The sequence below is a fragment of the Actinoplanes sp. NPDC048967 genome (genome assembly GCF_040649415.1).
Classification (GTDB): domain Bacteria; phylum Actinomycetota; class Actinomycetes; order Mycobacteriales; family Micromonosporaceae; genus Actinoplanes.
In genome coordinates, this window is sequence record NZ_JBEZFL010000009.1 from 170,802 (window position 1) to 286,144 (window position 115,343).

97 protein-coding genes and 1 pseudogene (2 of these 98 cut by a window edge) are annotated in these 115,343 nt (G+C 71.6%); 47 read left to right on the forward strand and 51 right to left on the reverse strand.

Features of this window, described 5'->3' with window-relative positions; genetic code table 11:
* The 10 genes and pseudogenes from AB0C12_RS33570 to AB0C12_RS33615 all read right to left on the reverse strand — a co-directional run.
* A protein-coding gene (locus AB0C12_RS33570) for a DUF4142 domain-containing protein (RefSeq protein ID WP_360553934.1) crosses the window boundary here: on the reverse strand, positions 1-478 show its 5' portion. 320 nt of this gene lie to the left of the window's left edge; 478 of the gene's 798 nt are visible here — the first part of the coding sequence; it begins with the start codon at positions 476-478; its stop codon lies off the left edge, out of view.
* A gap of 188 nt (positions 479-666) precedes the next feature.
* The gene (locus tag AB0C12_RS33575; RefSeq protein WP_360553936.1) at positions 667-1,620 is read right to left on the reverse strand and encodes a serine hydrolase domain-containing protein; all 954 of its coding nucleotides are present in this window, start codon (positions 1,618-1,620) and stop codon (positions 667-669) included.
* 88 nt (positions 1,621-1,708) lie between these two features.
* On the reverse strand, positions 1,709-2,977 hold the full coding sequence (locus AB0C12_RS33580; RefSeq protein WP_360553937.1) for a PQQ-binding-like beta-propeller repeat protein: 1,269 nt from the start codon (positions 2,975-2,977) through the stop codon (positions 1,709-1,711).
* A gap of 85 nt (positions 2,978-3,062) precedes the next feature.
* A complete protein-coding gene (locus AB0C12_RS33585; RefSeq protein ID WP_360553938.1) occupies positions 3,063-5,510 on the reverse strand; it encodes a galactose oxidase-like domain-containing protein in 2,448 nt (815 codons plus the stop codon).
* Between the two features lie 259 nt (positions 5,511-5,769).
* A pseudogene (locus AB0C12_RS33590) lies at positions 5,770-5,991 on the reverse strand (DUF2255 family protein); the annotation flags it as partial.
* A 118-nt stretch (positions 5,992-6,109) separates the two neighbouring features.
* Entirely contained in the window at positions 6,110-6,961 is an 852-nt protein-coding gene (locus AB0C12_RS33595; RefSeq protein WP_360553940.1) for an aldo/keto reductase, read from the reverse strand.
* Between the two features lie 34 nt (positions 6,962-6,995).
* A complete protein-coding gene (locus AB0C12_RS33600) occupies positions 6,996-7,982 on the reverse strand; it encodes an aldo/keto reductase (RefSeq protein ID WP_360553941.1) in 987 nt (328 codons plus the stop codon).
* A gap of 44 nt (positions 7,983-8,026) precedes the next feature.
* Positions 8,027-8,224 carry a hypothetical protein gene (locus AB0C12_RS33605; RefSeq protein WP_360553943.1) on the reverse strand — a complete coding sequence of 66 codons (198 nt, stop codon included), beginning with the start codon at positions 8,222-8,224 and terminating at the stop codon, positions 8,027-8,029.
* Between the two features lie 432 nt (positions 8,225-8,656).
* Entirely contained in the window at positions 8,657-9,358 is a 702-nt protein-coding gene (locus AB0C12_RS33610; RefSeq protein WP_360553944.1) for a cation transporter, read from the reverse strand.
* Positions 9,358-9,699 (reverse strand): metalloregulator ArsR/SmtB family transcription factor, encoded by a 342-nt coding sequence (locus AB0C12_RS33615; protein WP_360553945.1) that lies wholly within the window; start codon positions 9,697-9,699, stop codon positions 9,358-9,360. Before AB0C12_RS33615 ends, AB0C12_RS33610 begins: the two co-directional genes overlap by 1 nt.
* 38 nt (positions 9,700-9,737) lie before the next feature.
* On the opposite strand from AB0C12_RS33615, the gene AB0C12_RS33620 reads away from it, so the two are divergent.
* The 7 genes from AB0C12_RS33620 to AB0C12_RS33650 all read left to right on the forward strand — a co-directional run bounded on the left by AB0C12_RS33620 (position 9,738) and on the right by AB0C12_RS33650 (position 16,802).
* A complete protein-coding gene (locus AB0C12_RS33620; RefSeq protein WP_360553947.1) occupies positions 9,738-10,973 on the forward strand; it encodes an alpha/beta fold hydrolase in 1,236 nt (411 codons plus the stop codon).
* 257 nt (positions 10,974-11,230) lie between these two features.
* A complete protein-coding gene (locus AB0C12_RS33625; protein WP_360553949.1) occupies positions 11,231-12,958 on the forward strand; it encodes a hypothetical protein in 1,728 nt (575 codons plus the stop codon).
* Positions 12,959-13,131: 173 nt separating this feature from the next.
* Positions 13,132-13,371 (forward strand): hypothetical protein, encoded by a 240-nt coding sequence (locus AB0C12_RS33630; protein WP_360553951.1) that lies wholly within the window; start codon positions 13,132-13,134, stop codon positions 13,369-13,371.
* A gap of 62 nt (positions 13,372-13,433) precedes the next feature.
* Positions 13,434-13,919 carry a MauE/DoxX family redox-associated membrane protein gene (locus AB0C12_RS33635; RefSeq protein WP_360553953.1) on the forward strand — a complete coding sequence of 162 codons (486 nt, stop codon included), beginning with the start codon at positions 13,434-13,436 and terminating at the stop codon, positions 13,917-13,919.
* A 16-nt stretch (positions 13,920-13,935) separates the two neighbouring features.
* On the forward strand, positions 13,936-14,484 hold the full coding sequence (locus tag AB0C12_RS33640; protein WP_360553954.1) for a hypothetical protein: 549 nt from the start codon (positions 13,936-13,938) through the stop codon (positions 14,482-14,484).
* Positions 14,485-16,308 (forward strand): ABC transporter ATP-binding protein, encoded by a 1,824-nt coding sequence (locus tag AB0C12_RS33645; RefSeq protein ID WP_360553955.1) that lies wholly within the window; start codon positions 14,485-14,487, stop codon positions 16,306-16,308.
* The gene (locus AB0C12_RS33650) at positions 16,305-16,802 is read left to right on the forward strand and encodes a S26 family signal peptidase (RefSeq protein WP_360553956.1); all 498 of its coding nucleotides are present in this window, start codon (positions 16,305-16,307) and stop codon (positions 16,800-16,802) included. Before AB0C12_RS33645 ends, AB0C12_RS33650 begins: the two co-directional genes overlap by 4 nt.
* Here AB0C12_RS33650 and AB0C12_RS33655 read toward each other — a convergent pair.
* Positions 16,729-18,627: a BTAD domain-containing putative transcriptional regulator gene (locus tag AB0C12_RS33655; protein ID WP_360553958.1), complete on the reverse strand. Its 1,899-nt coding sequence runs from the start codon at positions 18,625-18,627 to the stop codon at positions 16,729-16,731. The two genes, AB0C12_RS33650 and AB0C12_RS33655, sit on opposite strands and share 74 nt — an antisense overlap.
* 651 nt (positions 18,628-19,278) lie before the next feature.
* Here AB0C12_RS33655 and AB0C12_RS33660 point away from each other — a divergent pair.
* Complete coding sequence (locus AB0C12_RS33660; protein ID WP_360553959.1) at positions 19,279-19,989, forward strand: hypothetical protein; 711 nt, start codon at positions 19,279-19,281, stop codon at positions 19,987-19,989.
* Positions 19,990-20,016: 27 nt separating this feature from the next.
* Here AB0C12_RS33660 and AB0C12_RS33665 read toward each other — a convergent pair whose 3' ends face one another.
* A complete protein-coding gene (locus AB0C12_RS33665) occupies positions 20,017-21,102 on the reverse strand; it encodes an LCP family protein (protein ID WP_360553961.1) in 1,086 nt (361 codons plus the stop codon).
* A gap of 3 nt (positions 21,103-21,105) precedes the next feature.
* The gene (locus tag AB0C12_RS33670; protein ID WP_360553963.1) at positions 21,106-21,897 is read right to left on the reverse strand and encodes a polysaccharide deacetylase family protein; all 792 of its coding nucleotides are present in this window, start codon (positions 21,895-21,897) and stop codon (positions 21,106-21,108) included.
* A 318-nt stretch (positions 21,898-22,215) separates the two neighbouring features.
* On the opposite strand from AB0C12_RS33670, the gene AB0C12_RS33675 reads away from it, so the two are divergent.
* Positions 22,216-22,395 (forward strand): hypothetical protein, encoded by a 180-nt coding sequence (locus AB0C12_RS33675; RefSeq protein WP_360553965.1) that lies wholly within the window; start codon positions 22,216-22,218, stop codon positions 22,393-22,395.
* Here the strand turns inward: AB0C12_RS33675 and AB0C12_RS33680 are convergent.
* Complete coding sequence (locus AB0C12_RS33680; protein ID WP_360553967.1) at positions 22,388-23,305, reverse strand: LysR family transcriptional regulator; 918 nt, start codon at positions 23,303-23,305, stop codon at positions 22,388-22,390. The two genes, AB0C12_RS33675 and AB0C12_RS33680, sit on opposite strands and share 8 nt — an antisense overlap.
* A 142-nt stretch (positions 23,306-23,447) precedes the next feature.
* Here AB0C12_RS33680 and AB0C12_RS33685 point away from each other — a divergent pair, with 142 nt between their 5' ends.
* Together AB0C12_RS33685 and AB0C12_RS33690 are read left to right on the forward strand one after the other, a co-directional pair.
* Positions 23,448-24,149: an SDR family oxidoreductase gene (locus AB0C12_RS33685; protein WP_360553968.1), complete on the forward strand. Its 702-nt coding sequence runs from the start codon at positions 23,448-23,450 to the stop codon at positions 24,147-24,149.
* Between the two features lies 1 nt (position 24,150).
* A complete protein-coding gene (locus AB0C12_RS33690; RefSeq protein WP_360553970.1) occupies positions 24,151-24,525 on the forward strand; it encodes an SgcJ/EcaC family oxidoreductase in 375 nt (124 codons plus the stop codon).
* An 86-nt stretch (positions 24,526-24,611) separates the two neighbouring features.
* On the opposite strand, the gene AB0C12_RS33695 is transcribed toward AB0C12_RS33690, so the two are convergent.
* Genes AB0C12_RS33695 through AB0C12_RS33710 form a run of 4 tightly spaced genes read right to left on the reverse strand, consistent with a single transcriptional unit; the run spans position 24,612 to position 27,950 of the window.
* Positions 24,612-25,415 (reverse strand): ABC transporter ATP-binding protein, encoded by an 804-nt coding sequence (locus tag AB0C12_RS33695; protein ID WP_360553972.1) that lies wholly within the window; start codon positions 25,413-25,415, stop codon positions 24,612-24,614.
* Positions 25,408-26,205 (reverse strand): ABC transporter permease, encoded by a 798-nt coding sequence (locus tag AB0C12_RS33700; protein WP_360553973.1) that lies wholly within the window; start codon positions 26,203-26,205, stop codon positions 25,408-25,410. Before AB0C12_RS33700 ends, AB0C12_RS33695 begins: the two co-directional genes overlap by 8 nt.
* Positions 26,202-26,969, reverse strand: a complete 768-nt coding sequence (locus AB0C12_RS33705; RefSeq protein ID WP_360553974.1) for an ABC transporter permease — start codon at positions 26,967-26,969, stop codon at positions 26,202-26,204. The genes AB0C12_RS33700 and AB0C12_RS33705 overlap by 4 nt, the downstream gene beginning before the upstream one ends.
* Positions 26,970-26,975: 6 nt before the next feature.
* Positions 26,976-27,950, reverse strand: a complete 975-nt coding sequence (locus AB0C12_RS33710) for an ABC transporter substrate-binding protein (protein WP_360553975.1) — start codon at positions 27,948-27,950, stop codon at positions 26,976-26,978.
* 241 nt (positions 27,951-28,191) lie between these two features.
* On the opposite strand from AB0C12_RS33710, the gene AB0C12_RS33715 reads away from it, so the two are divergent.
* Genes AB0C12_RS33715 through AB0C12_RS33725 form a run of 3 tightly spaced genes read left to right on the forward strand, consistent with a single transcriptional unit; the run spans position 28,192 to position 30,355 of the window.
* A complete protein-coding gene (locus tag AB0C12_RS33715; RefSeq protein WP_360553977.1) occupies positions 28,192-29,430 on the forward strand; it encodes a flavin-dependent oxidoreductase in 1,239 nt (412 codons plus the stop codon).
* Positions 29,427-29,894, forward strand: a complete 468-nt coding sequence (locus AB0C12_RS33720; RefSeq protein WP_360553978.1) for a MarR family transcriptional regulator — start codon at positions 29,427-29,429, stop codon at positions 29,892-29,894. Before AB0C12_RS33715 ends, AB0C12_RS33720 begins: the two co-directional genes overlap by 4 nt.
* Complete coding sequence (locus tag AB0C12_RS33725; RefSeq protein WP_360553980.1) at positions 29,891-30,355, forward strand: DUF3237 domain-containing protein; 465 nt, start codon at positions 29,891-29,893, stop codon at positions 30,353-30,355. The genes AB0C12_RS33720 and AB0C12_RS33725 overlap by 4 nt, the downstream gene beginning before the upstream one ends.
* Positions 30,356-30,380: 25 nt before the next feature.
* On the opposite strand, the gene AB0C12_RS33730 is transcribed toward AB0C12_RS33725, so the two are convergent.
* From AB0C12_RS33730 to AB0C12_RS33745, 4 genes are all read right to left on the reverse strand, one after another.
* Positions 30,381-30,533, reverse strand: a complete 153-nt coding sequence (locus tag AB0C12_RS33730) for a hypothetical protein (RefSeq protein WP_360553981.1) — start codon at positions 30,531-30,533, stop codon at positions 30,381-30,383.
* Between the two features lie 55 nt (positions 30,534-30,588).
* A complete protein-coding gene (locus tag AB0C12_RS33735) occupies positions 30,589-31,638 on the reverse strand; it encodes an NAD-dependent epimerase/dehydratase family protein (protein ID WP_360553983.1) in 1,050 nt (349 codons plus the stop codon).
* A gap of 189 nt (positions 31,639-31,827) precedes the next feature.
* Complete coding sequence (locus tag AB0C12_RS33740) at positions 31,828-33,309, reverse strand: aromatic acid exporter family protein (protein WP_360553984.1); 1,482 nt, start codon at positions 33,307-33,309, stop codon at positions 31,828-31,830.
* A gap of 494 nt (positions 33,310-33,803) precedes the next feature.
* The gene (locus AB0C12_RS33745) at positions 33,804-34,097 is read right to left on the reverse strand and encodes an antibiotic biosynthesis monooxygenase family protein (RefSeq protein ID WP_360553986.1); all 294 of its coding nucleotides are present in this window, start codon (positions 34,095-34,097) and stop codon (positions 33,804-33,806) included.
* Positions 34,098-34,335: 238 nt separating this feature from the next.
* Between AB0C12_RS33745 and AB0C12_RS33750 the strand changes: the two genes are divergently transcribed.
* From AB0C12_RS33750 to AB0C12_RS33760, 3 genes are all read left to right on the forward strand, one after another.
* Complete coding sequence (locus AB0C12_RS33750; RefSeq protein WP_360553988.1) at positions 34,336-35,943, forward strand: cellulase family glycosylhydrolase; 1,608 nt, start codon at positions 34,336-34,338, stop codon at positions 35,941-35,943.
* 279 nt (positions 35,944-36,222) lie between these two features.
* The gene (locus AB0C12_RS33755) at positions 36,223-41,655 is read left to right on the forward strand and encodes an RHS repeat-associated core domain-containing protein (RefSeq protein ID WP_360553989.1); all 5,433 of its coding nucleotides are present in this window, start codon (positions 36,223-36,225) and stop codon (positions 41,653-41,655) included.
* 71 nt (positions 41,656-41,726) lie between these two features.
* Positions 41,727-42,740: a hypothetical protein gene (locus tag AB0C12_RS33760; RefSeq protein WP_360553991.1), complete on the forward strand. Its 1,014-nt coding sequence runs from the start codon at positions 41,727-41,729 to the stop codon at positions 42,738-42,740.
* On the opposite strand, the gene AB0C12_RS33765 is transcribed toward AB0C12_RS33760, so the two are convergent.
* On the reverse strand, positions 42,689-44,950 hold the full coding sequence (locus AB0C12_RS33765) for a bifunctional diguanylate cyclase/phosphodiesterase (protein ID WP_360554301.1): 2,262 nt from the start codon (positions 44,948-44,950) through the stop codon (positions 42,689-42,691). The genes AB0C12_RS33760 and AB0C12_RS33765 overlap by 52 nt on opposite strands.
* 92 nt (positions 44,951-45,042) lie before the next feature.
* Here AB0C12_RS33765 and AB0C12_RS33770 point away from each other — a divergent pair, with 92 nt between their 5' ends.
* Complete coding sequence (locus AB0C12_RS33770) at positions 45,043-45,957, forward strand: DUF5996 family protein (RefSeq protein WP_360553993.1); 915 nt, start codon at positions 45,043-45,045, stop codon at positions 45,955-45,957.
* An 18-nt stretch (positions 45,958-45,975) separates the two neighbouring features.
* Here the strand turns inward: AB0C12_RS33770 and AB0C12_RS33775 are convergent, their stop codons facing one another.
* Positions 45,976-46,656, reverse strand: coding sequence for a response regulator transcription factor (locus AB0C12_RS33775; protein ID WP_360553995.1), 681 nt, complete (start codon positions 46,654-46,656; stop codon positions 45,976-45,978).
* A 1-nt stretch (position 46,657) separates the two neighbouring features.
* Positions 46,658-47,830, reverse strand: coding sequence for a histidine kinase (locus AB0C12_RS33780; RefSeq protein ID WP_360553996.1), 1,173 nt, complete (start codon positions 47,828-47,830; stop codon positions 46,658-46,660).
* Between the two features lie 181 nt (positions 47,831-48,011).
* Here AB0C12_RS33780 and AB0C12_RS33785 point away from each other — a divergent pair, with 181 nt between their 5' ends.
* The 6 genes from AB0C12_RS33785 (at position 48,012) to AB0C12_RS33810 (ending at position 55,877) form a co-directional block, all read left to right on the forward strand.
* On the forward strand, positions 48,012-50,213 hold the full coding sequence (locus tag AB0C12_RS33785; protein WP_360553998.1) for an MMPL family transporter: 2,202 nt from the start codon (positions 48,012-48,014) through the stop codon (positions 50,211-50,213).
* A gap of 21 nt (positions 50,214-50,234) precedes the next feature.
* A complete protein-coding gene (locus AB0C12_RS33790; protein WP_360554000.1) occupies positions 50,235-50,564 on the forward strand; it encodes a PadR family transcriptional regulator in 330 nt (109 codons plus the stop codon).
* Positions 50,561-51,559, forward strand: a complete 999-nt coding sequence (locus AB0C12_RS33795) for a hypothetical protein (protein WP_360554001.1) — start codon at positions 50,561-50,563, stop codon at positions 51,557-51,559. The genes AB0C12_RS33790 and AB0C12_RS33795 overlap by 4 nt, the downstream gene beginning before the upstream one ends.
* A 51-nt stretch (positions 51,560-51,610) precedes the next feature.
* Complete coding sequence (locus AB0C12_RS33800; protein ID WP_360554003.1) at positions 51,611-52,198, forward strand: hypothetical protein; 588 nt, start codon at positions 51,611-51,613, stop codon at positions 52,196-52,198.
* Between the two features lie 435 nt (positions 52,199-52,633).
* Positions 52,634-53,260, forward strand: coding sequence for a hypothetical protein (locus AB0C12_RS33805; RefSeq protein ID WP_360554005.1), 627 nt, complete (start codon positions 52,634-52,636; stop codon positions 53,258-53,260).
* Between the two features lie 367 nt (positions 53,261-53,627).
* On the forward strand, positions 53,628-55,877 hold the full coding sequence (locus tag AB0C12_RS33810) for a discoidin domain-containing protein (RefSeq protein ID WP_360554007.1): 2,250 nt from the start codon (positions 53,628-53,630) through the stop codon (positions 55,875-55,877).
* A 57-nt stretch (positions 55,878-55,934) separates the two neighbouring features.
* Here AB0C12_RS33810 and AB0C12_RS33815 read toward each other — a convergent pair whose 3' ends face one another.
* Genes AB0C12_RS33815 through AB0C12_RS33835 form a run of 5 tightly spaced genes read right to left on the reverse strand, consistent with a single transcriptional unit; the run spans position 55,935 to position 63,703 of the window.
* Positions 55,935-57,524: an ATP-binding cassette domain-containing protein gene (locus AB0C12_RS33815; protein WP_360554009.1), complete on the reverse strand. Its 1,590-nt coding sequence runs from the start codon at positions 57,522-57,524 to the stop codon at positions 55,935-55,937.
* Entirely contained in the window at positions 57,502-58,509 is a 1,008-nt protein-coding gene (locus AB0C12_RS33820) for an ABC transporter substrate-binding protein (RefSeq protein WP_360554011.1), read from the reverse strand. Before AB0C12_RS33820 ends, AB0C12_RS33815 begins: the two co-directional genes overlap by 23 nt.
* Positions 58,509-61,292, reverse strand: a complete 2,784-nt coding sequence (locus tag AB0C12_RS33825; RefSeq protein WP_360554013.1) for an AAA family ATPase — start codon at positions 61,290-61,292, stop codon at positions 58,509-58,511. The genes AB0C12_RS33820 and AB0C12_RS33825 overlap by 1 nt, the downstream gene beginning before the upstream one ends.
* A 53-nt stretch (positions 61,293-61,345) precedes the next feature.
* On the reverse strand, positions 61,346-62,815 hold the full coding sequence (locus AB0C12_RS33830; protein WP_360554015.1) for an SMI1/KNR4 family protein: 1,470 nt from the start codon (positions 62,813-62,815) through the stop codon (positions 61,346-61,348).
* Positions 62,816-62,824: 9 nt separating this feature from the next.
* Positions 62,825-63,703 carry an AraC family transcriptional regulator gene (locus tag AB0C12_RS33835; RefSeq protein ID WP_360554016.1) on the reverse strand — a complete coding sequence of 293 codons (879 nt, stop codon included), beginning with the start codon at positions 63,701-63,703 and terminating at the stop codon, positions 62,825-62,827.
* A gap of 93 nt (positions 63,704-63,796) precedes the next feature.
* Here AB0C12_RS33835 and AB0C12_RS33840 point away from each other — a divergent pair, with 93 nt between their 5' ends.
* The 3 genes from AB0C12_RS33840 to AB0C12_RS33850 are packed head-to-tail and all read left to right on the forward strand — an operon-like array spanning position 63,797 to position 67,106.
* Positions 63,797-64,858 (forward strand): acyl-CoA dehydrogenase family protein, encoded by a 1,062-nt coding sequence (locus AB0C12_RS33840; protein WP_360554017.1) that lies wholly within the window; start codon positions 63,797-63,799, stop codon positions 64,856-64,858.
* Between the two features lie 45 nt (positions 64,859-64,903).
* The gene (locus AB0C12_RS33845; RefSeq protein ID WP_360554019.1) at positions 64,904-66,610 is read left to right on the forward strand and encodes a cholesterol oxidase substrate-binding domain-containing protein; all 1,707 of its coding nucleotides are present in this window, start codon (positions 64,904-64,906) and stop codon (positions 66,608-66,610) included.
* A gap of 25 nt (positions 66,611-66,635) precedes the next feature.
* Positions 66,636-67,106, forward strand: a complete 471-nt coding sequence (locus AB0C12_RS33850; protein WP_360554020.1) for a hypothetical protein — start codon at positions 66,636-66,638, stop codon at positions 67,104-67,106.
* A 2-nt stretch (positions 67,107-67,108) separates the two neighbouring features.
* On the opposite strand, the gene AB0C12_RS33855 is transcribed toward AB0C12_RS33850, so the two are convergent.
* The 5 genes from AB0C12_RS33855 to AB0C12_RS33875 form a co-directional block, all read right to left on the reverse strand.
* Positions 67,109-68,833, reverse strand: a complete 1,725-nt coding sequence (locus AB0C12_RS33855; protein WP_360554022.1) for an ABC transporter ATP-binding protein — start codon at positions 68,831-68,833, stop codon at positions 67,109-67,111.
* Positions 68,834-68,869: 36 nt separating this feature from the next.
* The gene (locus AB0C12_RS33860) at positions 68,870-69,589 is read right to left on the reverse strand and encodes a hypothetical protein (RefSeq protein WP_360554024.1); all 720 of its coding nucleotides are present in this window, start codon (positions 69,587-69,589) and stop codon (positions 68,870-68,872) included.
* Positions 69,589-69,792: an MbtH family protein gene (locus tag AB0C12_RS33865; protein ID WP_360554025.1), complete on the reverse strand. Its 204-nt coding sequence runs from the start codon at positions 69,790-69,792 to the stop codon at positions 69,589-69,591. Before AB0C12_RS33865 ends, AB0C12_RS33860 begins: the two co-directional genes overlap by 1 nt.
* Complete coding sequence (locus AB0C12_RS33870; RefSeq protein ID WP_360554026.1) at positions 69,789-75,755, reverse strand: amino acid adenylation domain-containing protein; 5,967 nt, start codon at positions 75,753-75,755, stop codon at positions 69,789-69,791. The genes AB0C12_RS33865 and AB0C12_RS33870 overlap by 4 nt, the downstream gene beginning before the upstream one ends.
* Positions 75,756-75,942: 187 nt before the next feature.
* The gene (locus AB0C12_RS33875) at positions 75,943-76,776 is read right to left on the reverse strand and encodes a metallophosphoesterase (RefSeq protein WP_360554027.1); all 834 of its coding nucleotides are present in this window, start codon (positions 76,774-76,776) and stop codon (positions 75,943-75,945) included.
* Positions 76,777-76,998: 222 nt separating this feature from the next.
* Here AB0C12_RS33875 and AB0C12_RS33880 point away from each other — a divergent pair, with 222 nt between their 5' ends.
* The 3 genes from AB0C12_RS33880 (at position 76,999) to AB0C12_RS33890 (ending at position 79,890) form a co-directional block, all read left to right on the forward strand.
* Positions 76,999-77,142 carry a hypothetical protein gene (locus tag AB0C12_RS33880; RefSeq protein WP_360554028.1) on the forward strand — a complete coding sequence of 48 codons (144 nt, stop codon included), beginning with the start codon at positions 76,999-77,001 and terminating at the stop codon, positions 77,140-77,142.
* A 60-nt stretch (positions 77,143-77,202) separates the two neighbouring features.
* On the forward strand, positions 77,203-77,562 hold the full coding sequence (locus AB0C12_RS33885; protein WP_360554029.1) for a hypothetical protein: 360 nt from the start codon (positions 77,203-77,205) through the stop codon (positions 77,560-77,562).
* Positions 77,563-77,865: 303 nt separating this feature from the next.
* Positions 77,866-79,890 carry a nitrate- and nitrite sensing domain-containing protein gene (locus AB0C12_RS33890; RefSeq protein WP_360554030.1) on the forward strand — a complete coding sequence of 675 codons (2,025 nt, stop codon included), beginning with the start codon at positions 77,866-77,868 and terminating at the stop codon, positions 79,888-79,890.
* Positions 79,891-79,905: 15 nt separating this feature from the next.
* On the opposite strand, the gene AB0C12_RS33895 is transcribed toward AB0C12_RS33890, so the two are convergent.
* Positions 79,906-80,592 carry an FCD domain-containing protein gene (locus AB0C12_RS33895; protein WP_360554032.1) on the reverse strand — a complete coding sequence of 229 codons (687 nt, stop codon included), beginning with the start codon at positions 80,590-80,592 and terminating at the stop codon, positions 79,906-79,908.
* Between the two features lie 10 nt (positions 80,593-80,602).
* Positions 80,603-81,790, reverse strand: a complete 1,188-nt coding sequence (locus tag AB0C12_RS33900; RefSeq protein WP_360554034.1) for an MFS transporter — start codon at positions 81,788-81,790, stop codon at positions 80,603-80,605.
* A 180-nt stretch (positions 81,791-81,970) separates the two neighbouring features.
* Here AB0C12_RS33900 and lon point away from each other — a divergent pair, with 180 nt between their 5' ends.
* The 3 genes from lon (at position 81,971) to AB0C12_RS33915 (ending at position 86,563) form a co-directional block, all read left to right on the forward strand.
* Positions 81,971-84,223 carry an endopeptidase La gene (lon, locus tag AB0C12_RS33905; protein WP_360554303.1) on the forward strand — a complete coding sequence of 751 codons (2,253 nt, stop codon included), beginning with the start codon at positions 81,971-81,973 and terminating at the stop codon, positions 84,221-84,223.
* A gap of 77 nt (positions 84,224-84,300) precedes the next feature.
* A complete protein-coding gene (locus AB0C12_RS33910; protein ID WP_360554036.1) occupies positions 84,301-85,101 on the forward strand; it encodes a DNA-formamidopyrimidine glycosylase family protein in 801 nt (266 codons plus the stop codon).
* 28 nt (positions 85,102-85,129) lie between these two features.
* Positions 85,130-86,563 (forward strand): MFS transporter, encoded by a 1,434-nt coding sequence (locus AB0C12_RS33915; RefSeq protein ID WP_360554038.1) that lies wholly within the window; start codon positions 85,130-85,132, stop codon positions 86,561-86,563.
* A gap of 9 nt (positions 86,564-86,572) precedes the next feature.
* Here AB0C12_RS33915 and AB0C12_RS33920 read toward each other — a convergent pair whose 3' ends face one another.
* Positions 86,573-87,784 carry a PQQ-dependent sugar dehydrogenase gene (locus AB0C12_RS33920; RefSeq protein WP_360554039.1) on the reverse strand — a complete coding sequence of 404 codons (1,212 nt, stop codon included), beginning with the start codon at positions 87,782-87,784 and terminating at the stop codon, positions 86,573-86,575.
* 210 nt (positions 87,785-87,994) lie between these two features.
* On the opposite strand from AB0C12_RS33920, the gene AB0C12_RS33925 reads away from it, so the two are divergent.
* From AB0C12_RS33925 to AB0C12_RS33935, 3 genes are read left to right on the forward strand one after another with little or no spacing between them, the layout of a single operon-like run.
* Entirely contained in the window at positions 87,995-88,366 is a 372-nt protein-coding gene (locus AB0C12_RS33925; RefSeq protein WP_360554041.1) for a hypothetical protein, read from the forward strand.
* Positions 88,363-89,934, forward strand: coding sequence for a sensor histidine kinase (locus AB0C12_RS33930; protein ID WP_360554042.1), 1,572 nt, complete (start codon positions 88,363-88,365; stop codon positions 89,932-89,934). The genes AB0C12_RS33925 and AB0C12_RS33930 overlap by 4 nt, the downstream gene beginning before the upstream one ends.
* On the forward strand, positions 89,924-90,592 hold the full coding sequence (locus AB0C12_RS33935) for a response regulator transcription factor (protein ID WP_360554044.1): 669 nt from the start codon (positions 89,924-89,926) through the stop codon (positions 90,590-90,592). Before AB0C12_RS33930 ends, AB0C12_RS33935 begins: the two co-directional genes overlap by 11 nt.
* Before the next feature lie 10 nt (positions 90,593-90,602).
* Here AB0C12_RS33935 and AB0C12_RS33940 read toward each other — a convergent pair whose 3' ends face one another.
* The gene (locus AB0C12_RS33940; RefSeq protein WP_360554045.1) at positions 90,603-91,952 is read right to left on the reverse strand and encodes an MFS transporter; all 1,350 of its coding nucleotides are present in this window, start codon (positions 91,950-91,952) and stop codon (positions 90,603-90,605) included.
* Between the two features lie 229 nt (positions 91,953-92,181).
* On the opposite strand from AB0C12_RS33940, the gene AB0C12_RS33945 reads away from it, so the two are divergent.
* Positions 92,182-92,814, forward strand: a complete 633-nt coding sequence (locus tag AB0C12_RS33945; RefSeq protein ID WP_360554047.1) for a class I SAM-dependent methyltransferase — start codon at positions 92,182-92,184, stop codon at positions 92,812-92,814.
* Positions 92,815-93,202: 388 nt separating this feature from the next.
* On the opposite strand, the gene AB0C12_RS33950 is transcribed toward AB0C12_RS33945, so the two are convergent.
* Entirely contained in the window at positions 93,203-94,066 is an 864-nt protein-coding gene (locus AB0C12_RS33950) for a hypothetical protein (protein WP_360554048.1), read from the reverse strand.
* Between the two features lie 82 nt (positions 94,067-94,148).
* On the opposite strand from AB0C12_RS33950, the gene AB0C12_RS33955 reads away from it, so the two are divergent.
* From AB0C12_RS33955 to AB0C12_RS33970, 4 genes are read left to right on the forward strand one after another with little or no spacing between them, the layout of a single operon-like run.
* Positions 94,149-94,733 (forward strand): helix-turn-helix domain-containing protein, encoded by a 585-nt coding sequence (locus tag AB0C12_RS33955; protein ID WP_360554049.1) that lies wholly within the window; start codon positions 94,149-94,151, stop codon positions 94,731-94,733.
* Positions 94,730-95,749 carry an NADPH:quinone reductase gene (locus AB0C12_RS33960; RefSeq protein WP_360554051.1) on the forward strand — a complete coding sequence of 340 codons (1,020 nt, stop codon included), beginning with the start codon at positions 94,730-94,732 and terminating at the stop codon, positions 95,747-95,749. The genes AB0C12_RS33955 and AB0C12_RS33960 overlap by 4 nt, the downstream gene beginning before the upstream one ends.
* 55 nt (positions 95,750-95,804) lie before the next feature.
* Positions 95,805-97,055 carry an endo-1,4-beta-xylanase gene (locus AB0C12_RS33965; RefSeq protein WP_360554053.1) on the forward strand — a complete coding sequence of 417 codons (1,251 nt, stop codon included), beginning with the start codon at positions 95,805-95,807 and terminating at the stop codon, positions 97,053-97,055.
* A 31-nt stretch (positions 97,056-97,086) separates the two neighbouring features.
* The gene (locus AB0C12_RS33970) at positions 97,087-97,398 is read left to right on the forward strand and encodes a hypothetical protein (protein ID WP_360554055.1); all 312 of its coding nucleotides are present in this window, start codon (positions 97,087-97,089) and stop codon (positions 97,396-97,398) included.
* On the opposite strand, the gene AB0C12_RS33975 is transcribed toward AB0C12_RS33970, so the two are convergent.
* From AB0C12_RS33975 to AB0C12_RS33990, 4 genes are all read right to left on the reverse strand, one after another.
* The gene (locus AB0C12_RS33975) at positions 97,388-98,305 is read right to left on the reverse strand and encodes an aminoglycoside phosphotransferase family protein (protein WP_360554057.1); all 918 of its coding nucleotides are present in this window, start codon (positions 98,303-98,305) and stop codon (positions 97,388-97,390) included. The genes AB0C12_RS33970 and AB0C12_RS33975 overlap by 11 nt on opposite strands.
* Positions 98,306-98,424: 119 nt before the next feature.
* Positions 98,425-98,823 carry a hypothetical protein gene (locus AB0C12_RS33980; protein ID WP_360554059.1) on the reverse strand — a complete coding sequence of 133 codons (399 nt, stop codon included), beginning with the start codon at positions 98,821-98,823 and terminating at the stop codon, positions 98,425-98,427.
* Positions 98,824-98,936: 113 nt separating this feature from the next.
* Positions 98,937-99,176: a helix-turn-helix transcriptional regulator gene (locus AB0C12_RS33985; protein ID WP_360554061.1), complete on the reverse strand. Its 240-nt coding sequence runs from the start codon at positions 99,174-99,176 to the stop codon at positions 98,937-98,939.
* 1 nt (position 99,177) lies between these two features.
* Positions 99,178-99,756, reverse strand: coding sequence for a DUF2975 domain-containing protein (locus tag AB0C12_RS33990; RefSeq protein WP_360554063.1), 579 nt, complete (start codon positions 99,754-99,756; stop codon positions 99,178-99,180).
* A gap of 123 nt (positions 99,757-99,879) precedes the next feature.
* On the opposite strand from AB0C12_RS33990, the gene AB0C12_RS33995 reads away from it, so the two are divergent.
* Both AB0C12_RS33995 and AB0C12_RS34000 read left to right on the forward strand, forming a co-directional pair.
* Complete coding sequence (locus tag AB0C12_RS33995) at positions 99,880-100,671, forward strand: alpha/beta hydrolase (protein ID WP_360554065.1); 792 nt, start codon at positions 99,880-99,882, stop codon at positions 100,669-100,671.
* Positions 100,672-100,728: 57 nt separating this feature from the next.
* The gene (locus tag AB0C12_RS34000; RefSeq protein WP_360554067.1) at positions 100,729-103,515 is read left to right on the forward strand and encodes an AAA family ATPase; all 2,787 of its coding nucleotides are present in this window, start codon (positions 100,729-100,731) and stop codon (positions 103,513-103,515) included.
* A gap of 33 nt (positions 103,516-103,548) precedes the next feature.
* On the opposite strand, the gene AB0C12_RS34005 is transcribed toward AB0C12_RS34000, so the two are convergent.
* Positions 103,549-104,001, reverse strand: coding sequence for a helix-turn-helix domain-containing protein (locus AB0C12_RS34005; protein ID WP_360554069.1), 453 nt, complete (start codon positions 103,999-104,001; stop codon positions 103,549-103,551).
* Positions 104,002-104,137: 136 nt separating this feature from the next.
* Here AB0C12_RS34005 and AB0C12_RS34010 point away from each other — a divergent pair, with 136 nt between their 5' ends.
* From AB0C12_RS34010 to AB0C12_RS34020, 3 genes are read left to right on the forward strand one after another with little or no spacing between them, the layout of a single operon-like run.
* Positions 104,138-104,860, forward strand: a complete 723-nt coding sequence (locus AB0C12_RS34010) for a hypothetical protein (protein ID WP_360554071.1) — start codon at positions 104,138-104,140, stop codon at positions 104,858-104,860.
* A 46-nt stretch (positions 104,861-104,906) separates the two neighbouring features.
* Positions 104,907-105,584, forward strand: coding sequence for a DUF4253 domain-containing protein (locus AB0C12_RS34015; RefSeq protein WP_360554073.1), 678 nt, complete (start codon positions 104,907-104,909; stop codon positions 105,582-105,584).
* Between the two features lie 17 nt (positions 105,585-105,601).
* Entirely contained in the window at positions 105,602-106,078 is a 477-nt protein-coding gene (locus AB0C12_RS34020; protein WP_360554075.1) for a hypothetical protein, read from the forward strand.
* A 76-nt stretch (positions 106,079-106,154) separates the two neighbouring features.
* Here the strand turns inward: AB0C12_RS34020 and AB0C12_RS34025 are convergent, their stop codons facing one another.
* Both AB0C12_RS34025 and AB0C12_RS34030 read right to left on the reverse strand, forming a co-directional pair.
* A complete protein-coding gene (locus AB0C12_RS34025) occupies positions 106,155-109,745 on the reverse strand; it encodes an NACHT domain-containing protein (RefSeq protein ID WP_360554077.1) in 3,591 nt (1,196 codons plus the stop codon).
* Positions 109,746-109,950: 205 nt separating this feature from the next.
* Positions 109,951-110,544: a hypothetical protein gene (locus tag AB0C12_RS34030; RefSeq protein ID WP_360554079.1), complete on the reverse strand. Its 594-nt coding sequence runs from the start codon at positions 110,542-110,544 to the stop codon at positions 109,951-109,953.
* Positions 110,545-110,683: 139 nt separating this feature from the next.
* Between AB0C12_RS34030 and AB0C12_RS34035 the strand changes: the two genes are divergently transcribed.
* Complete coding sequence (locus AB0C12_RS34035) at positions 110,684-111,169, forward strand: hypothetical protein (RefSeq protein WP_360554081.1); 486 nt, start codon at positions 110,684-110,686, stop codon at positions 111,167-111,169.
* Between the two features lie 25 nt (positions 111,170-111,194).
* Here AB0C12_RS34035 and AB0C12_RS34040 read toward each other — a convergent pair whose 3' ends face one another.
* The 4 genes from AB0C12_RS34040 to AB0C12_RS34055 all read right to left on the reverse strand — a co-directional run.
* Positions 111,195-111,857 carry a response regulator transcription factor gene (locus tag AB0C12_RS34040; RefSeq protein WP_360554083.1) on the reverse strand — a complete coding sequence of 221 codons (663 nt, stop codon included), beginning with the start codon at positions 111,855-111,857 and terminating at the stop codon, positions 111,195-111,197.
* 256 nt (positions 111,858-112,113) lie between these two features.
* The gene (locus tag AB0C12_RS34045) at positions 112,114-113,001 is read right to left on the reverse strand and encodes a histidine kinase dimerization/phosphoacceptor domain-containing protein (RefSeq protein ID WP_360554085.1); all 888 of its coding nucleotides are present in this window, start codon (positions 112,999-113,001) and stop codon (positions 112,114-112,116) included.
* Positions 113,002-113,023: 22 nt separating this feature from the next.
* Complete coding sequence (locus tag AB0C12_RS34050) at positions 113,024-115,201, reverse strand: MMPL family transporter (RefSeq protein WP_360554087.1); 2,178 nt, start codon at positions 115,199-115,201, stop codon at positions 113,024-113,026.
* 117 nt (positions 115,202-115,318) lie between these two features.
* Positions 115,319-115,343, reverse strand: partial view of a metalloregulator ArsR/SmtB family transcription factor gene (locus AB0C12_RS34055; RefSeq protein ID WP_360554089.1) — the 3' portion only. Its footprint extends 326 nt past the window's final position; the window shows 25 of its 351 coding nt (coding positions 327-351); its start codon lies off the right edge, out of view — the gene reads right to left on this strand; its stop codon occupies positions 115,319-115,321.

Consider the following 115,343-nt stretch of genomic DNA (forward strand, 5'->3'; position numbering starts at 1 on the left):
CCGTACCGATCGCCGGGAAGATCTTTCCGTGCGCCGCGCGGAGCCGGTCGATGTAGATCTCGTCGAACTCGGCGCCTTCGGCGTCGCGCATCTCGGCCAGCCATCCCTGCTGGTCGCTGTTCGGCTTCCTCGGCACGCTGATCCTCAGCTTCTTCGCGGCCGCCCGGTCGAACGCGTCGAGCACCTCGTGCTGGGCCGCGATCTCGCGGCCGATCTTCCGGATCCGCGGATCCGGCGACTTCTGCTGGGCCATCTCCCCGGCCGGGATCTCCCACAGCCCGGCGAGACGCACCTTGACGACAAGATCCTTGTCGGCGGCCGAGAGGGCGCCCTCGCCCTCGTCGGGGATCAGCTCATTGGGAGGCACCGGTACGCCGGGTTCGGCGTGCGCCGCCACGGGACTGAGCAGCACCAGCCCGAGGGAGCAGACCACGGTGGCGCACAGCCGGCGCCACCTGGTCGAACCGCTGTCCTGCATACGAACCTCCCGACATCAGCGTGCCGCCCGAAGGCCGTCGGCACGTCTTCCCGAGGGGAGGTACGCGGCTTGCCCGGCGAAGGATGAAGCCGCAATGGGTTCGTAAGATCTTCGGGCCGTCGGTGGCCGTACTGATCGCCACCGAGCTGGGCCGCCTGCGCGGCGACGCTCCGCGCAGCGGCAAGTGATCAGCCGAAATGGCGGCGACCCAGCTCGATGAGGGCCGACAGCGACGCGCGGCAGTCTTCGGCGTTCGTCATCACGGCGACCGCTGTGCCCGACGCCGGCCAGGCGAACGAGAAGCAGCTGTAGCCGGTGTTCTGCCCGGTGTGCCCGAAGCGCCCGTCGCCGAACTCGGTGCCCAGACCGAATCCGCCCGGCACCTGCGGCGTCAGCATCTGGGTGGCCAGCCCCGGCGGCAGCAGCGCGGATCTGCCTTCGGTGGCACGGTGGATCTCCAGTTCCAGCCGGACCAGGTCGGCGGGGGTGCTCCACAGTCCGGCTCCGGCCAGCTCCGGCTGGGTGTGCCAACCGCCGGGGACGGGGATGCCGTCGCGGTGCCCGCGGGCGGCGCGTTGCTGGTTCCCGTACGGGAAGCGCTGGTCGTAGCTGCTGTCGGCCATGCCCACCGGTCCGAGCACGAGCGCCACCATCAGCTCCTCGAACGGGGTGCCGGTCACGTCGGTCAGGAGCTGCTGCAGAACGGCGTAGTGGCTGCCCGAATAGCGGAACTCGGAGCCGGGCGGCAGCTCGCGCCGGACCGCGGGCGTGTTGGCCGGCGGCTCACCCCGGAGAATCTGCAGCAGCGACGGTACCGGCTCACCCGCGGCATAGCCGGGGAACCAGTTCTTGGTCAGCCCTGCCGTGTGGGCCAGCACCTGACGCACGGTCACGGTGCCGGCTCCCGGCAGACGCCAGGAGGACAGGTAGGCGTTGACGTCGGTGTCGAGATCAATCGTCTCCTGGGCGACCAGCCGAAGCGTGCCGAACGCCGCGACGTGCTTGCTGATGGAGCACGCCGGGAACACCAGGTCACGGCCGGCCGTCCAGACGTCACCGCCGGGTCCGGCCACCGCGACACCGATGTCGGGAACCCGATCGGTGCCGGCGATCGCGTCGCGCCACTCCTCTTCGAAACCCATGGTGGAGGAGTATGCCCCGCCAACCCATGTGTCAGCCGCCCGGAAGGTTCGATCGAACACCTTTTCCGGACCGCCGGTTGGGCGAGGCTCAGCCGACGTCGGTGACGGTCAGCCGGCCGTCCTTCGTGCCGCAGATCAGGGTGTCCGCGACGGCCGTACAGCCCTGCGGGCCGACGGCCTCGACGATGCCGCGCAGCTGCAGCCCGCCGGTCGCCAGGTCGATCCGGTCGGCCGCGGCCCGGCGTCCGTCCGGGTTGACCGGGCGCAGGTAGTACTCCGGGACGGAGCCCACGGCGTCCCGCACGGCGGTGCCGGCGCCGAGGGACAGCACCACGGCGCCCGTGGCGGTGTCGATCAGTGCATACCCGCCGTGGTCGGCGCTGCGGGCCAGCACCCGGTTCTGCCCGGTGACCGGTACGGCGTCGACGAAGCCCGCCGCCCGCCAGCGGCCGGCGCCGGTGTCCGGATCAAGCCCGACGGTCGCGGTGCCGTCGGCGAAGCACAGCACGACGCCGCACGCGCGGGCCGCCGGCCCGGTCACGATCTCGTCGGTCGCCGACTGCGCGTACCGCCAGCGCTCCCGGAACGTGTCCAGGTCGTACGCGGTCACCACCGCCCGGTCGGTCTCCATCCGGTTGACGAACAGGAAGCCGGACTCGGCCACGAGGCCGTTGCGGACGGGTACGCCGTTGCCGTTCTCCACGCGGCCCTGGGACAGCAGAGCACCGTCACTCAGGCGCAGCACCTGAATCCGGCCGTCCGGGGTGGCGGCCACGATCCGCCGCCGTTCGGGACCGACGACCGCCCAGGACTCGTCACCGTCGATCGGCCGCGACCAGATCCGGCTGCCGTCGGTCATCCGGACCAGGATCAGCGTCCGGTCCGGCTGCCGGAGCAACGCGGTCTCGGGCGTCGCGGACACGATGTCGCCGGGCAGCCGCCACATCTCCGCCCCCGTACGCGGATCGAGCGCGACCGTCCCCTGCAGCAGGATCGGGACCAGCACCGCACCGGGCACCCGGGCCGTCATCCGGCCGCGCGGCATCGGCAGCCCCTTCGACCAGCGGACCGCCCCGCTGCCCAGCTCGTACGCCGTGACCTGGGAACCCACATTGATGGACTGGACGAACACCGTGTCGCGGGCCGCGTCGGCGAGGCTGGTCGGACTGAAAGCGACACTCCACCGGGGCCGGATCACGGCAGACCCGGAGACGGCCGAGCCGGTGAGCGTCACCGCGCAGAGCACCGCCACGGCAGCCGCCGCCCAGCGCACGACGACGCGGCGTTCAAGACGGGGTCGTGCCGGTCCCGGTGCTGTCGCGGCGGCGCCGGGATCACCCAGCTCGATGATGGTCATGACGATCTCATTCCCTCATCCAACACCCGATATCACCGGACCGGTACCCCGTCGATGGCATGGTCGGGGCATGCGGTGAGCCCGGTCAGGTTCCGAGCTGGATCCAGTGGGCGATGGACGGCACGCCGGTCTGGTCGGTCAGGAAGAGCATGTACCAGCCGGGCGGCGCGAGGTTCGGGTTGCCGACGACGGAAGCGAGCAGGCCGGTCGCGTCCCGCGCCCCGATGTCGAGGTCGACGAGGCGCTGGCCGCTGTCGAAGGAGTGGGTGGTGATCCCGCAGGAGACCAGGCTGACCCACTTGATCCGGTCGGCGTCCGGGGTGCCGATGCGGATCTGGTCGCTGTAGCGGCAGGCGTCCGGCGCGGCGTTGATCGTCGGGCGGGGACCCCGGAAGAGGTACGGCGGGCTGAACACCTCCACCCGCATCTCCTCCTCCGGATCCGGCGGCAGGAACCTCACCTGACTGCCACCCTCCGGGTTGCCGCCGGCGGCGACGACCCGGCCGTCCGCCATCAGCACCGCCGTCGAGTGGTAGAGCCGCGGGACCGTGGCGGTCGCCGCCACCCGCCAGGAATCGGTGGCCGGGTCGTAGATCTCCGACTGCAGGCGGGCCAGCGGCTCGTCCTCCTGCTTGAGCGAGCCGCCGCTGACGAACACCGTGTGGTCGGGCAGCACGACGGCGTTCAGGTGGATCCGGCCGAGACCCATCGGGGTCGCCTCGGCGTACTGGGGATCGTCCGCCTTCAGGTCCACGATGCTGACCCGGTCGGTGGCGTGGGTCTTGTCGGCCTTGCCCTCCGGCCCGCCGCCGCAGATCAGCACCCGCTGGTCCTGGGCCGGGGGCAGCAGAACGCTGGCGGCCTGGTTGCGCAGCTCCGGGTCCAGCAGATCGGGCACCGGCCGCATCGGGTCCTGAGGATGGCCGGGGTCGAAGACGAACGGCTCGACGGGCAGGCCGTCGTCCATCCGGCCACCGGAGAAGAAGATCTGCCCGTCCGCCAGCAGGAACAGGTGGGCGTAGAGGGGCAGGCCGAGAAAGCCGGGCGGGAACGCGATCTCGGTCCACGTGTCGACGTCCGGATCGTAGATCTCCATGACGGCCCGGGATCCGCCGCCGCCGTGCTCGTCGAGGCCGGTGGCGGCGAGGACCCGGCCGTCGCCCAGCGTGATGAGGGTCGGATACCAGCGCCCGTGTTTCATCGGCGCCGCGAACGACCAGGTCCCGGCGGCGGGATCGAAGACGGCGACGTCCTTGCGGCCGGTGAACGGCCCGTAGTTCGCGGTGCCACCCGCGGCCAGCATTCGCCCGTTTGGCAGGAACGAATCACCCCCGCAGAACAGGTCGAACGGTCGCCCGTCGGCGGTTCGCAGGGTGGGCGGCTGGACGAAGGTGTCGTCCGGCGGCGTCCAGCGGGCCGAGACCGGCACACCCTTCGCCTCGTCGCCGAAGTCGGGCGAGTCGAAACGGACCTTGCTGCTCCCGGAGCCGGCGAAGAACAGCACGTCACCGCCGGGCAGCAGCGCGGTGTGCACGGCGAGGACGCCGGAGAGGAAGGTCTTGACCTCCCAGCGCCCGTACTCGGCCGGGTCCTCGTCGAGGTCCAGCACCATGTACTGGCCGGCATTCTGTCCGGGCGGGGCATCGACATTGAGAGCGAACAGCTTGCGAACCCCGTCGAGCGTGGCGACCGTGATGCCACCGCCCTGGTTCTCCCAGGAGAACCAGTTCGGAACGCCGAGCCAGTCCGGGCCCCACTCGCTCACTCCGCCGTTGTCGTCGAAGCCGCGGCCGATCCGGAACAACGCCTGGTTCTGGCCGCTGACCCCGGGCAGCGCCGGGGCGTCGTCGACCTGGAAGATGACCAGATCCGGGGCGCCGCTGCCGGTGACGTCGGCGACCGTGACGCCGGCGCCCTGGTTCTGCCAGGAGAACCACCCGGGGACGTCGATCCATGGGCTCCAGCCGCCGGTGATCCGGCCGTCGCGGTCGAGCCCGCGGCCGACCCGGTAGACGCCGCGGTTGGCCTGCGGCCCGTCGTCGACCATGAAGACGACCAGGTTGCGCCGGCCGGCCGCGTCCGGCGGCGTCACGGCGACCCCGGCCCCCTGATTGCTCCAGGAGAACCAGTCGGGAACGTCGATCCACGGGGTCCAGCCGCCGGTGGCCTGACCGTCGCGGTCGAGCCCGCGGCCGATCCGGTAGACGCCACGGTTGGCCTGCGGCCCGTCGTCGACCATGAGGACGACCAGGTCGCGACCGCCGCCGAGGTCGGTGACGGCCACATCGGCGCCCTGGTTCTGCCAGGAGAACCAGTCGGGGACGTCGGTCCACGGGGACCAGCCGCCGGTCACCACGCCGTCCGCGTCCAGCGTACGGCCGATGCGGTACAGGCCGCGGTTGGCCTGCGGTCCGTTGTCGACCATGAAGACCACCAGGTCACGAGCGCCGTTCGGATCCGCGGCGACGGCGATGCCCGCACCCTGGTTTTCCCACGAGAACCAGCCGGGGACGGAATGGAATGTCTGCGGCATGAGTCGGCCCTCCTACGGCTGCTCGGCGAATCGAATCAGCTGCGCCAGCTCAGGCTGGCCGAGAAAGGTGATCTCCGGTGCGGTAAGGGCCGTTTGCAGGCCACTGACGGCACCCGGACATCGTCACCCTACGACCGTTTCCGGCGATCATTTATCCGGGTGTCCCGCAGCTGACAGGCGCCTGCGCGGAACCTGCCCGACAATGGTGGACATCACCCCGGTTCGCCATTTCTTTTCTGGCCCATGGCGCCGGAGCGAGTCAGGCGGGCCGAAGCTGCAGAGTCGCGGATCGGGGACCGTCCTGGACGAGGTGGTCGACGATGCCGGCGTACTGGCTGTACTTGCGTCGGTAGGCCGTGTCGACGGTGGGCAGGTCGGCTTCGGCGGCTTCGGTGAAGATCACGTCGGTGGCTTTGCCGCCCGAGATGATCTGCCCCGTGCCGGTCGCGGTCGCGCCACGGAACCAGGCGGCGGTGCGTCCGTTGGTGGACCGGGATGCCGTCGCCGGTCCCTGGCCGGCGGCTGATGGGCTGCAGCCGGCCCTCGAGGATGTCGGGCATCCGTTCCTCGATGTACGCCCGCACCCGGCCCACCGCGCCCTACGACCAGCGGAACTCCATCGCGTCCTCGTGCTTGTCGGTGTCGCGCATGGCGTCGAGGATGCTCATGTCGGCCGGGGAGATCTCGAAGTCGAGCTGGGCGTTCTGCTCGATGTGCGCGGTACTGGTGGCCTTGGGCAACACGACCGCGCCCTTCTGCAGCAGGTAGCGGATGCACAGCTGCGGTGCGCTGACGTCGTAGCGGGCGGCGATGCCGGCGATCTCCGGGTGGTTGACGATCAGGCCGTGGGCGAAGGGGGAGTAGGCCTCGACGACGATGTCGTGCTCGGTGCAGGTGCTGACCGTGGCGGAGGGGTCGAGGCCGATGAACCAGTGGATCTGGTTGACCATGGGCTTGGTCTCGCAGGCCGGCAGCAGGCTTTCGAGGTCGCCGGAGTCGAAGTTGGAGACGCCGATGGCCTTGACGCGGCCGTCGGCGAGGAACTTCTCCATGGCCTTCCAGATCTGCCGGTTCTCCTCCCGGCAGTCCTTGCCCAGCTGATCCCACGGCCAGGGCGCGTGGATCAGGTAGAGGTCGAGGTGGTCGAGGCCGATCTCGCTCATGGTGGTCTCGAACTCGGCGACCGCGGTGTCGTAGTCCTTGGCCTCGGCCGGCAGCTTCGAGGTGACGAAGATCTGCTCGCGGGGGATGCCGGAGTCGCGCACCGCCCGCCCGACCGAGGCCTCGTTGAGGTAGGCCCGCGCGGTGTCGATGTGGCGGTAGCCGAGCCGGAGGGCATCGGCGACGGCGTGGTAGCACTCGTCACCCTCCTTGAGCAGCCAGGTGCCGAAGCCGACCTGCGGGATCCGGTCGCCGTTGCTGAGGGCGACAGTGTCGGTGAGTGCGCTCATCAGTGCTCCTGGGTTTCGGCGCGGTGGTCCATGGTCATCGGTTCGTCATGCTCTCGGCCTGTTCCGAGTACCGCCCGCCCTGGATGTCGACCTGCGCGGTGGCGGCGTCGATCTCGGCGAGGTCGTCGCTGGTGAGTGCGACGTCGGCGGCGCCGAGGTTCTCTTCCAGGCGGTCGAGGCGGCGGGTGCCGGGGATCGGGACGATCCACGGCTGCTGGGCGAGCAGCCAGGCCAGGGCGATCTGCGCGAGGGTGGCGTTCTTGCGGGCGGCGATGGTGCCGAGCAGCTCGACCAGGGCCTGGTTGGCTTTGCGGGCCTCGGCGTCGAAGCGGGGGATGGTGGTGCGGATGTCGCCGGGCGTGAAGGCGGTGTCGGTGCTGATGGCGCCGGTGAGGAAGCCCTTGCCGAGTGGGCTGTACGGGACCAGGCCGATGCCGAGCTCGGTGCAGAGTGGGATGATCTCGGCTTCGGGACGCTTCCACCACAGCGAGTACTCGTTCTGCAGGGCGGTGACCGGCTGCACGGCGTGCGCGCGGCGCACCGTCGCGGCGGCCGCCTCGGACATGCCGAAATGCCTCACCTTGCCGGCCGCGATGAGTTCCTTGACGGCGCCGGCGACGTCCTCGATGGGCACGTCGGGGTTGACGCGATGCTGGTAGAACAGGTCGATGTGGTCGGTGCGCAGCCGCCTGAGGGAGGCGTCGGCGACCTGCTTGATGTGCTCGGGGCGGCTGGACAGGCCGGTCTGCTGGCCGTCGGCGTCGAATGCGAACCCGAACTTGGTGGCGATGACGACCTGGTCACGGACCGGCTGCAGGGCCTCACCGACGAGCTCTTCGTTGACGAACGGGCCGTAGACCTCGGCGGTGTCGAAGAACGTGACGCCGCGCTCGACCGCGGCGCGCAGCAGGGCGATGTTGGCGTCACGGTCGGGGCCGGGGCCGTAGCTCTGGCTCATCCCCATCGCGCCGAAGCCGATGGCCGAGACGTGCAGGTCGCTGCCCAGGGTGCGGGTCTTCATGACAACTCCTTACCGGGTGATCTCGTCGAGGGCGCGCGGCGCGTTCAGGGTGCGGGGACAGCCGACGCGGCCGTTGCCGACGTTGAGGTTGGCCTGGACCTGGCCCTTGCGCCGGGGGTCAGCGCGTCGAAGGCGAAGGTGTCGGAATACTCGATCAGCTCCGGATCGGTGACCGCGCGCGTCGACACTCGGCCGGGAAACAACTCGTCGTGGTTCTTGCGCGCCGTGTCGCTGATGGCCATGGTCAACCCCTCTCGTGGTCGTCGAGCAACGGTAGAGCCAACCTGAGCGGTCTGGCAGGTTCTGGCATTACCTGTCTGCCGCCGACGAAACGGCCGGAGGGAGAGTGCATACCGTCGTCGACGGCGGTATCCCCAGTGACGGACCGGTTCGGGGAACGATGCTTCAGCCCGCTCGCGGCCGGGATCGCGTTCCCTGCAGCTGCACCTGGCCGCCGGGGCCCGCGCGGCCGGACCTGGCTCGCGGGCGCGCCGCAAGCCGTCGGCGCCGCAGGTCCGTCCCATCCCCGGCACCCGCCGGGTGGCCCGGCCGAGGAGACCACCGCCGCGGGCGCCGCCGCACTCATCTCCGGGCAACTCGCCCGCCTCGACGTGCTGCGGCCGGCGGCCGCAGCACGCCACGACGAGGCCAACAAGACCTTGACAGACCAGTGGTCACCGCTCGTCGGTGCAGCAGTCGTCGCAGTCCCCGTCCTTGCCGGTGGCGGCCGGCGGGCCGGGTGCGCAGCAGGCGTCACCGCGCCAGGCTTCGCGGCCTTCCTTGACGGCGACGGCGGCGATGATCAGCGCGGCGGCGGGATCGGCCCAGCTCCAGCCGAACAGGCTGTTGAGCAGGAGTCCGGCGAGCAGGACCGCGGACAGGTAGGTGCAGAGCAGGGTCTGTTGGGAGTCGGCGACCGCGGTGCGGGAGCCGAGCTCTCGTCCGGCGCGGCGCTGGGCGTAGGACAGGCCGGGCATGACCGCCAGGGAGACCGCGGCCAGGGCGATGCCGACGGTGGAGTGCTCGGCCTCGGCGCCGCCCAGCAGGGACCGCGCTGATTCGACCGTGACGTAGGCGGCGAGGGCGAAGAACGAGAACGCGATGATCCGCAGTGCGGTCTGCTCCCGGGCTTCGGGGTCGCGGCCGGCGAACTGCCAGGCGACCGCGGCGGCCGAGGAGACCTCGATGACCGAGTCGAGGCCGAAGCCGATCAACGCGGTGGAATCCGCGGCCCGCCCGGCGCTGATCGCGATGACGGCCTCGATCACGTTGTAGGCGATGGTGGCGGCGACCAGCCACCGGATCCGGCGGGCCAGCACGCCGCGACGGAGCGGGTCCGGACCGGCCGGGGTGAGCGGCAGGAGGGGGAGGCTCATCAGCAGCAGTCCTGGTCGGCGGCGTCGGGGCAGGCGGCCGGGTCGACGGCCAGGACCAGGCCGAGCAGGTCGTCCAGGGCGTGCCGGATGCGGGTGTCAGCCAGTTCGTAGCGGGTACGCCGGCCCTCGGAAGCGGCGACGACCAGGCCGCAGCCGCGCAGGCAGGCGAGATGGTTGGACAGGTTCTGCCGGGTGGCCCCGAGCAGGACGGCCAGCTCGGCCGGATAGCCGGGGCCGTCGCGCAGGGCGAGCAGGAGCCGGGCCCGGGTCGGATCCGACAGAGCGTGGCCGAAGCGGGCGAGGACTTCGCCGTGCGTCACCGTCTCCATGCCGCCGACCATACAGTCATCGCTGTATTCAGCGGAAGATGTATCAAGCGATGTCGTACGATCTCGACGTGCTGCTGACCGACCATGTGATCACCGTCCCGCTCGACCACGATCACCCGGACGGGCGGACCATCGACGTGTACGCGCGGGAGATCGTGGCCGCGGACGGGCGTGATCTGCCGTATCTCGTCTACCTGCAGGGCGGACCGGGCCACGAAGCGCCGCGGCCGACGTCCCGGCCGATGTCGCCGTCCTGGCTCGAGCGGGCACTGCGCAGTTTCCGGGTCATCATGCTCGACCAGCGGGGCACCGGACGTTCCACGCCCTACGGCGCCGCCGGGCCGGACGCGGCAGCAGACGCCGAACGGCTGACCCATTTCCGTGCGGACGCGATCGTGCGGGACGCTGAATGCCTGCGGGAGCATCTGGGCGCCCGGCAGTGGAGTCTGCTGGGCCAGTCCTTCGGCGGATATTGCTCGCTGCACTATCTGTGCCAGGCACCGGACAGCCTCCGTGAGGTGTTCTTCACCGGCGGCCTGCCCCCGGTCGGGCGTCCGGCCGACGAGGTCTACTCGGCCACCTTCGACACGATGCGCATGTTGAACCGTCGCTATCACCGGAGATTCCCGCGAGATGCCGCCCGGCTTCACGAGCTGCTCGACCGCTGCGACGCGGGCGAGGTACGGGCTCCCGACGGTGCCCCGATCTCCCGACGCCTGATCCGCACGATCGGCCACCACCTGGGCATGGACGGCGGCGCGGACGAAGTCCATCACGTGCTCGAGCTGGATTTCGCTTCTTCCGCGTTCCGGCACGATGTCGCCGCGATGCTGCCGTTCGACTCCCGCAACCCGCTGTACGCGGTCCTGCACGAGTCGAGTTATGCCGACGGCGGGGCTACGCGGTGGTCGGCCGAACGGGTGCAACCCGACGACTTCGCGGGCGAATCCCTGCTGCTCACCGGCGAACACCTCTACTCGTGGCATTTCGAGGACACGCCGGGCCTGCGGCCGTACCGCGATGTCGCCGCGGCCATCGCGGAGCACGAGTGGCCACGTCTCTACGACGCCGGGGTGCTGGCTCAGGTCGACGTGCCGTGCGCTGCCGTGATCTACGCGGACGACCCGTACGTGCTCCGGCGGTTTTCCGAAGAGACGGCCGACCTCCTGCCCGGCATGCATCGGTGGCTGACCGACGAGTACCTGCACAACGGGCTGCGCACTGACGGCGGTCGGGTGCTCGACAGGCTGATCACGCTGACCCGGGATTCTCCCGGAGGTCGATGACGGCCTGCCGACCGTCCTGATGGACGCACCGATCCAGGTGCACCGGCCGTGCCATTCCGCGGCGAACGATGCCCTCGGAGACCTCGTCAGCCGGACTTGGCTCCCGGCCCGATGACCGGAATCCGACTGTTCCGACGGCTTCGCCGCGATGGTGTCCACCATGGGGGGATGGCACCCGCGACACTTCGGCCGTCCACAGTTCCGGCTGCCGCGCTTTCCAGGACCGTCTTCTGCACCGTCGCGACGGAGGGGTGACCATGTCCGGCGTGGGCCGGCCGGTACGGCGAGGGCGCAAGGAGGCGTTGCTCGACGCCGGCGTACCGGAACACCGCCGGATCCTCGCCCAGCGTCTTCGCGATCTGCGGACCGAATGCCACACACCGCCGTACCGGGTGCTGAGCGGGCTGTCGCATTGTGCGTCCGGCACGCTGTCCGAAGCGGCGAGCGGGCGCCGCCTGCCGACCTGGGAGACCACCCGGGCGTACGTCATCGGCTGTCTGCGCCACGCCGGGCGCGACCGTGACGTCGCCGGCGAGCTGCCGCGATGGCGCGTCGAGTGGGAGCGCGCCAACCGCGCCGAGGAGGCCTGCCGCGACGAGCCGGCGCCGGTCGTCGCGGTCGTGCCGCCGGCCCGGCCGGTGCGGAGCCGGGCGCGCCTGATCGTCGCGGCCGTGATCCTCCTGATGACCGCGACCGCACTACGGGCCAGCGCACCGGCCGGGCCGGGCATCATGACCGGCCTGTACAACATCGTGCTGGCTCCGCCGGCATGGTCCGGTGCCGAGCCGTCCACCCCACTGGCCGAGCGGCTCCAGAGGTCGATCGACCGCGAACTGCACGCCTGGGCCGGCGCGGAGCCCTCGGTCGAGATCCGGCGCCTGCGCCAGCCGCCGGCCGGTGACTCCGACGCGGACACCACGCTGACCACCATCTCCGTCGAGCACGGGGCCGATGTCGTCCTGCGACCGGCCTTTCGACTCGCCGCGGGGCAGCTGACCATCACCGTCGAGATCTTCATCGCGGACCGGACCCTCGGCGAGACGCCCGAGTTCGCCGGGCGGCACGACATCAGCTTGACCGAGTCGGCTGACGTCGTCGAGCGGAACCTGAGCCTCAACGAGGGCCTCACCGCCGCCGCCCGGCACTACCTCAGCGCCGTCGTGCTCTTCGTCCGCGGCCTCGGCGCGTACGCGATGGCGGATTTTCCCGCCGCCGAGAAGCAGTTCCGCCGAGCCGGCCAGGAGTTCGACACCGTCGCGGAGACCGTCGGCGACCAGCGGATCCGCCGGGCCGTGCTGAATCTGATGATCGGCAATGCGGTGGGCGCGCAGGATCCCGGCCGGGCGGCGGAATACTTCCGGCGGGCGCTGGCCGAGGACAACGGGTACCGGCGCGCGGAGATCGGCCTCGCCGAGGCTGTCCGGGTGCCCGTCCGCTGCACGCCGGCCGGATCCGACGCCCGCCGGCTCCGCGACGCGATCGATCGCTACCGTCGCTCCCTGGTCATGGGGCGGACCGGGCAGTCGCCGCCGAACCCCCTGCTCGACATGAAAGCACACCTGGGTCTCGCCCTGGCCACCCAGTGCCTGAGCCTGGCTGGTACCGAAGGTGGCTGGGGCCGGGCAGACGCCGAGTTCGCCGAGGTCCTCCGGCTGCGGCCGGGCGCCGAGCTGACCGCCGCGGCGGCCCGTCATGCCCGGTGGCTGGCCGCCGAGGCGCGAGCCGGTCAAGCACTCGACGCCCTGGTCGGCACGCGGTCCTACGCCGAGGCGGCGATCGGGTACGAGCAGGCGCTGGACATCCTGGCCGGTATCGACGCGCGGCGCAGTGTCCACCTCGAACGGGCCCTCGTCTTCCTGCAGAACCTCCGCTTCGCCTATCAGCGACTCGACGACGCCGGCGCGACCATGCGCACGGACCGGCGAATCGCCGACACCGAACGGCAGCTGTCCGCGTTGCCGACCCGGCAGCGCCCGAACCGGTGAGGGTGGAAGGCCCGGCCGGCTGACGATCGACCCGCAGTGCGGGAAGCCGGCCGGCAGCGGATCGCCGGCGCGCCTTGCCATCGTTCGGGTCGGCGCCGGCGGCCGGAACACCGGCAGCCCCGGTTCACTCGGGACGGGGATCCACGGCGCCGGTACCGGAAGGGTTCGACGACATGCTGGAGCTGTTGGAAAGGGTGGGCGACCGGGCGTTGTCCACCGTGGTCCCGCGGGTGACCGCGACGGCCGATCCGGGCTGTGAGTGCAGCGGGACCGGACACACGTCGTACCAGTGTGGATGCTCGCAGACCGCGGGCTCGTGGCACTGGCGGTGGATCGAGGTGCAGCGGTGCGACGGTTGCCGCTGGTACATCACCAAGCCGTGTTACCAGCACAAGCTGGTCCTGAGCTGCTGATGTCCGGCCGGGCGGCCGGGTGACCCGGCCGCCCGGGCCGGCCCGTCCGGAGGGCTGACCGCATGTCCATCCACGCCGTCGCACGTACCGCGCTGTTCCTGGTCTTCGCGGTGGCCGCGCTGGCCAAGCTCCGCCGGCCCGCACAGTTCCGGGACTCCCTGCGCGCGATGCGCCTCGTGCCGGCCGCACTCGTCGCGCCGGTCGCCCGGCTGGTGATCGCCACCGAGGGTGCGATCGCCGTTTCCCTCGTCGTGCCACGCACCGGCCGGGTCGGGCTCGTCGGTGCCGTGGCCGTGCTGAGCGTGTTCACCGGCACGCTGGTTTTCGTGGCCTCCCGCCGCCGGGCCGCCTGCCACTGTTTCGGCGCGTCCCGTGCCCCGGTCGGCTGGTGGCACGTGGCGCGCGGCGCCGCGCTGGTCGCGCTGGCTGCCCTGGGCGCGGTCGCGCCGGCGGGCGGTCCCGGGGCGACGATCGCCGGCGCCGGCGCCGGGCTCGCCTGTGCGGCCCTCGCCATCCATCTCGACACACTCACCGAACTCTTCCGCTGACCATCTGGGGGATCACATGACCTACTCCGCCGCGTTTCTCACGGTCGCCGGGCTTGTCGCCGGCCTCAACCTCGTCCTGACGCTCGGCGTCATCCGCCGGCTCCGGCGCCACGCCGAGCTGATCGCCGAGGCCGGCGACGGACGCTCTGCGAGCCGGCCGTCGCTGCCGCCCGCCGGCGAGACGCCGCGGGAATTCAGCACTCTGACCGTCGATCACGAGCGGATCGACCGTACGGTGTTCGGCGACCTCACCCTGCTCGGGTTCTTCTCCCCGTCCTGCCCGCCGTGCCAGGAACAGGTGGATCCGTTCATCGCGTACGCGAACGCCATGCCGGAAGGGCACCGGGCCGCTCTGGCGGTGGTGGTGGGCACGCCGGCGGAGGCGGCCGCCTTCGTCGAGCGGCTGCGGCCGGTCGCCCGGGTGGTGGTGGAGCCGCTCGGCGGCCCGGTCTCCGGCGCGTTCGACGTCGACGGGTTGCCGGCGGTGGGCCTGGTGGGCCGGGACGGAGCGGTCATCAGGTCGAGTTTCGAGGTGGCCCACCTGCCGGCATTGGAGGTCGCGTAGATGGGCGCCGGGCGGCTGCCCGGCGGCTGGCGCGCGGTCCGGATCTCGTTCCGGGCCGCTCCCGGCGCCAGTTGCCTGAAGGTGCTGCTCACCGGCGTGACCGCGCTGGCGCCGGTGGCCGTCGCGTGGTTGACCAAGCTGCTGCTGGACGACCTGGTCACCGCCGGCGACGCCCCGTCCACCACACTGGTCGTCGCCGTGGCCGCGGCCGGCGCCGTGAGTGGCGTCGTCCCCGTGGTGAGCCACTACTTCGACACTCAGCTGGGGCGGGCGGTCAAGACCTGGTCCCGGACGACGCTGTTCGCCGCGATCAACCGCCTGCGCGGCCTGGCCCGCCTCGAGGACCCGGTCTTCCACGACCGGCTGCGACTGGCCCAGCAGGCCGGCGGCACCGGGCCGGGACTGGTGTTCGACAGCCTGCTCGGGGTGGCCCACGGGGTGGTGCTGACCGCGGGTTTCGTGGTCGCGCTCGTGGCGGTCAACCCGTGGATGGCGGCCGCGGTCCTGCTCGCCGCCGGACCCACGGTCGTCGCCGAGCTGCGGCTCTCCCGGCGCCGGGCCCGCGTCGCGATGCGGCTCGGGCACGCCGAACGGCGCGACATGTTCTATCAGAATCTTCAACTGCGTCTCGATGCGGCGCAGGAGGTGCGGCTGTTCGGCCTCGGCGGTTTCTTCCAGCGCCGGATGATGACCGAGCTGGGCACCATCAACGCCGCGCACGCCCGGCTGGACCGGCGCGAGATGGCGACCCAGGTCGTGCTGTCCTCGGCAGCCGCGGCGGTGCTCGCGGCGGGACTGGTGTGGACGGTCCGGGAGGTGGCCGGCGGCCGGCTGACCGTGGGTGACCTCACCGCGTTCACCATGGCTGCCGCGGGCGTGCAGGGTGGTAGCTCGACGCTGGTCAACCACGTCGCGGCGGCGTACCACTCGCTGTTGCTGCTGCAGCACTTCGACGAGGTCGTCGAGGCGAGGCCGGATCTCGCGGAGCCGGCCGTACCGCGACGGCCCGGCGCACTGAGCGACGGTATCCGGCTGCGGGACGTGTGGTTCCGATACTCGCCGGAGCATCCCTGGGTGTTGCGCGGCGTCGACCTCGACCTGCCGGTCGGGCGGACCACCGCGCTGGTCGGCCTGAACGGGGCCGGGAAGACCACGATCGTGAAGCTGCTGTGCCGTTTCTACGATCCGGACCGGGGCACCGTGCAATGGGACGGCACGGACCTGCGCGACCTCGACCTCGACGAGCTGCGCAGCCGGATCGGCGCGGTGTTCCAGGAGCACATGAGCTATGACCTGTCGGCCGCGGAGAACATCGGGATCGGCCGGCTGGCCGACCTGGATCGCCCGGCGGCGATCGTCGCCGCCGCCCGCGCCGCCGGTGTGGACGACGTGGTGGCCGCCCTGCCCAAGGGGTACGACACCCTGCTCACCCGTACCTTCTTCGACCAGGCCGACCGGGACGATCCGGCCACCGGAGTGGTGCTGTCCGGCGGCCAGTGGCAGCGGCTGGCGCTGGCCCGCAGCTTCATGCGTACCGATCCGGAGCTGCTGATCCTCGACGAGCCGAGCGCGGGACTGGACCCGCGGGCCGAGCACGATGTGCACGTACGGCTGCGAGCCCGGCACGACGGCGCCGGCACCAGGCTGCTCATCTCCCATCGGCTGAACACCGTCCGTACCGCCGACCACATCGTGGTGCTCGCCGGTGGCCGGGTCGTCGAGCAGGGCGACCACGAGAGTCTGGCCGCCGGGAACACCCGCTACGCGGAACTGTTCCGCCTGCAGTCCGCCGGCTACCTGCCGGCCACGGCGGGATCGTCGTGACCGCCGCGAGCGCGGCGGGCGGGGTCCTCGCCGCCGGCCTCCTGATCGCGGTGCTGGTCGGGTGGCTGCGCCGCGGGCGGGTGGTCGTCGTGGTCGACGGCGATTCGATGGCGCCCACGCTGCGCCGCGGTGACCGGGTGCTGGTGCGGCGCGGCGCGGCGGTCCGGCCCCGCACCGGCGACGTGGTGCTGATCGAGAAGCCGGCCGGCGGAATGATGATCAAGCGGGTGGCGGCGGTCGGTGGCGAGGCCGTCCCGGAGCAGTGCGTGCCGCCGTCGGCCAGCAGCGGCACCCCCGTGCCGGCCGGGATGCTCCTCGTGGTCGGCGACAACCGCGCGGACAGCTGGGACTCGCGCACGTTCGGATACCTACGGGCGGATCTGATCGTCGGCGTCGCCCTGCGGCCGCTACGGGCGCCGGTCAGGCCGCGAGCTCCCGGGCGTAGGCCCGGAGCAGGTCGTGCATCGCGAACCGGCCGGCCCGGCCTTCGGTGAGCAGCGACGCACGGAGCAGCTCGGTGATCGACTGACGGACCGCACCGGCGGGCCGGTCGAGCAGCCGTACCGCGTCCGCCACGGTGACGGCTGCGCTCTCGTCCACGCCGAGCAGGCGGAAGGCCCGCCGGGCGGCCGGACTGACAGAGCGGTACGACGCGTCGAACGCCGTCCGGAGATCGACGGTCGGATCGCCCCCGTCGAAGAGATCCAGTCCGGCGCCGCCCCGGCCGGTCAGCTCGCCGGGATGGACGGCACACCGCGCGGCCCGGATCGCCAGCGCCAGCGGCAGCCCCGCGCAACCGGCGACCACGGCCCCGGCCGCCGCCGCCCGCTCCCGGCCCAACCGGACCGTGAGCAGCCGCCGCGCGTCGTCCGGGCACAGCGGACCGACCGCCAACGGCGTGACCCCGTACGTCGCGACCAGGCTGGACAGGTGGTTGCGGCTGACCACCAGGGCCACGGACCGGCCGGCCCCGGGCAGCAGCGGCCGGACCTGGTCGGCCGACGCCGCGTCGTCGAGCACCACGAGAACCCGGCGGTCGGCGAGCAGACTGCGGTAGAGCGCGGCCCGCTCCGGCAGGCCGACCGGCACGCTGCCGACCGGTACGCCGAGAGCGTCGAGAAAGCACCCGAGCACCGCGACGGCCGGCACCGGCGTGGCGCCCGGAGCATGCCCGGCCAGGTCGGCGTGCAGCTGACCGTCCGGGAACGAACGCCGGACCCGGTTCGCCCAGTGCACAGCCAGCGCGGTCTTGCCGGACCCGGCCATGCCCCGGAGCAGGACGAGGCCGGGACCACCAGACCCGCCGACCACGTCCAGCCGATCCAGTTCGGCGCGGCGCCCGACGAAGGCGTGAAGATCGGCCGGCAGCTGCGCCGGGACCGGCCGGGCCGGGGTGGCCCCGGCAATCGCCTGGAAAGCGCCCCGGAGGTCGGGCCCGGGCTCGACGCCGAGGTCCTCGTCGAGCCGGGCACGCGCATCGCGGTAGGCGCACAGTGCTTCGGTGCGCCGGCCGGCCGCGTTCAGCGCCACGACCAGCCGGGCGGTCAGATACTCGTGCCACGGATTCACCGCGACGGCCGACCGCAGCACGGGCAGCGCCCGCGGCGTGTCGCCGGCCCGTTCCACGGCCTCCGCATAGGCGAGCGTGGCGGTGGCGTACTCGTCACAAAGGGCGGTGACAAGCGGGTGCTGGGCGAGTTCCGGCACGTCGGCGCACGGCCGGCCGAGCCACAGCGCCAGCGCTGACTCGTACGCGTCGAGGTCGTCGCCGGCCTGCGCACCGTCCAGCCCGCGGCGGAACCAGGACACGTCGAGCAGATCGTCGCGGATCGCCAGTCGATAGCCGGTCCCGGTCGCCACCAGCTCAGCCGCGCTCCGGCCGAGGCCGGCCAGCACCGGCCGGAGCCGGGACGCGTACGTCTGCAGGATGGACCGCGCCCGGCCCGGCACCCGCGCTCCCCACAACAGGTCGCCGAGCTCGTCCAAGGAGACGCAGGCATCCGGCGTGAGGGCGAGCCGGGCGAGGAAGGCGCGCCGCAGGCTGCGCCCGATCGGCTGCTCCATGCCGTCGACCCAGACGCCGACCGGGCCGAGCACCCGGACCACCGGCCGCGCCGACCCGAGAGACCGTTCCGGGTCGCCCGGTGGCGGCAGGGGGCTCAGTACGGCTGTCAGGGCCGCCATCGCCGCGGGCCGTGGGCGCCGCGACCGGCCCTGTTCCAGATCGCGCACTGCCGCGACGCTCAGCCCGGTCCGGGCGGCCAGCTCGGACTGGCTGAGCCCGGCGGCCGCACGGTGGCGCCTGACGTGCTCACCCATCGGCGACGACACCCTCGACATTCCACTGCCCCCTCACTTGGTTCCGGCTACCGGACACAGTGGTCGCCGCCCGGCGGCGAGCGGAACGGGTGGCGGGCGAGCCCGAACAATACGGCGGTGTCTTCGCTGGTCAGCGCATTGTTCGGCGCCAGGGCCCGAACGGTGCGGGCCCCGGCCGGACCGTCAGGAACACCGGGACACTGGCCGACATCCGACTGAGACACCGGGCGGACGGCCGGCGACGGCCATCATGGAGGTCGCTCGATTCGTCGACGGGGGAAGGGCATGGACGGCGCGCGGCACCATGAGCTCCGGCGGACGCGGTGGACGATCGGCGGCTGCGTGCTGACGGTCGTCGTCCTGGTCACGGCCTGGCTGGCGCTCGGTAGGCCCGGCGGAGCAGCACCGGCCGGCGCGCCTCGACCGGCAGCGTCCCCCGCGCGGCCACCCGCGAGTCAGACACCCGCGAAGCGGCCACCGTCACCGCCCCCGAGCGTGCCGGTGGCGGCGCCCGACGAGGACCCTCCCCAGCGGCCGCCCGCCGCCGGGCCACCGGCCGCGAACCGTCGTGGCGCACCGTCCCCCCTGTCCCGCCGGGCGTCACCGCGGCCGTCCTCCCCGCCCCCGTCGCCCACGCGGCCGGCTCCGGACGTGCCGGTGCCGTTGCCGGGAGTGTTCGACCGCACGAGCCCGTTGCCGGAGGGTGTGCCCCAGCAGGTCGGCTTCTTCTTCGGCGGCGGGATGGACTGCCCCGGGGAGCGGGCGAAGCCACTGATCATTCTGTCCGCCGAGCCGCTCATCCCGACCGAGTTCCTGCTCTGCTTCTACGGCTTCCGCGCCGGGCGGGTGACGGTCACGATCCGGCCGCCGGCCGGCAAGGCCGGCACGACGACCCTGCGCGGCGATGATGACGGCGAGTCGGGACTGGTGTACCGGCATCCGCTGCGCCCCGGCGCCCCGGCCGGTGACTACCGCATCACGGCGCGGCAGGGCGGCCGTAAGGCGACCGCGACGTTCAAGGTGACCTATCCGACCACCCCGCGCCTGTGGGTGGAGCGGCCCGACGGCTGTGTGAAGCCGGGAGGAGACGTACACCTTTACATCGCCGGCTTCCCGGCCCGCCGCACTGTCCGGCTCAACCTGTACCGGATGCACGAATACCAGACGTCCTTTCCCGCCGAGACCGACGCCTACGGTTCGGGACACGTGATATTGCGCGTCGACCCTGGTACCCAGCTCCTCCAGTGGGGGATCAGTCATCCGGAGCTCGGCGACACAGTGGGTCTGCCGTTCGACCCGAAGGTCGACGGCCGCGCCTCGACGAATGTCTTCTGCACCGACGCCCGGCCGGTGCGGGACTGAATCCGTTGCGGACGAATGTCCGCCGGCTCAGCGACCGTGCCGTACGTCGTTGGGTGGGTGCTGACGCAGATATTCATCAAGCCGCCCGGCGCGCAGCGCGGCGAACAATTCTCGGCAGCGCGCCGAGTCGGGCACCATCACTGAGCCGATTCCGGGTACGTCCCGGTTCTCCGCGATCGGCAACGTCATGAACGTGAGATCCTTGGCGCGCAGGTGACGGAGCGTGAACGCGAGGCGTTGCAACGGCATCCGCCGGTCCACGGTCAGCATGCCGGCCGCGGTACGCACCAGCCGGTCCAGTTTCCGCGGGTCGGTGAGCAGGTTCTGGTCGGCCGCCTTCTCGGCCAGCGCCCGCAGGTATTGCTGGTGTCGCCGGGACCGGTCGAGGTCGTCGCTGGGCAGGCCGCGGCGCTGACGTACGTAGTACTCGGCGAGTTTGCCGTCGAGGTGCACGTGGCCCGCGGGGAAGGCGACACAGCGCCGGGACCGGCCCCGCGGGTCGGTGCACGGTGCCGACGGGTACGGGCTGTCCTCGGGCAGGAAGCGGTACGCGTCGACGCTCTTCTTGTCGATGGTGACGTCGACGCCACCGACCAGGTCGGTGATCTTGCGGATGCCGGCGAAGTCCACGATGACCGGCCAGTCGATGGTGATGCCGCCGAACCGGTTGAGCGTCTGGACGAGCCGGGGAGCGCCACCCCAGGCGAAGGCCGCGTTGACCTTGTTCCGGGACCCGCGCTCGCCGTCGGCCGTGGCGATCGGCAGGTACGTGTCGCGCGGGATGGAGATGACGTAGGCCCGGCCGGTCGACGCGGGGATGTGGACGAGGATGACGACGTCGCTGCGCCCGTCACCCGGTTCGCCTTTGGTGCGGCTGTCCGAACCGATGAGCAGCAGGTTCATCGGTCCCCGTACCTTGGGCGGCTCGGTCGGAGCACCCGCGGACCGGGCCGGTGCGGGAGGCAGCAGGTCGGCCCGGTCGACCGCGTCCTCGTAGCGGCCGGAGAGCTTGCGCAGCCCGGCGACGCCGGCCACCGACCCGGTGACCAGCACGGCGAGAACGACGGCGAGCACCAACACCCAGCGGCGTCGCGCAAAGCGGCTGGCGGCCATCACTCACACCCCCACGAATCGGTAGCCGGTGTCGACGAGTACGGGCAGAACGCTACGCAGCGCCCGTACGGTCTGCGACCGGTCGCCGCCGCCGTCGTGGGTGAGCACGATCGAGCGGTTGCCGACCTGGTCCAGGATCTTCGCCCGGATCCGGGCCGCACCGGGGTTGTCCCAGTCGCGTGGGTCGACGTCCCACGCGATCGAGGTCTGCCCGAGCGTCGCGCACACCTCGAAGACCGTGCGCGACCAGCTTCCGTACGGGGCGCGGAAGAGCGAAGGTATCCGGCCGACTGTCGTGGCCACGGTGTCCACGGCCCGGCCCACCTCGGTCCGTACGCGTCCGGCGGTCAACCGGCTGAGATCCGCGTGCGACCAGGAGTGCGTACCGACCGTGTGTCCGTCGTCGACGATGGACCGCACCAGGCCGGGGTGAGCCGAGGCCTGTTCTCCGATCACGAAGAAGGTGGCCTTGACGTGATGCTTCCGCAGGAGCCGGAGTACCTGCGGCGTGTACGCCGGATCCGGGCCGTCATCGAAGGTGAGCGCCACGACCCGCGAGCCCTTGTCGGCTGACCTGACCGGAACGACGTACCGGGGCTTCTTCTGCACCGGAGTGCGCGGCAGTCCCGTCGCTGATGGTGATGGTGACGGTGGTTTCGGTGTCGCCGAGGGCTGAGCCGCGACCGGAGGGAGCGCGGGCGGTTCCGGCTGCGGCTCGGCGCAGGCGCTGAGCAGGGACAAACCGCCGAGGGCGAGAAACGCCCGCCTGCCCCCGGCCATCCGTTGTTGCGTCATCGACATCACCTCCGGCCCGCGCGGTCGCCGCAGGGGAGCGACGGTTCGTTCGCGGCGTATCGAAGTGTGCTGACGAGATGTCAGGAACTGATGAGGGGGATCATGGCGTGGTGGAACACCTCGACCTGACGCCGTACGAGTACCTGAGCTCCACGCTGCCCGCGACCGCGATCGGTTGGCTCGGCAGTACACACGGCGTGCAGGGCGGCGGCCTCACCGGTACTACCTGCCGGACGGTCGCACCTTCGCCGCGCCGACGCAGCCGCCGGCCCGGCGTGCTGGGACGACCGCCGGGCCTGGGCGGCGCTGTGGAACTCCATGCGGGACGAGGAGCTGCTCGACTGCGCGGGCGACGAGGTCGGACGCTCGCTCGCGGCATTCTCCGGACGCGCGTACGCGAAGGATCTGACCGCCGTGACGCTGCACACGATGGTGCGGCACGGCATCGAGAAAGCAGCGCAGGACGACCACCGGATCTTCCTGCGAACGTTCAGTTGACGCGGTACGGGTCGTCCGGCGGCACCCAGGCGTCGGGGCTGTCGAGGCCGCACCCGTCCACCGAGCGGGTCAGCGCCGCGACGAGCGCTCGCACCGTGGGTCGCTGCTCGTGGCGGCGGGAGACCAGCGACCACGTCCAGTACGGCGCCGGCCGCGTGATCGGGCGGGCCACCAGATCGGCCGGCACCGGGGTGGTCTGACCCTTGGGGCAGTTCACCACCGGCCGGCGCAGGCGGCGTACGTGGTCGAAGAACGCCGGACCGGTGATGCCGCCGTCCGAGATGGCCACCATCCGGGCGCCGGTCTCCTCGGCCAGCGCCTCGGCCCAGCGGTTCCACGACGACCAGCTGACCTCGTCGGCGTCGATGAGCACCACGGTGTCGCGGGCGCGGACCGGTTCGGCCGAGGTGCCGGTGCTCACCGCGTACAGGCGGTCGGCGCCGAGCAGGCGGGCGTCGAGGTCGTCGTCGTGCACCGTCGTGCCGGGCACCCAGCAGATCGCGAGGTCGATGCTGCCGTCGACGACCCGGGCCGCCTGCGCGTGCGACGGCAGGACCCAGGCGTCGACCAGCAGCTGGGCGGTGCCGGCGGCGCGTTGTTCCAGGTCCGGTGGACGCCAGTTGACGTAGCCGAGCCGCACCGGCTCGGACGACGACAGTCCTGACGCCGTACGCCTGAGGTCGTCGGCCTGATCGAGCAGCGCCCGGGTCCGCGGGAGCAGCACCGTGCCCGCCGCGGTCAGCGCGACCGAGCGCCGGTCGCGGTCGAACAGCCGCGTGCCCAGGTCCCGCTCCAGCGCCTTGATCTGCTGCGACAGCGACGGTCCGGCGATCCGCAACCGGTCCGCGGCCCGGGCGAAGCTGAGCTCCTCGGCGACCGCGACGAAGTAGCGAAGCTGACGGAGCTCCATCCGGGCAGCATAAACTTCTGATAGGCGCAGCCTCCCAGACAGGAGGAAGTCAGTCGTGGCAACCGGCGGATCGCGACCGATGCTTCAGCCAGATCCGGTTCACCTGAGCCGGATCAGGTTCACCTCAGCCAGAAGGAGCATCATGACCAAGGTTGCTGTCGTCACCGGAGCCTCCCAGGGCATCGGCGCCGCCACCGTCTCCGCCTACCGCAAGCTCGGCTACCACGTGGTCGCCAACTCACGCGGGATCACGCCGTCCGGTGATCCGGGGGTGCTCGCCGTGCCGGGGGACATCGCCGATCCGGCGGTCGGCGCCCGGGTCGTCGAGGCCGGCCTGGCCGAGTTCGGCCGCATCGACACGCTGGTCAACAACGCCGGCATCTTCATCGCCAAGCCGTTCGCCGACTACACGGCCGAGGACTTCGACCAGGTCACCGGGATCAACCTGCGGGGCTTCGTCGCCGTCACCCAGGCCGCCGTCGCGGCGATGCTGGATCAGGGCGGCGGGCACGTCGTCACGGTCACCACCAGCCTGACCGACCACGCCAACAGCAGCCTGCCGGCGGCGCTCGCCTCGCTCACCAAGGGCGGCCTCAACTCGGCGACCAAGGCCCTGGCCATCGAGTACGCGACCCGCGGCATCCGCTTCAACGCGGTCTCGCCCGGCGTCATCGCCACCCCCATGCACCCGGCCGAGACCCACGAGTTCCTGGCCGGCCTGCACCCGGTCGGCCGGCTCGGCGCGATCAGCGACGTCACCGACGCCATCGTCTTCCTGGAGAACGCCCCGTTCGTCACCGGCGAGATCCTGCACGTCGACGGCGGCCAGAGTGCGGGGCACTGACATGGCGGTCCTGCCGGACCTGCTCGACGCCTGGCAGCGGGCGATCGACGGCCACCACCCCGAGCAGGTGGCCGGCCTCTTCACCGAGGACGCCGTCTTCCAAGGGCTGCACCCGTACAGCGTCGGGCGGGCCGGGGTGCGGGAGTACTACGCCGGGCAGCCGGCCGGGATGACCGTGGCCTACCGGATCCGGCAGACCCGCGAACTCGCCGACGACGTCGTGCTGGGCTGGGTCGAGGCCGAGTTCACGTTCGTCGACCGGCCGCCGATCGCGGTCGACCTCACCGTCGTGGCGCGCCGGGCCGGCGACGCCTGGCGGATCGCCCACTACCACGTCTCACCACGGATCCCCGCGAAGGAGGGCATCCCGTCATGACCCGCATGGCCTGGAGCACCGCCCTCGAGCCGCGGCGCAGGTAAGGCGGTTTCCGGCCCCCGTCATGGTGTCGCGACGCGGCGGCACTATGACGGGGCCACGGCCGGTCCCCGCTTGGCCCGTTGGATCTGCTCGTAGACGTGGGTCCGCAGGTGGGTGAACCGGGGCAGGGCCCGCGTGGTGAGCTGATCGCGCTCCGCCGGGAGGTCGATCACGAGGTCCTCCTGCACCCGGGTCGGTGAGTTCGACAGGACGAGGACACGCTGGCCCAGATACACCGACTCGTCGATGTCGTGGGTCACGAAGACCGTCGAGATCCCGCGGGTCGCGTGCAGTTCGCGTACGAGATCCTCCAGGTCTGCCCGGGTCTGAGCGTCCACCGCGGCGAACGGCTCGTCCATGATCAGCACCTCGGGCTGGTACGCGATGGCACGGGCGATCGCCACGCGTTGCTGCATTCCGCCGGAGAGCTGCCACGGATGACTACGCGTCGCCTCGGGCAGCCCGACCGCCTCGATGGCGTCGGTGACTATCCGGTCGCGTACGGCGCGGGAGAGCTTCTTGTGGCGCAGCGGCAGTTCGACGTTGCCCCGGACCGTCAGCCACGGGTACAGGCTGCGGCCGTACTCCTGAAAGACCACGGCCATGGCCGGGCTCGGACCCGTCACCGGCGATCCGTCCATCTCCATGCGGCCGCTCGTCGGCCGGAGCAGTCCGGCCAGGCATTTCAGGAGCGTGGTCTTTCCGCATCCGGAGGGCCCGACGATGCACACCAGCTCGCCGTGATTCATCGTGAAACTGAGGTCCCCGATCGCCTCGACGTCGCCCGTGGGGGTGGCATAGACCTTCCGCAGGTGCTCGACCCGCAGCAGGGGGCTCCGGTCAGGCACGGGTGATCTCCTTCATTCCGTGGTACCAGCGCAGCAGGTGGCGCTCGGCGAGACCGAAGAGCACGGCGAGGGCGACGCCGATGAGGCCGAGCAGGAGGATGCCGCTCCACATCTCGGCGATGAGGTAGTTCCGCTGGAAGTAGGCGATCCGGTAACCGAGACCGGAGGACGACGCGAACATCTCCGAGATGACCATGAGGATCAGCGCCACCGAGAGCGCTTGCCGTACGCCGGTCATGATGCGCGGACTCGCCGCCGGGAGCACCAGCAACCACAGCCGTTCCCACCGGGAGATCCGGAACGAGTCCGCGGTCTCCACCATCACGCTGTCGGTTGCCCGCACGCCCTCGATCGTGTTCAGCAGGATCGGCCAGATCGCGCCGGACACGATGACGACCACCTTCATCGTGTCGGTGATGCCGAGCAGGAGCATCGCCACCGGGATCAGCACCGGCGGCGGAATCGCCCGGAAGAACTCCAGCAGGGGTTCGAGGGTTTCGCGCAGCCGGTGGAACCGGCCGATCGTGACGCCGGCGGCGACGCCGAGGACGATCGACGCGACGATGCCGAGGGCGAGCCGGTACAGGCTCGGCAGCACGTCGTCGACGAACGCCGGGCCGATCCAGACCTGCCGGAACGCGTCGAGGATGGTGAGCGGACCGACGAAGAACCGGTTCGTCGACGTGGTCGACCAGACGCCCCAGAGCACCACGGTCAGGAACGGAAGCCCGAAGGCGAACAGGAAGTTCGCGGCGGTCCGGGCGCCGGGGCCACGTGGACGGATGGTCATCGGGTCTCCTCCGAGCGCACCGACTGGTGCCAGGCCAGCGATCGGCGTTCGACGAAGCGGAACACGACGTTCACCAGCAGACCGAGAATCCCGGTGACCACGACCAGGCCGTACAGGCCGACCGCGTCTCCCGCGGAGCGGGAGAGCTCGATCGAGCGCCCGATGCCGGGATTGCCGATCACCATCTCCGCGGTGATGGCCAGGATGAGGGCGACCGCCGCGGCGAGCCGCAGACCTGTCATCAGGTACGGCAGAGCGGTCGGCAGCACGAGATATCTCAGCCGCTCGCGACGGGTGAGACCGAAACTCCGGGCGGTGTCCCGCGCCACGGTGTCGATGTCGGCGACACCGTAGATGACCTGCACGAAAACCTGCCAGAACGCGGCATAGACGATGATGACGAGCGCGGCGCGCATCTGCAGGCCGAACATCAGGACGGCCAGGGGGATCAGCGCGACCGACGGTACGGGTCGCAGGAACTCGACCATCGTGTGCGTCGCGCGACGCAGGAACGGCACCATCCCGACCGCCGTGCCCAGCACGACCGCGGCGAGCGTCGCCAACGCCAGCCCGATGGCCCACGAGGTCATGGTGAGCCGGAGTCGCCGCCAGAAGGCCAGGTCCCGGGTCTCCTGGAAGAGCCGGGCGAACACGTCCGTGGGGTACGGCAGGTACTGCGGGTCCACCAGCCCCAGCATCGGGATCAGTTGCCAGACGACGGCGAAACCGAGCAGGCCGATGGCGCCCAGCAGAACCTTGCGCACTGCCGGCTACTGCTGCTGGATGAGGCGGTCGAAGTCGGGCTGCCGTTCGAGCACACCGTACTTCTGGGCCAGGGTCGCCAGTTGCTCCAGGCCGGCCCGGTCGAGCTGCCACCCGAAGGCCGGCAGCCGTACGGAATCCGCGACCGCGTCCGGCAGCTTGAGGTTGTCCTTGATGGCCTGACGAAGGCTCGCCTCGTTGGCCGGATCCCCGGCCCAGGTGAGCGTTTCCTTCATGGCCGTGGAGAAGCTCGCGACCAGCGCGGCGTCGGAGTCCCGCAGCTTGCTCGACGTGATCGTCGTGAGGGTCGCGAGGCCGGGGATCGTCGCTTGATACGGCGCGACCACCACTTTGTCGCCGCGCTTGCGGAGCTGGGTGATGAACGGTTCGGTCACCCAGGCGGCGTCGATGTTGCCGGCCTCGAGCTGGGCCGGAGCGTCCGGGAAGGCAACCTCGACAAACTTGACCTTGGCCGGGTCGCCGCCGTCCTTCTCGACCGCTGCCATGATCGTGACATCGCCGGCCGCACCCAGGCTGTTGACGGACACTTTGCGTCCCGCGAGCTGGGCCGGCCGGGTGATGCCGGATTTCGCCGAGGCCACCACCGCATTGATGTCGTCACCGTCGGCGTAGGACGACGCATAGTTGCCGACGATCACGACACCGAGGTTCTGCAGATCGGCCCGGAACGGACCGAACGGCTGACCGATGGCGAAATCGATGTCACCGTTGATCAGCGCCGGAATGGCCTGCGCGCCACCCTGTGCGGGCAGGACCTCCACCTCGAGTCCTTGCTTGCGGAAGGTGCCCGCCTTGATGCCGGCCCACAGCGCGGCGGTCTCACTGATGGGCAGGGCCGCGACGCGGACCTTGCGCAGTCCGTCGCCGGCTTCGGTGGACGGAGTGGTGGCATCGGAATCCGTGCACCCGGTCAGGGCGATCACGATGCCGGCGAGGACAGCAAAGGCGGTGATCTTCTTCATGACGAGCCCTTCCGTGGGCGACGTTGGCACACCCGGAGAAGTCGACGTGGCCGGCGCGGCGATGGCGCCGGGGGACCGCGCTGATCAGCGTCGGGCAGAAGGCATAGATTGTCAAGAATGTAATTCAGGCCCCGGCACAACGATTCCGGTAGCGCCGACTTTTTTGCCGGAAACCCTTGACGCGGCGACACTTTTGTCACAAAACTGTGCCATTGGTGGGTGTGGCGAAAGGAGCGACGACGTGGCGATCGTGATCGCGGGCGCCGGTATCGGTGGCCTCACCGCCGCGCTCAGCCTGCACCAGGCCGGATTTCGTGACATCGCCGTCTATGAGCGCGCGGCCGCGCTGGGCCCGCTCGGCGTCGGGATCAACCTGCTTCCGCACGCCGTCCGTGAGCTCACCGAGCTGGGCCTCGGCGAACGCGTGGAAAGGCTGGGCGTCGCACCCGGCACGCTGGCCTACCACAACCGGCACGGTCAGCCGATCTGGAGCGAGCCGCGCGGCCTGGCCGCCGGATACCGCTGGCCGCAGTTGTCCGTGCACCGCGGGCGGTTCCAGATGGAACTTCTCGCCGTGGTGCGGGAACGGCTGGGTGCCGGCGCGGTGCGCACCGGGCACCGACTCGTCAGCGCCGGCGACGGCGTCGCGCGCTTCGAGACAGCCGCCGGAGAGGTCAGCGTCGAGGGCGACCTGATCGTCGGGGCGGACGGCATCCACTCGGCGCTGCGCCGGCAGCATCAGCCCGGCGAAGGACCACCGGTCTGGAACGGGCTCACCCTGTGGCGAGGGACGGCGCGGGCGCCCGGATTCCTGGACGGGCGAACCATGATCATGGTGGGGGACGGGGAACAGAAGTTCGTCGCGTACCCGATCGGTCCTGATCTGATCAATGTCGTCGCGGAGCGACGCGGTCCCGGCTTCGCCGGGACGGACGCGGACTGGAATCAGCCGGTCGATCCCGACCCGGTCATCTCGCTCTTCCAGGAGTGGCGTTTCCCGTGGCTCGATGTGCCGGCGCTGCTGAGCGCCACCGACGAGATCCTCGAATACCCCATGGTGGACCGGGACCCGATCGACCGGTGGACCCACGAGAACACGACGCTGCTGGGGGACGCGGCGCACCCGATGTATCCGAACGGCTCCAACGGGGCGTCGCAGGCGATCCTGGACGCCCGGACGCTCGCCTTCCACCTCGCCACCGCGCCGGCGGTCCGGCAGGCGCTCGACGCCTACGAGGCCGACCGGCGTCCGGCGACGACCGCGCTGGTGCTGAGCAACCGGCGGCAGGGCCCGGAACACGTGATGGTGCTCGCCCACGAGCGCGCGCCGGCCGGCTTCGACCACATCCACGACGTCATCCCGCCGGACGAGCTCACCGAGATCGCCACCGGGTACAAGAAAGCGGCCGGATTTCTCCCGTCCGCTCTCAACGAACGCGCTTCCCTGACGCCGACAGAGTTCTCGGGCATCCTGCCGTGACCGCCCGGGAAGCCACCGAGCTGGACGCGGCCCGGCTGGCGTCGGTGATCTCGCCGCTGCGCCGGACGCTGCTCGCCGCCGCCCGGGCCGCGGAGCACCTGCCGGAGATCCCGGACGCGCAGATCGAGATCATCCGGGCCCTGCCCCGGGGCACGGTGGCCACCCCGGGCGAGCTCGCCGAACGACTCCGCCTGAGCCGCTCGACGGTCAGCAATCTGCTCACCGCGATGGAGGCCAACGGTCTCGTCGAGCGCCGTCCCCGTCCCGGCAGCAACCGTCACGTCGACGTCGTCGCCACCGCGAAGGCTGTCGACCTGTTCGACCGCTTCGACCTCGCCAGCGGAAACCTGGTCGCCCGCGCGGTGGCCACCCTGCCGGAAGGGGACCGGCAAGCCTTGGCCGCCGCGGTGCCCGCGCTCGAACGGCTGCGCGACGCCCTCACCCGGACCAAGGACGTGCCATGAGTGCGCCGGCGGTTCCCGGTCTGGAGCCCGCGTTCGAGGTGGAGGCCCGGCTCGGCGCGCTGGAGGACCACGGGATGACCCGAGCCGGTCACCGGCGGGTCGTGCCGATCACCGGCGGCCGGGTCACCGGTCTCTTCACGGCCGACATCCTTCCCGGCGGTGCCGACTGGCAGCTGGTCCGCCCCGACGGCGCGATCGAGATCGACACCCGCTATTCGGCGCGGACCGCCGACGGCGGCCACGTCTACATCCGTACGTTCGGCGTCCGCAGCGGCCGTCCGGAGGTCCTCGAAGCATTGCTGCGTGGCGACGCGGTCGACCCGTCCGACTACTACTTCCGCCTGTGCGTACGACTGGAGACCTCGGTGCCGGCGCTGGCCGCCCTGGAGCAGAGCGTCTTCATCGCGTCCGCGATCCGCGAGGCCGACCGGGTACGCTACGCCGCCTACCGCGTCACGTAACCGTTCCCGGTGACGGCCCCGCCTCTCAGGCGGTCGTGCGGCGGCGAACCATCCAGATGGCAGCGGCCAGGAATGCGGCGGCCACGGCGAGGAACGACGCCGACCCGATGGCTTGGAAGGCCCAGAAACTGCTGTCGGGATGGTATTCGGTGTAGTGCCGGAGACCGTGGTCGATCATGAAGCTCTCGACCCGCGTGCCGGAGCCGTAGAGCGTGTCGCTGCCGGCCGGGCGATCAAGAGGCTCCCCGGGCGACGAAGACGTCCCGGGCGGCGTGGTAGGCGCCGACGATCCGGGTGAGCACAGCCTCGGTGTCCGGGTCCGGCCTGGTGGTGTCGGGATGATCCCGGCGCCACTGGACCATCCGCGACGCCGCGCGGTGGAAGGTCAGCCGGGGGAAGAAGCCCGGCACGAAGGTACGGATCTTCGTGGTGTCGAAGATCGCGCTGTGTCCGATGTCGCCGACCATCTCACCTGACCAGAACCACCCGGGGGCGACCAGGGGGAACATCTCCGAGGCGACGTGGACCAGCCGGGGTGCCACGCCCAGCGCCTCGGCGATGATCGTGTAGATCTGGTCCCAGGTGTAGACGTCGGCGCTGGTGATGTTGAACGTCTCGCCGATCGCCCGCGGGTTGCCGAGCAGGCCGACCAGCCCCTGCGCGAAGTCGTCGGCGTGCGTGAGGGTCCACAGCGAGGTGCCGTCGCCGTGCACCGGTATCTCTTCGCCGCGGGCGATCCGGTCGACGACGGTCCAGCCGCCGGGCAACGGCGGGCTGGCGTCGTCGTAGGTGTGCGACGGCCGGACCACGGTCAGCGGGAAGCCTTGTGTCACGTGCGCGTCCTGGAGCGCCTGCTCGGTGCGCCATTTGGCGGCGGCGTACTCCAGGGCCGGGTTCGGCGCGGTCGGCGTCGACTCGGAGATCGGCAGCTGCCGCACGGGCTTGGCGTAGATCGAGCCGGAGCTGATGTGTACGTACTGACGGGTCCGGGGGCCGAACAGGGACACCATCCGGCGCGCGTCTTCGGGGTCGTAGGACAGGAAGTTGACGACGGCGTCGAAGGTGCGGTCGCCGATCGCCGCGAGCAGCGCGTCGTCGTCGGTGACGTCGGCGATCAGTGTCTCGACTCCCTCGGGCAGTGCCCGCTCCTGGCTGTTGCGGCCGCGGTTGACCACTGTGACGCGCATGCCGGTCTCGACCGACAGGCGAACGCAGGACGCGCTGATCGTTCCGGTTCCGCCGAGGTACAGCACGCACAGATCTGCGGAGTCCTGATGCACCATGGTCTCTCCCCTCGGCATCGGCAACGATGCCCATCGACGGCGACACGGAGAAACGGTAATCCTGTGTGGGTGACGGTGACATCGCCGAACTGATGAACGTCGCAGCCCCGCTCATCCCGGCGGCGGACTGGTGAAGCCGGGTCGCTCACCCCCGGACAACAGCGGCAAACGTCGAGCACGGTCACCGGGTCATTCCTCGTCGGCTTTCGGCTCGGTGGCGCCCGGTCGTGGCGCGGGCTCCGTTGCATCCTCCTCGGCCAACGAATCGGCGGCGGTGCGGAGGGCGGTTACCGCGGCGTCGGCGGCAGCCTGCTCGACCGGCAGACTCCCGTCGGCTGCCCGCTCGTGGGGTCGTGCAGCCCGTGGATCGGGATTGGCCAGATTCGCCACGGCCTCCGTCGCGGCCTCCGCCGCGACGTCCATCACCCGCCGAACCGCCTGCCGGGAACGGTCTGTGACCAGTGGCAGGGTCTGCTCGGCGGCGCCCACGACCCGCCGCGCCGCCCGCCGCGGCCCCTCGGTCAGCGACGGTGGGCGCCACGGCTGGGCGGCTGGACGTACCGCCGCCTCGATCTCGACCCGCAGCCGGTCCACCGCCGCGAGCAGCGCGCCGTGTTGCTGCCAGGCCGCGGCGTCGGCGTGCGGGTCGACCAGCAGCAGCCGGCCCAGCAGCTCGCGCCGCTGGTACAGCTCGTCCAGTTGGGCCGCCACCCGGGCGCGGCCGGCCTCGACCGGCTCACCGCCCGCGGCGACGACGGCCACGCCGTCCAGGGCGCCGGCGGCGACGTCGAGCACGTCAGCCAGGGCCAGGCGAGCGGCTGGGGGATAAACCTCCGTCTCCAGCTCCGGCGGCAGGTAGAACGTCCGGTCGAAGACCTCCCGGCACAGGGCGCGGATGACAACGGTGCAGTACTCGATCGCGGTGAGGGCCGTGCGCAGGCGCGGTTGCGCCACGCGGACCTGGCCGCCGCGTGGGTTGAGCACGGCGCTCTGCTCGGCCCGGACCAGTGAGTTGTCGGCCTCCAGCACGGCTGCGCCCAGGCCCCGGGCCGCGGTGAGCCAGTTCTGCGCGGCGTGGCGCGACCAACCGTCGCGCAGTTGCCTGGCCAGCGATCGCAGGAAATCTCCGAGGCGAGTGGTCAGGCCGGCGACCGCCGAGCCGGCGGACTCCACGTGCACCGGAGGCGCGATCGCGAAGTTCACCACGATGCCGATCGCCGCGCCGATGAGCGTCTCGTACACCCGGCCGGCCGCCGCCTGCGCCGCAGCGCCGCCGACCGCGAGGACCAGCATCGCGCTGATCGGTACCTCCAGGGTGTGCGGCCCCAGTCGGAGAACCCGCCCGAGTACGAGACTCACGGCCACCACGGCCCCGAGGCTCCACCAGCTCAGCCCTACAACGGTGGCGAGCCCGACCGCGACCAGGACACCGGCGAGCACACTCAGAACGCGCTGCAGTCCTTCGGCGACCGTCTGGTACACGGTCACCTGTACCACCAGGATGGCGGTCAGCGGCGCGAGGATCGGTGACGCGGTGGTGTTCAGCAGATCGGCCGCAACGTAGGACAACACAGCGGCCAGCGTGACCTTGGCGGTGCGGATCCCGGGAATGCGGCCCCAGCGGGCGAGCACAGCCGTCCAAGGGTGGCGCAGGTAGGTGGTCAGCCGCATGCGGTACTCGCGCGGGATCCCTCGGCGACCGCCGGCCGGAGGTGGCGGCGTGCCTTGACGCGGTGGCGTTTCACCTCAGACCTCTTCGTGATCTCCACCGAGCATCCCGAACCCCTCGTCGCGAATTCCGGTCCTCGCACGGGCGGCCGGTATCCGTGCGAGGACCGGTCTGCCGTGCGGGCCGGGCCAGGCCGGCGTTCGCTTGCCTGATTGTTTCGTCGACCCGGACGGCTGTCACCTTCCATCTCCTCGGGCATGCTCGGGCCTTCCCATGTCCTGAGCTTCCATGCATGCACTTTGCAAAAATCTGGCGCCGTTGTCCGGCGGGTCTGCGCGGCGGTGTTGCGGAGGCATCGAGGGCGCAGGTCGGGCCCGGAGGCAGCTCGTCGAGAAGCCAGATGCGCCGGGGGCCGCTTGTCCTCGCCTCGACCCCACCGACGCCGGACGACGACGCCGGTGGAATCCGTGTTTCAGGGGTGGCCGATCCGCTCGGGTCAGGCGACGACGCGCGTGTGCTGGACGGCGGCGGGCCCGGCGACGTACCCGCCGATCGCCGCGCGCCACTGGGCGTAAGGCTCGGTGCCGCGGAAACGCTCGTGCGCCGCGAGGTCGGTCCATTCCACGAGCAGGACGAAGTTCGTCGGGGTCTCGACCCCCTGGGTCAGGCGGGCCGAGAGCATTCCCTCGGCCGGCCCGACCGCCGCAAGGGCCGTGGTGTGTGCTTCCGCGAGGTCCTTCTCGCTGCCCGGCTTCGCGGTCAACTCGGCGATTTCGAGAATCATGGTCATCGCTCCCAACGTCGGGCTTCCGGAGGTGGACGAGACTCGTGACGACCTCGACATCCCGGATCAGCTTGATGTCCTGAACTCTACCTGATGATGTCTCGGCGTGACATCACTTGTGACGCGCATCCCCGCAGCCGGTCCCGGCTGAATGGACGACTGTCGATGTCTGCGGTACTTTGGCTGGTACATCAACAAAGAAGTTGCACCTTAAAGGCCCCGAGACCGTACGAGAGGGACGTCCATGAGTTCGAAAGCAAGGAAGGCCGGGCTCGCACTCCTTGCCGCCACGCTGGCCTTCGCCGGCACGGTGTACGGCGTGACGAGGCCGGCCTCGGCCGACGTCGTGGCCCAGCTGAACGGTCCACAGCTGGTTGCCGACATGGGTGCCGGCTGGAACCTGGGTAATGCGCTCGAGGCCAACAACAACGGCATCCCCAGCGAGACGGCGTGGGGCAACCCGGTCGTGACGCAGGCCCTGATCGACCGGGTGCGGGCCTCCGGTTTCAAGACGATCCGGATCCCCGTCTCCTACCTGGGAAACATCGGGGCCGGCCCGAACTACACGGTCAACGCCGCCTGGCTGAACCGCATCCAGGAGGTCGTCGACTACGCCCACAAGCGCGGCCTGTACGTGCTGATCAACATGCACGGCGACGGGTACAAGTCCGTCACCGGGTCCTGGCTGATCTGCGACGCGGCCGACCAGACCACGGTCAAGGACAAGTATCAGAAGGTCTGGCAGCAGGTGGCGACCAGGTTCCAGAGCTACAACGACCACCTGATCTTCGAGTCCATGAACGAGAACTTCGACGGGCAGTACGGCAACCCGACCCAGCCCTGCTACTCGAACATCAACGCCTACAACCAGATCTTCGTGGACACCGTGCGCCGCACCGGCGGGACCAACGCCTCCCGGTGGCTGCTGGTGCCCGGCTGGAACACCAACATCGACCACACCGTGGGCAGCGGCTTCGTGCTTCCTACGGACCAGAACAGGTCGTCGTCCATCCCGGCCAACGAGCAGCGCATCATGATCTCGGTGCACTACTACGACCCGTGGGACTTCGCGGGGCAGGAAGACGGCACCATCACGCAGTGGGGCGCGGGCGCGACGAACCCCGCGAAGAAGTCGACCTGGGGACAGGAGGACTTCCTGGACGGGCAGCTGAAGAAGGTGTACGACAAGTTCGTCACGCGCGGCTATCCGGTGTTCGTCGGTGAGTACGGCTCGATCGACAAGACGACGTACGACTCCACCAACAACCGTTACCGCGCCGACTACGCACGCGCCGTGGTGGCGACCGCCAAAAAGTACGGCGCAGCCACCGCTTACTGGGACAACGGCTGGAACGGCCAGCACGGCTTCGGCCTGTTCGACCGCAGCGCCGTCACGGTGACCCAGCCGGGCATCATCAACGCCATCATGAGTGCGGTCGGCGGCAGTCAGCCCACCACCCCGCCGCCGACCACCCCGCCCGCCTCCACGCCGCCGGCCTCGCCACCCACCACCCCGCCGACCACCAGCCCGGGCGGCACCGGCGCCTGCCGGGTCACCAGCACGGTGAACGCGTGGAACACCGGCCTGACCACCAGCATCGCCATCACCAACACCGGCACGACGACCATCAACGGCTGGAACCTGGCCTTCACCCTGGCCGCCGGACAGAGCATCGTGTCGGGCTGGAGCGCGAGCTTCGCTCCGGCCACCGGCCGGGTGACCGCGACCAACGCCGGCTACAACGGCACCCTGGCGCCGGGGGCCTCGGCCAGCATCGGCTTCCAGGCCAACCACACCGGCAACGCCGCCGCCCCCACCGGCTTCGCCCTCAACGGCACCGCCTGCAGCTGACCCACCACGACGGGCCGGCGCCGCTCCCGCGGCCCCGGCCCGTCGTGCTTTTCATCCGTGAGCCGCCGCAGCACGACGACGGAGAAGACGGGATACAGGCAGCGGCCACATCTTTGCAGAGTCGGCATTCCGGTCGCAGCCCGGCCGCGTCGCGTGCCTGGTACGAGGACTGTCTGGTTTGGGCATTGCCGCCATGTGAACCGGGGTCGCCGCGCGCTCACCCGGGGCGGACTCTGGCCGCACGACACATCGGCTGTTCTGAATGCATGGGGGCATTCCATGATCGTGCTGGCTCGTGCGTGGCGTACCCGGCCCGGATTTCCGGTGCTCGCGGCGCTCGTCATGCTTCTCCTGATCTCCTCGGCGGCCTTCGGGCCGCCACCCGCCCAGGCCGCGCCGGCCCGCCCGGCGCCTGTCGCGCCGCCCGGACCGGGACCCGTCGACCGCCCACTGCCCGCTGACACCGTCGCCAACCATGGGCTGAAGCCCGGCGCACGGCCACCTGTCGTGCCACCCGGCCTGAAAGCGGCCGGCGCACAGCGGAAGATCTCGCCGAGCGCGCTGGCGGAGGCGCGTGACGAGCCGCCCACTTCGGACGATGGGGCGACCAACGTGTTGCTGCGCCCCGGCTTCGCCTTCGCGGACACCTCACTGGTGGTCTACTTCGACGCCGCTGCACCGGGTGTCTCGAGCTGGACCTCTTGGAAGGCCACTGTCTACGACCCCGAATCGGGAACCGCCCAGGAGTCCGTGGCGCTGACCGCGGCCGACGTGTCGACCTGTACCAAGCCCCGCAAGTACTGCAAGACCTTCGGGGCCGACCAGGGCTGGGTGCTGACCGGCGACCACCCGTACTTCGTGACCGTGTCGGTGACGCTCGCCGACGGAACCGTCGCGTTGTCCGGGCCGTCCGGCAACGCCAAGGCCCGCAAGACGGCGAACCCTCCGGCAGTCCCCGCCCAGCAGGCGGCCGGCTGCGGTTGCGGCAACGCCCTCGCCCCGACCACCATCGGGCAGGCGCTCCGCGGCGCCGGGGTCAGCACCGGCACCGGCGCGTTCAGCCTGGCCTGGACCGACCTGCAGATGGCCGGGTACGGCGTGCCGTTCCAGGCCACCCGTAAATACTCCTCGGCCAGCCCGACCGCCGGCTCGATGGGCATCGGCTGGTCCTGGACCTACGACCTGAAGGTGATCCCGCCGGCCGCCGGCGAAACCGCCGTGACGGTCCGCGCCGAGGACGGCGCCCAGGTCGTCTACCAGGCGGCGGCCGACGGCGCCTACACGCGGCCGCCGGGAGTGCGCTCGCAGCTGCGCTCGACCGCGGACGGCTGGACGCTGACCACGCCCGCGCAGACGGTCTACACCTTTGACGCGAGCGGGCGGCTCACGGCGATCCGGGACCCGCGCGGCGCCGGCCCGACCCTGACCTACACGGCGACGGCCTGGACGATCACCGACCCGACCGGCCGCAAGGTCACCGTCGAGGTGGGTTCCGACGGTCTCGTCCGTAAGATCACCCTGCCGGACGGCCGGTTCACCAAGTACGCCTACAGCAACCGGCTGCTCGTCTCGGCGACCGACGCCGAGGGCGCGACGTGGACCTTCGGCTACAGCGGCGGCCTGCTCACCAAGGTCGTCGACCCGCGGGGCCGGGCTCAGGCCACCAACACCTACGCGGCCGGCCGGGTGGTCAAGCAGGTCGACGCCGCCGGCGCGGTCACCACGTTCGACTGGAACGCGGCCGAGCAGGAGGCCACCACCGTCGACGCCGACGGCGTGCACTACTTCGACGGCTACCGCGGCAACGTGCTGGTCTACTCGCAGAACGGCAACGGCGACACTGTCAACCACCGGTACGACGAGCAGATCGACCCGACCCTGCTGGTCGACGCGCAGGGCAACCAGACCGCGAGCGTGTACGACGGTTCCGGCAACCTCACCTCGATGGCCGCACCCGAGCCGTTCTCCTACGCGGTCAGCAACACCTACGACGCACGCAACAACCTGACCGCGCACACCGACGCGCTAGGGCACACCGCCCGGTTCGGCTACTCGGCCTTCGACGAGCTGGTCAGCATCACCGACGCCGGCGGCGACCAGACGGTGCTCAAGACCGACGAGCACGGCCTGGTGACCGAGCTGATCGATCCGCGCGGCAAGGTCACCAGGATGGCGTACGACGCCGCCGGCAACCTGATCTCGCAGGTCACGCCGCTCGGTGAGAAGAGCGTCCTGGCCTACGACAAGACCGGCCGGCTGATCAGGTCGACCAACCCGCGCGGGTTCAGCACCGGTTACGTCTACGACAAGCTGGACCGGCTGCGCCAGTACCAGGAACCGGCCAAGGACCGGCCGTTCGAGTACGTCTACGACGAGGTCGGTCAGCTCACCAAGACGATCGACCCGGTGAAGAACACGCACTCCTTCACCTACTTCACCGTCACCGGCCGGACCGCCACCGAGACCGACGCGAACGGGAACACGACCAGCACCGCGTACACCAAGGCCGGCCGGCGGGCGTCGATCACCGACCCGTCGGGGGCGAAGACCACCTTCGGATACGACAACCGGGGCAACCTGTCGACCGTGGTGTCGCCGCGCGGCAACGTCAAGGGCGCCAACCCGGCCAACTTCACCACGACCTACACCTACGACTTCAACAGCAACCGGGTCCGGGTCACCCACCCCTACCCGGGCGGCGGGTTCGTCAGCCAGGACACCAGGTTCGACGAGCTGAACCGGGCGGTGGCGAGCATCGACCCGTTCGGGCAGCAGAGCACGACGAACTACGACGACAACGGCAACGTGGTTTCCACAGTGGATCCGCTGGGTCAGAAGACGACGTTCGACTACGACGTCAACGGCCGGCCGAAGGCGGTCACCACCCCGGCCGGCGGCGGCACCACCACCGAGTTCGACCCGGCCGGCAACCCGGTCAAGCAGATCGCGCCGGACGGTGGGGTGACCACGTTGGCGTACAACGACAACGGTGACCTGATCTCGGTGACCGACCCGCGGGGCAACGTCGCGGGCGCCGACCCGAAGGACTACACGTCCACCTACGCCTACGACGCCACCCGGAACCTGACGGCGATCACCGATCAGCTCGGCGGCCGGACCGCGTTCACCTACGACGCGTCCGACCGGGTCACGGCGGCCACCGACGCGCTCAAGCACACCACCACGTACCGTTACGACGACGCCGACCGGATGACCCGGATCGTCGCCGCCGACTCTGGGGTGTTCACCGGACCCAGCCTGGAAACCTCGGACCGCCAGGTGACGGCGTACGCCTACGACGGGGCCGGGCACGTGGTCAAGCGCATCGACCCGAACGGCAACGTCCGCTCGTACGACTACGACAAGGTCGGCCGGCTCGCCTCGGTGACCGACGCGCTCGGCCGGCAGACCGCGTACACCTATGACGCCGAGAGCAACCTGCAGAAGGTCGTCACGCCGGGCGGGGACGACGACGACGCCGCCGCGCGCAGCATTGTCAACACGTACGACATCCTCGGCCGGCACGTCGGTCAGGACCTCGGGGCCGGCACGCTGATCTACGCCTGGGGTTACGACGCCAAGAACCGGATCACCAGCCTGGCCGACCAGGCCGGGCTGCGGACCCAGCGGTACGACGCGGCCGGGCGGCTCACCTCGATCGGTCGCGGTGACGGGCAGAACTTCAGCTACGGCTACGACGCCAACGGCAACGTCACCTCGCGGACCTGGCCGGACGGCACGAAGATCGGCGCGAGGTACGACACCTCGGACCGGATGGTCTCGCTGACCGCGCAGGGCGGCGCGGCGGGCACAGCGGCGGCGGAGTACGCCTTCGCCTACGACATCTCCGGGCGGATCTCGCGGACCACCTATCCGGGCGGGGCCGCGGTCACCGACCGGGCGTACGACCGCGCGGGCCGGCTGTCCGACCTCAACAGCCACGACGCCGACGGGGTGATCGCCCGGTTCCAGGCCGACCGGGACGCCAACGGCAATCCGACGGCGGTCACCACGACACGGGGCGACCGCAGCCAGCGGGTCGGGTACAGCTACGACGTGACCGACCGGTTGACGGCGGCCTGTGTCGGCGACGGGTGTGCGAGCGGGAAGATCGAGTACGCGTACGACCAGGTCGGCAACCGGCTCAGCCAGAAGGTCGTGGCGGGGGCCGAGACGGTCTCGACGAAGTACCGGTACGACGCGGCGGACCAGCTGACCAAGGCGACATTGACCACGCCGCAACGCATCGCCACCACCGAGTACGAGTACGACCCCTCCGGCAACCAGGTCAGGGCCGGGGCGGACAGGTTCACCTACAACCTGGACCACACCCTCGCCTCCGCGACCGTGGGCGCGGTGCGGACCAGTTACACGTACGACGCGCAGGGCGTCCAGCTCTCCGCGGTGTCGAACCTGGCCGACGGGGTGCAGAGCCGCAGCTGGCAGAACGACCACAACTCCACGCTGCCCCGGCTGAGCATGGAGCGGACCGAGACGACCACCAGCGGCTCGGCCCGGGGCTTCCTGACCGGCCCGTCGGGCACCCCGATCGGTTTGATGACCGGCGGGAAGGTCGACTCCTTCGTGCCGGACTTCCTCGGCGGCGTGGCGGACGTGGTCTCCACCAGCGGCGACTCGAAGGCGTCCTACGACTACGACCCCTTCGGCAACCCGCGCACCAACGGCACCGCGACCGGCTCCCCGTCGGTCGACAACCCGATCGGGTTCACCGGCTACTACCAGGACTCGACGCTCGGTGACCGGTATTCGACCCTGGCCCGCGCCTACGATCCGGCGACCGGCCGGTTCGGTGGCGTGGACCCGGCGGCGTCGCCGCTGAACTCGCCGGCGTCGAGCAGCTACGCGTATGTGGGCAACAAGCCGACGACCTACACCGACCCGTCCGGCGCGGTGGTCTGCTCCGGGCGTGGCGGCAACAACGATCACGGCGATGCGGTCGAGCTGTCGCTGCGCCAGCTCGATGTCCAGTACGGGCCGTTCAACGTGTACGGCGAGTGCCCGGAGCACCGCCGTACCCTGCATGGTGTCCCCGGCTCGGTGCCGGCGCAGGGTCGCAAGGCCAGCCCGTCGAACTACTACTGCTTCACCACGACCGAACCGAACTCGTGCGTGGACGTCCTGGTCTCCACCCCGGCCCTGACCTACCTGTACGAGGTCAAGCCGGGCACCGACCAGCAGTACGAGTACGGTCCGGACAACGGCAAGAAGGGCGTCAACAACGCTTCCCAGGTGCAGCGGTATCTCTGGGCGCTCGCCTACGCCGGGTATCCCAACCCGGCGGCCGGACCGGACATCGTGCCGGACGCCCGGACCTACGAGGACGGCAGCATCCTGACCATCTTCGCGGGTTCGGACTGGAGCCAGTACGCCCCGAAGGGAGCCCGCCAGGCGGACAACAGCTCCGGGATCATCTACTACCACCGCACGAAGCCGCCGAAGGTGCCGACCGGTCCGCCCACGAACCCGAAGCGGCCGCCGAACACCGGGCAGAACGAGGAGCCCAAGCAGGAGCCGACCAAGGTACCCACCCAGCAGCCGGTCAGCGATCCGGGCGTGGTCAGCAGTGGCGTGGTCGAGGACGTGATCCTGGTGGCCGCGGTGGTCGTGGCTGTGGTGGTCGTGGTGGCGTTCTGGCCGGAGATCGTCGCAGCGACCGCGATCGGAGGTCTGATCGGCTGGGCGACCAGCTGAGCCGATGATCGGTGCTTGGGGCCCCGGGCGTGGGATCGCCCGGGGCCCCACTCCTGCGAGAGGATGACCGGATGGACCCCGACGAGATGCGAGCCCGGGAACGGGCCGCCGATCCGCTGTACGACCAGCGCGCCGAAATGCCCAGCCACGAGTTCGACGGCGTCCACCGCTTCGTCGGCGAGCCCCGCCGCTCGCCGGCGCCCCGCCCGTCCGTGCTGGCCTACTTCGACTCGTTGCTGACCCTCGCGGCCTTCGCCGACCGGATCGACGAGGTGATCGCCGGGATGGCGGCGGCGGTGGCCGACACCAGCACGCTGCCGGTGACGATCCGGCAGGTCGCGTGGTCCACCGCCGGATCGGGCGAGCAGCGGGACTGGAGCCCGGCGGCCCGGGAGGCGCTGCTGGCCGCCCTGCGTTCCGGCCGGCCGGACGTCTTCACCGTGAACCTCGGCACCCGCGACGACGAGAAGCGCTGGCATTTCGAGGCGTGGCGGGAACCGTTCCAGCCGGCGGCGGCCCTGAGCCTGTCGCTGTCGCCGGTCGGGGAGCTGTGGGAGCCGGACGAGACCGACGACGCGGCCGAACGAGTGGCCGAGCTCCTACTGGCGTGGCAGCAGCCGCTCGATCTCTGCACCGGCGGGGTCACCTACGACCGCACCGGACCGCACCTGTCGCCCTGGGACGCCTGGTACACGATGGACCACCGGACCTCGGCGACGCTGACCCGGCAGCGGGTGCGCGGCTACTACTGGTGGAATCTGCTGACCGGCGGCCACCTGGCCCGCCTCGGCGGCCGGGAGGCCTTCCGTGCGCGGGCCGCGGCACAGGGTCTCGCCGTGCTGCCGGCCGGCCCGGCGACTGTGCTGCGCTTTCCGGGGCCGATCACCGCGTTCGCCGACGACCGGCTGGCCGCGGTCAAGGAGGTGCTCACACCGGTGCTGATCCCGCGCCGCTACACCGTCTACTCCGGATACCCGCTGCGCATGATCCCCGACCCCGGGACGGCCTTCCGCCAGGTGCCGCCGGGCGACCCTTACCCGCGCCTGACCGCCGGCGGCGGCCCGTTGCCCGCCCCGGAGGACTGAGGCTCAGGGGCCGCGATCGCCAGGCCGGCCAGCGGTGCCGGCTGACCGAACAGGAATCCCTGGCCGAGCGGGCAACCCAGCTCGATCAGCATGTCCGCCTGGACCGGATCCTCGACCCCCTCGGCCACCGCGGTCAGCCCGATCGCGTGGAACAGCTGCCACAGTGTGCCGACGATCCGCAGGGCCGCCGGGTCGCGAGTGATGTCCTGCACGTACGTGCGGTCGATCTTGACGATGTCGGCGGGGAAGCGGTGCAGGTACCGCAGCGACGCGTAGCCGGTCCCGAAGTCGTCGATCGCCACCCGCACGCCGGTGGCTCGCAGCTGCACCAGCGTGCCGATCACTTCGGATTCGTCGGCCAGCGCGTTCTCGGTGATCTCGAGGACGAGTTGCTGCGGCCGCAGCCCGGTTTCGGCCAGCGTGTCCGCCACCCGGTCGCAGAACCGCGGGCTGAGCATCTGCAGCGGCGAGACGTTGACCGACAGGTACGCCTCGGCAGCGCCGGGCCAGGCCGCGAACTCCGCGCACGCCCGCCGCAGCACGAACATCCCGAGCTCGCCGATCAGGGCGGCCCGCTCGGCCACCGGGATGAACAGGTCCGGCGCCACCGAGCCCAGGACGGGATGGTCCCAGCGGACCAGCGCCTCCACCCCGACGACCCGGCGATCACCGATCCCGACGATCGGCTGATAGGCGACGTGCAACGCCTCGTCGGTCAGCGCCCGGTGCAGCTCGGCGCGCCACATCAGCTCGCGGTCGAAGTCGTGTCGCATGGACGGCGTGAACAAGGCGTACCTGTTCTTGCCCTGCGCCTTGGCCGCGTACATCGCCAGGTCGACGTTCTTGCGCAGGTCCTCGGGCCGCGTCGGGCCGCCGTCGCTGATCGCGAGGCCGACGCTGGCGCTGACCCGGACGGTGCGAGCGCCCACCTGGAGCGGTTCGGCCAGCTCGGTCAGCAGGCGCTCGGCCTGCGCCGGCAGCGCGTCGACCCGGAAGGTGAGCACGGCGAACTCGTCACCGCCGAGCCGGACGACCGTGTCCGGCTGCGCGAAGCAGCTCCGCAGCCGGTCGGCGACCGCGCGCAGCACGGCGTCGCCGGCGTCGTGCCCGAGCGAGTCGTTGATCACCTTGAAGTCGTCGAGGTCGAGATACACGACCGCGGCCGGTGTGGCCGAGGTCAGCGCGCTCTGCAGCGTCTCGGTGAACAGCGCGCGGTTGCCCAGCCCGGTGAGCGGGTCGTGGTACGCCTGGTGCTGCAGGCGCCTCGCGAGTCTCGCGTTGTGCAGCAGCGTGGACAGCTGTCGCAGCAGGATCATGATGAGCCCGGCCAGCAGCGGCAGCGCCTCGGCCGCGTCCACCTGACCGCCGTTCAGAATCTGCCCGGCGGCGACGCAGCCGGCCAGCCCGAACGGCAGGTACGGCAGCATGATCTGCCATCGGGTCATCACGCCGGCGCCGTCGAACACCATCGGCCGCCGCGTCGCCGTCCAGCCGGCGGCTCCGCAGGCCGCGAAGCAGACGAAGAAGCCGGCGTCCGAGGCCTGCCCGGTGGTGTACGTGCCGGCCGAGGTGTCGAGCGCGAACATCACGTCCGAGGTGGCCATGCCGACCAGGCCCAGCACCAGCAGCAGGCCGACGCCCCGCCCACCGCGGCGCATCCGGCCGGCCACCAGCACCGCCATGGTCGCCAGCACGATGTCGCCGACCGGATAGGCCAGCGAGACCACGAACGCGAACGCCGAGTCGCCGCCGGCCTGCCAGACCGACCGTACGGTGACCACCCAGCCCACCACGAACAGCGCGCATCCGGCGATCAGACCGTCGAGCAGCACGGTGAGGCGCGAGCCGGCCGACGCCCAGCCCGCGACCAGCATCAGCCCGGCCGTGCCGAACAGCGGGAACAGGAGGTAGCCGGCGTCGGCGGGCGAGGGGAACAGCACCTCGGCGTGGACGACCAGCTCACACCACGACCAGTAGAAATTGCCCAGGCCCCAGCACAGGCAACCGGCCGCGAGCAGCACCCAGCCGCCGCGCACCGTACCGGTGGCGCGGCGCGCGGCCGTGCCGCAGAGGGCGGCCGCCAGGCAGGCCAGCGTGCTGCTGGCCAGCTGTGTGTACGGGGCGAAGGGCCCGCCGGACAGCGCGATGATGGGCACGCCGGTCGCCAGGCACAACGCGACCAACGCGATCACCTGCCGCTGTCGACCCATCACGGGTGATTCATCGACCGCCGGGTCGATGACATGAGCCGGGGCGGGACCGGCCCGGGCCGGTAGCGTCCCGTGTGTGCCAGTCTGGTGCGATGCGAGACGACAAGCAGTGGCCGCGGCTGCGGGTGGGGGACTGGGCCGACACCCGGGACACGTTGCACATGTGGCTGCAGATCGTCGGGAAGATCCGGATGGCGCACGCGCCCGCGGTCAACCACTGGTGGCACGTCACGTTGTATCCGAGCGCCCGCGGGCTGACCACGTCGCTGGTTCCGTACCGGGACGGCGGGTTCGAGATCGAGTTCGACTTCCTCGACCACCAGCTGCACCTGCGCACCACGGACGGGCGAACCCGGGCCGTCGCCCTGGAGCCGGCATCCGTCGCCGCGTTCTACCGCCGGACCATGGCCGCGCTGGCCGAGCTGGACGTGGTGACGACCATCCACGCCGTGCCCAACGAGGTCGAGCGGGCCATCCCGTTCGCCGAGGACGAGGTGCACGACGCGTACGACGGGGAGGCCGCGCAGCTTTTCTGGCGGCAGTTGCTGCGGGCCGAGGAGGTCCTGGGACGGTTCCGCTCCGGGTTCGTCGGCAAGGCGAGCCCGGTGCACTTCTTCTGGGGCGCGATGGACCTGGCGTACACGCGTTTCTCCGGCCGGATCGCCCCGCCGCACCCCGGCGGTGCGCCGAACTGCCCGCCGTCGGTGATGCGGGAGGGCTACTCGCACGAGCTGGCCAGCTTCGGCTTCTGGCCCGGCGGCGGCGAGGAGGGCGCCTTCTACTCGTACGCCTACGTCGAGCCCGCCGGTTACGCCGAGCGGCCGGTCCGCCCGCAGGCCGCGTACTACGACCGCGACCTGCGGGAGCTGCTGCTGCCGTACGAGGCCGTGGCCGGTGCGAAGGACCCGGACGCGGTGCTCACCGAGTTCCTGCGTTCCTCCTACGAGGCCGCCGCCGACCTCGGCGGCTGGGACCGCCGGGCGCTCGACGGGCCCACGATCGGCTGACGCCGGCGTCCCGCGTCGTCAGTTCTCGGGCAGGATGTCGTCGGGCCCGACCATGTGGTGCTGGTAGGCGATCACCACCAGCTGGGCCCGGTCGCGCGCGTTCAGCTTGATCATCGTGCGGTTGATGTGTGTCTTGACCGTCAGCGGAGACAGGTGGAGCCGTTCGGCGATGGCGTCGTTGGACAGTCCGTGCGCGACCAGCAGCAGGATCTCCTTCTCCCGGTCGGTGACCAGCGCGAGCTCCGGGAGCTCCCGGACCGGTGGCTGGAGGTGGTGGATCAGCCGGCTGATCAGCCCGCTCGTGGCCCGCGGGGACAGCAGTGCCTCGCCGCCGGCGACCACCCGGACGGCGTTGACCAGGTCGCCGGGCGCCACGTTCTTGCCCAGGAAGCCGCTCGCCCCGGCCTGCAGGGCGTAGAGCACGTTGTCGTCGTTGTCGAACGTGGTGAGCACCAGCACCCGGACGCCGGCCAGGCGCTCGTCGGCGCCGATGCGGCGGGTCGCCTCGATGCCGTCCAGGACCGGCATGCGCAGGTCCATGAGCACGACGTCGACCCGGCTCCGGTGGCACAGGTCGACGGCTTCCCGGCCGTCGGCGGCCTCGCCGACGACCTCCAGCCCCGGCTCCGCGTCGATGATCATGCGGAAACCGGCGCGGATGAGCGCCTGGTCGTCGGCCAGCAGAACGCGGATGCTCACGTCACATCTCCCTCAGGGTGACGGGTGGACGGACAGGCAGCTCGGCATGCACGCGGAACAGGCCGCCGTCGACCGGCCCGGCGACGATCGTGCCGTGTGCGGCCGCGGCTCGTTCCTGCATGCCGAGCCGGCCGAAGCCGGAGCCGGTCCCGCCGCCGCCGGACCGGGCCACCCGGTTGGTGACCTCGATGGTCACGGTATCGATGGTGTACTCCAGATCGAGGGTGGCGTCGCCGTCGCCGTAGCGGTGGGCATTGGTCAACGCCTCCTGCACGATGCGGTACGCGGCCAGGTTCACCACCGCGGGCAGCGGCCGGGACTCGCCGCGCTGCCGGTGCCGTACGGCGAATCCCATGGCGCTCAGCCCGGCCAGCAGTTCCGGCAGGCGTTCCACCCCGGGCGCCGGTTCGGTGCTGCGGGCCTCGTTCGGGTCACGCAGCACACTGATCACCGACTTGAGCTCCTCCAGCACGGTGTCGGCAGCGCCGCGGATGTGCCCGAGGACGGGCCACACCTTGTCCGGTTCGTTGCGCAGCACGTGGTTGGCCGCGCCGGCGTGCACGCTGATCACCGTGATGTGGTGGGCGACGACGTCGTGCAGCTCCCGGGCGATGCGCAGCCGCTCGTCCATGACCCGGCGGCGGGTCTCCTCCTCGCGGTTCATCTCCGCCTGCCGGGCCCGCTCGGTGACTTCCGCGATGTACGCCCGGCGCATCCGGATGGAGTCTCCCGCGGCGGCGCCCCCGAAGATGATCGCGAACGTGGTGAACTGGTCCGCGCTCCACCAGTCGGCGAGGTACACCACCGTACCGGTGAGCATGAGCGAGCCCCACATGAACGAGGCGTAGTGCCAGGGCCGGCGAAGCGGGCTGGCCACCCCGGCCGAGTACGTCAGCACGCCGGCCACGATGAACATCCCGTCCGGTGGCCGGCTCAGCGCGGTGGTGAGCATGAAGATCCCGCCGCCGGCGAGCAGAACCGGTACGGGATACCGGCGGCGCGCCAGGATCAGCACAGCGCACGCCGCCGCCAGCAGTGCCGTACCGCCGTGGACCGGGGTCGGGCCCAGATACAGCACGAGGGCGAACCCGGCCGCGGCCAGCACCACGTCGCCCAGCGGGCCGCTGTAGCGGTCGAGGTACCGGGGCCTCCACTGGCTGACTGACGCGTCCATGATCACGACGGTAGTGCGGCGGCCGGTTCGTATCGACCTGTGCGCGCGGTATCACCACGCCGCGCGATTACTGCGTTCGCAGTACCCGGTTGCCTGCGTTGACGGGACGACGTGACCCGGTGCCGGCCGCGATCGTGGAACCGCTCCTGAACCGGGGCCACGCGACCGACGGAGGACATTCGTGGCGACCATCTTGTACCGCCTGGGACGATTCTCGTTCCGGCGCCGTCGGCTGACGCTGGTCGTATGGGTGTTGCTCCTGGGCCTGTTCGGGGTCGGGGCGGCCCAACTGTCCGGGCCGACCAGCGACGAGTTGTCCATCCCCGGCACCGAGTCGCTGCAGGCGTTGGATGTGGTGGCGGACAAGTTCCGCGAGGGCGCTGACACCGCCTCGGCGCGGGTGGTGTTCACCGTCTCCGGCGATGCCACGCTGGCCGGCCGGGACCAGCAGGCCGCCGTGCGGGCCGCGGTCGCCGCTCTGCGCCAGGCGCCCCAGGTGACGACGGTCGCCGACCCGTACCAGGCGAAGACCATCGCGCCGGACGGGAAGACCGCCTACGCCACCGTCTCCTACGCGGTGGACGCGACCGAGGTGGGCGACACCTCCCGCGCGGCGCTGCTCGCCGCCGGTGACAGCGCACGACGCGCCGGCCTCGGCGTCGAATACTCCGGAGAGGTCACCGAGCGGGCCGAAGCCGGCAATGCCGCCGAGGGGCTCGGCATCCTCGTGGCCGCCGTCGTCCTGATCATCACCTTCGGCTCACTCGTCGCCGCCGGGCTGCCCGTGCTCACCGCGGTCATCGGTGTCGCCATCGCCCTTCTCGGCATCCGGATCACCACCGGCTTCCTCGACCTGACCTCGAACACCGCCGACCTCGCCACCATGCTGGGCCTGGCCGTCGGTATCGACTACGCCCTGTTCATCCTGTCGCGCTACCGCTACGAACTCGCCGCCGGCCACGACGGCGAAGAGGCGGCCGGTCGCGCCGCGGGCGCCGCCGGGTCCGCCGTGGTCTTCGCCGGCCTGACCGTCATCATCGCCCTGGCCGCGCTGGCGGTGGTCGGGATCCCCTTCCTGGCCGCCATGGGCGTCGCCGCCGCCGGCGCGGTCGCCGCGGCCGTCGTGATCAGTCTGTCGCTGCTGCCCGCCCTGCTGGGCTTCGCCGGCCGCAGAGTCCGGCCCAGGCGCAACCAACCCACCAGGATCCCGTACGGCGAGCGCTGGGCCCGCGGCGTGGTGAAGCATCGCATCCCGGCGCTGATTCTGTCGGTCGTCGCCCTCGGTGTCGTGGCGATCCCCGCACTCGACCTGAACCTCGCTCTGCCCGACGACAGCACCGCGTCCCCGGCGTCCACCCAGCGCAAGGCGTACGACCAGCTCGCCGGGGCCTTCGGGCCGGGCATCAACGGCCCCCTGCTCATCGTGGTCGAGGCCGCCGCCGGCACGGTCACACCGGCCGGGGAGCGGGCCCAGCAGCTCATCTCCGGTCTCGACGGTGTGGTGCTCGCCTCCGCGGCGAGGCCGAACCAGGCCGGCGACACCGCCACCCTCACCGTCCTTCCCCGCGGAGGCCCCAGCAGCGAGGACACCAAGAAGCTGGTGCACGACATCCGCACCCGGCAGGCCGACTTCACCGCGGCCACCGGCGGCGCGACCCTGGCCGTCAGCGGCCGGACCGCGGTCGACCTCGACGTGTCGGAGAAGATCAACGACGCGCTGCTGCCCTACCTGTCCGTCGTGGTCGGCCTCGCGTTCATCCTGCTGATGGTGGTGTTCCGCAGCATCCTGGTGCCGATCAAGGCGACGGTGGGGTTCCTGTTGTCGGTGGCCGCCTCGTTCGGCGCCCTCGTCTTCATCTTCCAGCAGGGTCACCTGGCCGGCGCCGTCGGCCTCGCGTCGACCGGCCCGATCGTCAGCTTCATCCCGATCTTCCTGATCGGCATACTGTTCGGCCTGGCCATGGACTACGAGGTGTTCCTGATCATCCGGGCCCGGGAGCAGTACGCGCGCGGCGCGGCCCCGGACGAGGCCGTCGTGTCCGGCATGAAACACGGTGCCCGGGTCGTCACCGCCGCGGCGCTGATCATGATGAGCGTCTTCGCGGGCTTCGTCCTGGCCGAGGACATCATCATCAAGTCGCTCGGATTCGCCCTCGCGTTCGGCGTCGCCGTTGATGCCCTGCTGGTCCGCATGACCATCGTTCCGGCTGTGCTGTCGCTGCTCGGCCGGTCCGCGTGGTGGCTGCCGCGGTGGCTCGACAAGATCCTGCCGAACGTCGACGTCGAAGGCGGGCGGCTGGCCGAGCAGCTCGCCCACAGCGACCGCCGTCCATCGGATCAAGGTCCGACGACCGGCCGCGATACTACGGTTGCCGATATATAACGACCGCTGTAGCGTGACGGCATGCAGGAACCAACATTTCTCATCCTCACCGCACTCGCGGCCCGGCCGCTGCACGGATACGGGATCGTCCAGGCGGTGTCGGCACTGTCCGACGGCGAGGTGACGTTGCGGCCGGGCACCCTCTACGGGGCGCTCGACCGGCTCGACCAGCAGGGTCTGGTCGCGGTGGACCGGGAGGAGCCGGTCGACGGCCGGCTGCGTCGTTACTACCGGCTCAGCGACGGCGGTGCCGCCGCCCTGGCCGAGCAGGCCGGGCGTCTGCGCCGCCGGGCGGCCGCCGCCGACGAGCAGCTGCGCCTGCGTCCCGGGATCGCCGGAGGTGCCGCGTGAGCAGTGTCGGCGGCTACGGGCACCTGCTGTCCGCGTACCCGGCCCGGCTCCGGCGCAGTTACGGCCCGGAGCTGATCGCGACCATGATCGAGATGGCCCCGGGCGGCCGCCCCGGCCGCCGGGATCAGGTGCGGCTGGTGGCCGACGGCCTGCGCGAGCGGTTCCGCCCGCCCGTGCGCCGCCCCTTCGCGCTGGTGCTGGCCGTGCTGGCCCTGGTGATCGGCGGTGCCCTGGGTGCGGCCGTCGGATCCTGGGCCGGCACCTCCGGATACCCGGCGCTGCCGGACGCCCAGCGGATCCTGCCGGCGGGCGAGATCCACGCCGATCGCACCAGCCGCTACGTGTTCGCGGGGGAGACCCTGCCGGACGGCGCGGCGGTTCGCCGGGCGGTCGAGGACAGCCGTCGGCAGCTGGTCGCCGAGGGCTGGCAGGCCACCCCGGTGCACTTCGGCGGCCTGGTCACCGGCTACAGCTACACGGCGACCAAGGACGGCGTACGGTTCGACATCCACTCGGCGTCCGATCCCGCCCAGGGTGGGGTCTCCATCGGCGTCAGCGGTTGGCCGCTGCGGCCCGCCGCCTACCTGCCGCTGACCATCGCCGGTGTCCTGCTGGGCATGACGGCCGGCTGGCTGATCGGCGTCGCCCTGACCCATCGGATCCGCCTCGCCCGGCGTCCGATGACCAGCGCGATCCTCGCGGTGACCGGCCTGGTCCTGGCGATCCCGTCCGCGGCCGGCTTCGTCGTCTCGCTGATGAGCTACCTGACCGCCGTCGAGCCGACGCCCATCAGCGGCGCGATGATGCACGAGGAGGGCTTCTCCTTCGGGCCGACCGCCGAGACTCTGCTCGCACTCCGCGTCTCGGAGTGGCCGCTGGTCTCGGTCCAGAGCCTGGAGCTGCTGTGGATCTGGGGGTTCGCGGTGGTCGCGGTGGCGGCCGTGCTGGCCCGCCGGGGCGTCGAACGCGAAAAGCTGGTGCCCACGGCCGGGTGATGCTCGAAAGCGGAGCAGCCGGGCGCGTGACGGCCGTGAGACCGTTCCGGAATGATCACAGTCCCGGCGGGCAGCACGCTCCTGCTGCGCTGCCCCGGAGAGCAGCCGCTGGCGTTGATCGTGCTGGCCGAGGTGAGCGCGGAGTTCGTCGCCGAGCTGCCACCGATCCCGGTGCTCAGCCCCGACGGCCCGGGCGTCCGCCGCTTCGGCGTCCTGGAGCTGGTCAGCAACGCCGGCGTCACCTGGGTCGAGGCGGAGCTGCGCGACGGCGTTCTCACGCCTTCCGGTGAAGCACCCACCGACGTGGTCCAGCGCCGCGGTGCCACGCGGCGCCCCGGCACGTACGCCGCCACCGGCACCGTCCAGCTCGACTCCGAGCCGGGCCGGCGGCTGGTGGCGGTGTCGGGCCAGGTCGAGGACGTGTCCACCAGCGGCCTGCTGCTGCGCGCGACGCCCGTCGACAGCGTTCACCTCCCGCCCGGCATCGTGCGAAGCCTGCTGCACATCAGCATGCCGTGGGGCGACATGGCGGCCGCGGTCACGACCATCGACCAGCGGGCCGACCAGTTGCGCGGCACGTACGAATGGATGTCCCCGGCCGACGAGGCCGCCCTGCGGACTTTCTGCTCCTCGCGCTGAGGATCCGGCTCTGTCCAGTACGCGGCTGCGAACTCTTGGCAAGATCACCTCACTCACCCTGCGTAACGTTGCAGGCGCCGACAAAAGGCGCTGTCCAACGGACTCGGCGTATTCGTCAGATGGCTGACGGTAAGTGCATCGTCCGGCCCGTATTCGGCGAGCCAAGGCCCTGCGACCTTCTGTAACCGTTTCGCGTTTCCCCGGTCAGGCAAAGATCAGAAATGCACCATGAATGCGGCTCGGTGTTGACGGGCGGGCGAAGATACAGCGGTGATCGATGAATCTTACGAGTGGGCCCGGCCGCCGGCGCGAATGACCACCCGGTCGCACCGCGGGCCGGGCGGAGATCACTATTCCGTTGCTCGGCATCATCAATCCCGGCCGGCCGATGATCGTCCCGAGCGCGGGGGCGCCATCCAGGCCCTCGATCACGATGTGCTCATCCGCCGTTCACTGGAGATCTCGTCCAGCTGTTTCACCACGATCATCAGCATCCTGCAGGGCGTCGCGCTGGCGATCCTCGCGGACAACACTTTCAACGACCCCTCGCCGCTCGCCTACTTCCACAGCGTCTGCCTGGCGTTGGTGCTGGTCGGCGTGTTCTACACCTACGTGAACATGAGCATCCTGCTCCGCTGGGCGCCGTCCTTCCTGGACTCGTTCATGCCGTTCATGATCGCGGGACTCGAAATTCCGCCCGCCTACTTCCTCGGCCAGGTGGCGGCCTGGAACACCTGGCTCGGAATGCTCTGGCTGGGTGCGGCGACCGGCTTCTACGTCAACATCAAATGGTCACCGGCCTCGCACTTCGGCAAGGAGCCCAAGGCGCACCGTATTTTTCACCGGATGTACCACGAACTGATGCTCACCTCGCTGGCCTGCGGACTGGCCATGGGCTTCTTCGGTATCTCCGCGCATCTTTATCCCGCCGCCGGTCCCTGGCTGGGCGTCGCCGGCGTCGTCACGGTGCTGGCGACGATGGCGATATTCGTGGCTCGTTCGGAGATCAGGTCCTCGCAGATCCACGCCCGGTTCGGCGTCCACCGGCCGCCTTTCAACTGAAGCTCTCCAGGTCGGATGGATCCCCGATCAGCCGCTGACGGCACCGCGGTGCGGCATCGGTTCGGTGGCCGCCGGCGATTGACGGCGCCGGGCGAGTGGCCGGCCGCGGGTAGCCAGCCACCCGGGCGAATCAGACTTAACGCCGGATAACAATTTTCCGCTAACTCTTTTCGAATACATTCCTGCACCGGCCGGCGGACCGGAACCGTCCCACCTGTTCATGCTTTGTTGCCGGGATATTGACGTCTCGCAACACGGAAGTAACAATCACCGGAGAGCGCTCTCTGCTCCGTACCGCACGGTCATCCCCCGCCCCGCCGTACGTCTGTCCCCACGGACGCGCGGCAACCCGTCCGACAGGTGAAACATGACTCTGACGTCCCCACCGCCGCAGAAACGCCGACACCGCGGGCGGGTGGTGCTCAGCGCCGTCCTCGCCGCCGCCCTCGGCACCACCGTCGTCTCGATCGCCACCAACGCCAGCGCCGCGGACATCCCGGTGTCGCAGGGCAAGACGGCCACCGCCTCGTCCGTCGAGAGTGCCGCCTTCACCGCGGCCGCCGCGGTCGACGGTAACGCCGGCACCCGCTGGTCCAGCACGTTCGCCGATCCCCAGTGGTTGCAGGTCGACCTGGGCAGCACCCAGTCGATCAGCCAGGTCGTGCTGAACTGGGAGGCGGCATACGCCTCGGCCTTCACCATCCAGACCTCGCCGAACGGCACCAGCTGGACGAACATCACCCCGGTCACCGCGGGCAAGGCCGGCGTGCAGACGCTGACCGTCACGGGCAGCGGCCGGTACGTGCGGATGAACGGCACCACCCGGGCCACCCCGTACGGCTACTCGCTCTGGGAGTTCCAGGTCTTCGCCGGCGGCACCACGCCGACGCCCACGGTCACCCCGACCCCCAGCGGTCCGGCCCTGCCGACCTCCGACACGCCTGACCTGGGCCCGAACGTGCGGATCTTCGATCAGGGCACCCCGGCGTCGACCATCCAGTCGGCCGTGGACCAGGCGTTCAACGCGCAGCTGCGCAGCCCGACCGCGCAGTTCGGCACCCAGCGCCACGTGTTCCTGTTCAAGCCGGGCAGCTACGGCCGGGTCTGGGCCAACGTCGGCTTCTACACCACGCTGGCCGGTCTCGGCCTCAACCCCGACGACGTGACGATCAACGGTGCGATCAACGTCGACTCCGGGTGGAACTACGGCGACGAGAAGAACGCGACCCAGAACTTCTGGCGCAGCATGGAGAACCTGTCGATCGTGCCCGAGGGCGGCACCAACCGGTGGGCCGTCTCCCAGGCCGCCCCGATGCGCCGGGTGCACATCCGCGGCAACCTGACCCTGGCGCCCTCGAACCAGGACAACGGGCAGGGCTACTCCAGCGGCGGCTACCTGGCCGACGCCGTGGTCGACGGCACCGTGTCCTCCGGTTCCCAGCAGCAGTGGTACACCCGCGACAGCCGGATCGGCCGCTGGGAGGGCGGCGTCTGGAACATGGTCTACTCCGGCGTCCAGGGTGCCCCGGCGAACGCGTTCCCGAACCCGCCGCACACCACGCTGGGCACCACCCCGGTCTCGCGGGAGAAGCCCTTCCTGTACGTGGACAGCGCCGGCCTCTACCGCGTCTTCGTGCCGGCTCTGCGGCGCAACTCCGCCGGCGCCAACTGGCCCAACACCGCCGGCGCGTCGATCCCGATGCGGGAGTTCTACGTCGCCAAGCCCAGCGACAGCGCCGCCCGGATCAACTCCGCGCTGGCCCAGGGCCTGAACCTGTTCTTCACCCCGGGCACCTACTCGCTCAACGAGACCATCCGGGTCACCCGGCCCAACACCGTGGTGACCGGCATCGGCTTCCCGACCCTGATCCCGACGGGCGGGGTCGAGGCCCTGAACGTCGCCGACGTCGACGGGGTCAAGGTGAGCGGTCTGACCTTCGACGCCGGTACGACCAACAGCCCGACGCTGATGAGTGTCGGACGGGCCGGGGTCCACACCGACCACGCCGCGAACCCGACCAGCCTGCAGGACGTCTTCTTCCGGATCGGCAGCAGCGTGCAGGGCAAGGCCACCACGACCCTCGCCGTGCACAGCGACGACACGATCATCGACCACATCTGGGCCTGGCGGGCCGACCACGGCGGTGCACCGACCGGCTGGACGGTGAACACCGGCGACACCGGTCTGCTCGTCAACGGTGACGACGTCCTGGCCACCGGCCTGTTCGTCGAGCACTACCAGAAGTACGAGGTGATCTGGAACGGCAACCGCGGCAAGACGATCTTCTTCCAGAACGAGAAGCCGTACGACGTGCCCAACCAGGCCGCCTGGATCGGTCCCCGCGGCAACGGGTACGCCGCCTACAAGGTCGCCGACTCGGTGACCGACCACCAGCTGTGGGGCGGCGGCTCGTACGCCTACTTCAACGTCAACCCCAGCGTCCGGGTCGACCGGGCGTTCGAGGTGCCCAACCGCTCCGGCGTCCAGCTCCGCAGCGTGCTGACCGTCTCCCTCGGCGACGTCGGCACCATCGCCAACGTCGTCAACGACACCGGTGGATCGGTCCCCAACCCGGCCGGCAACACCACTCCCCGTAACGTCGTGGCGTATCCCTGACCGTTGACGTGATCCCGGCGGCCACCGGTGCGACCCGCACCGGTGGCCGCCGCCGTCTCAGTCCGCATCGGTGAGGTCGGCCTGGAGGCGGTCGTACAGGGCGCGGAAGTCGGCTCGCGCCATCAGGGCCCGCTGATCGCGGGGCCGGCCGTACGGGACCTCCACGTCGCTGCGGACACCACCGCGGGCGACCGTGACGACCCGGTCGGCCAGGACGAGGGCCTCGATGAGGTCGTGGGTCACGAACAGGACGGTCTTGCGGTGGTCCTCGTTGTCCCAGATGTCGAGGAACATGTCACGGATGGACGAGCGCGTGAGGGCGTCCAGGGCGGCGAACGGCTCGTCCATCAGCAGCAGCTCGGGGTCGGACGCCAGCGTCCGGGCCAGCGCCACCCGCTGGCGCATACCCAGCGACAGCTGGGACGGAAATCTGTCGGCCACCGCGGACAGGCGCACCAGCTCCAGCATCCGTCGGGCGCGCTCGTGCCGGACCGGCGCCGCCCACCTCCGCAGCTCCAGGCTCAGCTCCACGTTGCCGCGGGCGGTGCGCCAGGGCAGGAGAGCGTCGCGCGCGAACATGTGGCCGACCTCCGCCCGTCCGGCCCGTGGAGGTTCGCCGAACACGCCGACCTCGCCTCCGGTGACCGGGGTGAGTCCGGAGAGGACGTTGAGCAGGGTCGACTTGCCCGCTCCGCTGGCCCCTACGACGGCGACGAACTGCCCGCCGGGCACGGTCAACGAGAAGTCGCTGAGCACGCGGTGCGGCCCGAAGTCCACCGAGACCGAGCGGACCCGCACAGAACCGCCGCCCGGACGGGGCGTCGTGGGCGCGCCGGCCGGCTCGGCCGGGGCGGAGCGGCTACGGACCTGAGCACGATCACCTCGCTGCCATCCGAGCAGGGCGCCTTCGAGCGCGCCGACGAGCACGGTCAGGATCGAGGTGAAGGCCGCGAGGACGGTCAGCAGCGCGTAGACCGGGGCCATCGACAGCGTGGCCGAGTACGTCGTGATCAGCTGACCCACGCCCGCCCGGGCGGCGATGATCTCCGAGCCGACCACGCCGAGCAGCGCGAAGACCAGGCCCAGCCGCAGCGCCGCGACGATGGCCGGGATGGCGACGGGCACGTACAGCTTGCGGAACAGCTGGGACCGCGACGCCCCCAGCGCGACGCACACCTTGAGGTACTCCTCGTCGGTGCTGAGCACGCCGCTGCACGCGTTCATCAGGAAGATGAAGAAGGCGACGCTGAACCCGAGGGCGATCTTGGAGCCCTGCCCGATGCCGAACGCGACCAGGAACACCGGCGCCAGGGCGATGCGGGGCATGCTGTTGACGGCGTTCAGGTACGGCGCCAGCACGGCCCACGTCCGGGGCAGCATGCCGAGCAGGACCCCGAGCGGGATGCCGGCGACGGCCGACAGCGCGAGCGCCTCGAGGGCCGCGCTGATCGTCGACCACAGGTTCGGCCAGAGCACGCCGGAGTGGTGCAGCTGCAGCCCGGCGTCCCAGACGGCGCGCGGGCTGGGCAGCAGGACCGGGCTGACCACACCGAGCCGGTGCACGAGATACCACAGCGCGATACCGATGGGCGGCACGGCGACGCGCCACAGCCACACGCCGGTGTCACGCCGTCGAGCAGCCGTCAACCACATACTCGGAGAAGTCCGGTGTCGTCCGGTCCGGAGTGAAAGCCGCCTGGTGGCGCCAGTTCTCCTCGGTGAGGGCAGGGATGTCCACGACAAGGGTCCGGTATCTGTCCCACAGTTTCCTCGCCTGGCCGGGATCCGGTCCGAGGCCGAGGTGGGCGAACCCCGCCGGCCCGGCGTCCGGCTGCTGCTTCAGCGCCGTGAATGCCTGGTTGAGTGCGTGGCAGAACTTCAGCACCGTGCCGGGATGGTCGTCGGCCCAGTCGCAGTTGGCGACGGCGACGGACTGCCAGAACTGGCCCAGGGGAGTGTCCGGGCCGGCCAGATCCAGCAGCTTGTCGAAGGCGGTGCCCCGGGCCTCGAGGTTGACCTCGAGCTGCGGGTACGACATCGCCGCGTCCACCTGCCCGGAGGCGAAGGCGGAGACGGCGGTCGCGCCCCCGCCGATCGCCACCCACCTGATATCGGTGTCCGGGTTGAGGCCGGCGGTGGTCAGCAACGACCGCAGCACCAGCTCCTGCGAGGCGCCGCGGGCAGCGACCCCGACCGCCTTTCCCCGCAGCTGGGTGAGGACCTCGGGGTAGGGCCGGGTGGTGTCGAGGTGCAGGCCGGCCTGCGCGATCACCCCGTAGGTCGCGCCCTGGACCGGGCGCAGCACCCGAGCGCAGGCGCCGTTGCCGATGGCCGCGAAGAGCTGCGCCGGGCCGAGGCCGGCCACGTCGAAGTCCCCGCTCACCAGACCTTGCATGATCACGGTTCCGGACGTCGCCCAGGTGGGCGAGAACCTCAGCCCCTGCTGGGCGAAGAGCCCCTCCAGCTCGGCCACGGCGTACCCGGTGGCGCCCTGGTCCCGCACGCCCGCGAAGGAGACGGTCGTGGTCCGGCTCTCATCGGAGCCGCCACACCCGGCGCTCCCGGCCGCGGCCGACAGCGCGAGGGCAAGGAGGAGGGCGACCCGGCGAAGGCCCCCCGGGCGGCTCGGCATCACGCCGGCCCCCGCGCCGGGGCATGACTCGGCAACGCGTCCCGGAGCCCGCGTCGCGAGGTGATCTCGAGCTTGGTGAACACCTTGCGCAGATGCCACTCCACCGTGCGAGCGCTGATGAAGAGCTCTCCCGCGATCTCCGGGTTGGTGCGGCCGTCGCGGGCCAGTCGCGCGATGTGCTCCTCCTGCGGTGTCAGTTCCGTACGGTCGGCGACCGGTCGGCGACGCACGTGCTCTCCGGTCGCGAGCAGCTCCCGGCGGGCCCGCTCGGCGAAGCCGTCGGCCGATACCGCCACGAACATCTCGTGAGCGGTCCGCAGGTGTTCCCGGGCCTCGGCGCGCCGGTTGTCGCGGCGCAGCCGTTCGCCGTACACCAGGTGGGCGCGGGCCAGCTCGGTGCGCACCCCGGCCCGGTCCAGCTGGTCGATCGCCTCCCGGAACAGGTCGTCGGCCACGGCGCCGTCGCTGAGCATGGCCCGTGAACGCGCCGCGATGCCCCGGCCCCAGCCGTGCTCACCGGGGTTCGCCGTGGCCTCGAACTCCGCCAGCGCCGCGACCGCCACGTCTCGTTCCCCGCAGCGCACCGCGGCCTCGATGCGCTCGGGCAACATCCAGGTGCCGACGAGGAGCCCGGGCGCCTTCGGGTCAGCCGGTCGGGCGGCCGCCATCGCCTCCGGATACCGTCCCGCGCTGTTGTGCAGGATCGCGGTGCACCACCGGGCGAAGTCCACCCCGAGCCCCTCACCCCGGCTGATCGCGTCCTCCGTGGTCGCCGCGAGGAGTGCGGACGCGCTCTCCGACTGCCCCCGATAGCCGGCGAGGAGCATGGCCCCGTACGGCGCGATCCGAGTCCCGGTCGCTTCCGTGACCGCGTCGTGCTCGGCCGTGAGCCGGACGGCCGTCTCGAGGTCGCCCCGCCACGTCGCGACGAGCGCCAGTCCGCTCAGGGCCGTCGGCAGCACGGCGAGCGCGCCCAGCTCCCGGGCGAGCGTGGCCTGCCGGCTGCTCACCGCGTTCCAGCTCTCCAGGTCCCAGACCGCCGCCGCCGCCGTCGCGGCCGAGGCACCGTGGTACAGCCAGTTCTCGGCGGGAAGATCACTGGCGAGCAGGACGCTGAGCGCGTCGCGCAGCATCGGCTCGGCAGCCGCCCGGCCGTCGGTGGCCAGCACGAGCAGCGCCTCCGAGACGCGGCCGAACGGGCGCAGCGCAACATCCGGCCGGGGACCGGCCCGGGCCGCCCGGGCCACCTCGAGCAGGCCGCCGCCGGGCCGGGCGAGATGCCCGGCGAACATGGCGGCGTTCCAGGCGACCGAGTAGGTCCGCCGCGACAGGGCCGTGTCCAGGCGTTCCAGCCGCTCGGCCGCCCGGACCAGCTGAAGTGGCGCGTCGCCGCCACCGTCGGACGCCGCCGCCACCTGCCCGCGCAACAGCGCGACGCGAGCCCCGGCCAGCTCGTCCGAAGCCTCCGACTCGGCCGCCGCCAGCAGGGCCAGCGCGGTGTCGAACGCGCCGGCGCGCAGGTGCAACCGTACGGCCGCCAGTCTGCGCTCGAACCGCACGGCCGGCTCGAGCGTCAGGCCCGCCGAGCGTTCCAGCAGAGCGGCGGCCGCGGCGAATCCGCCGCGCGCCTGGGCCCGGTCGGCACTGCGCTCCAGCTCGACCGCGACCTGCTCGTCGGGGCCCGAGCTGGCCTGGGCGCGGTGCCAGGCGCGGCGATCCGGGTCGGCGACGGCGTCGACCGCCTGGGCCAGCGCGTCATGGGCCGCGCGGCGTTGCTCCACCGACGCGGACCGGTAGACCGCCGACCGGACCAGGGGATGCCGGAAGCGGACCTGGGCGCCGACCTCGAACAGGCCGTCGGTCACCTCGGGCCAGGCCGCGTCGAAGCCGATGCCGAGGTGGGCCGCGGCGCGCCAGACGGTCGTGGCGTCCCCGGTGCTGTCGCAGGCCGCCACCAGCATGAGCTGCTGCGTCGGCGCCGGGAGCGCCCGCAGCCGTCCGGCGTAGTGGCTCTCCAGGCCCGCCGCCGTTCCGCCGCCCGTCGGCAGCCCGAATCCGGCGGCGAGCTCCGCCGGGCTCATGCCCCGGGGCAGCTCCAGCATGGCCAGTGGGTTGCCGCTCGTCTCGGCCACGACCCGGTCGAGCACGCGCGGGTCGAGCCGCCCGGGCACCACGGTGGACAGCAGGGCCCGCGCGTCGGCACCGGAGACGCCACCCAGGGACATCACCGGCAGGCCGGCCAGCTGACGCCGGTCGGCTCCCGATCCGTCGTCACGGACGGTGAACACCATGGCCACCGACTCCGCGGCCAGCCGGCGCGCGACGAAACCGAGGATCTCGCTCGACGCCCCGTCCAGCCATTGCGCGTCGTCGACCAGGCACATCAGCGGCCGCTTACCGGCCACCTCGGCCAGCAGGCCCAGAGTGGCCAGACCGACGAGAAACCGGTCCGGCGCGGGGCCGGCGGCGAGTCCGAACGCCGTACGCAGTGCTGACCGCTGCGGCTCCGGAAGGGCGTCGAGGTGGCTCAGCATCGGTGCGCAGAGGTGGTGCAGGCCGGCGTAGGCCAGTTCGACCTCGGACTCGACCCCGGCGATCTGGGCGACCCGGAAATGCGGAAGCGCTCGCCGGGCCACGTACCGCAGGAGAGCGGTCTTTCCCAGCCCGGCCTCTCCGCGGATGACCAACGCGGCACTCTGACCGGCTCGCACGTTCTCGCAGAGGCGGTCCAGCGCACGAAGCTCGTCCCTCCGGCCGTGGAGGTGCACAGAGTCGCCGGACACCTGACCAGCATAGTAGGAGATCCATCAGATGGAGCAGGGCAAAGAGGGGCAGCTCACGTCCGCGGCGGTGGCCCGCCGGTGAGGGAGCGGAAGCCGCCGGCCCGCCCGAAGGCCTGCGACCAACGGGCGGCGTCACCCACTCCGGCCGGGCCGCCCAGCCCGGCCGCGGCCAGCCGCTCCGGTAACCGGCCGGTGGCCAGCAGGTCCGTTGACTGGCTCCCGTTGAGGGTCAGCACCCGCAGCGCGGGGAACGTGGAGATCACCTCGAGGTCCGACACTGCCGCCCCGGACAGATCCAGCCGGGCCAGGCCCGGCAGGGTGGCCAGCCCGGCCACCGGCGCCGGCTCGTCGTTGCCGCTCAAGGTGAGGTCGAGGAGGGTCGGCGGCAACGCGGCGGGCACCCATCGGGCCGCCTCCAGGTGCAGACGCTCGATCGGCAGCCCGGCGGACCGGGTCAGGTCGACCAGGGGGACCGGTCCGCGGATCACCAGCGAGCGGAGGTCGGTGCAGGGCTCGAAGTCGGCCAGGCGGACCGGGGCTTCGGTGCGCAGCACCACCCCCTGAGCCGTCACCGGCAGCTCGGCGATGCTCTCCACCCGGATCTCCGGGTCAGGTGGTGACGGACGTTCGTCGTCGAGAGTCGCGACGGCCCGGCGGAGCAGGTCGGTGACCGAGGCGGCGACGTACTCAACCGGCGCCCGCACGTCCCGCCCGTACGTGATCACCTGACCGGCGCGGCCCAGCGGTCCCGGATCGAGGTCGACGGCGGCGAAGTTCATGCCGTAGTCGCGGGCGAAGATCACCCAGCCGTTGCTGGACGACACCCGCCGCACATGCCCGGCCGGCACGCACTCGAAGATGACCATGTCGTCGAACAAGCCGTCGTGGTAGCCGGGATGGTTCGTCCGGTTCCACCCGACGAGCACGTCCAGCGGGGCGAGGACGAACGGGTCGAGCAGTCCCGACTCCTCGCCGTCGTCATGGAGCAGCCGGTAGAGGGCCCGCAGATCCTCCGGCAGCCGCACCCCGAGCTGCTGTTCGGCGGCCCGGATCTCCTCCTCGGAGTAGCCGGGCGCGTACCCCTGCGGATGATGCCGGGCGGTGAACTCGCCGACCAGCCGCTCGACCCCGGCCAGCACGACCGGATCGGTGACACCGGTATCGGGGGTGCCGGGTGCACGAGCCGGCGGCTGTTCGTGTCCGGGCAGACGATAGCTGTCGTCGAGGACGATCCGGGCCGGCAGCGACGGCAGTTCCCGCGACCAGTGGATCGTGTAGGTCCCGTCCGGATCACCGATCATCTCGACGACGAGGCCACGGCCGGCCACCCCGGGCAGCGCCGCCATGGCGTTGCCGAGGTCCGGGTCGTCCCAGCGGCCCAGCCGGGCCGGCTCACCCGCCGTCGTGTAGGTCTGGCTCTGAGTGCCGTGCTGGTGCACGGTGGTCAGCTGGTAGCCCGGCACCCGCAGGCCCGCCACGAACGCCTGGCCCAGCCGGTGCAGCACCTCGTCGATCTCCGCCACGCCGCGATCCTAGGAGGTCATCCGGGCGCGGAACCGGCCCGGTGCCACGCCGAACCGGCGCCGGAACGCGTTGGCGAAGGCGTACTCGCTGGAGTAGCCGACCTGGCGGGCAATCGTCGCCAGCGGAGCCTTCGTCTCGCGCAGCATCCGCGCACCGCGGTTGAGGCGCCACTCGATCAGGTAGGTCATCGGGGGCTGGCCGACCTGGGCGGTGAACTTGCGCTTGAAGACGCTGCGGGACATACCGGCGACCTCGCCCAACCGCTGGACGGTCCACCGCCGCTGGGGTTCGGCATGGATCTCCCGCAGCGTGGCGGCGATCCCGGTGTCATGGCCGGCCGGCCCGCTCCCGCCGGCGATGTGCCGCAGGGCGTCGACCAGGACCAGGTCCACCAGGGCGGGCCGGGTCACGCCGGTGCCGGGGAGGTCCTGCGAGACCTCCGCGGTGAGCAGGTCGATGAGCGCACGCCGCGCCGGATGCCGTCGCGGGTCCAGCGGCGTGACCATGACCGGCGGCAGGTCCCGCAGGAAGCGATGCAGCCGGCCGTGGTCCAGCCGGTAACAGCCCAGGATGACCTCGAAATCCGCCGGCCCGGTCCCGGAGCGGGTCGTCGGAAGTTCCAGCGGGGCCAGCCGGTGGATCGTGTCCCGGTCGGTGTGGCTGAGGCCGTGGGCTTTGCCGTACGGCACGAGCACCACGTCACCGGCCCGGAGGGGGAGGGGACTGCCCGAATCGGTGACGAGCCAGCCGGTGCCGCGCAGGACGACGTGGAAGCCGATCCCCTGGATGCGGGGGAGGCTCATGCCCCACGCGCCGTCCATGTGCACCCGTGACGCGCTCGGCCGCCCGGCGCGGATCGCGCCGATCACCTCGCTGATGGAGTCCACCGCGCGATCGTATCCGGGCCGACGGGCCGCGGCGTTATGAAGCAGGGCCGCACGATTATGGCCGTCACCACGGCGCGCTGGCACGGTTTCAGAGTGATCGACATTCTCCGGGAGAACGCGGCGGCGACCGAGGAACGGATGCGGCCCACCGCGGCCGGCCTGGCGGTCGTCCGGTCCGCGGGCGCCTTCCGTCTGGGCACACCACCGGCCTACGGCGGCTCCGGCAAGGACGCCGCCACCATCGTGCGCCTGCTCGCCGACATCGCTCGTGGCTGCCCGTCCACCGCCTGGGTCGCCAGCACCTGCATGACCAGCAAGCAGATGCTCAGCTTCGGAGACTTCACCGACGGCACGCTCGGCGAGGTGTTCGCCGACCCCGACGCGATCTTCTGCGCGGCCGGCGTACCGGCGGGACGGGGCACGACCGGCCCGGACGGGGTCCGGCTGACCGGCCGGTGGGACTACCTGTCCGGGTGCGAGGACGCCCGGTGGGCGTGTCTCGGCGCCATGGTCGACGGCGCGTTCGCCATCACGGTGCTTCCCATGGCCGAGCTGACCATCGACCCCACCTGGCAGGTGGCGGGCATGCGCGGGACCGGAAGCCACACGGTCGTCGCCGACGACGTGCTGATCCCCTCGGCGCGGGTGGTGTCGGGCCCGCGGCTGCACTACCCGCCCGACACCAGGACGTTGCAGCTCTGGGGTCTCGGCGTGCTCGCACCGGTCGTCGGCGCGACCGTCGGTGCTCTCGACGTGGTGCGGGCGATGTTCGCCTCGGACCGCAAGCCGTTCTTCACCTCGTACGCCCGGATGGCCGACTCGCCCGGCGCCCGGCACTGGCTGGCCGAGGCCGCCATGCTGACGCAGCGGGCGGAGCGGACCCTGCTGGCGCTGGCCGCCGCCATCGACGCGGACTCCTCGATCACCGACGAGCAGAGCAGCCGGATGGCCCAGGACCGCGCCGACGCGGGGGCCGACTGCCGGGCCGCACTCGAACGCATGCTCGACCTGCACGGCGCGAGCGGCTTCCGCACGAGCAACGCGCTGCGCCGGTTCTGGCTGGACGTGTCGGTCGCGAGCCGGCACCCGCAGCTCAACCCGTACCTGGCCGTCGAGGGCTACGGTCGCGCTCTGACCGGCAGCGTCGGCCCGTAGCTAGATCGACGTGCGGACGCCTCCGGGCGGGCACACGATGGTCGGATGACGCAGCCGTTGCCCCGACGCCGGATGCTCACCGCTTCCGCCGGTGCGCTGGCTCTGGTGTGGATGCCGGTCCCGCGGGACGAGGCGGTCCCGGCCGGCGCCGACTGTCCGGCTCCGCCGGATTTCCCGGCGGGTGTGGAGCACTACCGGCAGAGCTACCGGAACTGGGCGGGCGAGCTGCGGGCCGACGACGTCTGGACCGCGGTCGTCCGCACCGCGCAGGACGTGGTGACCGTGGCCAACTGGGCGCATCGGCACGGGTTCACGCTGCGCCCGCAGGGCTTCCGGCACGGCTGGGCACCGCTGACCCTGACCGCGGGCACCGATTGCGCGAGCCGCGTCGTGCTGGTCGACACCCGCCGCCTGAACGCGATGGAGCTCGGCGGCGCCGGCCCCGAGCCCGGCTCCGCGACGGTACGCGTCGAGGCGGGCGCCGGCCTGGAGGCGCTGCTCGGCTTCCTGGAGGCGGCCGGCTACGGCCTGACCGCCACCCCGGCGCCCGGTGACTTGTCGGTCGGCGGCGCCCTGGCCGTGGACGCCCACGGCACCGCCGTGCCGGCCGAGGGGGAGGTACGGCCGCCGGGCACCACCTACGGGTCGCTGAGCAACCTGATCCTGCGGCTGACCGCGGTGGTCTGGGACCCGGGTGCCGGCGCCTACGTCACGCGATCGTTCGAGCGGACCGACCCGGATTGCGCTGCGCTGCTGACCAATCTCGGACGGGCCTTCCTCACCGAGGTCACGCTGCTCGTCGGTCCACTGGCCCGACTGCGCTGCGTGAGCAGGGTCGACATCCCGGCAGCGGAGCTCTTCGCGGCGCCCGGCACCCGGGGCCGCACTCTGGAGAGCTTCATCGCGGCGACCGGACGGGTGGAAGCCATCTGGTTCCCGTTCACCGCCCGCCCCTGGCTGAAGGTGTGGAGCGTCAGCCCGCGGCGGCCGCCGACATCGCGCCCGGTCACCGGGCCCTACAACTATCCGTTCAGTGACAACGTCCCGGCGCCGGTGGCCGACCTGGCCGGGCGCATCCTGGCCGGGCAGTACGAGCTGGCCCCGGCGCTCGGCCAGGCGCAGTACGCGGCCACCGCGTCCGGCCTCCTCGCCACCGCCTCGGCCGACCTGTGGGGCGCGGCCAAGAACCTTCAGCTGTACGTGCGCCCGACGACTCTGCATGTGCACGCCAACGGCTACGCGGTACGGGTCCCACGCTCCGGCGTCCAGGCCGTCGTGCATGCCTTCGCCGAGTTCTACACCGCGCTGCTGCTGGCTCACGCGTCCCGTGGCCGGTTCCCGGTCAACGGGGCGGTGGAGATCCGGGTGACCGGCGTCGACGACCCGGCCGAGGTGGCCGTCCCCGGCGCGCGGGCACCGGCCCTGTCGGCGCTGCGGCCGGACTCCGCCCGCCCGCCGGGGCAGGTGGCGGTCTGGATCGATGTGCTGACGTTGCCCGGTACGGCCGACGCCGACCGTTTCTACCGGGAGGTGGAGAAGTATCTCCTGACCGCTCACCCGGGCACGCGGGTGGAGTGGTCGAAGGGGTGGGCCTACACCGACCAGGCGGCCTGGAGCGATCCCGACGTGCTCGACCGTGCCGTGCCGTCCTCGTTCGGCCCGGGCTGGCCCACTGCCGTGGCGACGCTGGACCGGCTGGATCCGGCCCGGGTGTTCAGCAATCCGTTCCTCGACCGGCTCCTGCGCTCCTGACGCCTCGCTCGACTACTGTGCACCCGTGTCCGAGTCTGTGGATCTGTCGAGTCCGGCCCGGCGCCGGGAAGCGCTCCGGATGGTGAACGTCGACGACCCCCGGCCGCACCACGCGCTGCTGCGGGAGATCTTCGACCTCGAGAGGACCTGGCGCGAAGGCTCCGACTACGGCGAGAGCGATGAGTTCGAGCAGATCTACGTGGCGGCCTACCTGCTGTTCCTGATCGGTGATCCCGCGGACGCACCCCGCCTGTACGCGGCGAAGTTCCGCACCGGCGACATGGATCTGGGCATCGGCTCCGACGCCCAGGCCATCTTCGGGGCCGGCCGGCAGGAGACGCTGCGCTGGCTCGCGGCGAACGGGTACGCCGACGAGCACGCCCACCTCGCCGAGTGGCTGTCGCACTCGGAGGACCCGAAGATCGAGGACTGGGCCGGGTACGTCCGCGCGAACTTCTACTCCGCCGACGGCGTCCTGCTGCTGGACGAGCTCTGAGCTCACGCGGTGAGGGCCGCGTACCGGCCGCCGACCGAGACCAGGGTGTCGTGGGTGCCGTGTTCGAGGATGCGGCCGTGGTCGACCACGGCGATCTGGTCGGCGTTGCGTACGGTCGACAGCCGGTGCGCGATCGTCACCGTGGTGCGGCCGCGGGCCAGCTCGTCGAAGGCCCGCTGCACGGCCCGTTCGGTGGAGGTGTCCAGGGCGCTGGTGGCCTCGTCCAGGACCAGGATGCGGGGGTCGCGCAGCAGCGTCCGGGCGATGGCGATGCGCTGCTTCTCACCACCGGAGAAGCGGTGCCCGCGCGAGCCGACGACGGTGTCGTAGCCGTCGGGGAGCCCGGCGATCACGTCGTGGATCTGCGCGGCGCGGGCGGCCTGCTCGATCTGGGCGTCGGTGGCGTCCGGGCGGGCGTACCGCAGGTTTTCCCGGACCGTGGTGTGCAGCAGGTAGGTCTCCTGGCTGACCAGCCCGACCACCCCGGCCAGGTCGGCCAGGCGCAGGTCGCGCAGGTCGATGCCGTCGATGGTGATCCGGCCGGCGGCCGGGTCGTGGAACCGCACGATCAGCGCGCCGATGGTCGTCTTGCCGGAGCCGGTCTCGCCGACCAGCGCCAGTGACGTGCCGGCCGGCACGTCCAGGCACACGTTGTCGATCGCGGCCGTGGTGCTGCCGGGGTAACGGAAGGTCACGTTCTCGAAGCGCAGGTGCCCGCGCACCGGTTCGGGCAGCTCGACCGGCTGGGCCGGGTCGTCGACCTCGACCGGCAGGTCCAGGTATTCGAAGACGCGTCCGAACAGCACCTTCGAGGTGCTCAGCGAGACACCGACGTTGAGCAGGCCCATCAGCGGCCGGAACAGCCCGGCCTGCAGGGTGGTGAAGGCGACCAGGGTGCCGATGCTGAGCGTGCCGGCGGTCGGCGGCAGTCCGGCGCTGAGGTAGATGACCGCCGGGATGGCGGCGAAGATGATGCTCATCGTGGCCATCCGCCACCGGCCGGCCAGCTGCGAGCGCATCTGCAGGTCGATGAGGCGGGTCGAGGACAGGCTGAACCGCTCGACGAGCGCATCCCCGGCACCCATGGTCTTGCTCAGCTGGGCCCCGCTGATCGACAGACCCTCCTCGATGGTCACGTTGAGGTCGGCGAGCTCGGTCTGGCGCAGGGCGGTGATCTCCTTGCGCATCTTCGCGACGCGGCGGCTCAGGTGCAGCGCCGGTGGCAGCACGATCAGCGAGACCAGGGAGAGCTGCCAGGACAGCGCGACCATGGCCACCGCGCTGGCCACCGCGGTGGTCAGGTTGGCGGTGATCGACGCGGCGGTCGAGGTGACCACCGACTGCACGCCGCCGACGTCGTTGGTGATGCGCGACTGGATCTCGCCGGTGCGGGTCCGGGTGAAGAACGCCACCGACTGCCGCTGCAGGTGGGTGAAGACGTCGATCCGCAGCTGGTGCACGACCCGCTGGCCGACCGTGGCGGACATCCACGTCTGGACGACGCCGAGGGCGGCGCTCACCGCGGCGACGGCCACCATGCCGGTGACCAGCCAGGCGAGCAGCGTGACGTTCTTCTCCGGCAGCGCGCGGTCGATGACCTCGCGCAACAGGAAGGGGGACGCCATGCCCAGCACGGAGGACGCCATGATGAGCAGGGTCACCACGGCGAGCCGCAGGCGGTGCGCCTTGAACAGCCGGGCGATGCGGCGCAGCGAGACGTGTGGCAAAGACCACGACCTTCTTCCGTACGGGATGAGCCGAGGTTAACGGGCCGCCCACGCCCGCAGGAACTCGTAGTGCGGCAGGTGGCACCGGTAGCACTCGGCCAGCTTCGGATGGTTGTCCACCGTGTCCGCGTACGTGCGACGCGGTTCGGTGAAGCCGGAGCTGTTCGCGACGTCGCGGTGCCACGGCCGGGTCCGGCTCCAGACCCGGTGGTCACCCGGCTGCCAGGCCAGCGCCGAGGCCAGGAACGGTATCCCGGCGTGCTCGCAGTAACGCCGGACGACCTCGGCCGGCGCGGCGATCAACCGCTCGGCCTCGACGACGTGCGGGGTGGCCCCGGACGCCTCCCGGACCCGCCGGGCGAGCTCGGCCTGGTGGCCGTAGCCCACCTCGGCGCAGACCATGTCCGGGTTCATCGCGTAGTGCGAGGCGATCACCGAGCGGGGGTCGCGGATGATGAAGGTGTGCGACCCGGTGGCCGGGATGTCCTCGCCGCCGTGGCCGAGGTAGTCGTACTCGGTCGTCTCCTTGACGAAGACGCGCCGGTCTCGCGCCCGTTCGTCGAGCAGTTTCAGCAGTTCGGCGTGGCTGGTGGCGGTGGCGTCGCCGACCGTCGCGTGGCCCTGCACGACGATGCTGGAGAACGGTTCGTGGTAGACCTCGTGGTCCCCGCGTTCGAGCATCATCCGCAGGAACGCCGTCGACCGGGACCGTGGCGTGCCCCAGAGGAAGAGGAGGCCGGACCGGGCTGCCGGCATCACACCGGCCCGGCCAGGCCGGCGGGACGGATGTCGGTCCACTCCCGCTCGATGTAGCTGAGGCAGGCGTCGCGGGTGTCCGGGCCGGACACGGTCCGCCAGCCCGCCGGCACGTCGATCGTCTCCGGCCACAGCGAGTGCTGGTTCTGGTGGTTGACCAGGACCAGGTACGGACTGTCGTCACGTTCGAAGGGGTTGCTCATTCGGCCGGCCTTCCGGTGGTCGTCGGCGCGCTGGGGGAACGGTCGAGGTGCTCGGCCACCCGGGCGCCGATCATTTCCAGCACCTCCGCCCGGGCCAGCTGCCGGTGCAGGTATCTCAGGACGAGGACGTCGATGTGGCCGGTGACGTACCGCTGCCACATCGGGGAGAAGTACTGCTCGGGGGTGCGCGCCGCGGCCGCCTCGACGAACAGGACGTCGCCGTCGAAGAGGCCGAACTCGTGGTTGTCCACGAGCTTGATCATGTTTTCGTAGAAGTCGACGATCGCCCGCCCCTTCTGCCGCATCAGGAACGAGTACGGGCCCTGGCGCTGCCGCAGCTGGTCGTAGAGGGCGTCGCCGGTCAGCAGATGCCGCTGCTCGGCGGGCACGTCCAGGTCGAAGTGCCGCGCGACCGCGTTCAGCCGGGCCACCCGGGTCGCCCGGCGGTGCGGGGTGGGCCGGGAGTCCAGCATCGCCAGCAGCTGGACCCGCTGGCCGTCCCGCTGCAGCTGCACGGCCATCTCGTGGACGATCTCGCCACCGGCGCACAGCCCGAGCAGGTGGTAGGGACCTTCCGGCTGCACGACGCGGATCTGCTGGACGTAGTCGGCGGCCATCGCGGTCAGGCTGGCCGGCATGGCGTCACCGGGGCGCAGGCCGCGCGCCTGGACGCCGTACACGCCGACCTCCTCGGGCACGGCGTTGACCAGCGGGTAGTAGAGCCAGCTCAGGCCGCCGAGCGGATGGACGCAGAACAGTGAGGTGGTCCCGGTGTGCGGCCGCAGCGGCACCAGCACGTCCAGCGCCGCGTCGTCCGGCCCGGCCGCGACCCAGCCGGCCAGGTTCCGCGCGGTCGGCACGGCGGCGACCACGAGCGGATTGACACCGACGCCGAACTCCGCCTCGATGGCCCGGCTCAGCCGCTCGACGGTCTCCCGGCCGCCACCGAGGTCGAAGATGTTGTCCTCGGCGGCCACCTGAGCGACGTCCAGCGCGTCGGCGACCAGCCGGCGCATCCGCTTCTCGGTCTCCGCGGAACCGCTGGGCGCCGCGATCGTCGGCAGGCCCTCGATCAGACCGGCCAGGTCGGCCAGCGTCGCGCTCTCGAAGACCGCGCGGAACGGCAGATCCACGCGCAGCACCGACCGGACCTGATTGACCAGCTGCATGGCCAGCAGCGAGTGCCCGCCCAGGACGAAGAAGTTGTCGTCGCGGCCCGCGCGGGGCACGCCGAGGATCTGCGCCCACAACCCGGCCAGGGCCTGCTCCACGGCGCCGGCCGGCTCGACGTAGGCCCGCTCGATCGCGTCGCCCGGGTCCGGCAGGGCGAGCCGGTCGACCTTGCCGTGCGCGGTCAGCGGCAGGGCGTCCAGCACCACGAACACCGAGGGCACCAGATGATCGGGTACGGCGGCAGCCATCTCCCGCCGTAACACCGCCACGTCCGTCGCGGGGTCGGCCACCACGTACGCGATCAAACGGGCGTCGACGCCGGTCCCGCGTACGGTGACCGCTGTCCGGCGTACCCCGGGAAGCGCCGCCGCGGCGGCCTCGACCTCACCCAGCTCGACCCGCACGCCGCGGATCTTGACCTGGTCGTCCTGCCGGCCGAGGAACTCGATCGCGCCGTCGGCGCGGCGCAGCCCCCGGTCGCCGGTGCGGTACATCCGCTCGCCGGGCACGAACGGGTCCGCCACGAACCGTTCCGCGGTCAGCCCGGGGCGGTTGAGGTAGCCGCGGGCCAGCGGACGGCCCGCGATGCAGATCTCACCGGGCACGCCGGCCGGCAGCTGCTCGGCGTCGGCCCCGAGGACATAGACCCGGGCGTTGGGGATCGGGCGGCCGATGGGAACCGTGCGGCCGTCGTCGTCCGGCCGGCAGTCCCAGCTGGTCACGCCGATCGCTGTTTCGGTCGGCCCGTACAGGTTGTGGAGCCTGGTGCCGGGCAGCGCCTCGAAGAAGCGGCTGCGCAGGCCCAGCGGCAGCGCTTCCCCGCCGGCGATGACGTGGCGCAGGCCGGTGCACCGCTCGGCGCCCGGCTCGGCCAGGAACATCTCCAGCATCGACGGCACGAAGTCGGCCAGGCAGACCCCCTCGTCGCGGATGACCCCGACGAGGTAGCCGCTGTCGCGGTGCCCGTCCGGCCGGGCCATCACCACGGTCGCCCCGCAGGTCAGCGGCCAGAGCAGCTCCCAGACCGAGGTGTCGAAGGTGACCGGGGACTTCTGCAGCACGCGGTCGCCCGGGGTCAGGGCGAACTTCTCGGTCATCCAGGCGAACCGGTTCCCGATCGCACCGCGGACGTTCACCACGCCCTTGGGCGTCCCGGTGGTGCCGGAGGTGTAGAGGACGTAGGCGGTGTCCTCGGCGGTCACCGCGACCGCGGGGTCGTGCTCCGGCTCCGCCGCCAGGGCGGCGGCCTGCTCGTCGAGGCACAACAGCAGGCCGGGGTCCTCGGGCAGGCGCGGCCGGACCGGCCCGTGGGTGAGCACCACGGCGGTGCCCAGGTCGGCGATCATCAGCGCCCGGCGGGCGGCGGGCAGGTCGGGGTCGAGCGGGACGAACGCGCCGCCCGTCTTCATCACGGCGAGCACGGCGACCACCAGGTCGAAACCGCGTTCCATGCTGATGCCGATCAGCCCGTCCGGTCCGGCGCCGGCCCGGATCAGGCGGTGGGCCAGCTGGTTCGCCCGGCGATTGAGCTCGGCGTACGGCAGGGTCCGCCCCTCGAACCGTACGGCCGGCGCGGCCGGTGTCGCCCGGGCGTGGCCCTCGATCAGCTGGTGGATCCACGGTCCGGTCCGGTCCCGGACGTCGCCGGCGCTCGCCTGCTCGGCCACCCGGCGCTCGTCCGCGCTCAGCAGTGGCAGCCGGGCGATCGGCCGGCCGGGATCCGCCACGGCCGCCGCCAGCAGCCGGCCGAGCATCTCGATCATGCGCTTGGCGGTGTCCCGATCGAACAGGTCGGCGGCGAAGGTCAGCTCACCGCCCATCCCGGCGGGCCGTCCGCCGGCGTCCGAGAACTCCACGAACTGGAAGCTCAGGTCGAACTTGGCCGAGCCGGAACCGACCGCGACCCGTTTCATGTCGACGCCGGTCAGGTCGAGCACCGCGGTCCGGCCGACCTGCAACGCCACCATGACCTGGAACAGCGGGTGCCGGCCGGGCACCCGGGCCGGGTTGAGCACCTCGACCACGCTCTCGAACGGCACGTCCTGGTTGCTGAACGCCGCGAGGTCCTGCTCCCGCACCCGGGTCAGCAGCTGCTCGAACGACGGATCGCCGGTCAGGTCGGCCCGCAGCACCAGGGTGTTGACGAAGAAGCCGACCAGATCGTCGAGGGCCTCGTCGACCCGTCCCGCGACCGGCCAGCCGAGCGGGATGTCGGCCCCCGCGCCCAGGCGCGACAGCAGCGCCGCCACCGCCGACTGGACCACCATGAAGACGCTCGCGCCGTGGCGACGGGCCAGGGCGACGAGGCTCTCGTGCACGTCGACGGGCACCTTCAACGGCACCGAACCGCCACGGTACGTGCCCACAGCCGGCCGGACGCGGTCGGTGGGCAGCGGCAACTCGTCGGGCACCCCGCGCAGCAGGTCGGTCCAGTACGCCACCTGATCGCGGGCCACCTTGACCGCGTCGCGCTGCCACAGGGCGAAGTCCGCGTACTGCACCGGCAGCTCGGTCCACTGCGGGGCCCGGCCCGCGCGGCGCTGCTCGTACGCCTCGCTGAAGTCGCGCATCAACGGCTCCATGGAGGAACCGTCGGCCGCGATGTGGTGCAGCAGCAGGACCAGGGCATGGTCGCCGGGTCCCACCGTGAGCAGGTGCGCCCGGAACGGCAGGTCCCTGGTCAGGTCGAAGCGGCGCTGGACCAGCCCGTCCACCGCCCGGCCGAGCTCGGTGGCCTCGACCTCGCCGCGGACCAGCAGCGGACCGACGTCGGCCATCGGCACGACCCGCTGCTGAGGCTCGCCGTCCAGCAACGGGAACACCGTACGCAGGGGCTCGTGCCGCCGGACCACGTCGGTGACGGCCGCGTGCAGGGCGGCGATGTCGAGCTCGCCGGTCAGCCGGACCACGACCGGGATGTGGTACGCCGTGTCGTTCGCGCGCAGCTGCGCGGTGAGCCACAGCCGCTGCTGCGGGTACGACAGTGGCACCACCGCCGGGCGAGTGCGGCGGCGCAGCACGGGCCGGGTCCCGCCCTTGAGGACCGACACCCGCCGGGCCAGCTCGGCCAGGTTCGACGTCTCGAAGAGGTCCCGGACCGGCAGCTCGACCTTGAGCACCGAGCGCACCCGGTTGACCAGCTGCGTCGCCATCAGCGAGTGCCCGCCCAGGGCGTAGAACTCGTCGTTGCGGCCGACCCGGGGCACGCCGAGGATCTCCTCCCACAGCCGGGCCAGCGTCTGTTCCACCGCGCCCACCGGCGCCGCGTACTCCCGCTCGTCGGCGGTGGTGCCGGGCTCGGGCAACGCCTGGCGGTCGACCTTGCCGTTCCCGGTCACCGGCAGCGCGTCCATCAGCACGAACACCGGCGGCACGAGATGGTCCGGGACCACCGCCGCGAGCCGTCGCCGCAGCGTGCCCACGTCACGGTGGCCGGCCCCGGTGACCACGTACGCCGTCAGCCGCCGGTCCGCGCCCGCGCCGTGCACCAGCACCACGGCCTGATCGACTCCGGCCAGGCCCATCAGCGCGGCCTCCACCTCGCCGGGCTCGACCCGTACGCCCCGGATCTTGACCTGGGCGTCCGCGCGGCCGACGAACTCCAGCTGGCCGTCGGGAAGCCGGCGCACCACGTCCCCGGTCCGGTACATCCGCTCCCCGGGCGGGCCGAACGGGTCGGCCACGAACCGCTGGGCCGTCAGGCCCGGCCGGCCGGCGTAGCCGCGGGCCACGCCGGCACCGGCGAGATAGAGCTCGCCGGTCGCGGCTTCCCGCAGGAGGTCGTCGAGGACATAGGCCCGGACGTTGGGGATCGGCCGGCCGATCGGCGGCGTCCCCTCCGCGCCGAGGGGCGCGCTCACGGTGGCGGCGACCGTCGTCTCGGTCGGCCCGTAGGCGTTGAGCATCACCCTGTTCCGGGACCAGCGGGCCACCATCGCGGGCGGGCAGGCCTCCCCGGCGACGACCAGCGTCACGCCGTCCGGCAGCCCACCACCGGTCTCCACCGCTGACAGCAGGGACGGCGGCAGCGTCACGTGGGTGACACCGCGGCTCTCCACCAGCTCGGCCAGCGCGCGGCCGGGCACCAGCCGCGACCCGTCCGCCACGACCAGCGTCGCGCCCGACAGCAGGGTCGACCACAACTCGGACACCGACGCGTCGAAGCTGACCGAGGCGAACTGCAGGCGGCGCTTGCCCGGACCGAGCCCGAGCAGGGTCCGCTGCGCCGTCGCCAGGTTCGTCACGCCGCGATGGGTCACCACGACGCCCTTGGGCCGGCCGGTCGAACCCGACGTGTAGATCACGTAGGCCGCGTGCTCCGGCAGCAGCGGGGCGTGTCGCTGTGCGTCCCGGAGGATGCCGGCGTCGTTCGCGGCGATCTCGTCAGCGGTCTTGGGGTCGTCCAGCACCAGCTCCGTGACGCCCGCGGTCGCCGAGGCCCGGGTGGCGGTCGTGGTCACCACGCACCGCACCCGGGCGTCCGACATCATGAACGCCGCCCGCGCGGCCGGATAGGCGGCGTCCACCGGGACGTAGCTGCCGCCGGCCTTCACCACCGCCAGCGCCGCGACCACGAACTCGATCGACCGGTTGAGCACCAGCCCGACCGCGACCTCGGGGCCGACGCCCTGGGCGACCAGGACGCGGGCCAGCCGGTTCGACCGCTCGTCCAGCTCCTGAAAGGACACCGTGGCGTCGTCGGCGACCACAGCCGGGTCGCTGCCGGCGCGTGCGACCTGCGCGGCGAACATCTCCGGCAGGGTCCGGGCCTCTTCGGCAGAGCTGATCAATGGCTCGTCTCCTCCGCTGTCACGCCGACGTGCTGAGATCGTGCCAATCTGCTCTTTCAGCGTGGGCGGATCAAGATGAGACAAATCACCGGAAATAAAGTGCACAAAAGCGGTCCGGAAAGAGTCCTAGGAGCGTGTCCGGTACAAAGTGGATTTGACGGTGGTCAAGGCAGCGAGCTGGGCGTACCTATGACCCGTCGCCGAGGATCCGGCGCATCGGCTGCGGGGGAGTGCCCCTACGGACCCACTCCCGTGGGTAACCGAGGGACACCTCTTCGAAGCGGACGCCGTCGTAGTGGGTCGTCCGGGGGATGTGCAGATGGCCGTAGACCGCCACGGTCGCGCGGTACCGCCGGTGCCAGTCCGCGGTCAGCTCGGTGCCGCACCACTGCGCGAAGTCCGGATAGCGCAGGACCTCGGTCGGCTCGCGGACCAGCGGCCAGTGGCTGACCAGCACTGTGGACATCGCCGGGTCAATGGCGTCCAGCCGCTCGCGGGTGCGCGCCACGCGGTCCCAGCACCACGATTCCCGGTCCGGGAACGGCGCCGGATGCAGCATCATCTCGTCGGTGCAGACCACGCCGGCCGCGTACGCCCGGCGCAGGGACTCCTCCTTGCCGGTGACCCCGGGCACCCGGAACGAGTAGTCGTAGAGCAGGAACAGCGGCGCCACGGTGACCGGGCCGCCCGGTCCGGTCCACACCGGATAGTCGTCCTCCGGGGTGAGCACCCCGTTGTCCCGGCACATCCGGACGAGCGCGTCGTAGCGTTCCACGCCGCGCAGCTGCACCGGATCGTTCGGGTGGGTCCACAGCTCATGGTTGCCGGGCGCCCAGATCACCGTGGCGAAACGGTCCCGCAGCCCGGCCAGCGTCTGCTCGACGTCGGCGAAGACCTCGCCGACATCACCGGCCACGATGAGCCAGTCGTCGGCCGACTCCGGGCGCAGCCGGCCGGCGATCTTCCTGTTCCTCGGGTACGAGACGTGCAGATCACTGACGGCGAACAGGCTCCCGGTCACCGCATCGATCATGTCAGAGCTCCGGCGCGGGCCCGGGTAGCGGGTTGACGCCCGCGACGAGGCCGCCCTCAGCGGCAAGGCGCTCGACCTGCTGCCGGCCCCCCCGGGCAGTCCCCGCCGCAGCTCACCGAAGCGCCGGACGCCGTAGGTGTCGAGCTCCCAGTAGATCACCACTCACCGACTACGAGGCGATGTGCCGGATCCCTGGGTCGCGACCCGGGCTTGCCGGCCGGCCGTGCCCTCGTCAACCGCCGCTTCGACACGCCCGACGCGTCCCGCGCGGCCGCGACCTGGGCGGCCGGCCACGGCGCGTACTTCGTCACCGGCGACGGCTGGACCGCCCTCTACGAAGTGATCAAGGCTTGATGACAAAACCGGTTCAGTTGTCAGGTGTGGGAGGGTCGCAGGGAGGGCAACAATGGATGCATGTCCATGGACAGCGAAGATCCGGTTGCCTGCCCCGCCCGTATCACCCTCGACGCGGCACAGCTCGCCTTCTTCGGTGAGCTCCCGGTGCCGGCGCCGAGCGTGCAGTCCGAACTCGGATGTGAGCTGGAACGCGGCCATCCGGGCTCCCACGCCGCGCTCGGCCAGCAGGTCGAGGAGACGATGTGGTGGGTTCAGTGGACGCTGAGCGCGTCCGAGATCAACCCGTACACCTGGTGCCCGGTGCGTCAGGACCCGGTCGCGGAGGACCGCGACGACCTGGATTGCACCCTGTTCGTCGGGCATCCCGGTGGGCATTCATCCTTGAAGCACGGCTGGCGAAGCAATGAGGCGGCCTGAAACGGTTCAGTTCGCCGTCGTCCCGACACCCCCACCCCGGTGCTGTGGGGGACGACAGCTGGCGCCTTCGCGCTCGCCGCCGCCGGCCTGATCCTGCGATGCCTCGCTGGGGGACCGGCTCGGGGCGGCTCTGGCCGGGCCGTCGCGCGTACGGGCAGGATCTGTCGTCTTTCCGGGCACCTTCGGCGGATTCTGAACCAGGACCGCTGCAACCGAGTACTCACATGGGAGCGATCCCAAATGGCGGCCCGGGGACGTCCACCTGATCCACGGGCACGCCGGAACTGCCATGAATGAGGTCTCGTGGGGCGTAAACCGAGGTCCATCCGTTCCAAGATCATCCTGGTGCTGCTGGTGCCCGTCGTGGCCCTGACCGCGCTGTGGGTTCTGGACGTCCACGCGTCGTTCGCCGACGCGGCGGCGCTGCGGGACACCGACCACACCCAGGACAACGTCAGCCAGCCGTGCGACAAGATGGTGGCGGCCCTGCAGGCCGAGCGCAGCCTGTCCGTCGAGGTCCTGGCGGTGGCCGCCGGAGACGTCGGCGCGCTCCGCACTCAACGGGCGGCCACCGACGCGGCGGTCGCTGAGTTCCGCGACCTCTCCCGGCGCTACCGGGGCAGCGGCATCTCGGGCGACATCACCCGGTCCCGGATCGCGGACATGCTCGCGGCGCGCGACTCGCTGACCCTGCTGCGCACCCAGGTCGACGCCGGGAGCATCACCCGGGCCGTGGCCGTGAGCGGCTACAACGGCATCATCGGCTCCGCCTTCAGCGTGTCCACCGCGGCTGCCGTCTCCAGCGATCCGCTGGTGGAACGGGTCATGCGTACCTCGGTCGCCATGCGCCGGGCCGGGGAGCTGCTGCATCAGGAGGACGCCCTGCTGACCGGCGTGACGGCGGCGGGCCGTTTCGACGCCGGGGAGCGCCGGCAGCTCAGCGAGATCGTCGGGGCGTTGCGCTTCCAGATCCCGGTCGCCGGCTCCACGCTGCCGGCGCCGGACCAGGCCGCCTTCAAGAGCATGCTGAGCGGCCCCAACTTCGTGGCGTTGCGGACGGCCGAGGACCGGATCATCCGCGACGAGGGTCTCGGCGGGCCGGTGGCGACCACCCGGGCCGAGTGGAAGGCGACCTTCATCCCGGCCGTCCGCCAGCTGTACGACTTCCTGGCCAACGGCTACGGCAAGGCCGCGGAGTTCGCCGACGCGGAACGCGACCGGATCCTGACCCGGTTCGGCGTGTCCGGCCTGCTGGGCCTGATCGCGATCCTGGCCTCACTGGTCCTGTCGATCCGCGTCGGCGGTTCCGTGGTGCGGCGGCTGTCCGTCCTGCGCACAGCGGCGAACGAGCTGGCCCATCGGCGACTGCCCGAGATGGTCATGCGGGTGCGGGCGGGCGAGCAGATCGACACGGACCGAGACCCGCTGCGCCTGTCCCTGGGCGACGACGAGATCGCCGACGTCGGAGCCGCGCTGAGCGAGGTGCAGCAGAGCGCGATCGACTCCGCGGCCGGCGAGGCCGCGCTGCGCTACGACATGAACAAGGCCCTGGTCAACATCGCCCGCCGCAACCAGACGCTGGTGGACCGGCAGCTCCAGGCCCTCGCCCGGACGCCGGCCGGGGACGCCACCGCGGAACGCGCGACGGCCCGGGCCGAGCAGCTGGCCGTCCAGATGCGCCGGCACGCCGAACACCTCGTGATTCTCGCGGGCTCCGCGCGCAGCCGGCGCGGATTCGGCCCGGAGCCGCTGGCCCGGGTCATCACCCGGGCGGCGGGCGAGGTGGAACACGCGGAACGGATCGAGCTCGGCCCGCTGACGGACGCGGAGGTGCCGGAGCCGGCCGTGACCGACCTCGGGCACCTGCTCGCCGAGCTGCTGGAGAACGGTACGACGTTCTCACCGCCGGACACGCCGGTGCGGGTGTCGGCCCAACGGGTCCCGGACGGCGTGACGATCGAGATCGAGGACCAGGGCCTGGGGATGTCCCGGTCCGTCCTCGACGAGACCAATCGACGCCTGGCCGAGCCGCAGGAGTTCGACCCGGCCAAGAGCGCGCGGCTCGGCCTGTTCGTCGTCGGGTTCCTGGCCGCTCAGTGGGGGATCGGTGTGGTGCTCCGGCCGTCACCGCGCCGCGGCGTCATCGCGACGGTGACGCTTCCGTCCGAGCTGGCCGTCCCGGTGGCCGCGCCGGTCACGGCACCGGGCGGGGGAGCCCGCCGCTCCAATGCGGCCAAGCTGGTGGGCATGGTCGCTCAGGGCCGCCGAGGAACGGCCGAGCAGAGCGCGGTCCCCCGGCATGCCGCAGGGGACAGTCAAGACCGGTAACACGCGGCCACGCCGTCAGGCCGGGGTGGCCGGCTCCGCGCCCTCGATCATCGGCTGGAGCAACGTCGACATGGTGGCCGCCGCGCGTTCGGAGTCGCCGTCGACGATCGCTTCGACCAGGTCGGTGTGCAGCTGGGCCAGGGCGTCCGTCTCGCCCGCCACGTCGTGCAGTTGCACCTCCTCGAACACGCCGAGCAGTCCCTCGTAGACCTCCTGCATCAGCGCGTTGTGGGTGGCGCCGACCACCGCGCGGTGCAGTGCCGAGTCGGCGCGCACCCGTTCGTGCGCGTCGCCGCCGGTCCAGGCGTTCTGCCGTTCGTGCAGGAGGGTGACCAGGCGCTCGGTGTCGGCGTCGGTGCGGCGGACCGCGGCGATCCGGGCGGCCGCGGCGTCCAGCGCCAGCCGCAGCTCCAGGCTGTCGCGGCGGGACGTGGCCGCGACCCGGCGGGACACCGACGAACGCAGGTCGGACGTCGACACCACGAAGGTTCCGCGGCCCTGCTCGCGCCGCAGGATGCCGGCCTGTACCAGGGAGCCGATCGCCTCGCGGACCGTGTTGCGTCCGGCGCCGCTCCACTCGACCAGCTCGGACTCGGTCGGGATCTTGCTGCCCAGCGGCCAGCTGCCGTCGGTGACCTGGGACCGGAAGAGGTCGGTCACGCGGGTGCTGAGGGCGGCGCGATCAAAACTCGGGCGGGACACGCAGTGCAGCCTAATCGGCGGGCGCGGGGACCGGCCGGCACGCGGCCCAGCCGGCGCCGAGGGTGATCAGCAGGGTGGCCGCCAGCAGCCCGTACGTCGAGTCCCAGCCGTCGCTGAGCTGGTTGATCGCGCCGAGGGTGAGCGGGCCGACGCAGCCGATGCCGTAGCCGACCCCCTGGACCAGGCCGGACAGCCGGGAGGCGCTCTGCGGGTCGGCCGCGCGGGCGCCGATCAGGGTCAGGCAGAGCGGGAACGTGCTCACCCCCAGGCCGAAGGCGGTCGCCCAGACGAAGGCGCCGGCCGCCGGGGCCGTCAGCATGCCTCCGTAGCCGACGCCCATCAGGGCGACGCACACCACGACGATCGGGTAGCTGTTGCGCATGCGCTTGGTCAGCGGCGGCACCACGAAGGCGGCGATCAGGCCGAGCCCGGCGAACCAGGACAGCAGCAGCGCGCTCGCCGTCGTGCTCAGCCCGGCGTCCTCCAGCATGGCCGGGAACCAGGTCACCAGCGTGTAGACGTGCAGCGTGGTCATCGCCATCAGGCCGATCAGGCCCAGCACCAGTGGGGTACGCCAGAAGACGGGTGCCGGGGCCGGGACCGGTACGGCGCGGGCACGGGACCGGGGAACCGCGACGAACCACAGCACCGCCGCCACGGCGGTCACCGCGGCCCATGCGCCTGCGGCCGTCCGCCAGCCGTACGCGTGGGCCAGCGGCAGCGCGAGCAGCGGCGCGGCCAGCTGGCCGACCTGGAGCAGCACCATGTACATGGTGCTGACCGCGTGCAGCCGCTCCGGGAAGTGCTGCTTCACGATCGGGATGAGGATGACGTTGGACGCGCCGACCCCGGCGAAGGCGATGACGGTGGCGACGATCATGACGGCCGGGGACCACGCGACGGCGCGCAGCAGGATGCCGGCGGTGGTGGCGGTCACCGCCAGCGCGGCGGTACGTTCCAGGCCGAGCCGGCGGGCCAGCGGCGGGGCGGCGAACGCGGCCACCGCGAAGCAGGCGGTGACGATGGTGCCGATGGCCCCGGCGACCAGCGGCCCGAAGTGCAGGTCCTCGGCGGCGTCCCCGGTCAGCACGCTGAATCCGGTCACTGCCGTGCGCAGGTTGAGGGCGGTCAGGGCGACGGCGAGCAGGATGCCCCGGGCCAGCCGGGCCGGGGCGTGCGTGGCGGTAGTGGTGGACACCGGACCAGTGAAACATGGGATTATGGGATGAATCCAGTGCGGGTTTCGCCTGCAGTGAACAGCGGAAGATCGGGAACGGCCCCGAGGTTGAGCGCGACATACTCAACTTCTCGGAGGTACCGAGTGACCAGCAAGCGACTCCCCGTGTTGTTCCTCGACGACATCGTCCTGCTCCCCGGCATGGTCGTCCCGATCGAGCTGGACGAGGCGGCGCAGGCCGCCGTCGACGCGGCCCGCACCTCGGCCGGCTCCGAACTGCTCATCGCCCCGCGCCTCGAGGACCGCTACGCGACCCACGGCGTCGTGGCGAGCCTTCAGCAGGTCGGCAAGTCCCGCGGCGGGTCGCCCGCCGCTGTCCTGCGTACGGGCGTACGCGCCAAGATCGGCGGCGGGGTGACCGGCCCCGGCGCGGCCCTGTGGGTCGAGGCCGAACCGGTCACGCCCGGCGCGGCCACCGAGCACGCCCGCGAGCTCGCCGCCGAGTACAAGCAGCTGGTGGTCACGGTGTTGCAGCGCCGTGAGGCGTGGCAGGTCATCGATTCGGTCAGTGCCATCGACGACCCCGGCGACCTGGCGGACACCGCCGGCTGGGCGCCGTACCTGTCCAACGACCGCAAGCGCGAGCTGCTGGAGACCGCCGATGTGGAGGCCCGGCTGCGGTTGCTGATCGAGTGGACCGGTGACTTCCTGGCCGAGTCCGAGGTCAGTGACAAGATCGACAGCGACGTCCGCGAGTCGGTCGAGAAGCGCAACCGCGAGTACCTGCTGCGGGAGCAGCTCAAGGCCATCCGCAAGGAGCTCGGCGAGGGCGAGGCCGACGGCAGCGACGACTACCGCGCCCGGGTCGAGTCGGCCGAGCTGCCCGAGAACGTCCGCGAGGCGGCGCTGCGTGAGGTCGGCAAGCTGGAGCGCGGCGGCGAGCAGAACCCGGAGGCGGGGTGGATCCGGACCTGGCTCGACACCGTCCTGGAGCTGCCCTGGACCGTCCGGACCGAGGACGCCGTCGATCTCGACGCGGCCCGGGCCGTCCTCGACGCCGATCACCACGGGCTGGACGAGGTCAAGGAACGCATCGTCGAGTACCTCGGTGTCCGGGCCCGCCGCGAGTCCCGGGGCCTGTCGGTCGTCGGCGGCCGCGGCTCCGGCGCGGTGATCCTGCTGGCCGGGCCGCCCGGCGTCGGCAAGACGTCGCTGGGGGAGTCGGTCGCCCGCACGCTCGGCCGTAAGTTCGTCCGGGTCGCCCTCGGCGGCGTCCGCGACGAGGCCGAGATCCGCGGCCACCGGCGTACCTATGTCGGGGCGCTGCCCGGCCGCATCGTGCGGGCCGTCCGGGAAGCCGGCTCGATGAACCCGGTCGTGCTGCTCGACGAGGTCGACAAGGTCGGCAGCGACTACCGCGGTGACCCCGCCGCGGCGCTGCTGGAGGTGCTGGACCCGGCGCAGAACCACACCTTCCGCGACCACTACCTCGACCTGGACCTGGACCTGTCCGACGTGCTGTTCATCGCGACCGCGAACGTGCTGGAGACGATCCCGCAGGCGCTGTTCGACCGGATGGAGCTCATCTCGATCGACGGCTACACCGAGAGCGACAAGGTGGCCATCGCCCGCGACTTCCTGGTGCCCCGCCAGCTGGAGCGGGCCGCACTGTCGCCCGGTGAGGTGACGGTCACCGAGGACGCCCTGCGCGAGATCGCGGCCAACTACACCCGGGAGGCCGGCGTACGCTCGTTCGAGCGCCTGCTGGCCAAGACGTTCCGCAAGGCCGCCCTCAAGGACCTGCCCGTCACCATCGGCCCCGCCGACCTCAAGGACCTGATCGGGCGGCCCCGGTTCCTGCCGGAGTCGTCCGAGCGGACCGCCGTGCCCGGCGTGGCCACCGGCCTGGCCGTGACCGGGATGGGCGGCGACGTGCTCTACATCGAGGCCTCGCTGCTGCCCGGCGACAAGGGCGGGCTGTCGGTCACCGGTCAGCTCGGTGACGTGATGAAGGAGTCGGCGCAGATCGCCCTGTCCTACGTGCGGGCGCACGCCGAGGAGTTCGGCATCTCCCCGGAGCAGCTGGACCACCCGATCCACCTGCACGTGCCGGCGGGCGCGGTGCCCAAGGACGGGCCGTCGGCCGGTGTCACCATGACCACCGCGCTGGTCTCGCTGCTGCTCGGCCGCAACGTGCGCGCCGAGGTCGGCATGACCGGCGAGGTGTCGCTGACCGGCCGGGTGCTGCCCATCGGCGGCGTGAAGCAGAAGCTGCTCGCCGCCCAGCGGGCCGGCCTCACCGAGGTGTACCTGCCGCAGCGCAACGAACCCGACCTCGACGAGGTGCCGGCCGACGTGCTCAAGGCGCTGACCGTACACATCGTCTCCGACGTCCGGGAGATCCTCGGCTCGGCGCTGGAGCCCGTGTCCGCCGGCATGGTCGCGGCGGCCTGAGGGTAGTTGCCGGACAAAGGGAGCCGCCCGGGCGATCGGCCCGGGCGGCTCCCGCGTCCGCCGATCGGGGAGAAACCATGCCGGAGCTGCCGGAAGTCGAGTCGGCGCGAGCGGTCATCGAGCGGGCCGGCCTGCGCCGCGAGATCGTCGACGTGGACGACTCCGACACGTACGTGTGCCGTCCGCACCGGCCCGGCCAGATCCGCGCCGCGCTGGTCGGGCGGGCTCTGACCGCGGCGCACCGCCGGGGCAAGAGCATGTGGTGCGATGCCGGCGACGACGGCCCCGAGCTGGGCATCCACCTGGGCATGTCCGGCAAGATCGTGATCGCCGACCCGGACGGCAGCGAGATCGACGGCGGCGACTACTGGGAGGGCCGCCGCGGGCTCGGCGACTACCGGTGGGGCCGCTTCTCGCTGACGTTCGCCGACGGCGGCCGGCTGATGCTGGTCGACCCGCGCCGGCTCGGCCGCGTACGCCTGGACCCGCCGATCGCCTCGCTGGGCCCGGACGCGGCCACGATGACCCCGGCCGAGTTCCGGGCGGCGCTCGCGTCCGGCACGGCGCCGGTCAAGGCGCGCCTGCTCGACCAGGAGGCGATCGCCGGGATCGGGAACCTGCTGGCCGATCAGATCCTGTGGTCGGCGCGCATCAACCCGGGACGCCGGGTCGACCGGCTCACCGCCGACGACGTCGACCGCCTGCTGCGGGCCACCCGCCGGGCGGTGCGCTCGGCGATCAGGGACGGTGGGGTGCACACGCTGGGCATCATCCCGTTCCGCATCCCGGGCGGTCACTGTCCCCGGGACGGCGCGCCCATGGTCAAGAGCACGGTCGGCGGGCGGACGAGTTGGTGGTGCAGCCGGGAACAGGCCTGAATCGGCTCGGGCGGGGTAGATCCTCACGGTGACGGACAACAATGTGGGGCTGCGTTCCGCGCGCGGCCCGGTCCTGCTGGCCATGATGCTCTCCACCGGCCTCATCGCCATCGACTCGACGATCATCGCCACCGCGGTGCCGTCGATCGTCCGCGACATCGGCGGCTTCACCGAGTTCCCCTGGCTCTTCTCCGTCTACCTGCTGGCCCAGGCCGTGTCGGTGCCGATCTACGGCAAGCTCAACGACCTGTTCGGGCGCAAGCCGGTGATCCTCTGGGGGATCGGGTTGTTCCTGGTCAGCTCGGTCCTGTGCGGCATCGCCTGGAGCATCGTGCCGTTGATCGCCTTCCGGGTGCTGCAGGGCCTCGGCGCCGGGGCGATCATGCCGACCACCATCACGATCATCGGCGACCTCTACTCGGTCCGCGAGCGGGCCAAGGTCCAGGGGTACGTGGCCAGCGTCTGGGGCGTCGCATCCGTGGTCGGCCCGACGCTGGGCGGGGTGTTCTCCGAGTGGGTGTCGTGGCGCTGGATCTTCTTCGTCAACATCCCCATCTGCTTGCTGGCCGGGGCCATGATCCTGCGCCGCTTCCACGAGCGCGTCGAGCGGCGGCGCCCGGCCGTCGACTATCGCGGCGCGGCCCTGCTCGCGGCCGGTCTCACCCTGGTGATCCTGGGCGTGCTGGAGGGCGGACAGGCCTGGGCCTGGACCTCGCCGACCGGCATCGCGGTCCTCGGGGCCGGGGTGGTCCTGCTGGTCGCGTTCGGCTTCGTCGAGCGCTCCGCGCCCGACCCGGTGCTCCCGCTGTGGATCTTCCGCCGCCGGCTGCTGCTCAGCAGCGGCTTCCTGGCGGTGGGCGTGGGGGCGATCCTGCTCGGCCTCAGTTCCTACATTCCCGTGTACGTGCAGGAAGCGCTCGGCACCGGCCCGCTGGTGGCCGGTCTCGCCCTGGGCGCGCTCACCATCGGCTGGCCGATCTCCGCCAGCCAGGCCGGGCGGGTGTACCTGCGGGTCGGCTTCCGCGGCTGCGCCCTGATCGGCTCGTCGCTGGTGGTCGGCGGGGTCGCGTTGCTGCTGCGGCTGGACCAGCGGTCCTCGGTCTATGAGGTGGGCGCCTACTGCCTGGTCATCGGCCTGGGCATGGGCCTGACCGCGGCGCCCACGCTGATCGCCGCGCAGTCCAGCGTCGGCTGGACCGAACGCGGCGTGGTGACCGCGAACAACATCTTCCTCCGCTCGCTGGGCAGCGCCCTGGGCGTCGCGGTCTTCGGCGCGATGGCCAACGCGGTGGTCGGCCGCGGCGCCGTCGACCCGGCCCGGCTGACCGACGCCGTGCACCGCATCTTCATCGCCATGCTGCTGGTGTCCGTGGTCATGGTGGTGCTGGCCGGCCTGATCCCCCGCGCGGCGGACGCGGTGACCGAGGAAGCAGCCACCGCGTCACCCGCTCCCGCCCGATAGCGCCGCGATTCAGCGGTTCGCCACCGCGGCGCTCGAGGGCGGCGGGACGCGCTCGAAGTGCACCCGGTGCAGCGCTCCCGGGAGGTCGCTGAGCACGTACAGCTCGCCCTGCACGTCGGTGCCGAACGCGGTCGGCTGGGTGGGGAAGCGGCCGATCGTGGCGGACTCGTAGCCGCCTCCGGGCTTGGGGCGCACCGCGAACGCGAGCGTCGAGCAGTAGTCGCTCGCGATGTAGGTGCCCCGGGCCTCGGGGGTGCGCGACCCTCGGTACACCACGCCGCCGGTCACCGAGCAGCTCTCCGTCATGAAGTGTTCGTACTCGAAGACCGGGTCGGTGTACTTCCCGCCCGGCGTGCACTGCTGCGGGTCGAACACCGGGGTGCCCTCCCGGCAGGACCAGCCGAGGTTGGCGCCCCGCTGCGCCGGGCGGATGTGGTCGATCTCCTCGACCAGGCCCTGGCCGACGTCGCCGATCCACAGCGAGTTGTCGGCCGGGTCGATGGAGAACCGCCACGGATTGCGCAGTCCGTAGACCCAGATCTCGGGCCGGGCGCCGGCCGTACGGACGAACGGGTTGTCGAAGGGCACGCAGTAGGGCTTGGCCCCGCAGGCGCGGTTGACGTCGATCCGCACGATCTTGCCGAGCAGCGTGCCGAGATCCTGACCGGCCTTGAACGGGTCGTTCGCGTGCCCGCCGTCGCCGAGCGACCAGTAGAGGTAGCCCTCGCGACCGAACGCCACCTGGCCGCCGTTGTGGTTGCCGTACTCGGAGTGCTCCTGGGTGAGCAGCACCTGCAGCCGCTCCGGGGCGCTGAGGGGCACCCGGGCCAGGGTCAGCGTGCCGGCCGGCAGGCTCGTGTACGCCACGTAGAGGATCCCGGTCCGCGAGAAGTTCGGGGCGGGCGTGATGCCGAGCAGGCCGCGCTCGTTGTCCGACGTGTCGATCCGGGCGGTCAGGTCGAGCACCGGTGCGGCGGCCAGCCCGGTGTCGGGGTGGTAGGAGCGGACGGTGCCGTCCTTCTCCGCGATCAGCATGCGGCCGTCCGGCAGCCCGGTTATCGCGATCGGGCGTCGCAGGCCGGAAGCCACCTGTTCGGACACCACGGTCAGCTCGGCGAGGGGTGCCGCCCGGGTGTGGGACGGGCCGGCCGCGGCGATGCCCGGCACCGACACCGAGGTCAGCAGGAGCGCGGACAGGACCAGAACGAGTCGTCGCGACATATCGGCTCCTCGAGCAGAGTGGAGGGCACAACCTGGGAGCGCTCCCACAATATATCGATTGCTGACGATATCCAAGACGCCGCCGGGGGGTGCGCCGGCGGAGTGGCACTTTCGTACCATCGACGGTGATCGAAGATCATTCGATGGGCCGTCGAGCCGTGGTCGCCTTCTCGGAATCCTGGAGCCATCCGACGGAACGAGGAGACAGACATGCGCAAGGTCCTTCTGATCATCGCCGGCGTGGTCGTGCTGGTGTGCGGCGTCGGCGGCTGGTTCGGCTATCAGGCCCTCGACGCGGGGCGGAAGATCAGCCGGTCGTCCATCACGCAGCAGCAGTTCGACGCGCAACAGCTCGGGGCCGCGGAGACCGCGGTGCGGGACGCGCTGCCGACCGCGCTGGAGGACGACGAGGAGACCATCTACGGCGACGATCCCACCCGGCAGGGCCGGCCCGCCGGCGCCACCTGCGCCTACTACGCGCTCAAGCCGCTGACCGAGAGCAAGAACCGTCCGCTCTTCCGGTTCTGTTTCGCCGGCGGCAAGCTCACCGAGAAGAAACAGATCAGGATCGACGGCGCATGAGGCATCCGGCAGCGGCGGTGGCGTCGTGGTGGGCAACGGTACGGGCGGCCGGGCCGGGCCGGGTCGCGTACGAGATCGTGCTGGCCGTCGCGCTGTCGGGCGTGACGGCTGGTCTGTCGTTGCTCCGTGACGTCCCGCCCGCGCAGCTGGCCGGTTACGCCGTGCTCGACGCCGCCCTGGTCGCCGGGCGGCGCCGGTTCCCCGGGGCTGTCCTGGTCGTCTCGGCGGCTGTCGGCAGCGTGGCCGGCCGGTCGGACATGGTGTTGCTGTTCGGGCTCGGGTACTCCGCCGGGTACCGGATCCGCGGGGCGGGGCGCCTGGCCGCCACCCTCACCGGGGTGCTCGCCTGCCAGATCGCCGGGAGCCGGCTGGAGCTGCGCGCGTTCAGCCTCGCCCAGGTGCTGTTCACCGCCGGCCTGTTCATCGTCGTCATCGTGTTCCCGGCGACCCTGGCCCGGCTCTCCGCGCAGCGCCGGCGGATTCTCACGCTCATGCATGAGCGGACCGTGCATCTCAGCGAGCAGCAGCAGATCGTCGCCGAGCGGGCCCGGGTCCGCGAGGCGACCCGGATCGCCCGGGAGATGCACGACTCCCTGGGCCACCGGCTGACGCTGATATCGCTCTACACCGGTGCGTTGCGCTCCGCACCGGAACCATCTCCGGAGACGTTGCGGTTGCTGCACGCCACGGCCACCACCGCGATGGACGAGCTGCGGGACATCCTCGCGGTGCTGCGCGAGGAGTCCCCCGAGGACGAGCCCCGGCAGCGCGCCACCCTCGCCGACGTCCAGAAGCTCGTCACCGACGCCCGGGCGGCCGGCGCGCACATCGAGTTCGACCGCTCGGGTGCGGCGGTCCCGGTCTCGGCCATGATCGATCAGGCGGCGTACCGCACGCTGCAGGAGGGCATCACCAACGCCCTGCGGCACGCTCACGGCAGCACCGTCCGGGCGGCCGTCCGGTACGAGGACGACGCGCTGATCCTGGAGGTCGTCAACGGCCCGGGCCGCCCCCACCACGGCGCCACCAGCGGTCAGGGGCTGTACGGCCTGGCCGAGCGTGTGCGGATCGCCGGCGGCGTGCTGTACCACGGCGCCGAACCGGGCGGCGGGTTCCGGATCGCCGCCACGCTCCCGCTGGCCGGCACCGGCCCCGTGACCGCGGAACCCCGCGGCGTGACAGTGAACCCGGCCGAGGAGTTCGGCGAGGATCTGCGGCGCGTCGACCAGCGCCGCCGGGTCTGGACCGCGGCGGCCGTCCTCACCGTGGTGCTGGTGCTCGCGTTGTGCGCCGGCGGTCTGTGGATCGGTCTCCGGCAACAGAGCGTCAGCCGGGCGACGTATGACGAGCTGCGGATCGGCGACCCGGCAACGGCCGTACGGAAGAAGCTGCCGGACCGGACCGCCCGGCCCGGCCCGGGCTCAGCCGTCAGCCCGGTGCCGCCCGGCGCCGACTGCCAGGTGTACCGGGCCGAGCCCGCGCTGCGACGCCAGGACGGCGAGGGATACCGTTTCTGCTTCCGAGCGGGAACCCTCATCTCGAAGGAGACGCTCGACGATGTCGATTGACCCGCCACCGCTGCGCGTCGTGATCGCCGACGACGACGAGCTGACCCGCGGCGGCATCCGCCTGGTCCTCGGCGGCATTCCCGGCGTCGAGGTCGTGGCCGAGGCCACCGACGGCGTGCAGGCCCGTGACCTGACGATCCGGCACCGTCCGGACGTCGTCCTGCTGGACATCAAGATGCCCGCGCTGGACGGCCTGGCGGCGCTGCGGGAGATCTCCCGCGGCTCGAAGGCGGCGGTCCTCATGCTGACGACGTTCGGTGAGGTGGGCTACATCGACGAGGCGATCGCGGGCGGCGCGGCCGGCTTCATCCTCAAGAGCTCGGCCGCGGACGAGCTGGCCCCGGCCCTGCGGGCGGTCGCGGCCGGCGAGATGTTCCTGTCCCCACCGGTGACCCGCCGGGCTGTCACCCAGCTCCGGCAACTGCGTCCCGCCCCGCCGGGTGAGGAGGCGTCGGCCCGCCTGGCGGAGCTCAGCGACCGCGAGCGTGAGGTGCTGAGGCTGCTGGCTCAGGGACTGTCGAACACCGGCATCAGTGAGCGCCTCGTCATCTCCGAGAGCACCGTCAAGACGCACGTCAGCCGGATCCTGCTCAAGCTGACCTGCGACAACAGAGTGCAGGCGGCGCTGTTCGCCCACCGCGTCGGCCTGCTGGACTGAGCCGGGTCACTCACCCGGTCACGGCAGTCTCGGGCGGAGCCGGCGCCGGCTCTCGCGTGTACCGGGCGCTGAGCCGACGGTACGGCCGGCTGTTCAGCGCCACCACGGTGGCGACCAGGCCGATCACCCCGGTCAGCACGAACACCAGCGCGAGCCCGCGGTCGGCGCCCGTGCCGAACCAGCCGCCGATCGTCCGGGCCCCGGCGCCGTCGGTCATGAACGGGATGACCACGAACTGGGCCACCGGCGCGATGAGGAACGCGGTCAGCGGGGACGCGGCCTGCTCCACGCTCTGCGCGAAGCCGAAGACCCGCCCCTGCCGCTCGTACGGCACCACCTTCTGCAGGATGGTCTGCTCGGCCGCCTCGGCGAACGGTACGGCCAGCATGTAGACGTACAGGCCGGCGGCCATCAGCCAGACCGACGAGCGCAGCGGGAACAGCAGCGTCACGGTCCACAGGGCGACGTTGACCAGCAGCAGCAGCCGGACCGGGTTACGGCTCAGCCCGGTACGCGCGATGAGCAGCCCGCCCACGATGAACCCGGTGCTCAGCACACCCCACAACAGCCCCCACGCCTGCACCGAGACCAGCGACAGCCCGTACGCGTCCAGCAGCGCCATGAAGACGCCGCCGAGCAGGTTGTTGAACGCGGAGAACAGGATCAGCGCGGTCAGCCCGGGCACCTCGGCCACCACCCGCATTGTCCCGCGCAGGTCGACGCGGCGTTGCTCGCCGGCGGGCACCTCCACCGCCGGGGCGGGCACCGGCACCGCCGCGAGGTGGGCCAGGGCGAGGGCCAGGACCACCAGGGCCGGCGCGAGCACCCAGAACATGCCGTCGATCCCGACCAGGATGCCGCTGATCACCGAGGTGACCAGGAACGAGGTGCCCGACGTCGTCCCGACCAGCCCGTTGGCCCGGTCCCGGGCGTCCTCGTCGATCAGCACGGTCACCAGCGTCGGCAGGGCGATCGTCCGGATGCTGCCGGCGATGACACCCACCATGAGCAGCAGGACGAACACCCACAGCGTGATGCTGCCAGCATCGGTGAACGAGACCGGGGGCGTGATGAGGTACAGGGTGAACGCGGCCGCGTACAGCAGGAGCGAGACGGCCGCGGAGACCTGCATCATCGTCTTCTTCGCGTGCTGGTCGACCAGGCTGCCGAACCAGATCCCGGTCAGCGCGGTGAGCACGAGGAACACGGCGGCGACCAGGCCCGTGGCGAAGACCGAGCGGGTCTGCAGATACACCCAGAAGGTCACCGCGAACCAGACGGTGTAGTTGACGACCGACACCAGCAGGGTGCTCACCAGCAGGTGGAAGAACGTTCGGCGGTGGCCCGTGAGCGCGGTCATGGCCCGACGGTAGAACCTCGAGCGGGGTTCATGTCCACTCATTTGCCGGCGGAGCCGGCGACACCGCACAGCCGCAGTGCGCTTTCGGAGAACATCTCGTACGCCTCGTCGACGGAGAGGTGTCCGGCGGCGACCTGGTCGGCTGCTGTTGCCGGGTGGGGTACGGGCCAGGGCCGTCGTGAGGAGGTATGGATAGCGGCGGACGAGCTGCCATCCGAGGTCGGGATACGTGCGGAGCGCTCTGGCCGCCACCAGCGCGGTACTGCTCACCGGTACCGGCATCTACCTGCACACCACGCTGCGCGGCAAGCTTCGCGCCTGGGACGGCATCCTCGACCGGGCCGCCTTCCAGGGCGACGAGCAGGTGCTGGACATGGGTTGCGGCCGTGGTGCGGTGCTGATCGCGGCCGCCCGCCGGCTCCCGCGGGGGCGGGCCGTCGGCGTGGACCTGTGGTCGGCGGACCAGAGCGGCAACCGCCCCGAAGCCACCCTCGCCAACGCTGCCGCGGCCGGGGGCGCCGACCGGGTCGAGGTACGCGGCGGCGACATGACAGCGCTGCCCTTCCCGAACGACTCGTTCGATGTCGTGACCAGCGCGATGGCCATCCACAACATCTCGTCGGCCGAAGGGCGCCACCGCGCGCTGGACGAGGCGATCCGGGTGCTGCGCCCCGGCGGCCGGCTGTTCATCGCCGGCCCGCCCCCGTTCGTGCGCAAGTACGCCGCGCACCTCGGACAGGGCACAGTGCGCGGCCTCGGGCCCGGACACTGGTACAGCGGTCCGTGGATCGCCGTCAGCCTCCTTCGCCTCACCAACCGGGGCAGCGAGCACGACCGGCCGGCACCATCCATCGGCACCTGACGCGCGTTCCGGCTCTCCGGCCGGCAGAGGTTCCAGCTCGATGCCGCGAACCGCACGGCGGTGGTGGGGAAGCCGCCCAGGGCGATTTCTCCGTCCAGCGGCGCCGACAGGCCGGCGAGGTCACGCTCGGCCGCGTCCAGCTGGTCGAGGATCGTCGCGGCTCACCCAGGCCGTCCTGCCCGTGCCAGGCCGGCCGGGCAGCGGGCACCTCCTGCCGGTGACCGGCGAGGGCGGGGTCCGGGCCGGGTATCGGCGCCTACCACGCGTCGAAGTGGGCGCTGGAAGGGTCGCCGGAGTCGCGGAGACCCGCGCCCGGACGGCCGCCGAGTTCGAGGTCGGCGACCCGAGGACCGGCTGCGCACCCGGCGGGAGTGGGCGGCGGTCCCGCTCAAGGCTTTCCGCGCCCGGACGGGCTGAGCGCGAAGAACTCGGCGATCGCCTCGGTTGCGTACACGTCCACAGCGGTCCGGCCCATCAGTCTCGGCGAAGGCGTCGCGCCGGGAATGGTGTGCCCTCCGCCGTGCACGGTGTAGAGAGTGACCGGGGCGTGCCCGTCCTGGCGGTAGTCGGTCCGGCTCACCGAGGTCCGGCCCGGCTCCCCGTCCCGGGGCGGCAGGTCGACGGTGACCGGCGCAGCGGTGATGCCGTTGCGCGCGGCGAAGTACGCGGCGGTGTCCGGTGCGGACAGCATCGTGCCGCCGACCTTGAAAGCGAACCGGGCCCAGGCGGCCATCTGCCCGCCGCCGTACGGCACGATCCGGTCCTCGGTGCCGTGGAAGAGGACCACCGGCTTGGGCACCACGGGCAGGCCGGGCAGCACGAAGTTGTCCGGCGCGGGCTGCTGGGCCGCGATGACGGCGGCACCGTCGAGCAGGTCGGGGCGTTCGTGCAGGAGCCGGATCACCATGCCGCCGCCGTTGGAGAATCCCGCCGCGTACACCGGGCGGCCGTCACCGAGCTGTTCGACGGCTGCCTCGGCGAACGCCACGTCGTCGATGTTGCGCACCCGGGCCGGGAAACGGCTGGCCTTGCGGGAGTCGTTCCAGTTGCCCCGGAAGCCGTCGAGGTACGCGACGGCGGCCCCGCCCAGGTGGTCGAACGCGTTGCCGGTGAAGGAGCGGAACACGCCGGCGTTCTGCGTGGAGCCGTGGAAGACGAGCAGCAGCCGGTCGTGGTCGCCGCCGGGCGGAGTGACCAGCGTGTACGTGCGGGGCCGGCCCGCCACGTCGATCTCGCCCCTGGTGATGGTCATGAGCAGGCCCCTCACACGTAACGGATGACTTATCCACTTCACCGTAGCATGAAGCGGATGAGCTATCCGTTATCCTGGTCGCGTGACGACCACCCGGATCCGCAAGGACGCGGCCCGCAACTGGCAGCACATCGTCGACACGGCCCGGCGCTTCGTGGACGACGGCGGGTCCCTGCGGCTCAACGACGTCGCCCGCGCCGCGTCGATCGGGGTGGCGACCGTCTACCGCCACTTCCCGACCCCGGAGGCCCTGCTCGAGACCATCGCCCGTCCCGGGCTCGAGGAGCTGGTCGTCCGGGCCGACCATGCCGCCGCCGACGACGCGTGGGAGGCGTTCGCCGGCTTCCTGCTCGCCGGCATCGACGCCCAGCTGCGGGACGCCTCCATCCAGCCCGTCTTCGCCGCCACCACGCACGCCCTGCCGGAGACCACCGAACTGGTCACCCGCCTGACCACGGCGACCGGCCACCTGCTCGACCGCGCCCAAGCCGCGGGCGTCGTCAACCCCGACGTCACCCATGCCGACGTCGTCCGCCTGATGTGCGGCGTCGTCTTCGCCGCCACCGTGCACGCCACCCCGGACGAGCGCGCCCCGCTGACGCGGCGCTACCTGGACGTCGTTCTGACGGGCATCCGGACCGCCGGTCCTGGGAGAATCACGGCATGAAGGCCATCGTGTACAGCACCACCGGCGATCCCGACGTTCTCCAGCTCGCCGAGCGCGACCTGCCCATTCCCGGCCCGGGCGAGGTACGCGTCCGGGTCACCGTGTCCGGGGTCAATCCCACCGACTGGAAGACCCGCTCGGGCGCCACCAACTCTCTGCAGTTCCCCGAGGTCACGCCGCATCTGGACGGCGCCGGAGCGATCGAGGCGGTCGGCGCGGGCGTCGACCCCGGCCGGGTCGGCCAGCGGGTCTGGCTGTACATGGCCACGGCCGGGCGCCCGACCGGCACCGCCGCCGAGTTCACCGTCGTCCCCGCCGGCCAGGCCGTGCCGCTGCCCGACGCGGTCGGGTTCGACGTCGGCGCCTCGCTCGGCGTACCGGCTCTCACCGCACACCGGGCGCTGACCGTCGCCGAGGACGGGCCGCGGCGCCTGCGGCCCGGAGCGCTCGACGGCAAGGTCGTGCTCGCCGCGGGCGGGGCCGGTGCGGTCGGGCACGCGGTCATCCAGCTCGCCCGGTGGGCCGGCGCCACCGTCATCAGCACGATCAGCGGGCCGGAGAAGGCCCGGCTGGCCACCGCCGCCGGCGCCCACCACGTGATCAACTACCGCGAGGGTGATCCGGTCGCGAGCATCCGGCAGCTCGCCCCGGACGGCGTCGACATCATCGCCGAGGTCGCGCTGGGCGCGAACCTCGCCCTGGACCTGGCCGTGCTGCGCACCCGGGGCACGATCTCGACGTACGCCAACGACGGCGGCAAACCGGTCCAGCTGGACGTCCGGCAGAACATGATGCTGAACACGCGTTTCCAGTTCCTCGTGCTCTACACGGTGGGGCCGGAGGCGCTCGCGGCGGCCGCCGAGGACGTCGCGGCGGCCGTGGGTGACGGCGTCCTGCCGGTCGGGGAGGAGCACGGCCTGCCCCTGGTCCGCTTCCCGCTGGAGCGCACCGCCGACGCGCACCGGGCGGTGGAGCAGGGCACGGTCGGCAAGGTCCTGGTCGACGTCGCGTCCTGACGGCCGATGCCGGCCCCCATCAAGCAGCTCGCCGAGGATCAGGAGGAACGGGACAGTGCCTGACGAGAGCATGCAGCACCGGATCGGCGAGGTCGCCCTCACCGTGCTCGGGCCGGACCGCCGGCCGTTGTCGGACCGGGTCGTCACCGTGGCCCAGCAGCGGCACGCGTTCCCTTTCGGCAACATCGGCTTCGACTTCGTGAGCCTCGTCGGTGGTCCGCCGCCCGACGCGGCCGGCCCGGCCTTCGGCGGCGCGACGGCCCTGAACCTGGACCGGCTGGGCGACTTGTGGCTCAACCTGTTCAACACCGCGACCCTGCCGTTCTACTGGGGACCGTACGAGCCGCGACGGGGCACGACCGACGTCGAACGGCTGACGCGAACCGCGCGCTGGCTCGCCGACCGCGGCGTCACCGTCAAGGGTCACCCGCTGGTCTGGCACACGGTGCAGCCGCCGTGGCTGCTCGACCTGGACCTCGACGAGGTGGAACGGTTGCAGCGCACCCGGATCCGCGAGCTCGCCGGTGGATTCGCCGGCGTGATCGACCTCTGGGACGCCATCAACGAGGCCGTGATCATGCCGGTCTTCACCAACGGGGACAACGCCATCACCCGGCTCGCCCGGTCCCGGGGCCGGATCGCCATGGTGCGGATGGCGTTCGAGGAGGCCCGCGCGGCCAATCCGGCGGTCACCCTGGTGCTCAACGACTTCGACCTCGGTTCGGCGTACGAGTGCCTGATCGAAGGGGTGCTCGAAGCCGGCATCCGGATCGACGCGATCGGGTTGCAGACCCACATGCACCAGGGGTACCGCGGTGAGGAGTACATGCGGGGCATGCTCGACCGGTTCGCCCGCTACGGCCTGCCGTTGCACCTGACCGAGAGCACCCTGGTGTCCGGGCACCTCATGCCGCCCGAGATCGTGGATCTCAACGACTACCAGATCCCGGACTGGCCGACGACGCCCGAGGGGGAGGCCCGCCAGGCCGGCGAGATCGTCCGGCACTACCGGTCGCTGATGGCCCACCCCGCCGTCGCTTCGATCAACTACTGGGGGCTCACCGACGACGGCGCCTGGCTGGGTGCGCCGGTCGGGCTGGTGCGCGCGGACGGCAGCCGCAAGCCCTCGTACGACGCGCTGGAGGACCTCATCAAGGGACAGTGGTGGCTGCCACCGACCGAGATGCGCACCGGCCCCGACGGCACAGTCGTGGTCCGCGGCTTCTTCGGCGACTACACGGTGTCCGGCACCCCGTTCGCCATCCGTCCCGGCCAGGCCGCCGAGTCGGTCCACGTCGAGGAGTAGCGTCCTGGCGGGCGTTTGGCACACTCCGCCCATGATGATCACCAAGCCGGCAGTGACCGGGGCCGTCGTCGCTCTGGCCGGCCATGGTGTCGCTGTCGGCGCCACGATGATCGCGGCTGTCAACGCCGGCGGTGGCCCGGATGCCGACCTGGACACCGGCGAGAAGGCCGGTGTGCTCGTCATCATCGCGACGACGTACGGCATCGCCCAGATCGTCCTGCTGGGCGCCTGCATCGCATCGCGATGGCGCCTCGGGCCGCGGTCCTCGCCGGGCCTCGTGCTTGGTTGGCTGCTGGGGCTGGCCGTCAGTGTCTGCTACCTGTGCGGAGGTTTCAGCACCTGACATCTCCGCCGTTCAGGACACGGTCAAGGGCCGACCGGCCGGCGGGTCCCCAGTTCGGCTTGCCGCCGGGCAGGCCCCGGTCGCCGTTCTGACCCATCAGCATCAGGAACAGACTCTTCAGGGCGGCCAGCCCGCGGGCCCGCCGGACCGTCGCCTCGTCCACCCGGCCGTAGCTGTCGAAGAACCGCGAGGCGCCGCCCTCGGGCAGCAGCAGCCAGGCAGCCCCGAGGTCCCAGGCCGGATCGCCGGCGAAGAGCGCGCCGAAGTCGACGACGCCCGCCAGCGTGCCGTCGGCGATGACGACGTTCGCCGGATGCAGGTCACCGTGCACCCATACCCGTGGACCCGGCCACTCCGGGGTCGCCACCGCGTCCTCCCACACGGCCCGGATGTCGTCCTCGGCGAAACCGGAGGCGTCGAGGTCCACGGCCGCCAGGAAGTGCTCGAATCCGCCCCTGGAATCCTTGGGATGGGTGCCGAAGTCCGAGGCACCCGGCGCGTCGGCGGGCGCCTCCACGTGCAGCGCTCGGAGAAAAGCCGCCAATGTGTCGGCGGCGTGGTCACCGCGGACGATCGTCCCCTCGTCCAGGGGCGTGCCGTCGACCCAGGTCATGACCGTCCACATCTTCCCGAAGCGCGCGGACGGCGTTCCGTGGCGCACCGGAGCCGGGATCGGAAGCGGCAGGCGCGGGCCCAGCACCGGCAGCCAGCGGCGCTCCTTGAGCTGGGGATCGGGGCTGGTGTCCATTCGCTGCATCCGGACGACCAGGTCGTCCCCGAGGCGCCACATCTGGTTTCCCCAGCCACCCGCCACCTCGCGGACGGGACGGTCGGCCAGGTCCGGGTGCTGCTCGCGCAGCAGGTCGCGGACCAGATCCGCGCTGACCTCGATCTCCGACTCGATCACGGAAGGCACGGTACCCGGGCCGGGCGACCCGAACGGAGTGAGGCAAACGGGTGGTCACCGCTCCCACGTCGGCTGACCTCGGGCCTGCCCGCGAGCCTTGATTTGGAGCGCGTTACCGGTCAGGCACCGACCCGGGCGCGGGCGTACGCCCGCCGGATTGCCGCCACCCCGGCGACCAGGGCGATGACCAGGCCGGTCCACTGGAGAAAGACCCCGATCCAGACGTCGAACGCGCCCGGGTTCCCGAGGCGGCCCCAGACCGAACCCTCGATCAGACCGCCGGCGAACACGAACAGGGCCGCGGCCGTGCCGACGAGCAGTGTCCAGCGCCGGGCCGCCAGGGCCAGGACCAGGATCGCGGCCGCACCCAGGATGATCGGGCCGGGCGGGATCCTCGGGAAGCCGGGCACACCGACCAGGTACTGGGTCAGGACGCCGGTGCCGGCCACGATCAGGCCGGCCGCCAGCGCGGCACGTAGCGGCTTGACGGTGGAACCGGTGGGATTGTTGCTGCTCATGTCGCCGTCTCCCTCGGGTCACTCTCGCGATTCACCGACAGCCTGGTCGGCTCCGGCCGGGACGGCATCCGTACGGAGCAGGCATTACCCGTACGCAGATCTGCGTAGTGCCGCTACGGGCGGCTGCCGGTCCGGTCGCTGACCTCGAGGAGATCGCCGGGCTGGCAGTCGAGAGCGTCGCAGAGGGCGGTCAGGGTGCTGAAGCGGATCGCCTTGGCCCGGCCGTTCTTGAGGATCGACAGGTTGGCCAGGGTCAGACCCACCCGGTCGGCGAGCTCGGTGAGGGTCAGGCCCTCGCGGGCGAGCAGGGCGTCGAGGTGCAGGACGACGCGGTGTTGTTCCTCCGGTGGCATCTCAGATGACCGTGTCGAGCTCGGCGCGCAGGCCCCGGCCGTACCCGATGATCTGGGCGAACGCCAGCAGCAGGAGGCCGAGCATCAACCACCAGACGCTGAGGGTGTAGTCGACCGTCACCATCCGCGCGCCGGGCGGCACCACGGTGGCCGCCAGCAGATAGGCGGCGACACTGCGGACGATCTCGCAGGCGGCGCCGGTGCTCAGGACGACCACGCCGAGGCGGCGCAGGCCGGTTGCGGTGGCCTGGGTGAACGGCTGCGTGGCGGTGATGCGGTCGATGAGGCGCAGGGCGTACCAGATGATCGGCAGGGTGCCGACCGCCAGCGGGAGCGGACCCGAGAGCAGGTCGAGCACGGTCTGGTAGGCGGTCGGGTCCTGGATCGACACGCTCACGGCCTGGATGCGCAGCTCGGTGGACGGCTGCCCGACCGGCAGCGCCGTCGGCAGCACGTCGAAACGGCGGGTGGCCGGGCCGTCGAGCTGCACGACCTGGCCGAGAATGGCCACGACGTCGGTCAGTATCAGCACCCGGAGGAAGCTGCGGATGCGGGCGAACGGGCGGTGGCGCTCGACCATGACCCATCTCCTTATCGATTATCGATGTATTGATAATCGATAAGCCCCACCGATCTGTCAAGAGAGCTCTTTGCAGTCACATGACTGAAGCCCGCTGGTCCGAGGGCGCGGAGACTGGCCGCCATGAGCGTTCCGGTTGTCTTCATCCATGGCCTCTGGCTGCACGCGTCGTCGTGGCAGCCCTGGATCGAGTTGTTCAACGAGCGCGGCTACGAGGCGACGGCGCCGGGCTGGCCGGGTGACGCCGCGACGGTCGAGCAGACCCGGGAGAACCCGGATGCGCTGGCCGGTCACGGCATCGATGACGTCGTCGAGCACTATGCCGGGCTCATCGGCGGCCTGGCCACCAAGCCGATCCTGATCGGGCACTCGTTCGGCGGCATGATCGCTCAGAAGCTGCTCGGCCTCGACCTCGGCGCGGCCGCGGTCGCTGTCGACGCCGCCCAGATCAAGGGCGTGTTGCCGCTGCCCCTGTCAGCCCTGCGGTCCGGGTTCCCCGTGCTGGGCAACCCGGCCAACAAGAACCGGGCGGTCTCCCTCACTCCGGAGCAGTTCCGGTACGCCTTCGGTAACGCCGTCACCGAGCAGGAATCCCGGGACCTCTACGACCGGTGGTCGATTCCCGCCCCCGGCAAGCCACTGTTCGAGGCAGCCGCGGCGAACTTCAACCCGCACTCGCCGGCCAAGGTCGACACCGGCAACGAGTCCCGCGGGCCACTGTTGCTGATCGCGGGCGGCAAGGATCACACCGTGCCCGAGACCGTGGTGCGAGCGACCCTCAAGCAGTACCGCCACTCGCACGCCGTCACGGACATCGTCGACTTCCCCGACAAGGCGCACTCCCTGACCATCGACGCCGGCTGGCACGAGGTCGCCGAGACGACACTGACCTGGCTGAAGCAGCAGGACCTGTGAGGTATCGCCCCGTGCGGTAGCTGGACAGGGGGCGTCACCGGCTGAATGCTCTACCGGGTGAGCACAACCCCGGGGCAGCCGCTGGTCGGGCGGGACGACGAACTGCGGTTCCTCCTCGCGTCGCTGACCGGCAGTGACGTCGGCGGGCGCACGATCTGGCTCGTCGGTGACCCCGGGGTCGGCAAGAGCGCGCTCCAGACGGAGGTGGCCGAACGGGCCCGGACGCTGGGTTTCACCGTGCTCACCGCGCGGGGCAACCAGTCGGAGACGCACCTGCCGTTCGCCAGCCTGCACCAGCTGCTGCGCCCGTTGCTGCCGCGCGCCGACCGGCTGCCGGCGATGCAGCGCGACGCCCTGCTGGCGTGCTTCGCCATGAGCGACTCGACCGAGGTGAATCCGTTCTTCGCCTTCCTGGCCGGGCTGGAGCTCGTCATCGACTCGGCGGGGCGGCAACCGGTCCTGGTGTGCCTCGACGACCTGCACTGGATGGACCAGCCGTCCGTGGACGCGCTGGCGTTCGTCACCCGCCGGATCGCCGGCGAGCCGGTGAGCGTGCTGTGCGCCTCCCGGCCCGGAACGACGCCGTTCGCCGACGGTCCCACGATCGAGCGGATCGAGCTGGCGGGCATCGATGAGGCCGCCTCGGGCGCGTTGCTGGACGCGCGGGCCCCCCGGCTGCCGTCGGCGATGCGCGACCGGGTGCTGCGCCAGGCCCGGGGCAACCCGCTAGCCCTGCTGGAGTTCGCCGCGGCTCTGCAGTCGGGCCGATATGCGGGCCCGGAGCGCGACGAGGATCTGCCGATGACCACGCGGTTGGAACGGGCGTTCGCCGCAAGGGCCGAGGACCTCGATCCGGCCGTCCGTGCGGTGCTGACGATCGCCGCGGTCGACGACGGCGACGACCTGGACGACGTCCTCGACGCCGCGGGAATTCTGCACGGTTCGCCGGTGGATGTGGTCATGGTCCGGCCGGCGTTCGCCCACGGGCTGCTGACCATGGTCGGCGAGCGGTACCGGATCACCCACCCCCTGGTCGGGTCGGCCCTCCGGCACGCCATGCCGCCGGCCACCCGCCGGCAGGCACACGCGGCTCTCGCCCGCGTCCTGGCCCGATATCCGGACCGCGCGATGTGGCACCGGGCCTCCTCGGTGTCGGGACGGGACGAGCGGATCGCGGCCGAGCTCGAGGAGGCCGCCGACCACGCCCAGGGCCGCGGAGCCGTCGCCGTCGCAGCCGCCTGGCTCGAACGGGCGGCCGCATTGAGCCCGGACCCGCAGGCCCAGGCCGCCCGTCTGCTCAGCGCGGCCGAACTCGGGTTCGAACTGGGTCGCTATCACCACGTCGAGCAGATCAAGCAGCAGGTCAGTGTCATGACGCTGCGGGACCGCGACCAGTCCCGGCTGACGTGGCTGGAAGGCGTTTTCCACGACGGCTCCACCGGCGAGCCGGCCGAAGTGCGCCGCCTGGTCGACATGGCGACGCACGCGACGCGTACCCGGGACATCGACCTCGCCGTGCAGCTGCTCGTGGGCGCCGCCCGCAGAGTGTGGTGGCGCGACCCCGGGGCACAACTGCGGCACGAGATCGTCACGGCTGCCCAGCGGACCGGCGTACCGGTCGAAGACCCCCGACTGCTGGCCATCTACGCGTTGTCGGAGTCCCACGAGCAGGGGCCGACGGTCATCGAGCAGCTCGCGAGCTGGCCCGCCGATGCGGGCGGACGCCCGGACCTGGCCGGCCTGCTGGGCATCGCCGCCTTCTGCACCGGCGACTTCCGCCGGGCCGTCGCCTTCCTGTCCACACCCATCCAGGAGTTGCGCGCCCAGGGCCGGATGAGCCTGCTGGCCGAAGCCCTGGCGGTACGCGCCTGGGCCGAGATCTACCTCGGCGTCTTCGACGTGGCCCGGTCCGCCGACGAGGCCATGCGGCTCGCCGACGAGACAGGCCAGTCCATGTGGGCCGCCACCGCCCGTATCGCCGTCGCGCTCATCGACGCGGTGGCCAACGACAGTGGCACCCGGCACGACCTGCTCCAGGAGGCCGAGCGGGCGGCGCTGCGCACCCCGAACGCCACGTCGTCCCTGCTGGCCGGCGTCCAGCTCGCCCGGGGTCTGGCCGAACTGGGCGGCAATCGCCACGAGCAGGCGTTCAGCGAACTGCACCGGGTGTTCGTCCCGGCCGATCCGGCCTTTCAGCGGATGCAGCAGATGTGGACGCTCAGCTACCTGTCCGACGCCGCGGTCCGTACCGGTCGCCGGGAGGAGGCGCGCTCGGCGCTGAGCTCGATGGAGCGGCTGGCCGGGGCGTCGCCCTCGACGGGATCGACCATCGCCCTCGAGTACTCCCGAGCCGTGCTGGCCGACCGCGCGTCGGCCGAGTCCCTGTTCCACACCGCCGTCGACGGTGCGGGCTCCGGACTGCCCTGGCATCGCGCGCGGGCCCAGCTGGCCTACGGCTTGTGGTTGCGCCGGCAACGACGCGTCGTGCAGTCACGAGAACCGCTGCGGGCGGCGCGAACGACCTTTGACGCGGTGGGCGCCCACACCTGGGCCCAACGCGCCGATCAGGAGCTGCGAGCGACCGGCGAACGCGGCTGGCGGCCCACCGCGAAGCCTCGCGAGCTGCTCTCGCCGCAGGAGTCCCAGATCGCCGAGCTGGCGGCCCGGGGATTGTCCAACCGCGACATCGGCCAGCGGTTGTTCCTGTCGCACCGGACGGTCGGCTCGCACCTGTACCGTATCTTTCCGAAGCTCGGCATCACCTCGCGCAACCAGCTCGCGGAGGCGCTGATCGACCAGGGTGAGCTGTCCGTGCCCCAGCCGTCATCAGTCACCGGACGGTAGCGGCGTCGAGCGATGACCGTCGCCGTCCAGCGCTCAGCGCGCCTGTCGCGCGACCGTCACGGCATCGGCCCCGACGACGGCCTGCTGGTCGTCGACGAACTCCAGGCGTACGGGGCGGCCGTCGGCGGACCTCATGGCGTACGCGATGGTGTCACCGCTCGGCAGTGGCAGATGGGCCTCGCCCCATTCGATCAGCGCGGCGAGAACAGGCAGCACGTCGCGGCCGGCCTCGGTGAGCAGATACTCGTCGCGGGGCCGTTCCCCGTCCTCCTTGTAGGTGTGCCGCCTGAGCAGGCCGGCGTCGACGAGGGCGTCCAGCCGCGCGCCGAGCGTTGCGGGCGGCACGCCGAGGCGCTGGAACTCGGTGTACCGGGTACGGCCGAGGAACGCCTCGCGCAGCAGGAGAAGGTTCCACTTCTGGCCGAGGACGGCGACCGACCGGGCGATCGGGCAGGGCTGGTCGGCAGGGGGCGGGCTGGCAGGCACCCGACGATCGTACCCCTGGCTTCAAAAAATGATGCCCGTCACGTCGGGGCATCCTGACTTCAGAATACGAAGTCAGCTTGTTAGGGTTGGTCGCTGAAGGCGGTTGACCACCTGCGACCTGGAAGCGAGCGCCACTATGAACGATCTGCTGGACCTGGCCCTGCTGGCCCACGGTGGCGCGGACCGCTGGCAGCGGTCCGCCACCATCCACGCCCGCGCCGCTGTCGGCGGTCTCGCGCTGGCCCGGCGCGGCCAGGCCGACATCTTCGCCGACACCGACGTGACCTTGGACGTGCACCGCCAGCACGCCGTCTTCCGGAACTTCACCGGACCCGGACTGGTGGGCGTCTACACGCCCGGCCGCGTCGCCATCGAGGACGCGGACGGCACGGTGCTCCAGGAGCTTCGCCGGCCACGGGACGCCTTCGCCGACATGGACCGCACCAGTGCCTGGGACCAGCTCCACGCCCTCTACTTCGGTGGTTACGCCCTCTGGAACTATCTCACCGCGCCGTACCTGCTGACCCTCCCGGCCGTTCAGACCGAGGAGGGCCGGCCGTGGGACGAGGCCGGCGAACGGTGGCGCCGGCTCCACGTCACCTTCCCCGCGGACATCGCCACTCACAGTCCGGAGCAGACGTTCTACTTCGACGAGTCCGGGTTGCAGCGCCGCCACGACTATCGCGTGGATATCGGCCGGGCGCCTGTCGTCACCGCGCACTACACCGAGGCGCACCGTACGGTTTCCGGCCTGGTCTTCGCCACCCACCGGTACGCGGTCCCGACCGCCGAGGACAACACCTCCCGGCCCGGCCCGATCTTCATCTCCATCGACATCGCCGACATCACCGTCCGGTAGCCGTGCCGCCCCGCGGCGGGTCGCGGTCGATGACTACCGTGACGTGGTGGACAAGATCCTTCGGGCTGCCGGGCTCGAAACCCGTCCGGCGCAAGAGGTACGCATCCACGACGAGACGGTGATCGTGGTCCACGCGAGCGGCGACGCCCAGCAGTTGCTGCGCGCCGCACGCGCCGGCCTCCCCGACCACAATCCCGTGCTGGTTTTCGACAGCGAGGCGGTCCTGGATCCCGACTTCCATCACGACCGCAGCCCGAGCGACCTGATCGCCTGGGCCCGGACCGCCGACGTCGATGCCGAACTGGGCCGCCTGCACAGTTTCCACCACCCGGACCAGGAGCTGCTGGGCACCGGCGACGAGGGCTACTACCTCGACGGCTACGACGTGACCGGGTACGGAGATCCGGAACTGCTGGTCATCCTGCCCCGTCCGGAGCCGTGGGCCGCCTTCGCCTACCTGGATCCGTACGGCGGCTGGGGCACTCCGGGCGACCTGGTGCTGGCCGTGGCCCGCCGATGGCACGAGCGGTACGGCGCCGCCCCGACCACGATCGGACTGGCCAACGGCTTCACGGTGCCCCGGCCGCCGACGGAGCCGGCGGACGCCGAGCGACTGGCGCTCGAACACGTGGCGATAGCGGGATTGACCGCGCGGACCACGGTGCGGGCCTATGCCCGGGCCCTCCGCGAGCTGGACCACTGGTGCCTCTACAACCGTCCGTAACTCCTGGAGAAGGACCGGTGGATCGCGTACGCCGTGCTGTCGTTTTCGCGGATCACGCCCAGTTCTACGTACAGGATGTCGGCGGGCAGCTCACGGCCGAGGAGCGCGAGGACTACGACTGGCCCGAGCCGTGGTCGACCGAGGCGGTCGACGTGTGGCGCATCGGCGTGGACGGGCCGTGCTCGATCGCGATCGGGACGGCCCGCAGCGACCAGGTCGAGACGGCCCTGCGGGTGCATCGCACCAGTCCGCCGGTGCTCGCAGGGGCGGAGCACGTCGTGGAGGCAGATCTCGCCGTGCCGAGCGGCGCCGTACACGTCTTCGGCTGCACGGAGACGCCCGGGCCGCAGCACCGTGCTGAAATCCCGGCCGGGCAGTACCGGATCCGGATCTCGCACCTGCCGCCGGGCCCGCACCTTCACTACCGCCTCGACCTGTGGCCGTCCGCCGAACCCGCCGGCGTCGTCGTCATCCGGAGCGGGAGCCCTCCGTGACCGTTCCGGGCAGCCTTCAACCTGGATACCGGCCGATGGGGACGCGGTGCCGGACGAACCGGCGGCGGGTACGCCGTCAGCGGTACTCCGGCAGGCGCGGGCATCGCGCCGTACGTGGTCGGCACAGCACCGCAACCGTCCCGGCGAGGGGGCCGATGCTCGGCGGACGGACTGGTTGGCCGGGCGGCAATTGCGCATCGTCCAGGTGGCCGAGGACGGCGCGTGCCGTGAGGGGGCCGCCTTCCGCGACGGTGAGCCTGATCGCGGCCGCGGCGATCTGCAGGGCGTCGTGGTGCAGGATCGCCGCTCCATCGCTGAACGCGTCCGGCCCCCTGCCGAAGACGTATCCGTGCTGCCGGACGAGCTCCCGGAGCGCGGGCGGCGCGAGGTCCGGCCGCGTCACCGGGCCGGCCTCGGCCCGGGTGAGGGCGATCAGCTGAAGCCCGGCGGCGGCCAGCGCGGTGTCGGGCAGGCCGGCGTCCGGAAGTGTCGTCGCGGTGGCGAGCACCGTGAGGGTCGTGCCGGTGCAGGACCGGTTGCTCAGCGCCTGCATCAGGGCCGGGAGGCCGGGCGGCGGGCCGGCGTAGAGCACGTGACTGGCCCGGGCCGAGCAGACGGTCGTCCGGACGTCGTCGTACGACGGTCCACGTCCGAAGGCCGAGTCCCGTTCCACGACGATGACCGGTTCGTCGGGTTGCGGGAACTGGCGCCGGAACTCCGAGGCGGTCGTCCGCGAGTAAGGGTCGGTGTCCGTGTCCGCGACGACCAGCACCGGCCGCCGCGACGAGTACGTCAGGTCGACGACGCGACGCAGCTCCCGGACGGCGTCCGCGGTGCTGCCGGCCGCCGAGGCGATCCCGGATCCGGCGTGAGCACCGAAGACGTCCGCGGGCGTCGTCGCGGCGATCAGCGGAATGCCGGCCGCGTGCAGCTGCTCGGCGGCGAAGGCGGCCCGGGCGGTGCTCAGGCCGAGCCCGATGACGGCGACCAGCGGGTTGCTGTCGTCGGCGCGATCGATCAGTTGGCGTACGACCGGCTGCCACTGCGACTGGCGGCTGCCCGCGTTGGCGAGGACCAGCTGAACGGCGACGGCGCCGCCGCCGGTGTTGATCTTCTGTTGCGCGATGTACGCGCCTTCGAGGCTGTGCCTGATCCGGGCGATGTCCGCCGGCGCGTCCGGCGCGGCCGTCATGGGCGTCAGCAACGCCACCTGTACGTGCTTCCGGCTCTGCCGGGCCACCAGCACGTTCTCCTGGAGAATGCGGTGCTGGACCTCGGCCAGGGTCCGGTCGAACACCACCGAACCGTCGGTGACGCCCACGCATTCGCTGGTCAAACCGTCGCGGAGCAGGCGTACGTCGGTGTCGAAGAGGCCACCGCAATCGGCCTGCGGGCTGGCGATGACCGGCAGGCCGGCGCCGAGGAACATCCCGGCGACCAGCGTCGCCAGCGCGGCCGCCGGCACGGTGGCCAGGCGCGCGCGGAGCGGGAGAAGTGTTCGCCGGCCGGACTTCGGCGCGCGGCCGACCATCGTCGGGGCGGCTTCGGGCGCCGGGACCGAAGAGGTGCCGGCCAGCTGGTCCCGCAAGGTCGAGTGCCGGAACTCGTAGACGCCACCGGCCCGGCGCAGGACGCCCCGGGTGTGCGCGTCATCGAGGAACGCGAGCAGCCGCCACGGTGTCCGGCGCCGGACTGCCAGCCACACCCGGGCCAGGACGAACCATCCCCAGGCGCCGAGGCCCCGCGCCAGCGCCACGACGAGTCCGAGCAGTGCCGCCGCCAGGCCGTTGCGCAGGCCGACGTCCGCTCCGGCGACCGAGCCGGCGGCTACGCCGGCGACCACCCCGAAGATGGCGGCGAACAGTCCCAACCGGAGCAGCGTGAACGCCCGGTCGCTGCGCAGCAGGGACAGCGGTGCGGGTCCTTCGACACAGTCGGCGGGCTGGCCCAGCCAGCCGGAGATGCCCAGGGCGAGGCCGGCCACCGCACCGAACATCAGCCCCAGCATCAGCGCGAGGGGTCCCGTGTCGGAAACGCCGAACGCCGCCGAGTACGTGGCCTGGGCGACCAGACCGGTGGCCAGCCCGGCGGTCAGGCCGCCGCGGAGCGTGGCGCCGAACCGGCGCGCGCCCCGCGGGCGGCGGCCACCGGCCGGCGAGGCGCTGCGCAGGTGCAGCCGGCTCGGCTGGTCCGGCGATCTGTCGGCCACCCCTACGTAGCTACCGAGGAGCGCGCCGCCGACCACCCCGGCCAACAGGGCGGCGTCCGGGGCGCCGGTGTCCGTCGCGCCGATCATCAGCCAGGCGGCCGTGGTGAGCGCGGCCGCCGCGAATGATCCGGCCAGGATGCCGGCGAACACGCGCAGCGGACGCTGTGGCGCCAACTCGTACAGCTGCCACCAGCGGACCTCGTAACCACCGCGGTCGACGAGGTGCACCGCGATGGTCGTCAGCCAGCGCTGCGCGGCCATGGCCGGGAACGGCGAGGGCGGGGGCGGCTTGGTGCCCGGGGGCAGCGGCCCGGGCCGGGCGTACGCGGCGGGCACGAATGTCGCCAGCAGATGCTTCTCGATGGCTTCGGGATCGGCGAACCGGTCCGGGTCGAGCGACGGATCGGCCCTCTTCAGCAGCGCCACGGTGAGCGGGGTACGCAGAGCCTGGGCCAGGATGCCGCCCGGATGTCGATCCAGTTCGGAGAGCAGCGGCTGCCAGCCGGCATCATCGGTGGATCGACCCTGCGCCAGGAACCGGACAGCTTCCGCCGTACGCACCTTTTCGATCTCCACCACCAGTGCCGTGGCGGAGACCACGCCGTGCTCGCGGACGACCGTTCGGTAGGCGTCGCTCCGACAGGTCAGCACGGCCGGGAAGGGAGCACCGATCGCCTTGTCGATGTGCCGCACCGCCGCGGCGTGCCAGGACTCGGGAAGCTCGTCGAGGGCGTCCAGCACGAGCACCAGGCGGCCTTCCCGCAGCAGCGTCGCAGCGACGTCGGCACCGAAGCGCTCGACGTCGCCGAGCGCGGGGTAGTCCTCGGCCATCCGGCGCGCCACCCACGCACGCAGGTGTTCCTCGTGCGGACGCCAGGACGAGAGCGACAGCAACATCGGAACGGGCAGAGTGTCATCCTGCTGACGCAGCTGAAGAAGGTGCAGGGTGAAGAGCAATGCCAGGGCACTCTTGCCGGCGCCGGGCTCGCCGAGCACCGTGAGGTGCCGGTGCCGCAAGGCGACGAACGTTCGCAGCAGATCGGCGATGCCGCCGCGCAGGCCGATCAGCCGGGGTTCTCCCTGGGCCGGCCGGACAGTGAAGGCGTCGGCCACCGGCGGGAAACCCGGTAGCTTCGTCGTCGTCCACGTCAGTGGCAACGGCTCGGCCGGCGACAGGCCCCGGATCTCCGCTTCGCCGGTCCACTGTGCATGCACCGCTTCGTGCAGCGCGCCGACCGCCGCCGTCACCCGGGCGGCGCCGGCCACCGGGGTGGGATGCGCGCGATCCCGGACCCGCGAGTGCCGGTAGTCGATGAGGGTCCACGCCAGCCACAACAGACACAGGACCGGCCAGGCGAGCACCAGCCACGGGGAAGGGGGTAGCGCACCGGAGGCGATGTTCGTGACCAACCCGATCACGATGGGAACCAGCGTCACCGCCCATTGCGATCGCCGCACCAGCCCTCCCACACCATCGGAGGGACAAGGCTAAGGGAGCGACACCCCGTTCGGGCGCCGAGCGGCTCCATCGGGTGAATCGAGTCCGGTAGCCGACAGCCGGCCGCGACGTGGCCACGGCCGCATCGAAGGTCCGCCGGCGAAACACGGATACGCCTGCGGAAGTCGGAGGGCTTCCGCAGGCGTATCCGCTATCAGGGACGGGTCAGACGCGGACGCGCACTGCTTCGAGGCTCAGGGACCGGCCGACGGTGCCGATCTCGACCTGCCCGCTGCGGCGCGAGCACTGCCAGTTCTGCCAGCCGATGTTCTGCACGTGGCCCTGGGCGCAGATGCCCGTACGGGTGCTCAGACGCAGCGCCTCGAGGCGCAGGGACTGGCCCTGGGTCCCGACGGTCACCGTGTCGTTGCGACCGGTGCAGCGGGTGCGCTGCCAGCCCTGGTTCTGCACGTGCGCCTGGGCGCACACCCCACCGGTACGGCGGGTCGAGATCGACAGCGCCTCGAGCCGCAGGGACTGGCCCACGGTGCCGGCCAGCGCGGCCCGGCGGTTGCTGGAACAGCGCCAGCCCTGCCAGCCGATGTTCTGGACGTGCGCGTTGATGCACACTGCATTGCGGTCACGCCGCATGAACATCTTGGCGGCCGGGCTGAGTGCCGGCGCCTTGACGACTGCCGCCGGAGCGGCCGGGCTCACCGGCGCCGCCGAAGCGGAACCGCCGAGAACGGGCAGAGAGATCGCGGAGACGGCCAGGCCGGCCATCGCCGCCTTGCGGAGGAAGTTCGGAAACATTGCCATATCGAGGAGAGCTCGAACCCGACCGCTCATGACGCGACCCGGAGGCGATTTGTCGCCCTGTCACCCGTCCGGGTTACCACTTGTCGCTCCAACGGGGTGGGAGACTCGGCGGGATCTGATGACCGAAGGAGTTCAAGGCGTGGTGACAGGTGACCTCGGGGGAGCCGCGGCTGCTCCCGGAGTCGGCACGGGAGTCGCGCTGGCGTTGTCGGCAGGCGAGGCCCTGTCGTCCCTGGAGATGAGCGCCCTCTTCGCGCTCTCGATCGCCGAAGTTCACGGAGTGCTCATCGACAAGGTCGAACGCCGCCGGACGATCGTCATGGGAATCATGCTCGGCGGGAGCGGCTCGGCCACCATCACCAAGGTCGCCGAGCGTACGGGACAGCACTGGGGGCGTCAGGTTGTCGCGAAGGTGCCCGCCGAGACACTGCGTCAGATCAACAAGGTCCTGGGCCGGCACTTCGTCACCAAGTACGGGACCAAGCAGGGGATCATCGTCCTCGGCCGCGTGGCCCCGTTCGGTATCGGCGCTGTGATCGGTGGCGGCGCGAACGCCGCGCTCGCCGCTCTGGCCGTACGGGCCGGTCGTCGCGCGTTCGGCCCACCCCCGGAGTCCTGGCCGTGACCGGTGGCGTTACGGCGGCCGCCGCTCACCGCACCCGGACCAGCCCCTGCAGGTAGGCGACGACCACCAGCTGGGCACGATCACGCGCCCCGACCTTCGTCATCGACCGGTGGATGTGGGTCCGGACCGTCAGCGGGCTCACGACCAGCCGCTCGGCGATCTCCTGGTTGGACAGGCCGTGGGCGGCCAGGGCGGTGATCTCGCGTTCCCGGTCGGTCAGCGCGGCCAGCGAGCCCGGGGGTAGCTCGCCGACGATGCCGGGACCGGACAGGAAGCGGTCGATGAGCGTGCGGGTCGCCGCCGGCGAGAGCAGGGCCTCCCCGCCGACCACGGTACGGATCCCGGCCAGCAGCCCCTCCGAGGTGACGTCCTTGCCGAGGAACCCGCTGGCCCCGGCCTCGAGCGCGCGGGCCACGTACTCGTCGGTCTCGAACGTCGTGAGGATCAGCACCCGGGTGCCGGTCAGTTCGGGTGTGGCGCAGATGCGCCGGGTTGCGGCCAGCCCGTCGACGACCGGCATCCTGATGTCCATCAGCACCAGGTCCGGCCGGTGCCGCCGGGCGAGTTCGACCGCCTCCTCGCCGTTCGCGGCCTCGGCCACAACTGTCATGTCGTCGCCGGAGTCGATCAGCATGCGGAACGTCGAGCGCAGCAACGCCTGGTCGTCGGCGAGGAGGATCTGGATCATCGGGATACCTGTTCTTCCTGCCATGGGGCCAGGGGGATCGTGAGCGCGACCGCGTACCGGTCAAGGCCCTCCGGGCCCGCCCGGACCGACCCGCCCACCGCGAGGGCGCGCTCCCGCATGCCGATCAGTCCGTAGCCTCCGGTTCCGGCCGGAGCGGGCCGGGCCGAGGTGTTCACCACCTGGGCGCGGAACGTGTCCTCGTCGTAGGCCAGGCCGATGGTGACGACCGGGCCGACCGCGTGTCTGGTGACGTTGGTCAGGGCTTCCTGGACGATCCGGAACGCGGTGAGCTCGACCAGCGGCGGCAGCCGCCGCGGCGTCCCTCGTTGACGACGTGGACGTCGATCCCGGCCGCCCGGCAGGCCTGGACCAGCTCCGGCAGCTGGTCGAGGCCGGGCGCCGGGGTGGTGCCCGCCGAGGAGTCGTCGCCCGGGTCCCGGAGCAGCCCGACGGTCGCTTTGAGCTCCCGCAGCGCGGCCGACGTGGAGCCGCTCAGCCCGGCGAGCAGCTCGCGTGCCTGCTCGGGACGCTGGGCCAGCAGGTGGGCCGCGGTCCCGGCCTGCGCGTGGGCCACGGCCAGGTGGTGCGCGACCACATCGTGCAGGTCACGGGCGATGCGCACGCGTTCCTCGCTCACCCGGCGGCGTACGTCGTCGTCCCGGCGGCGTTCCGCCTCCTCGGCGCGGGCCTCGACCATCTGCAGGTACGCATGGGTCATCCGGCCGGCGAACACCGCCGGAAGCAGCCACAGGGCGACGCCGACGGTCCGCAGGAGCACGGACCCTCCCGTCGGGGTCGCGTCGGTCGTCGCCCCGCCGAGGATCACCGCGCTCACCGCGGTCCCGGTCCACCAGGCGGCCGGTTTCGGGCCGAGCAGCACCGTCAGCCGGTACAGGCAGCCGATCAGCGGGGCCAGCAGCAACGGTGTCGGCAGGTAGCCGGCCGCGCAGGCGGCGGCCGCGCAGCAGATCGCCAGGGCGGTCGCCGCTCGCGGCCGGCGGGCGGCCGCGAACAGGGCCACGCTCGCGACCAGGCTCAGTATCGCGCCGGGAAGCAGCTCGTCCGGCCGGAAGATGCCCTCGGTGCTGAGGCTGGCCCCGAGGACAGCGAAGATGAACGCGACCAGCGCGGCGAGCACGTTCATCGGGCCGACACTACCCGGGCGATCAACGCGCGCTCAGGGCATGAGCCGGCTCGGGCCCGGACTGCTCCTCGCTCAGCGACCCGCCCTCCACGTCGACGTGCGGCAGCCACCGGTCGAGCCGACCCGGCAGCCACCACGCGCGCTCACCGAGCAGTTGCAGGACGGCGGGTACCAGCGTCAGGCGAACCACGAAGGCATCGAAGAAGACCGCGCACGCGAGCCCGAGGCCCACCATCTTGATCAGCGGCTCGTCGGCGGCCGCGAACCCGCCGAACACCGCGATCATGATCACCGCGGCCGCGACCACCACCTTCGAGCTCTGCGCGAAGCCGGTGACGATCGCGTCCTGGGCCGGCCGGCCGTGCGCGTGGGCCTCCCGCATCCGCGACACCAGGAAGACCTCGTAGTCCATGGCCAGCCCGAACACGATGCCCACCAGCAGGATCGGCATCAGGCTCATGACCGGCCCGCTCTGCTCGACGCCGAGCACGCCGGCCGCCCAGCCCCACTGGAACACCGCGACGATCACCCCGAGCGCGGCGAACAGCGACAGCAGGAAACCGAGCGCCGCCTTGACGGGGACCCAGACCGACCGGAACACCACCAGCAGAAGCAGCACGGCAAGACCGATCACGATCGACACGTACGGCACGAGCGCCGACCGCGTCTTGCGTGCCATGTCGATGTCCAGGGCGGTGGTGCCGGTGATCTCGTAACTCACCCCTGCTGCGGCCGCCACGCCCGGGCGTGCCGCCCGCAGCGTTTCCACCAGGGTCTCGGTGCGTGCGTCGGTCGGGCCGCTCGACGGTACGGCGGTCAGGACGGCCGTGTCGCCCTGCGGGTTGAAGCTCGCCTTCGACACCGACACCACGCCTCCGGTCGCCCGGATGCTGTCCGCCACGGTCGCCACCGCGGCCTTCGGGTCCGCGGCACCACGCGCGTCCACGACCACCGTCAGCGGACCGTTGAACCCGGGACCGAACGCCGCGGCCCGTAGGTCGTACGCGCGCCGCTGGGTCTCGGTGACCGGCCGCGACGCGTCCCCGGGGGTGCCGAGCCGCAGGAACAGGGCCGGAACGGCGATCGCGGCCAGCAGCGCGGCGCCGGCCAGCGTGATCACGAGCGGACGGCGCAGCACCAGCCGCATCCAGGGGCGCGCCACCGAGCGGCGGGCGGGGGTACGGGCACCGCCACGGCGTTGCGCTCGGGCGAGGACCCGGTTCGGGGCGAAGCCCAGCAGCGCCGGGACCAGGGTCAGCGCCACCAGGACGGCCACCACCACCGCGCCGGCGGCGGCCAGACCCATCTTCGCCAGCGACGGGATCCCCACCACCGACAGGCCGGCGAGCGCGATCACCACGGTCGTCCCGGCGAAGGCCACCGCGGAGCCGGCCGTTCCCACAGCGCGACCGGCCGCCTGCTCGGCGTCCCCGCTGTGGCGTTCCTCTCGAAACCGGGAGACCACGAACATCGCGTAGTCGATGCCGACCGCCAGTCCCAGCATCAGAGCGAGCATGCCGCTGGTGATCGCCATCTCCAACGGGCCGGCCGCCGCCCAGACACCGAGGAACGAGACGGCCACACCGATGATCGCCGTGAGGAGCGGCAGACCCGCCGCCACCATCGAACCGAACGTCATCAGCAACACGACCGCGGCGATGGCCACCCCGGCGAGCTCCATGGGGCTCATCCGGGTGCCGGTCTTGAGAGCGGAGCCGGACATCTCCGCCGTCAACCCGGCAGCACGCGCTCGCCCCACCGCGTCGGCCAGCGCGGTCCGCGACTCCTCGGTCACCTCCGGCGACGGCACCCGGTACGTCACCGACGCGAACCCGGTCGAACCGCCGGCGCTGATGCTCCCGCCGGGCGAGGGCGGTACGACCCGCGCCACCTGAGGACCACCGGAAACCGCTGCCAGCGCCGTGTCGATGACTTTCTTGTTCGCCGCGGACGTCAACGCCTGACCCGGTGGAGCAACGAACACGAGGGTCGCCGACGCCCCGTCCGCGGCGGCGCCGGGGAAGCGCTCCGCGATGAGGTCGAACGCCTGCTGAGACTCGATTCCCGGCATCGTCGCCCGGGTGTTGACCGGGCCCTCCGACTTGACGGCGAGCAGAACCGCCCCGCTGAGCGCGAGCAGCCACACCGCGACGACCGACCACCGCCGGCGATAGGAAAAGCGACCAAGACGACCGAGCATGCCTGCCATGGCACGACACTCCACTTCTCTGTCGAACGTTGCCCTCAGCCTCTCGGCCGGGCCCCGGTCGCGTCGTCGTGCAGGTGCAGGCTCCGGATACGAAAATCGCAGTACGGCTCACGCTTCGAAGGGCGTCTCCGTA

What these genes read in the sequence shown, in the direction of transcription:
- AB0C12_RS33935 (WP_360554044.1), top strand. Translation starts at nt 89,924, where the DNA reads ATGTCGATTGACCCGCCACCGCTGCGCGTCGTGATCGCCGACGACGAC.
- AB0C12_RS33995 (WP_360554065.1), top strand. Translation starts at nt 99,880, where the DNA reads ATGAGCGTTCCGGTTGTCTTCATCCATGGCCTCTGGCTGCACGCGTCG.
- AB0C12_RS33810 (WP_360554007.1), top strand. Translation starts at nt 53,628, where the DNA reads ATGACTCTGACGTCCCCACCGCCGCAGAAACGCCGACACCGCGGGCGG.
- AB0C12_RS33675 (WP_360553965.1), top strand. Translation starts at nt 22,216, where the DNA reads ATGCGGGACGAGGAGCTGCTCGACTGCGCGGGCGACGAGGTCGGACGC.
- AB0C12_RS33605 (WP_360553943.1), bottom strand. Translation starts at nt 8,224, where the DNA reads ATGGCCATCAGCGACACGGCGCGCAAGAACCACGACGAGTTGTTTCCC.
- AB0C12_RS33740 (WP_360553984.1), bottom strand. Translation starts at nt 33,309, where the DNA reads ATGCGGCTGACCACCTACCTGCGCCACCCTTGGACGGCTGTGCTCGCC.
- AB0C12_RS34030 (WP_360554079.1), bottom strand. Translation starts at nt 110,544, where the DNA reads ATGGCAATGTTTCCGAACTTCCTCCGCAAGGCGGCGATGGCCGGCCTG.
- AB0C12_RS33600 (WP_360553941.1), bottom strand. Translation starts at nt 7,982, where the DNA reads ATGAAGACCCGCACCCTGGGCAGCGACCTGCACGTCTCGGCCATCGGC.
- AB0C12_RS33985 (WP_360554061.1), bottom strand. Translation starts at nt 99,176, where the DNA reads ATGCCACCGGAGGAACAACACCGCGTCGTCCTGCACCTCGACGCCCTG.
- AB0C12_RS33920 (WP_360554039.1), bottom strand. Translation starts at nt 87,784, where the DNA reads ATGTCGCGACGACTCGTTCTGGTCCTGTCCGCGCTCCTGCTGACCTCG.
- AB0C12_RS33575 (WP_360553936.1), bottom strand. Translation starts at nt 1,620, where the DNA reads ATGGGTTTCGAAGAGGAGTGGCGCGACGCGATCGCCGGCACCGATCGG.
- AB0C12_RS33765 (WP_360554301.1), bottom strand. Translation starts at nt 44,950, where the DNA reads ATGGGTCGACAGCGGCAGGTGATCGCGTTGGTCGCGTTGTGCCTGGCG.
- AB0C12_RS33885 (WP_360554029.1), top strand. Translation starts at nt 77,203, where the DNA reads ATGTCCATGGACAGCGAAGATCCGGTTGCCTGCCCCGCCCGTATCACC.
- AB0C12_RS33595 (WP_360553940.1), bottom strand. Translation starts at nt 6,961, where the DNA reads ATGAGCGCACTCACCGACACTGTCGCCCTCAGCAACGGCGACCGGATC.
- AB0C12_RS33645 (WP_360553955.1), top strand. Translation starts at nt 14,485, where the DNA reads ATGGGCGCCGGGCGGCTGCCCGGCGGCTGGCGCGCGGTCCGGATCTCG.
- AB0C12_RS33665 (WP_360553961.1), bottom strand. Translation starts at nt 21,102, where the DNA reads ATGGCCGCCAGCCGCTTTGCGCGACGCCGCTGGGTGTTGGTGCTCGCC.
- AB0C12_RS33630 (WP_360553951.1), top strand. Translation starts at nt 13,132, where the DNA reads ATGCTGGAGCTGTTGGAAAGGGTGGGCGACCGGGCGTTGTCCACCGTG.
- AB0C12_RS33685 (WP_360553968.1), top strand. Translation starts at nt 23,448, where the DNA reads ATGACCAAGGTTGCTGTCGTCACCGGAGCCTCCCAGGGCATCGGCGCC.
- AB0C12_RS33655 (WP_360553958.1), bottom strand. Translation starts at nt 18,627, where the DNA reads ATGGGTGAGCACGTCAGGCGCCACCGTGCGGCCGCCGGGCTCAGCCAG.
- AB0C12_RS33760 (WP_360553991.1), top strand. Translation starts at nt 41,727, where the DNA reads ATGGACCCCGACGAGATGCGAGCCCGGGAACGGGCCGCCGATCCGCTG.
- lon (WP_360554303.1), top strand. Translation starts at nt 81,971, where the DNA reads ATGGTCGTCCCGATCGAGCTGGACGAGGCGGCGCAGGCCGCCGTCGAC.
- AB0C12_RS33800 (WP_360554003.1), top strand. Translation starts at nt 51,611, where the DNA reads ATGATCACAGTCCCGGCGGGCAGCACGCTCCTGCTGCGCTGCCCCGGA.
- AB0C12_RS33670 (WP_360553963.1), bottom strand. Translation starts at nt 21,897, where the DNA reads ATGACGCAACAACGGATGGCCGGGGGCAGGCGGGCGTTTCTCGCCCTC.
- AB0C12_RS33700 (WP_360553973.1), bottom strand. Translation starts at nt 26,205, where the DNA reads ATGACCATCCGTCCACGTGGCCCCGGCGCCCGGACCGCCGCGAACTTC.
- AB0C12_RS33680 (WP_360553967.1), bottom strand. Translation starts at nt 23,305, where the DNA reads ATGGAGCTCCGTCAGCTTCGCTACTTCGTCGCGGTCGCCGAGGAGCTC.
- AB0C12_RS33865 (WP_360554025.1), bottom strand. Translation starts at nt 69,792, where the DNA reads ATGAGCAACCCCTTCGAACGTGACGACAGTCCGTACCTGGTCCTGGTC.
- AB0C12_RS34040 (WP_360554083.1), bottom strand. Translation starts at nt 111,857, where the DNA reads ATGATCCAGATCCTCCTCGCCGACGACCAGGCGTTGCTGCGCTCGACG.
- AB0C12_RS33610 (WP_360553944.1), bottom strand. Translation starts at nt 9,358, where the DNA reads ATGAGCCTCCCCCTCCTGCCGCTCACCCCGGCCGGTCCGGACCCGCTC.
- AB0C12_RS33950 (WP_360554048.1), bottom strand. Translation starts at nt 94,066, where the DNA reads ATGACCATCACCAGGGGCGAGATCGACGTGGCGGGCCGGCCCCGCACG.
- AB0C12_RS33585 (WP_360553938.1), bottom strand. Translation starts at nt 5,510, where the DNA reads ATGCCGCAGACATTCCATTCCGTCCCCGGCTGGTTCTCGTGGGAAAAC.
- AB0C12_RS33960 (WP_360554051.1), top strand. Translation starts at nt 94,730, where the DNA reads ATGAAGGCCATCGTGTACAGCACCACCGGCGATCCCGACGTTCTCCAG.
- AB0C12_RS33735 (WP_360553983.1), bottom strand. Translation starts at nt 31,638, where the DNA reads ATGGTGCATCAGGACTCCGCAGATCTGTGCGTGCTGTACCTCGGCGGA.
- AB0C12_RS33640 (WP_360553954.1), top strand. Translation starts at nt 13,936, where the DNA reads ATGACCTACTCCGCCGCGTTTCTCACGGTCGCCGGGCTTGTCGCCGGC.
- AB0C12_RS33725 (WP_360553980.1), top strand. Translation starts at nt 29,891, where the DNA reads ATGAGTGCGCCGGCGGTTCCCGGTCTGGAGCCCGCGTTCGAGGTGGAG.
- AB0C12_RS33750 (WP_360553988.1), top strand. Translation starts at nt 34,336, where the DNA reads ATGAGTTCGAAAGCAAGGAAGGCCGGGCTCGCACTCCTTGCCGCCACG.
- AB0C12_RS33780 (WP_360553996.1), bottom strand. Translation starts at nt 47,830, where the DNA reads ATGGACGCGTCAGTCAGCCAGTGGAGGCCCCGGTACCTCGACCGCTAC.
- AB0C12_RS33845 (WP_360554019.1), top strand. Translation starts at nt 64,904, where the DNA reads ATGACGCAGCCGTTGCCCCGACGCCGGATGCTCACCGCTTCCGCCGGT.
- AB0C12_RS34045 (WP_360554085.1), bottom strand. Translation starts at nt 113,001, where the DNA reads ATGAACGTGCTCGCCGCGCTGGTCGCGTTCATCTTCGCTGTCCTCGGG.
- AB0C12_RS33635 (WP_360553953.1), top strand. Translation starts at nt 13,434, where the DNA reads ATGTCCATCCACGCCGTCGCACGTACCGCGCTGTTCCTGGTCTTCGCG.
- AB0C12_RS33690 (WP_360553970.1), top strand. Translation starts at nt 24,151, where the DNA reads ATGGCGGTCCTGCCGGACCTGCTCGACGCCTGGCAGCGGGCGATCGAC.
- AB0C12_RS33940 (WP_360554045.1), bottom strand. Translation starts at nt 91,952, where the DNA reads ATGACCGCGCTCACGGGCCACCGCCGAACGTTCTTCCACCTGCTGGTG.
- AB0C12_RS33580 (WP_360553937.1), bottom strand. Translation starts at nt 2,977, where the DNA reads ATGACCATCATCGAGCTGGGTGATCCCGGCGCCGCCGCGACAGCACCG.
- AB0C12_RS33770 (WP_360553993.1), top strand. Translation starts at nt 45,043, where the DNA reads ATGCGAGACGACAAGCAGTGGCCGCGGCTGCGGGTGGGGGACTGGGCC.
- AB0C12_RS33755 (WP_360553989.1), top strand. Translation starts at nt 36,223, where the DNA reads ATGATCGTGCTGGCTCGTGCGTGGCGTACCCGGCCCGGATTTCCGGTG.
- AB0C12_RS33990 (WP_360554063.1), bottom strand. Translation starts at nt 99,756, where the DNA reads ATGGTCGAGCGCCACCGCCCGTTCGCCCGCATCCGCAGCTTCCTCCGG.
- AB0C12_RS33620 (WP_360553947.1), top strand. Translation starts at nt 9,738, where the DNA reads ATGTCGTACGATCTCGACGTGCTGCTGACCGACCATGTGATCACCGTC.
- AB0C12_RS33925 (WP_360554041.1), top strand. Translation starts at nt 87,995, where the DNA reads ATGCGCAAGGTCCTTCTGATCATCGCCGGCGTGGTCGTGCTGGTGTGC.
- AB0C12_RS33910 (WP_360554036.1), top strand. Translation starts at nt 84,301, where the DNA reads ATGCCGGAGCTGCCGGAAGTCGAGTCGGCGCGAGCGGTCATCGAGCGG.
- AB0C12_RS33710 (WP_360553975.1), bottom strand. Translation starts at nt 27,950, where the DNA reads ATGAAGAAGATCACCGCCTTTGCTGTCCTCGCCGGCATCGTGATCGCC.
- AB0C12_RS33745 (WP_360553986.1), bottom strand. Translation starts at nt 34,097, where the DNA reads ATGACCATGATTCTCGAAATCGCCGAGTTGACCGCGAAGCCGGGCAGC.
- AB0C12_RS33615 (WP_360553945.1), bottom strand. Translation starts at nt 9,699, where the DNA reads ATGGTCGGCGGCATGGAGACGGTGACGCACGGCGAAGTCCTCGCCCGC.
- AB0C12_RS33980 (WP_360554059.1), bottom strand. Translation starts at nt 98,823, where the DNA reads ATGAGCAGCAACAATCCCACCGGTTCCACCGTCAAGCCGCTACGTGCC.
- AB0C12_RS33860 (WP_360554024.1), bottom strand. Translation starts at nt 69,589, where the DNA reads ATGCCGGCAGCCCGGTCCGGCCTCCTCTTCCTCTGGGGCACGCCACGG.
- AB0C12_RS33625 (WP_360553949.1), top strand. Translation starts at nt 11,231, where the DNA reads ATGTCCGGCGTGGGCCGGCCGGTACGGCGAGGGCGCAAGGAGGCGTTG.
- AB0C12_RS34050 (WP_360554087.1), bottom strand. Translation starts at nt 115,201, where the DNA reads ATGCTCGGTCGTCTTGGTCGCTTTTCCTATCGCCGGCGGTGGTCGGTC.
- AB0C12_RS33930 (WP_360554042.1), top strand. Translation starts at nt 88,363, where the DNA reads ATGAGGCATCCGGCAGCGGCGGTGGCGTCGTGGTGGGCAACGGTACGG.
- AB0C12_RS33820 (WP_360554011.1), bottom strand. Translation starts at nt 58,509, where the DNA reads ATGCCGAGCCGCCCGGGGGGCCTTCGCCGGGTCGCCCTCCTCCTTGCC.
- AB0C12_RS33970 (WP_360554055.1), top strand. Translation starts at nt 97,087, where the DNA reads ATGATGATCACCAAGCCGGCAGTGACCGGGGCCGTCGTCGCTCTGGCC.
- AB0C12_RS33790 (WP_360554000.1), top strand. Translation starts at nt 50,235, where the DNA reads ATGCAGGAACCAACATTTCTCATCCTCACCGCACTCGCGGCCCGGCCG.
- AB0C12_RS34010 (WP_360554071.1), top strand. Translation starts at nt 104,138, where the DNA reads ATGAACGATCTGCTGGACCTGGCCCTGCTGGCCCACGGTGGCGCGGAC.
- AB0C12_RS33730 (WP_360553981.1), bottom strand. Translation starts at nt 30,533, where the DNA reads ATGATCGACCACGGTCTCCGGCACTACACCGAATACCATCCCGACAGC.